Below are 115,343 nucleotides of genomic sequence, written 5' to 3'. Positions count from 1 at the left end.
GCTGCAGAATCTTGCGGATACCGGTACGGCTGATGTCGAAGACATCGGCCAGGGCATCCTCCCTTAGCCGGGCGCCCGGCCTCAGGCGATGCTCGATGATGGCGTCGCTGATCGACTGATAGATCGTCTCGTGGCGCTTGGCCCCATCACCGTCTTTGCCCCGGCGCTTCGCTGCCTTCGGGGCCGATCCTTGCTTGCCCTCGGGCCATCGTTGGCGCTGGTTCATGACCTCACTCCTCGCTGCAGACTGCCCTTGCTAGAGCGGTCATTGTATACGATTTGCCGGGGCAAACCGGCCATCAAGGAGCCGAGTGCTCGATAAAGGCGCCAAGGGTCGCCCGCTCGTCGTCGGTCATGCCGGTGACGTTGCCAAGCGGCATGTAGTGAGTGGTGACCGCGACGCGCTGAATATCCTTGAGATGACGGCGAATCTGCTCGCCGGTGTCCAGTTGCACGCCGGCAGGCGCGGCGGCAAAACCCCCGAAGGTCGGCACGACGGCATGGCAGCCCGCGCAGCGCTCCTCGATGATCGCGGACACCTCGCTGAAGGCGATTTCGGGGGCCGCGCTCTCGGCGGTCCCGGTCGTCGCGAGAGACGATGGGGCCGGCTCGGGCGCCATCGCCGCCATTAGCGTCACCAGCGCCAGACCGGCAGCGGGCAGCACCCACACCTTGCGTCCGAACAGATGGCGGATATTGAAGTAGTGACGCACCAGCACGCTGAACGCCATCAGCCCCGCCAGCACCAGCCAGCCCCACTCGGAGGCGTAGGTCATGGGGTAGTGGTTGCTGATCATCAGAAACAGCACCGGCAGGGTCAGGTAGTTATTGTGCCGCGAGCGCAGCAGGGCATGGCGGCCGTGAGCCGGGTCTCGCTCGGCGCCGGTCTGCATCGCACTCACCAGCGCTTTCTGACCGGGGATGATCACCCGGAAGACGTTGGCCACCATGCAGGTGCCGATCGCCGCACCAACATGGATGTAGGCCGCGCGGCCGCTGAAGACCTGCATCAGGGCCCAGGTCAGCGCTATCAGCAGCGCAAAGCCGGTAAGCGCCAGCCACGCCGGGCGGCGCCCCAGGGGGCTTCGGCACAGGGCGTCATAGACGAACCAGGTACCGAAGATCACCGCCAGCCCCACCAGTACGCCCTGCCAGGGTGCCAGCGCCGAGCCCGGTGGCAGCAGCATGGTACCCGCGTTCAGGTAGTAGACCACCCACAGCAGTGCAAAGCCGGTCAGAAAGGTGGTGTAGGCCTCCCACTTGAACCAGTGCAGAGGCTCGGGCAGGCGCGGCGGTGCCAGCTCGTACTTCTGCAGGTGGTAAAAGCCGCCACCGTGGATCGCCCATAGCTCGCCAGCCACGCCGTCGCCCAGGGAAGCGTTCTGGCGCTCGAGGTGGTTCTCGAGCCAGTTGAAGTAGAAGGAAGCGCCGATCCAGGCCACGCCGACGATCAAATGGCCCCAGCGCAGCAGCAGGTTGGCCCAGTCGTGAAGATAGTCCATAAGTATCTCTCGAGGTGGGCGTTAGCTGCCGCGGTAGGTGGTATAGCCGTAGGGCGAGAGCAGCAGCGGCACGTGGTAGTGCTCATCGGCGTCGGCGACCCGAAAGCGCAGCGGAATCCGTTCGAGGAAGACGCCCGACGCCGGCTCGCCCAGCGCGTGAAGATAATCACCGGCATGAAAGAGCAGTTCGTATTCACCCTCGGTGAAGGCATCGCGCTCCAGTAGCGGCGCATCGCAGCGGCCATCAGCGTTGGTCACGGCCTCGGTGAGGCGGGTGCGGGACTCGCCGTCGAGGCGAAAGAGCTCGAGGCGGATGCCCTGGCCCGGGCATCCGCGGGCGGTGTCGAGCACATGGGTGGTCAGATACCCCATGAGACCTCCTGTGGGTGGTCGGGACGTGTTTCGTCCCTGATTATTGTATACAGTTACTGTATCGCATATCTTCCGCCGCCGCGCAAAGGAGTCGCCATGGCTGATCATTTCTCCGCTCCCCTGCCAACGCACCTTCGCCCCAGCCGCCTCGACCGGGAGGCCTTCCTCGCCCGCTTCGGCGATCTCTACGAGTGTTCGCCCTGGATCGCCGCGGCCGCCTGGGATCAGGGCCTCGGCCCGGGGGCGGATAACCTCGACGGCCTCGCCCGGCGCCTCGCCGCCGTGCTCGATGCAGCGGATGAAGACCGTCAGCTCGCGGTGATTCGCGCCCACCCGGATCTCGCCGGCAAGGCGGCACTGGCCGGCGCCCTCACCGACGACTCGCTCAAGGAGCAGGCCGGCGCCGGGCTGGATCAGTGCACCCCCGCAGAGCTTGCGCGCTTTACTCGCCTCAATGCGGCCTACCAGGCGCGCTTCGCCTTTCCCTTCGTGATCGCGGTCAAGGGCCGGGATCGCCATGCCATCCTCGCGGCCTTCGAGGCCCGGCTCGACAACACCCTGGACGAGGAGCGCCGCACGGCCATCGACCAGATCCATCGCATCGCACGACTGCGGCTCGAATCCCGCGCCGCGGAGCACGAGTAGCAGCCGTAACAACCTGTCGTGACCTCATCTAGTGAAAAGGTGGAAGGCCTTTCCGTTTTCACGACAGCCCACCGTCGAGGCGGTATCCTGTGAACCGACCAGGAAGGCCATGAGGAGCACGGCGTGACAGACGGCAAACGCAAGACGGTGGGACGCCCCGCCGGCACGGGCAAGAGCGGCGGCGGCCACAGCCAGTCGCTGGTGCGCGGACTGAACATTCTGGAGGTGCTGGCCGTTGAGCCCCAAGGGCTCGCGCTTTCAGACATCGCCGCGCGCATGGAGCTCGCTCCCTCCACCACGCATCGGCTGCTGCAGGCCCTGTACGGTCAGGGCTTCATCACCCAGGAGGCGGAACTCGGCCGCTGGCGCATCGACGTCAAGACGTTTCGCATCGGCAACGCCTTCCTCGAGGCCCGCGACCTGGTCGCCACCGCCCGGCCCTTCCTGCGCCGACTGACCGACGCCAGCGGCGAGTCCGCCAACCTCGGCATCGAGGACAACGGCCAGGCGGTCTTCCTGGCGCAGACCGAGTCGCCGCAGATGATGCGCATGATCACGCGACTTGGCTCACGCGCGCCGATGCATGCCTCCGGCGTCGGCAAGGCCCTGCTGGCCTGGCTGCCCGAGGCCGAGGTGGGCCGCATCCGCGATGCCCACGGCCTGCCGCGTGTTACCCCCAATAGCCTGGATACCCCCGCCGCCCTCGAGGCCGCCATGGCCGAGATTCGTCGCGCGGGCTTTGCCTGCGACCGCGAGGAGCATGCAATCGGCCTGCACTGCGTGGCCGCCGCCATTCACGATGAACACGGCCGGCCGCTGGCGGCGATCTCGGTTTCCGGGCCCATGGCCCGCATTCCCGAGGCGCGACTCAACGAGCTTGGCCAGCTAGTGCGTGACGCGGCCGACGAAATCACCGCCCTGCTGGGCGGCCGGCGCCCCAGCGGTCGGCGCCCCGACGACCGGGCCTAAATCAACGAGTCTAGGTAAGCGGGTCTGAGCCGCAGGCGCGATACAGCGAGGCTGAAGCGTGGCGCCACGCGGAGTACACTAGCGCTCACCGTATCCAGTCATCCGAGGCCCGCGATGAGTTCCCACCTGCTCTCCGTCGATTCCCTGTCACGCGACGATGTCGATCACCTGATGCGCGTCTCCGCGCTGATGGAGCCGATCGCCCAACGCCGCAAGGTCACCCGCGTTCTGGAGGGAGCGGTGCTCGGCAACCTGTTCTTCGAGGCCAGTACCCGCACCCGCGTCAGCTTCCACGCCGCCTTCAGCCGGCTCGGCGGCAGCGTGTGCGACACCACCGGCTTCACCTTCTCGTCGATGGCCAAGGGCGAATCGCTTTACGACACCAGCCGCGTGATGAGCGGCTACTGCGACGCCATCGTGCTGCGCCACCCGGAGCAGGGCGCGGTGGCCGAGTTCGCCCGCGCCACCAACGTGCCGGTGATCAACGGCGGCGACGGCCCCGGCGAGCACCCCAGCCAGGCGCTGCTCGACCTCTACACCATCGACAAGGAATTCACCCGACTCGGCAAGTCGCTTGCCGGCGCCCACATCCTGCTCACCGGCGACCTGAAGTACGGGCGCACCGTGCACTCGCTGATCAAGCTGCTGTCGCTGTACGAGCCGATGCGCATCACCCTGGTGGCCCCGCCGGGGCTCGAGATGCCGCATCACCTGACCGACCTGGTCAGCAATCGCGGGCACCGGATCGAGACCCGCGAGAGCCTGGCCAGCGATTTCAGCGATCTGGACGTGGTCTACACCACCCGCATCCAGAAGGAACGCTTCACCGCCGAGATGAGCGAGAGTTTCGGCGGCCTGTCGCGAGACTTCACCGTCGACCGCGCCTTCATGGACCGTTACTGCCACCGCGACACCATCGTCATGCACCCGCTGCCCCGCGACAGCCGCCCCGAGGCCAACGACCTGGACGTGGATCTCAACGGCGACCCGCGCCTGGCGATCTTCCGCCAGACCGACAACGGCATTCCTGTGCGCATGGCGATCTTCGCCACCTTGCTTGAGGTCGATCACCTGATCGAGAAGGATCTACGCGACGTGCGCTGGTTCGTGCCCGACACCGTCGGCGTCGACGACCTGCGCGGCTGATACCCGCCTGACGCAACACCTCAAGACGACAACGGCCCGCTCAGTGAGCGGGCCGTTGTCGTCTTGGCAAGTCATGTCAGAAACAAGCTGCGGTATCAGCCGGTCGTGCGCCCGCCAGGCAGGCCTTCCTCGTGGGCGAACCAGCCTTCGAGGATAAGCGCGGCGGCGAGGCCATCGACGCTCTCCTCGCGGTAGTTGCCGCGGTGGCCGGCCTCCCGGGCGAGGGTCTTGGCCTCGCGGGTGGAGCCGCGCTCGTCGACCATCTCGCAGGGTTTACCGTAGCGCCCGTAAAGCCGGTTGCCGAACTTGCGGGCACGAGTGCTCATCTCGGACTCGCTGTCGTCCATGTTGATCGGCAGGCCGACCACGAACAGGTCCGGGCGCCACTCCTCGATCAGGCGCGTGACCTGCGCCCAGTCGGGGATGCCGTCCCGGGCCGGCAGCGGCTCCAGCGCCGTGGCGCTTTTGAGCATCTCGTTGCCTACCGCCACGCCGATGCGCCGGGTGCCGAAGTCGAAGGCCAGAATCAGCCGTTCGCCTGGGTTGGCCATCAGGAGTGCCCTGCCTCGCGGCTCATCAGGTTCAGGTCGATGCCGAGGATGCCAGCGGCGGCGTGAAGACGCTGCTCCGACGGGGTGTCGAAGAGAATGCGGCTATCACCCTCGACGGTCAGCCAGGCGTTGTCCTTCAGCTCGTCCTCGAGCTGGCCGGCCTCCCAGCCGCTGCAGCCCAGGCAGATCAGGAAGTCGTCGGGGCCGCGGCCTTCCGCCAGCGCCTTGAGCATGTCCATCGAGGTGGTCAGGGCGATGTCGTTATCGACTTGGATGCTGGAATCCCATGGCTTGGCGGAGCCGCGGTGCAGGATGAAACCGCGATCCTGATGGACCGGGCCGCCGTAATAGACCGGGGCGTTGCGATGCAGGCTCTCGCTGGCATCCAGCTCCAGCTGCTCGAACAGGGCGTCGAGGCTCATGTCCAGAGGATGATTGACGATCACGCCCATGGTGCCATTGTCGTCGTGATCACACAGGTAGCTCAGGCTGCCCGCGAAGTTGGGATCTTCGAGGTGGGGCATCGCCAGCAGAAAATGGTGCTTCAAGCTTTGCATGGGCCTCCCGGGCGTCAGCGCACGCCGAAATCATTGCCGGTGCCGAATCGCCAGATGCGGCTGATGGACAGGCGGTCGAGCCCGGCCATACCACGATCGAAGGGCCGGTAAGGTGCTGCACCACGAATGGTATCCAGCGCCGCCTGGTCGAGTTCGGGATGTCCCGACGATTGTACCACCTCTGCCTGCAGGAGCTGCCCCTGATGGTCGATCACCACGCGCACCTTCAACTGACCGTCCAGGTCAGGCGGCGCGGGGTAGAAGCGGTTGCCGTAATCCTGCACCCGCCGCGTCCAGGCATCCACGTAGCGGGCCTCGGCGGCCTCCCTCGCGGCCTGCTGTTCTTGGTCGGCGAGCTCGGCGGGCTGCTCACTCATGGCGAAGTCGCGCTCTCGCAGCGAGGCGGTGGCACTGGCGGCCAGCTCGCGACCGGACAGAGACGGCGCCTTAGTCTCAGATACGGGCTCAGCGACCGGCTCACTCACCGGCTCACTCACCGGTTCGGCGGCCACCAAGGGCTCAGGCTCGGCGTCAGGCGCCGGTTCAGGTTCGGCGACGGGCTCGGGGGAAGGCGCGGCAACCTGCTCGGCTAAGCGTTTCGCGGACGCCGGCTCGGGCGTTGCGGAAGCGTTGGCGGGCTCGGGCGTCGCCTCAGGCAGAAGGTCGGGCGCCGTCTCAGCCGCGGTGTCGAGGCGTGCGGCCTCCTGCGCCGCCTCGGCGATGGCACTGGCCCGCTCGGGCGTCGCTGCCGGGCGGCTGACCAGCACCACATCAAGGCTGTGCGACGATGCTGGCGCGGGCGGTGTAGGCAGCGAAACGCCCGCCACCAGGGCGAGCAAGATCAGGTGCAGGCCGATCGCTACCGCCCAGGCGAACACATGGCGATAGCCCCGGGTGACCGGGGCGTGGCTATCATCAGACGCCACGCCGAAGGGCACACTGACGACATCGCCGAGCCAAGCCATGGCGAGGGCGCTAGCCGGCCCGGTGGGCGTCGAGGCGGCGCTCGATGGCGTCCATCAGGGTACCGGCGATGTCGGTGCCGCGCTGGTCGTCAATCTCGCGCACGCAGGTGGGGCTGGTCACGTTGATCTCGGTGATGTAATCGCCGATCACATCGAGGCCAACGAACAGCAGCCCCTTCTCGCGAATCATCGGCTGCACCTGTTCGATAAGCCAGTGATCGCGGGCGGTCAGCTCACGGCTGACGCCGCGCCCGCCGGCGGCCAGATTGCCACGAGTTTCGCCGGCCATCGGCACCCGGGCCAGACCATAGGGAATCGGCTCGCCGTCGACCAGCAGGATGCGGGTATCGCCGTCCTTGATCTCGGGAAGATAGCGCTGGGCCATGATCTGGCGGTGGCCGCGATCGGAGAGCGTCTCGAGGATAGCGCCGATATTGCGCCCGTCCGGGAGCACGTGAAAAATGCCGCTGCCGCCCATGCCGTCCAGCGGCTTGAAGATGACATCACCATGCTCGGCCTGGAAGGCGCGCAGTACCGGTTCGCTGCAGGACACCAGGGTCGGCGTGCAGCACTGGGGGAACTGCTGGGCGAAGAGCTTCTCGTTGCATTCGAGCAGTGCCCGGGTCGGGTTGACCACCAGCACGCCCTCGCGCTCGGCGAAGCCCAGCAGATGCACGGCATTGAGGAAGTTGCCGTCCACCGGCGGGTCCTTGCGCATCAGGATCACGTCGAGCTCGGCAAGCGGCGTGGCCACCGGCTCACCGAGGCGATACCAATCCTCGGGGTCGTGGAAGACCTCGAGATCGCGAAGCCGGGCGTGGGCGCGGCCGTCGCGCAGGTAGAGATCCTCCTGCTCCATGTAGTGAAGCGAGGCACCGCGCGCAGTGGCCGCCCACAGCATGGCCATGGTGGTGTCCTTCTTATAGGTGATGTCGGCAATAGGATCCATCACCACCCCGATCTTCAGGGCGCGACCGCCCCGTGCTGTGTTCCCGGGGGTGTCAATCGACTCGTTCATGGGCTCATTCTTCGGCGCGTTCATCGGCTCGCTCATCAAGACGGCTCTCGGCTAGGGGGGAATGCCGCTATGGGCATGATGGCCGCAGTATGCCGCAGCAACGCGGCCAGCACCAAGGTCGACGCTTTTGGCAAGCGGCCTCTGTGGATCAGTGTTGGTCGTCTTCGCGCCGGCGGATGCCGTTGGCCTCAAGGGTGATCTGTCGTGCCTTATAGAGGCCGCCAATGGCCTGCTTGAAGGCATTCTTGCTGACGCCCAGGCGTGCCTTGATCGCCGGCGCGGGGCTCTTGTCGGTCAGCGGGAGAAAGCCGCCAGCCTCGTCGAGCGCCGCCAGCACCTTGTCGGTAGCCAGGTCGCGCTTGGCGACGCCCGCCGGCATCAGCGACAGGTCGAGGCGGCCGTCTTCACGCCGCTGCTTCACATAGCCGGTCAGGCGCTCGCCACGACGCACCTGTCGCGGAAGCTCGTCGTGGTACAGAAGCCCCCAGATCCGGTCGTCGACCACCGCCTTGAGCCCCAGGTCGGTGCGATCACCGATCACCAGCGTCACCGCACGCCCCGTCGCCATGGCGCCCGCCGCGTCCTCGCTCAGACTACCCTCGCGCAGGGCGTCGTCGACGCTGTCGTGGAGGAAGTCGTCCAGGCGCATCGAGGCGGTGGGCCGGCCCTGATCGTCCTCGAAGATGATCACCAGCACCCGTTTGCCGACCGCGGGACGGTAGGGCTGCTCGTTGAAGGGCAGCAGCAAGTCCTTGGGGCGCCCCCAGCCGAGAAAGGCGCCGGTGTTGTTGACCGCCACCACTTCCAGATAAGCCACCTGGCCGACCTCGGCCAGCGGCGCATCGGCAGCGGGGGTGGAGACAACGGGATGGGCGGCGCGTGCGCCACGGGTGTCGGGGCGATCCTTGGAAGACCGGGTCATGGGCATATCCTGAAAAATAACGATGAGAGGCGATGATGAACGGGGCTGACGAGACGGAAAGGCGCACCAGGAGGATAGCGCACCGGATAACGCGTCTAGAGCTAGCAGTTCGACACTCGCGTGTCTCAGGGCTAGCTTCTCGGAACTAGAGATCGCCGAAGTGATGCTGCAGCAGCGTGAGCGCCACGACAGGGGCGGTCTCGGTGCGCAGGATGCGCGGGCCCAGGGTCAGCGGAGTGAAGCCGTCAGCCAGGGCATGGTCGACCTCGCGGGGCGAGAGCCCACCCTCGGGGCCGATCAGCAGCGCTGCCGTCTTAGGCGCTGACGACTGGCTACCCGCCTCGAAGACGCCTTCTGTCGCCGGGTGCAACACCAGGCGCAGCGGCTCGCCGCGCTCAGCAAGCCAGTCGGCCAGCGCCATCGGCGCATGCACTGGCGGCAGGGTGGCACGGCCACACTGCTCGCAGGCGCTGGCGGCCACCGCCTGCCAATGTGCCAGCTTCTTGGCCGCGCGGTCGCCCTTGAGGCGCACATCGCCGTGCTCGGTATAAAGCGGGGTGATCGCCGCCACCCCGAGCTCCACCGCCTTCTGGATCGCGTAGTCCATGCGATCGCCCTTGGAGATCGCCTGGCCAAGATGCACCCCGAGCGGCGATTCGCCGCGCCCGGGGGTCACCGACTCGAGGCGCGCCACCACCCGCTTGCGGGTGACCTCCACCAGCACGGCAGCGGCTTCGTGGCCCTCGCCGTCAAACAGCGTCAGCGCCGCGCCTTCCTTGAGGCGTAGCACCAGCGCCACATGACGCGCCGGGCCCTCGGGCAACACCAGCTCGCCGCCGACGCTGAGGCCGGCGGCGACATGGATGCGCGGGCCGCTCACGGCCGCTCTCCGACGATCGAGTACATCTTACTGGGTGGTCTCGCTGGCCTGAGCCTCGCGCTGCTTCTTCTGGGCGTACATCGCCTCGAAGTTGACCGGCGCCAGCATCAGCGGCGGGAAGCCACCGCGATTGACCAGGTTGTCGATGCACTCGCGGGCATAGGGGAACAGCAGGTTGGGGCAGAAGGCCCCCAGGGTGTGCTCGAGCTGCGCGCCTTCGATGTTGGCGATGCGGAACAGACCGGCCTGCTGGATTTCGGCGAGAAACGAGGTATTGCCGGTCTCGCTGTGGGAGACCTGGGCGGTAACCTTGATCACGACCTCGTAGAGGCCTTCGCCGACCTGGCTGCTGGTGGTGTTCAGATCGAGGCCGACCTTGGGCTTGAACGGCTGCTGGAACACCGCCGGCGAGTTCGGCGACTCGAAGGAGATGTCCTTGACGTAGATGCGTTGCAGGGAAAACTGCGGCTGGTTCTGCTGCTCGCCGGAGGCGGCACCTTCGGCACCACCGGTGGTTTGGTTGTTGTCTTCCGCCATGGCTTTAGTTCCTTGAAGCGTGCGTGATGGTATGGGGTGATAAAGACGGCGCGCAGCGGTTTACTTGCGCACCATCGGCAGGCCGTCCGCCTGCCACTGGGCCATGCCGCCCTTGAGCTTGAGCGCCCGGGTGAAGCCGGCATTCTGAAGCTTGGTAAGCACCGTGCCGGAGGCCTGACCCTGCTTGCAGACCACAATCACCGGCTTGTCCTTGACCTTGTCGAGTTCATGGAGGCGATTGTCGAGCTTGCTCTGGGGGATATTGCGGGCGCCGGCCAGATGGCCTTCCTTGAAGTCCTTGGCATCGCGGATATCGAGAACCACTGCATCTTCACGATTGATCAGCTGGGTGGCTTCGCTGGCATCGACGCCGCTACGACCACTCTGCATGGTTTCGTAGGCGATCCAGGCCGCCAGCACGATCACGAAGGCGCCAGCCAGCAGCGCGTGGTTCTGCACGAATTCGAACAACTGATCGATCATGGGTCCGGGACACTCTCGTTGGAAATCACTGGTGTTGATAATCGCGGGTGTTGAGAAACACAGGATGCCCCGCCGCCGGGGCGGCGCCCAGTATACACAAGGCATCCTGACGCGTCTGGCACCCGAGCGGCTGACGTTGTGCACCGCCCTAGGATATGATGCCCCAAGGAGCCGTGAGTCGCGACCCCGGGCCGGCACCGCCGACCGGGGAATCCCCGACGTTTACCAACGAGGCCTTTTCATGTCCGATGCCAACTCCCGCCCGCGCCCGGTGGCCCTGATCATCCTTGATGGCTATGGCCACAGCGATTCGCTGGAATCGAATGCCATCGCCGCCGCCAACACGCCAGTGATGGACCGCCTGGCCAGGGACTATCCGCATAGCCTGATCCATACCGACGGCAAGTATGTCGGCCTGCCCGAGGGCCAGATGGGCAACTCCGAGGTCGGCCACATGAACCTGGGGGCCGGCCGCGTCGTCTATCAGGACTTCACCCGGATCACCAAGGCCATCGAGGACGATACCCTCAAGGAAAACGCCACTCTGATCGCGCCGATCGATGCCGCCGTCAAGGCCGGTCGCGCCGTGCACCTGATGGGGCTGTTGTCGCCCGGCGGCGTCCACAGCCACGAGGATCACATCCTGGCCGCGGCCGAGCTGGCCGCTGCCCGTGGCGCCAAGCAGATCTATCTGCACGCCTTCCTCGACGGCCGCGATACCGCGCCGCAAAGCGCCAAGGCCTCGATCGAGCGCGCCGACGCAAGGCTCGCCGAGCTGGTCGGCGAGGGCAATGGCTTCATCGCCTCGCTGGTCGGCCGCTACTACGCCATGGACCGCGACAACCGCTGGGACCGCGTCGAGAAGGCCTACCGGGTGGCCACCGAAGGCGTGGGCGAGCATGTTGCCGCCAGTGCGGTCGAGGGCCTCGCCGCCGCCTATGATCGTGGCGAGACCGACGAGTTCGTCGACGCCACCAGTATCCGCCCCCAGGGTGAGCCGGTGGTGATGGCCGACGGCGATGCGGCGATCTTCATGAACTTCCGCGCCGACCGCGCCCGGGAACTGACGCGGGCCTTCGCCGAAGATGACTTCTCCGGCTTCACCCGCCAGGCACGCCCCACGCTTGCCGGCGACGGCCTGGTGATGCTGACCCAGTATGCCGCCGACATTCCGACGCCTGCCGCCTTCCCACCCGCAGAGCTTACCAACACCCTGGGAGAGGTCATCGCCAAGCGCGATATGAAGCAGCTGCGCATCGCCGAAACCGAGAAGTATGCCCACGTGACCTTCTTCTTCTCCGGCGGTCGCGAGGAGCCCTACAGCGGCGAGACCCGCGAGCTGATTCCCTCGCCTCAGGACGTCAAGACCTACGACGAGAAGCCCGAGATGAGCGCGGTCGAGGTCACCGACAAGCTGGTCGAAGCCATCGACGGCGGCACCTATGACCTGATCGTGTGCAACTATGCCAACGGCGACATGGTCGGCCATACCGGCAAGTTCGATGCCGCGGTCAAGGCCATCGAGGCCGTGGACGCCTGCGTCGGCCGCGTGGTCGAGGCCCTGGAGCGCGTCGGCGGCGAGTGCCTGATCACCGCCGACCACGGCAATGCCGAGCAGATGGTCAATCCGGAGACCGGTGCGCCGCAGACCGCTCACACCACATGCGAAGTGCCGCTGATCTGGGTCACCAAGCGGAAGGCCAAGCTGCGCGAAGATGGCCGGCTGTGCGACCTGGCACCGAGCCTTCTGACCATGATGGGCGAGGCTATCCCCGAGGAAATGACAGGCCAGGTCCTCACCGAACTGTCGTGACCCCGCCGCATCCCGAAGCCGCTTCGTCAGCCAGCTCCCGCCGCTCCCCGTCCTGGACGGCGGGGCGGCTTGTCCCGGCCCGGCTCACCGACGCCCTGTCGGCGATGCCCCGGGCCGGGTTAACGCTGCTGATGACCTGTGGCCTGACCTATGCCCTGAGCGCTGGCCCGGCCATTGACCTGGTCACGCCCGCCCTGGCCGCCCCCGACGAGGAGGCGGCCAAGGCGCGCGTGGACGCCCTGGCCAAGGATATTCAGGCCCTGGAGCGCGAACTCTCCGGCCGCCGCGAGGCCCGCGACGATGCCGCCGAATCGCTTTCCGAAGTGGAGACGGCGCTGGCCGCCACTCACCGCCGGCTGGATGAGCTGCAGGCCGAGCGACGCTCGCTGGACGATGACATCGCCGATCTAGAGGACCGTCGGGATATTCTTGAAGGCGAGCGCCGTGCCCAGGAGGCGGCCCTCGCCAAACAGCTCGACGCCCTTTATCGCCTCGGCGTCACCCCCGAGCTCAAGCTGCTGCTCAACCAGGACGACCCGACGCGGCTGGATCGCCTGCAGACCTATCTCAATCACCTGTCACGCGCCCGCAAGGCTCGTCTGGACGAGCTCGCGACGCTGGATGCGAAGCTTGCCGACAACCGCCAGGCCCTGACCACTCAGATCGATCAGTTGGCTAGGGTGCGCGAGGAAGTCGAAGCGCGCAGCCAGACGCTGGCCTCGCGTCGCACCGAGCGCGAGGCACTGCTCAGCGAGCTCGATGCCGATATCAGCCGCGGGCGCACGCGGCAGGCGCGCCTCAAGGAAGAGCGGGAAAATGCCGAGCAGGTGTTAGGCGACGTCCGCGACCGGCTCGCCGCGCTCAAGCGTCCGCCACCCACCACCGCTATCGAATCGACCCGCGGCGATCTGCCCTGGCCGACTCAAGGCCAGGTGTTATCGCGCTTCGGCGCCGGCGAAGGGGTGGATCGCGACGGCCTGTTGATCAAGGCCGCGGCAGGCAGCCCGGTCAAGGCGGTGCATGCCGGACGGGTGGTTTTCGCCGACTGGATGCGCGGCTTCGGTAACCTGTTGATCATCGATCATGGCGACGGCGTGATGACCCTGCACGCCCACCTTCAGCACTTCACGGTTTCCCCCGGTGATGCTGTGACCGTCGGTCAGACCATCGCCGCCGTGGGCGTAAGTGGCGGCCGCACCACTCCGGCACTCTACTTTGCGGTGCGCCGCAACGGCGAGCCGATCGACCCCTCGACCTGGATCGCCCGACGCTAGGCACCTCTATCAATGGATTCCTGCCCCGCTGTAACGCTATGCTGGGCACTTGCCCCCAGTTCCGCGACGGAGACCGAATGCGCGTCAAGGCCCCCCTATTGTTTTCGACCCGGTTTTTCTCGACCCGGCTCACGGCCTGGCTGTGCGCAGCCCTGCTGGCGCTGCCCGCTTCCGCTCAGGCGCAGGCCCAGACCTCGGGCGACGACCTGCCGGTCGCCGACGTCCAGACCTTCGCCGAGGTCTTCGAGCGCATCAAGCGCGCCTACGTCGACGAGGTCGATGACAGCACCCTGTTGCATAACGCCATGCGCGGCATGCTCAGCGAGCTGGACCCGCATTCCACCTACCTCGACCCGCAGGAATTCCAGAGCCTCAGGGAAACCACCGAAGGCGAGTTCGGCGGCATCGGCATCGAAGTCGGCATGCGCGACGGTCAGCTGATGGTGATCTCACCCATCGACGACACCCCCGCGGCCAAAGCCGGCTTGCAGTCACAGGACGCCATCTTGCGTATCGATGACACCGCCACCGACGGCCTGTCGCTGCAGGAAGCGGTGGAGCTGATGCGCGGCGAGCCGGGCAGCGATATTCGCATCACCATTCTGCGTCAGGGCGAAAACATACCCCGCGACCTGACCCTGACCCGTCAGGTGATTCGCACCGAGAGCGTCAAGCACGAGCTGCTGACGCCCGGCTATGGCTATCTCCGCATCAGCCAGTTCCAGAGCAGCACCGGCGAGCAGGTCAACGACGCCCTTGCCGACATGCAGCAGGAGGGCGCCCTGAACGGCCTGGTGCTGGATCTGCGCAACAACCCCGGCGGCGTGCTGCAGGCGGCGGTCGAGGTGGTCGACGCCTTCGTCGATCAGGGCCTGATCGTCTACACCGAGGGTCGGCTCGACGACAGCCAGATGAGCTTCTCGGCGCATGCCCAGACCACCGCCCCCGACGTGCCAATGGTGGTGCTGATCAACGGCGGCAGCGCCTCGGCCTCGGAGATTGTCGCCGGCGCCCTGCAGGACCAGCGCCGTGCGGTGATCATGGGCACAGAGAGCTTCGGCAAGGGCTCGGTGCAGCAGATCATGCCGCTGGGTAACGGCGACGGCCTGAAGCTGACCACCGCGCTCTACTACACGCCCAACGGCCGCTCGATCCAGGCGCTGGGCATCAGCCCCGACGTGCAGGTAGTGCGCGGACGCCTGGAAGTCGCCGACGGCTACGCTCAGCGGTTGCGCGAAGCCGACCTGTCCGGGCATCTCAAGGGCAGCGGCGATAGCAACGCCGCGGCAGAGACCTCGCCCAAGGTGCGCGACGACTATCAGCTCAGCGAAGCGCTGAACCTGCTCAAGGCACTCAATGTGCTTGGCCCCAGGGCCGAGCGCTAGGTCGAAAGCGATAACCCAAAGGCACTCGCCCAAGAGCGTCGCCGAAGAGAGTCTCCCTATAAAGAACGGGGCGCATCGACAGCCAGTTGATGCGCCCCGTTTTTTGCCCCTCTAAATTCTGGCCCCTCTAAATTCTGGCCCTCTAAAGTTACTGCCGCCCCCTAGTACACCTATCGACCCTCAGCAGAGCCCCACACTTGGGCCACGCCCAGATAGCGTGCAGATAGGCCGCATGCGGATAGCCTGCGAGCGGTCGGTCCCCGCCCGGTGCATCAGCGGCAGCTGGCGGGCAGGCGGCCGCGCTCACCGATCGCCTGGCGCATCATCACGCGTTTGAGAGGCGTCAGCCGGTCGATGCCGGCAAGCCCCAGATTGCGAGCCAGGGTCAGTGCGGGCTGGCGCGCCCCGAACAGCAGACGGAAGCCATCCATCAACATCAGCATGCTGGCGTTGTCACCGCGCCGGCGCCGGGCATAGCGGGCGAGGATTCGCTCGTCTCCCATCGGCACACCCCGCTCGCGGGCGGCCAGCAGTTCCTCGGCCAACACGGCGACGTCCATCAGCCCCAGATTGACCCCCTGACCGGCCAGCGGGTGGATGCTGTGGGCGGCATCGCCGACCAGCGCCAACCCCGGCTGCACGTAGTCACGCGCGTGGCGCTGGGTCAGCGCCACGCTGACCGCGCGATCGATGGGTGTGACCACGCCAAGCCGATGGTTGATGGCCGCCGCCAGCTCCTCGCCCAGCGCGTCGGGCGATAGACGCGTCAGCCTTGCGGCTTCATCGGGGCTGGTCGACCAGACGATCGAGCAGTGATCATCGCGACCCTCGATGCGCAGCGGCAGAAAGGCCAGGGGCCCGGTGGCGAGAAAGGCCTGGCGAGCCACGCCGCCATGCGAACGCCCGAGCCGCACGGTGGTGATCACGGCGACATGACCGGTCTCCCGGGACACCGTCTCGATGCCCGCCCGTTCGCGAAGCGGTGAGCGGGCGCCGTCTGCGGCCACCACCAGCGGCGCGCTGAGCCGGCGGCCGTCTTCCAGCAGCAGCTCACGCCGTGGCTGACGTCCCTGATGGGTCTCCTCGAGGGCAACCACACGCGCCTCGGCCTCGCATCGCACGTTGGGCAGGGAGGCGAGGCGCGCCTCCAGGGCGGCCTGAGTGACGTCATTCTCGACGATATGGCCAAGTACCGGCACGCCGGCCTGATCGGCGCTGAAGCGAATTTCGCCACTGCCTTCGGCGTCCCACACCTGCATGGCGGTATAGGGCGACAAACGGCGCTCGGCCATCGCCGGCCAGACCCCGAGGCCTTCCAGCAGCCGCTGGGAGACCGGCGTCAGGGCGCTGACTCTGAGGCCAGGCCGGCCACGGCCGGCCGTGTCGTCGGGCAAGCTGGCCGGGCGTGCATCGAGCAGTCGCACCGCGACGCCAGCCTGGCCCAGCAGCACCGCCAGGGTCGCGCCCACCATGCCGGCGCCGACAATGATCGCCTCATCGGGCGTGCCTTGCTGTTGCTGCATCTCGTTCTCCCGTGTTTCCTGTGCCCCGGCCTGACGGCCCTGCATGACAGCCCTGCGTGATGACCTTGCGTGAGCCTCCATCGCAGCGTGTCAGCGTTCGCGCCCCATGGCCCGACGCCCCAGGGCCCGGCGCAATGGCCCCGCCAGATTAAGGCCGATCAGTCCCGCTGCCCGGGCATGCGAGAGCAGCGGGTGGTCAACGCCGAACAGCCGGATCAGGCCATCGCTGAAGCGGGTGACGCTGTGACGGTCGGCGGCGCGCTGGGCCTCGAAAGCCTGCAGGGTGGCCATATCGCCCGGCGCGCGGCCGGCCTCCAGTCCTGCCTCGAGGGCGGCCACCAGATCCATCACGCCGCGCAGCGCCAGGTTGAAGCCCTGACCGGCCACCGGATGCAGGGCATGGGCAGCGTTGCCGAGCACCGCAAGACCGGGCCGCACCTGCTCGGTGGCAGTGACCAGCGACAGCGGATAGGCGTGGCGCTTGCCGACCCGGCGAAAGTGACCGGCCCGATCGCCGAAGGCCTGCTGTAGACGCGCCAGGAAGTCGCCGTCGCTGGCGGCCAGGGTCTCCGCCTCGGCGCCTCCCTGATGGGTCCACACCAGCTCCATACGCTGGCCGGACAGCGGCAGCAGCGCCAGAGGCCCCTCGGGGGTGAAGCGCTCAAACGCTACGCCGTCGTGGGATCGGCTGACCTCCAGGTTGGCGATCACCGCCACCTGATCATAGGCCTCGTGCCGGCTCTCGATGCCAAGCCGCTCCTTGAGCCCTGAACGGCCGCCATCGGCCAGCACCGTCAGGCCCGCCTCGATCCGGCTGCCATCATCCAGCTCAAGCCGATGGCCGCCATCCTGCGGGCTGATCGAGGTCACCCGCGCCGGGCAGTGCCAATCAAGGGACAGCTCACCGAGCCGCTGATGCAGCACTCGGCCCATCCAGGCATTGGGCAGCACATAGCCCAGCGCCTCGACGCCGAACTCCTCGGCATTCAGCCGGGTGGCCCCCAGCCGACCACGCTCGCTGACATGAATGCGGCGGATCGGCTCGGCCTCCTCGGCCATCGCCGTCCATAGCCCCAGCGCCTCGAAGCGATCTCGAGAGCCCTGGGCGATAGCGCTGGCCCGGGCATCGAAGCTCGGCTGATAGGCCGTCTCATCGAGGTCGGGCAGAGGATTGGCCTCGATCACCGCCACGTTAAGCCCCGACCGCTCGATCAGGGGCGCCAGGGCACAGGCCAGGCTCGCCCCCACCAGGCCGCCGCCGACGATGGCGATATCGACCCGCTGACACGGCCTATCCTGCGTTTTGCGGGCGTCTTGGGTCATGCGCTCTTGCATTCGCTTTCGCTCAACGTAAAGAAAATCACGCCTTTACGTAAATTACGTAAGGCAGTCTTGTCGGCCGCTGGCGCTGATCATTCCTTGGCCATCAGGGCTTCGATCTCTGCTACCCGCTTGGGCACTCCGGCGGTCAGCACCTCGTGGCCGTCGGCGGTCACCGCCACATCGTCCTCGATGCGGATGCCGATGCCGCGGAAGGCCTCGGGAATGTCCTCGTCGTCGGGAATGTAGAGGCCGGGTTCCACGGTCAGTACCATGCCGGGCACCAGCGGGCGAGGCTCGCCATCGCGGCGGTAGCTGCCCACGTCGTGCACATCCAGGCCTAGCCAGTGGGAGGTAGAATGCAGGTAAAAGCGCTTGTAGCGCTCTTCGCTGACCACCGCCTCGAGATCACCCTCGAGCAGGCCAAGCTCCACCAGCCCGCGTGACAGGTCACGTACCACGCCCTGGTGGATGGCGGCCAGGGTGGCGCCGGGCGTCACGGCCTCGATGGCACGCTCCTGGGCCGCCAGCACGATGTCGTAGAGCTGGCGCTGGGCGCTTGAGAAGCGGCCGTTGACCGGGAAGGTGCGGGTGATGTCGCCGGCATAGAGATCGAACTCGGCGCCGGCATCGATCAGCACCAGTTCACCGTCCTCAAGCGGATCGTGGTTCTCTATGTAGTGCAGCACGCAAGCGTTGGCACCGCCACCCACGATGCTGTCGTAGGCCGGACCCTGGGCGCCCTGCCAGCGGAACTCATGTTCAAGCTCGGCCTGCAGGTGATACTCATGAAGGCCAGGACGGGCGGTACGCATGGCGCGCACATGGGCCTGCGCCGAGACCTCGCCGGCGTGGCGCAGCAGGGCGAGCTCGGCCTCGCTCTTGGCCAGACGCTGCTCGTGCAGCAGCGGGGCCAGGTCGGCCAGAGCCTGCGGAGCGATGGCGCCGCGCCGGGCGCGGCCCTTGAGCTCACTGCGCACCTCATCGGCAAGCGCCAGGCTCTCGGCGTCGTCGAGCAGCAGGTACAGCGTCTCGCGGCCATCGATCAACTCGGCGAGATGCTCGACCCGCACCGGGTTCTCGAAAGCCTCGTCGATGGCAAAGTGGGCCAGCGCCCCTTCGATGCCAAAGCGGATGCCGGTCCAGGCCTCGATGGCTGGGTTGCGCTCCTGACAGAACAGCACGCTTTCGCCGGCTTCACGCCCGGGCAGCAACAGCAGCAGAGCATCGGGCTCGGGGAAACCGGTCAGATAATGGAAATCACTGCGCTGGCGAAAGGGATAGTCGCTGTCATTGCTGCGCGTTGTAAGGCTTGCCGCAGGCAGCAATACGGCGCTCTGCGAGGGGAGGGCGGCCATCAGGGTCTGGCAGCGCTGGCGATACTCGTCCCGGCCGATGGCGGCCGGGCGGGGAAGCATTTCGGGTGACATCTCGACTCCTGAGACGGGGTTCACTGTTGTGGGGCGTCAGCCTCTTCGACCTGCGGCTGGCCGGGATGTTGCTCGGTGTAGAGCAGCATGGCCGCCATGCGGGCATGTTCGGTAAGCGCGAAGAGGTCGTTCTCGTTCTCGCTGCTGTCATCCAGGTCGACCTCGATACCTGCCAGCGTCTGCAGATCGTCCAGCGCTTCACGCAGGTTCGCCGACCAGGCGTTGCGCGTTTCGGTGTCAACGGCCTGGACCAGCTCGAGAAAGCCCAGTGTCCACTCTTGCAGGCCCTGGGCGCGCTCGGCCAGAGAAAACAGGTCGTCAGGCAACAGCGGCTCGTAGTTGAGTTCGGCGGCGGCCAGGGCATCGAGGGCCTGACGACGCCAGCCGAGCAGCACCTCGGCACTTTCCGGATCCCGCGGCTGCTCGATACCGAAAGTGGCGCACAGCTCATCGAGCCAGGCTTCGGCGCTAAGGTCATTGAGCGCCAGGGCGCCGGCCAGTCGCCCATCCTGAAAGGCCGGAGACTGCATGCTGCCGTGCATCAGGAAGACATCGGCAACCGTGGAAAAGTCGAGGCGATCGTTGATCAGTGACATGAAACACTCTTGAATCGGGCCGGCGCGGCGGCCGGCGAACATGGCTTGCGTTGACCGCTCGCGAGCGGCTCTCTTATAGTGAATCGATATCTTTCATAGTAACGCATCGGGCCCATCGCTGGCCCGGTCTGGAGCCCACCGATGACCGATGACGCCCGTCGCACTGCCGACATCACTCTTTTGGGCCGCAGCTACGTCATCGCCTGCCCACCGGATGAACAGGACCAGCTCGACCGCGCTGCCCGTTATCTGGATCGCGCCATGCATGGCATCCACTCCCAGTCCAAGGTGCTCGGCACCGAGAAGACCGCTATCATGGCGGCGCTGAACATCACCAATGAGCTCCTGCAGATGATCGACGAGCGCAAGGCCGATGAGGAGAGCCTCAACCGCCTCAACGAGCGTCTCGAACGTGCGCTGGATGCTGGCAAGAGCGGCTGAGCAATCTGCGCTTTGGCGCTTAGCCCCGCTCTGGTAGGATGAAGGCGTTCCCTGGAATGTACGCCAGCCGTTACAGTCCCTCGAGCCTATGCGCATTACCCAGGGGGCCAAATGCTAGACAGACCCGTGTGCATGTCCGCGCGACGGAAAGCCTGACGGTCTGTCTGCGGCCACCCACCTTGAACCAATGGGTTCAAGGGCCAGAACGACAGCGGCATTCTGGGGAACCTCGATATCCGCCGCCCGCCGTGAGCTCGTACGCCATGCCTCATGCGCCCTTGCCTGACACGACCTTCCCGCGTGAGTTCCATCACGACGAGAAAGCCCCCGATTCGTCATTCTCGACAGTCGCCGATACGCCGAAGCAACGCCGTGAGCTGCGCCGCACCCTGCGCCGCCGTCGTCGCGCGCTAACACCTCGACAGCAACGCCAGGCCGCCAAGGCTCTGTGTCGCCGCTTGCGTGGACTGCCGGAGTTTCGTCGCGCCAAGCGCGTGGCGCTCTATCTGCCTAACGATAGCGAAATCGATCCCCGGCCGCTGATCGCCTGGCTCGAGCGTCGCGGGGCAGAGGTCTATCTGCCGGTGCTGGCACCACTGACGCACAACCGGCTGTGGTTCGTGCGCTACCACGCAGGCACGCCGATGGTCACCAACCGCTTCGGCATCCGCGAACCCGATACCCGGCACGGCGCCCATCGCGCCCGGCGCCTGCCCGCCTGGGCTCTGCAGCTGGTGCTGATGCCGCTGGTCGGCTTCGATGATCAGGGGCAGCGCCTGGGCATGGGCGGCGGCTTCTACGATAGAAGCTTCGCCTTCACACGCCAGCGCGGCCCGCGCCCTCGGCTGATCGGCCTGGCCCATGAGTGCCAGCGTGTACCGACGCTGCCGGTGGCGAGCTGGGACGTGCCTCTGGACGCCATCGTAAGCGATGCCCGGGTGCTTAGGCCCTGAGGACCGCCGGAGCCACCCCGTCAGGCTGGCACCCTCACGAGCGCCAGCACGCGACGCCCCATCCAGGCCACGATGCCACCCTCGCACTAAACTCGGGCCACAAAAAAAGACCGGCCGCTGCCTGAGGAAGGCAGCGGCCGGTCTTTTGCCTAACCCCGCTTTAATACCGACCGATCACGCGCTCGGGTCATCGATGCGCGTCAGGGGTGGGGATACGGGTAGGGGCGTTCACAGTCGGTCTGGCGTGGCTGTGATTAAAGGGGCTCAAAAGAACGTGGTTAAAAGAACCTAGTTAAAGGAGCGCTGGTCGAATGAGCTCTGACTGAGCGCATAAGGCCTGAGAGATCGGGTAAACCTTGCGATGAAAGCCAAATGGTGACGCCTATCGCGTCACCACAGGCTCAGCGAAGCATCAGCTTCCGACCAGGGCCTGAGCGTAACCGGTGGCGACCACTCCGAGACCGAAGACCAGCACCAGCGCCATGACCAGATCGGGCTTGCGTTTCATTGCCAACTCCGTGATGTCGTAACAAAAGATGAAAGCGTCGTCTGACTAACGACGTTTAAGACTATAAGGCTAAGCCTAAAGAATGACAATCGCCTTAATAGCCAGAACACATGATAAAACGCCTGCCACCTCTAAGGCTAGCCGTTAGTCAACACTTACCTACTGTTACGACTGCGGACCATCAGGCCATGAATAACCTATAGGCCGGATTATGGGTTTCTTTCCAGTACCGGTAACCGATAGCGTCGAAATATTCCTCGACATGAGAGCGATCGTCGCTGGGCATCTGCATGCCGACCAGCACCCGGCCATAGGCAGCACCATGGTTGCGGTAGTGAAACAGCGAAATGTTCCAGTCAGCCGGCAGGTGCGTCAGGAAGTTCATCAGGGCCCCGGGGCGTTCCGGGAACTCGAAGCGATAGACTTCTTCTTCGAACTGCTCCTTGGGTCGGCCGCCGCCCAGGTGGCGAATATGCAGCTTGGCCATCTCGTCATCGGTGAGATCAACCACCGGGTAGCCCTCGTCACGCAGCTTGGCGATCACCGCCTGGCGATCCTCGCCGCCCGGCTTGACCTGCACACCGACGAAGATGTGAGCGGCGTCCGGGTCGGCGTAGCGGTAGTTAAACTCGGTGACCATGCGCTTGCCGATTGCCTTGCAGAAGCGCTTGAAGCTGCCCGGGCGCTCGGGGATGGTCACCGCCAGGATGGCCTCGCGCTGCTCGCCAAGTTCGGTGCGTTCGGCGATGTGCTGCAGGCGATCGAAGTTGGTGTTGGCGCCTGAGTTGATGCACAGAAGCGTCTCGCCTTCGGCGCCGTCACGCTGGATGTACTTCTTGAGGCCAGCCAGCGACAGGGCGCCGGAGGTCTCGGCCACCGCGCGGGTGTCCTCGAAGATATCCTTGACCGCGGCACACATCTCATCGGCGTTGACGGTGATGATCTCATCGATCAGATCCCTGGCGATGGCGAAGGGCACTTCACCGGCCTGGGCCACCGCAACGCCTTCGGCGAAGACGCCGACCTGATCCAGCACCACTCGCTCACCGGCTTCCAGGGCAGCCTTGAAGCTGGCGCTGTCTTCGGATTCGACCCCGATGACCTTGATCTCGGGACGCAGGTACTTGATGTAGGCAGCCACGCCGGCGATCAGGCCACCGCCGCCCACCGGCACGAAGACCGCATCCAGGCGGCCGCTGTGCTGGCGAAGGATTTCCACACCGATGGTGCCCTGACCCGCGACCACGTCGATGTCGTCGAAGGGTGGAATGTAGGTATAGCCGTGCTCGGCGATCAGCTCCTGAGCATGGGCGGCGGCGGCGGCAAAGGCGTCTCCCTTGAGGATCACCTTGGCTCCCCGGGCGCGCACCGCCTGGACCTTGATTTCCGGGGTGATGCGCGGCATCACGATCACCGCCTTGACGCCCATCAGCTTGGCAGCCAGCGCCAGCCCCTGGGCATGGTTACCCGCCGAGGCGGCGATCACGCCCTTGGCCTTCTGCTCGTCGGAAAGCTGCGCCATCTTGTTGTAGGCACCACGGATCTTGAAGGAGTAGACCGGCTGCAGGTCTTCACGCTTGATCAGAATCTGGTTGTGCAGACGCTTGGAAAGGATGGTGGCCGCTGAAATCGGCGTTTCCCGTGCCGCTTCGTAGACCCGGGCGGTGAGTATCTTCTTGACGGTTTCTTCGAGCATCCTGATATCCCAAGGGCGTCGGCATGACCCAAAGCCATGCGACCAACGCGTGCGTGGCAAAACATCTATTGGTAGCAGACCCGCTGCCGTGGCGTCCAGCGCCTTCGACGCCGGGACAGGGGACCATCAACACGGCCACGGAACTGGCCTATAATCGCGGCGCTTCTTCCGCCGATCCCAAACTCCGACAACCCCAAGCGAGCTCTCATGACCCAAGACGAACTGAAGGAGGCGGTGGCCGCCGCCGCCATCGAGGAAATTCGCCCGCTGCTCGGCAGCGAAGTGATCATCGGCGTCGGCACCGGCTCTACCGCCGACCGTTTCATCGACCGCCTGGCCGCTCTGCGCGACGACTTCAAGGCCGCCGTGGCAAGCTCCGAGGCCACCGCCAAGCGCTTGAAATCCCACGGCATCGACGTGGTCGAGATGAACTTCGCCGGCACGGTACCGGTGTACGTGGACGGCGCCGACGAGATCAACCCGCGCCTTGAGATGATCAAGGGCGGCGGGGCGGCCCTGACCCGCGAGAAGATCGTGGCCGCCTGCGCCCAGCGCTTCGTGTGTATCGCCGATGCCTCAAAGCAGGTAGACGTGCTGGGCGATTTCCCGCTGCCGGTGGAGGTGATCCCCATGGCCCGCTCCTACGTGGCCAGAGAGCTTGTGAAGCTCGGCGCCACGCCGGTCTATCGCGAAGGGGTGGTGACCGATAACGGCAACCAGATCCTCGACTGCTATGAGTTCATGATAGAGGACCCGGTGGCCATGGAGGCCCGCATCAACGCCATCGTCGGCGTGGTCACCAACGGCCTGTTCGCCTCGCGCGGTGCCGATGTGCTGCTGCTCGGTGGTCCCCAGGGCGTGGCGCGCACCGAAAAAGACAAGGCGTAAGCGAGCACCTACTTCGCCTTTATCATCCTCTCCAGGCCTTCCAGGGTGCGTGAGAGCGCGCCCCGGTTGGCCGCCACCACCTGCCGACCGGCTTCGCCGAGGCGTTCTCTGTCCGCCGGATCGTCGATCAGCGCGCCCAAGGCCTTCGAAAGCGCCTCGGCATCGGCGACGTCGGTGAGCGCCCCGGCCTCACGCAGGGTCGCGGCGACATCGCTGAAATTCTCAAGCGATGGCCCGGTGACCACCGGCACTCCCCGCACCGCGGGCTCGAGCAGGTTGTGCCCGCCGATTGGCACCAGGCTGCCGCCCACGAAGGCAACATCCGCGGCCCCATAGAAGGTCGAGAGCTCGCCCATGGTATCGCCAAGATAGACGTTCGTGTCGCGACTGGGGCGCTCATTTTTTGATCGACGCGCCACACTCATGCCCTGCGCCTCACACAGTGCGGCGACATCATCGAAGCGCTGAGGGTGACGGGGGACCAGAATCATCAGCGCATCGGGGTGCGTCTCGAGCAGGCGCCGGTGGGCGTCGAGCAGCTGTTCATCTTCGCCTGGATGCGTCGAGCCGGCGACCCAGATCGGCCGCTCTCCGAGCCATAAATGTAAGCGCTCACTATCATCAACATCCTCATCAGAGGCGCTCACATCGAACTTGAGCGAGCCCACTACGGTAGTGCCCGCACCGGCCATGCCCAGGGTTCGGTAGCGCTCAGCATCTTCGTCGGATTTGGCAGCCAGCCAGCCGACGTCGGCCAGCGCCGCCGCCATCAGCGGGCGGATCTTCATGTAACGCGCGAAGGCGCGGAGCGACAGGCGGCCGTTGACTACCGCGACCGGCACGCCGCGGCGTCGGCAGGCGGCAAGCAGGTTGGGCCATAGCTCGGTCTCGAAGAAGATCGCCTGCACCGGTGCGAGCCGGGCGACGAAGCGCCGCGCGGCACCGGGGAAATCCAGCGGAACGAAGTGATGGCTCACTATCGCGCCAACGCCTTTTCCATTGATGGTGTCGGCCAGCGCCTGAACCCGGTCGGCGCCGGTGGCCGTCATGGTGGTGACCACCAACTGGTGCCCGGGGCGAGCGGCGGCCAGCGCCTCGATTAGCGGACGCGCCGCCAGCACCTCGCCCACCGACGCGCAGTGCAGCCAGGTGACGGGGCGCTCGCTGAGACCGTCAGCCGATGTGCCACTAGCGTTGCGGGGAATCATCCCCAGGCGTGCCAGCCTCGGGTGAGCAAGTGCCTGCTCACGCCATACCCGTCGCCAGATCAGCGGCGAAAGCACATAGAGCGCCGCCGAATAGAGGCAGCGCGGCCAGCAGGCAAGCATCAGCGTTCCCGGTCGAGAATGGTCGAGATCATCGCCGTGGTGGAGACGCCGTCTTCGAAGTCGAGCACCCGCACCTCGCCGCCGTTGGCGATCACCGCCTCGCCGCCGGCGATATCGGCAGGCTGATAATCACCGCCCTTGACCAGCACGTCGGGCAGCACGGTCTCGATCAGCGACGCCGGGGTGTCCTCGCCAAAGGGCACCACCCAGTCCACGGCGCCGAGGCCCGCGAGCACCTGCATGCGCCGCTGCAGGGGGTTGATCGGCCGGGTCGGCCCCTTGAGGCGCGCGATCGAGGCATCGTCGTTGACCGCCACGATCAGCCGATCGCCGAGCCGGCGGGCCTGCTCCAGATAGGCGACATGGCCGGCGTGCAGGATGTCGAAGCAGCCATTGGTCATCACCACCTTCTCGCCGCGGGCCTGGGCGGCGCGTACCGCCTCGACCAGCGGCGCGGCCTCGATGAGGCCGAACTCGGCGAGCTTGTCGCCGTGCAGTGCCGTATAGAGCTCGGCGATCGACAGGGTCGCGGTGCCGGGTTTGGCCACCACCAGGCCGGCGGCCAGGTTGGAAAGCGTCATGGCTTCGGGGAAGCCGTGACCGGCGGCCAGCGCCAGCCCCAGCACGCCGATCACGGTGTCGCCAGCGCCGGTGACGTCATAGACCTCGCGGGCCCGGGTGGGCAGATGAAGGGGGGCATGATCAGCGCGGATCAGAGTCATGCCCTTCTCGCTACGGGTGATCAGCAGAGCCTCCAGGTCGAGCTCGACCCTCAGCGCCTCGCCCTTGGCAGCCAGCTCCTCGTCGGTTCGGCAAGGGCCGACCACCGCCTCGAATTCGGTCAGGTTGGGGGTGACCACGCTGGCCCCGCGATAGCGGCGGAAATCGCTGCCCTTGGGGTCGACCAGTACCCGCTTGCCTGCATCGCGCACCATCTGGATCAGCGATTCGACGCGATTCAGGGTGCCCTTGCCATAATCGGAGAGGATCACCAGATCGGCGTCACCGAGCTGCGCCGCGACCTGATCATGCAAGTCCTGGGTATCCACCTCGTCCAGCGCCTGCTCGAAATCCAGGCGGATCAGCTGCTGGTTGCGACTCATGACCCTGAGCTTGGCAATCGTCGGTATTTCAGAGCTACGCTGGAAGTGAGTGGTCACTCCGGAGTCTTCGAGCCGATGGGTCAGCAGGTTGGCATTCTCATCGTCGCCGACCAGGCCCGCCAAGGCGGCGTGGGCGCCCAGTGAGGCAATATTGAGCGCCACGTTGGCGGCCCCGCCGGGACGGTCCTCGCCGTCGTTGACCTTGACCACCGGCACCGGCGCCTCAGGCGAGATCCGCGAGGTGCCACCGTGCCAGTAGCGATCGAGCATCACATCGCCTACCACCAGCAGACGGGCCTGTTCGAGGGCGGTCAGATCAAACTTCATCGCGGGACTCCATGAGTAGAGCGTCGAGGTGGGCGATCACGTCATCGGCATGGATCAACGACATGGCATCGGGGTGACGTACACGCGTGCCCCAGACGATCTCGTCAGGCGACTTGTGCAGGTAGGCGCGCACGGCCTCGGGATAGCGATTGACGACATGCTCGCGCCAGCGATAGGGCGCGGCGCGTTGCGGGTTGGTGGTGGCATAGAGCCCCACGGTCGGCGTATTCAGGGCGTTGGCCATATGCACCGGCCCGGAATCAGGCGCGACGACGGCACGCGCAGCGTCGATCAGAGCCAGCAGCCCCTTCAGCGAGGTGCCACCGATGGCGTCGATCACCGCGCCCTCGGAGCACAGCGCCTGGATGCGGGCACCCATCTCGCGCTCCTGGGTGCTGCCGCCCCCGCTCATCACTGTCGCCAGGCCGTGACGGCTCCACAGGTGTTCGATCACCGCGGCATAGCCCTCGGCGGACCAGTTGCGGAAGTTGCGCAGCCGCGGGTTGGCGCAGGGGCTGATCAGCACGTACTCCCGCTCGCCGCTGACCTGGCGCGCTTCGCGCCGAGCGTCGTCGGGAATCGCCAGATCCCACTCCGGCGTCAGGTCCTCAACGCCGAGCTCGCGGGCAAAATCCATGAAGGATTCGAGCACATGGGCACGCGGATGCGGCGCCAGCTGATGCTGGGTGAACCAGTGTTGCCAGTCCTTGGCCCGGGCCTTGTCGTAACCGATGCGCACTTTGGAGCGCAGCCCCAGCGACAGCACGCTGGCACGCAGCGACTGCTGCATGTGCAGCAGCGCATCAAAGCGGGTGTCCTTGAGCGTGCGCCATATCTCGCGCATGCCGGCAAGACCGGTCGATTTGTCGTAGACCACGAACTCGACCCCGGACAGGCCCGACAGTAAACTGTGCTCCGCCTTACCGACGATCCAGGTAATGCGCACGCCCGGCCACTGCCGCTGCAGGGCACGCACGGTCGGCACCAGGTTACAGACATCGCCCAGGGCCGAGAGCCTAAGCACGCAAAGGTGCGTGGGGTGGACGGGCAGAGGATGCTTCATGCAGTTGGCAACGTTCCAGAAAGACAAGGCTCTCATTCTATATGATGCAGGGCGTTTTTGTGACGGGGGAAAACCGGCACAGGGCCGCGAGACTGCCAACAAGCATGCGACTGCCAGCGATCACCTGGCGTCACCCGTGCCTCTGGAACCACGCTGGTTCTGTCCGGACTACTGGCGTGCGCATGGCACTGTGACTGGCGAGGCGCCTGGTCGCGGGGCGAGTCTCTTCTTGAAGGCCCCCGACCGGCCGGACGAGCAATGGGTGCTGCGCCCCTACCGGCGCGGCGGCCTGATCGCCCGCGTCAACGACTCAAGCTACCTGTGGACCGGTCGCGAGGGCACCCGCGCCTTTCGCGAGCTGCGCCTGACCGCCGCTCTCCATGCCAAGGGGCTGCCTGTGCCTCGCCCTGTGGCTGCCGGCGTCTGGCGGCGCGGCCTTGTCTATCAGGCAGCGTTGATCACCGTTCGCCTGACCGGCGCCCGCGCCTTGGCCGACTGCCTGCCGGACGCCGACGCCGCGCTGCTCGAACGCGTCGGCGCTACCATTCGCCGCTTCCATGACGCCGGACTCGACCATGTGGACCTCAATGCCCGTAACCTGCTGGTCGGCCCGCAGGGCGAGGTCTTCATGATCGATCTGGACCGCTGTCGCCTGCGGGCTGCGGGTCGCTGGCAGGCGGGCAACCTGGCACGACTCGAGCGTTCGCTCGAGAAGTTCGCCTCAGCGGCGGCGCTGCCCGCCATTCTCGCTGGTTACCACGGCAACACCGACGCCTGACCCGAGCGGGCGAAGTACTTGTCCATCACCAGCAGGCCTACCAGGCGCTCGCGCCGCTTGTTTTCAAACTGCGCCACGTATGCGTTGGCGTTGGCGATGATGCGCCTGGCCTCATCGGGGTGATCCCGGTAGTAGGCGATCTTCTCATCGAGATCGCCATAGTCATCGGCGAGCTGCACATAGTGGTGGCCGGGAACCAGCCGCCCCTCCATGAACCAGGTCTCGAAGCGCGGCGCGGCCATGAAACACAGGGAATTCGAGGCCATGATCCACTTCAGATTGGTCGCCACATCCTTGCCTTCGATGCTCAGCACGAACTTGTACTGAAGCTGCTCCTCGATGCTCATGAAGGGCCGGTGATAGGGCTGCCCCCGGGAGCAGCGCCGCACATCGCCAACGTCGCATAGCGGGTGATCGTGGAAGCGTTCGACGAACGCCTGGCGGTGCGTCCGGTGGCAGGCGCCGCGCCAGACCAACCGGTCCTCTTTGGCCTCGAAAGGCATGCGGTCGGGAACGACGTAGTAGTGGCGCACGGTATTGAGCTTGAGCAGCACCGAATGCTGATTGTCACCGCTCACCGGCCGGCTCTTGAGGAAGGAGGGTCGCTCTGGCACCTCGCGGATATCGCCGAAGAGATGGCGAAAGCGCAGGTGCCGAGGGAAGAAACGCAGGTAGCGCAGCAGATCGAGATAGTAGGCCCAGCTGCCGTCGCGCCTGAAGCCGCCAATCGTCGTGGCTTTTTCACCTGGCTCGAAGGCCGAGGCACAGCGGTTGTAGTAGGCGACCCGCGCCTCGACATCCTGTCTCGCCGGCTCATCGAGGGTATCGAGCTCGGCCAATATACCCGCCAGGCGCCGCCGATGGACGGCCGCCGGCACCACTAGCCCCGCCGCATGCCTGGCATAGAAACGAAACTTGTGTGCGTTCTTGTGCAGCTGTGCCAGTAGCGTCTTCATCCGGGCCATCGCATTGCCTTTGCTGCCAGCAAGCGCGCGCAAGGAGCGCGGTATCAGCCACGCGCCCATTGGCAGCGCTTGCGCCAGTGTCTGAAGGCATCCATGCGTCTTGTCGTTTCATCGCCGCCACCGACCCTGTGGCCAAGTCATGCTATATCATGTCCCGATAGAGCCGCCAATAAGCGTCGGCCATGGCCTTAGGCGTATAACGATCAAGCTGTGCGCTCGCACCGACGGCCAGTCGCTGGGCACGCGCGGGGTCATCATGCAGACAAGCGATGGCTGTCGCCAGAGCCTCGGCATCGCCGGGTGGCACCAGCAGCCCGGTGTCGTCATCGTGGACAATGTCGGGGATGCCGCCGACCCGCGAGGCCACAATCGGCACGCCGGCGTCCATCACGTCCAGCAGCACCGAGCCCAGACCTTCGTTGCGCGAGGGAAACGCGAAGAGATCGAGCCCCGGCAGGTAGTCACCGATATTGTCCCTGAAGCCCATGAAGGTGACATTGGCAAGGTCGGCCGCTTCGGTTTCTAGCACCTCGGCGTCCTCGCCCTGGCCGAAGAACAGCACCTGCAGGTCGGGCTGGGTCCGCTGGAGGCGCCGGGCGGCATCGATCAGCACCCGCTGGCCCTTGTGACGGTCGACCAGGGCACCGACATGCCCGACCAGGTACTTGCCCGGGAAGTCGGCACGCAGGGCCTTGGCCTGTGCAGGATCGGCCTTGAGTCCGGACAGGGCGCTGGGAATCAGCGCCACCTCGCCCCAGTCACGCGCCTCGAGCTGACGCTTAATCAGCGACGAGATCGCCACCCGCCGAGCGGCTCCGCGATAGAAGAGGCGATTGCTGAGTTTATCCTTGACCGGCGCATCGACCCGACGTGTCAGCAGGTAAGGGACGCCATGCCGCCAGCGGTGCAGGCCCGCCCAGTGCACCGCCTTGGCATCGTGGGCATGTACGACATCGGCGCGCAGGCGCCCCGCCAGTCCATGGCCCGCGAGCTGGTGATCGGCATCGATGAAAGTAAGCCCGGACACCTCGGCGAGACGGGCACGCAACGGCGAGTCTCGCCGGCAAGCAAGCCATTGCCTTGCGTCCTCGCGTACGGCAAGGGCGCGAATCAGCAGTTCAGTCTGACGCTCGCCGCCACGAAACCCCTTGGCCAAATTGACATGGATGATCTTCAACAATGGCTCCCAATGAAAACAGGCTGACTCGGGACGACGGCTGGACGCCACGGAGTGATTCACACAAGGCAGCGGCGCGGGCACATGGTCTGCCCGGGCCGCAAGGCGGTACTATACGACGTCGCACTTGCGACGTTTCGTCATTGGTACCCTTTGTCATGAGTATCATTTGCCATTAGTACCCTTCGTCATTGGTAATAATGGTGACCGGTACCATTTTGTGGCCGGTACTATTTATTATTTACGGCCAGTACGAGTCTTATGGCCAGTACGCGCCGCGAATAGCACTATACGCCTTTGCAAGGCCAGGCTTAAGGCACTGAACAGACAGGCAATAAGCAGAGCTGTCGCAACGTATCTACCCCGTGCCATGCATTGCTCACGGCCTGATTCGACGCCACCATGCCCACCGCACTCGCACAACAAGAGATCGCACCATGACGCCGATAACCGGAGTGGTCATCACTCTCAACGAAGAACGACAGATCGCCGACTGCATCCGCTCACTGTTTCGGGTCTGTGACGAGGTCATCGTGGTGGATTCGCTCAGTCAGGATGACACCGTCAGGATCGCCGAGGCCGAAGGAGCCCGGGTAATCGAGCAGGCCTACCTGGGTGACGGGCCGCAAAAGGCCTTCGGTGTGCCCTACGCAAGCCATGACTGGATCCTGGCCCTCGATGCCGATGAGCGCCTCGACGACGATGCCGTCGCCAGAATCCAGTCTCTAAGCCTCGCTGATCCATCCACGGCCTATGCGTTTCGGCGCAAGAACTACGTCGGCCACCACTGGATCCGCGCGGCCGGCTTCTACCCTGACTCGGTGGCGCGGCTGTATAACCGCACCCAGGCCGGCTACGAGCCCAAGAAGGGCCATGCCGCCGTCAAGGCGCCCAAGGTCGAGCAAACCGGCACCCACCTGCACCACTTCACCTATCATGATCTCAAGCACTGGATCGAGCGCATCAATCAGCTGTCATCACGAGATGCCTGGGCGATGAAGGATCGCGGCGTGCCCGCCTCGAACTGGGCGCCTGCAGTGCACGCCCTGACCGCCACCCTGCGCAAGCTGATCCTCAAGGGCGGCATCTTCCAGGGTAGCGATGGCATGACGGTGGCGATGACCACCGCCTTTCGGGCCTACATGAAGTACGCCAAGCTCAACGAGCTGTACGAGAACGAACGAGTCAGCCGGCAGGCGTAAGCACCTGGGGCGATGCGGGCAGGATCGCCTCCAGCATGCGCTCGGGCGAGATATCCTTGAGGCAGTTGGTGTGGCCAAGCGGACAGTCCCTCGCAAAACACGGCGAGCAGGACAGCGCCAGATAGTGAATTCGGGCGTTGCTGGTCAGCGGCGGCGTGTACTCGGGCGACGAGGAGCCGTAAATGGCGTGTACTCGGGTGCCGACCGCGGAGGCCACGTGCATCAGCCCCGAGTCGTTGGTCACCACCTGCTCGCAGTCGGCGAGCAGGTCCACGGCATCAGCAAGCCGCGTGCGCCCGCACAGGTTGTGGGCGTGAGACAGGCCCGCGCAGATCACCTCACCGGCCGGAGCATCCTTCGGCCCGCCCAAGACTCGAACCTCGTAGCCCTTGGTCACCAGCTGCACCGCCAGCGCATGAAAGTGCTCGAGAGGCCACTGCTTGGCAGGGCCATATTCGGCCCCCGGCATCATGCCGATGGCCGGGCGCGATGACAGCTGATGGTGAAGCCTGAGCTCGACCAGGTTGTCCGGGTCCACCGCCAGGCGGGGGCGCGGAATGGCGAAGTCACCGCTGGCTGCTTCCTCTTCGGGCAGCCCCAGGGAGACGAAGCGCTTGACGGTCTGGTCGAGCAGCGTCTTGTCCAGGCGGCGCCGCTCATTGAGCAGCCATAGCCGCTGCTCGCCGATAAAGCCCCGGCGCTTGGGGATACGTGCCAGGAAGGGCACCATCGCCGACTTCCACGATCGCGGCAGCACGATGGCGCGATCGAAGCGCCCCTTGAGATGACGTGCCAGCTCTCGACGAGCGGCGAAGCCGAGCTCGCCATGGCCGACCTCCAGTGCCAGCGCCTCGTCAACCTCCGCCATGCGCTCGAGGATCGGCAGCGACCAGCCGGGGGCGACCACGCCCAGCGTGCAGCCGGGATGGCGCGTCTTGAGCGTCATCAGAAGGCTCTGGGCCATCACCATGTCCCCGACCCAGGATGGCCCCACTACCAGAATCCGCTCGCCGGCGTCAGCCATTCAGCCACTCCAGATACTCGCGCACGCCCTCGGCGACGGTCTTGAACTCGGCGGTATAGCCGGCCTCGCGCAGGCGCGTGATATCCGCACGGGTATAGCTCTGGTAGCGCCCCTTGAGCTCATCCGGGAAGTCGATGAAATCGATTTGGCCCTTGCCGTAGTAGTCGATCGCGGTATCGGCGATGGCCTTGAACGGTTCAGCCCGGCCGGTACCCAGGTTGAAGATCCCCGAACGGTCCGGGTTATCGAGGAACCACAGGTTCACATTCACCACGTCACCGACGTAGACGAAGTCGCGGCTCTGCATGCCGGCCTCATAGCCGTCCCAGGCGCCGAACAGCTTGGGGTTCTGCCCGGCCTGAACCTGGGTGTGGTGATGATAGGCCACGCTCGCCATCTTGCCCTTGTGCTGCTCACGGGGCCCGTACACGTTGAAGTAGCGAAAGCCCACCACCTGGCTTTTGAAGGTGTCCCAACGCGCCCGCACATACTGATCGAACAGCAGCTTGGAGTAGCCGTAAACGTTGAGTGGCTTCTCGTGCTCGGGGGCCTCGAAGAACACCTCGCTGCCTCCATAGGTCGCCGCCGACGAGGCATACAGGAAGGGGATGCCCTTGGCCTGGCAGAAGCTGAGCAGCACCTTCGAATATTCGAAGTTGTTTTCCATCATGAAGCGCCCGTCCCACTCGGTGGTGTCGGAGCAGGCGCCCTCGTGGAAGATCGCTTCGATCTCCGGCAGCCCGGCATCATCGCCGCGCAGAGAGGCCTCGATGCGCATCAGGAAGTCATCTTTATCGAGATAGTCCCCCAGCGTGCAGTCGGCCAGGTTGACGAACTTGGTGCCGTCGGAAAGATCATCCACCACCAGCACGTCTTGGCGACCGCGGGCATTCAGTGCTTTGACCAGATTGGCGCCGATGAAGCCGGCGCCGCCTGTGACTACAATCATCGTCAATTCCCCATCATGTTCGGCACACGGCTCAATCCGTCCGCGCGCCTATATCCGATTAACCTCTGATTGTATACTTGGCAGTTCTTGAATTCATGGGCCAACGGTGCTTCACCAATGACACAGTCGACGCCAGACGTGAAAACCTTCCAGGGCCTTATCCTCGCCCTGCAGCAATATTGGGCCGAACAGGGCTGCGCCATCATGCAGCCGCTGGATATGGAAGTCGGTGCCGGTACCTTCCACCCCGCCACCTTCCTGCGCTCCATCGGCCCGGAAACCTGGAACGCTGCCTACGTTCAGCCTTCGCGCCGGCCAACCGACGGCCGCTACGGCGAGAACCCCAACCGCCTGCAGCACTATTACCAGTTCCAGGTCGTCATGAAGCCGTCGCCGGCCGACTTTCAGGCGCTCTATCTGGGTTCCCTTGAGCGTCTCGGCATCGACCCGCTGATCCACGACATCCGCTTCGTCGAAGACAACTGGGAATCCCCGACCCTGGGCGCCTGGGGCCTGGGCTGGGAAATGTGGCTAAACGGCATGGAGGTGACCCAGTTCACCTACTTCCAGCAGGCCGGCGGGATCGAATGCTATCCGGTGACCGGCGAGCTGACCTACGGCCTCGAGCGCATCGCCATGTACCTGCAGAACGTCGACAGCGTCTACGATCTGGTCTGGACCATCGCGCCGGACGGCACGACGGTCACCTACGGCGATGTCTTCCTACAGAACGAGCGCGAGCAGTCGGCCTACAACTTCGAGCACGCCGACGTGCCGGCCCTGTTCGACGCCTTCGACTATCAGGAGCGCGAGTGCAGCAAGCTGCTTGAGGCCGGCCTGCCGATGCCGGCCTATGAAATGGTGCTCAAGGCCTCCCACACCTTCAACCTGCTCGATGCCCGGCATGCCATCTCGGTCACCGAGCGCCAGCGCTTCATCCTGCGGGTTCGCACTATGGCCCGCGACGTGGCCCACGCCTATTACGAATCACGCAAGGCCGCTGGATTCCCGATGGCCCCGGACGCCCTGAAACGCGAACTGCTAGCCGAACAAGGAGACGCCTGAGCCATGGCCACCGATACTTTCCTGATCGAACTCGGCGTCGAAGAACTGCCGCCGAGCGCCATCGACAGCCTCTCCGACGCGCTGGCCAAGAGCCTGCGTCAGGGCCTCACCGAGGCCGAAGTGCCCTTCGCCGAGGTGCGTGCCTATGGCACCCCGCGTCGACTCGCCGTGCAGATCGACGCTCTGGCCGACAAACAGCCGGACCGCGAGGTCGAACGCCGTGGCCCGGCGCTGGCCGCCGCCTTCAAGGATGGCGTAGCGACCAAGGCCGCCGAAGGCTTCGCCCGTTCCTGCGGCGTCAGCGTCGATGACCTGATCCACCTCGAGACGCCAAAGGGCACCTGGCTCGGCTATCGCGAACAGCAGCAGGGTGAAGCCGTTACCACCTTGTTGCCCGCTATTGTCAGCAAGGCCATCGATGGCCTGCCGGTGCCCAAGAACATGCGCTGGGGCAGCTCGCGCATCGAGTTCTCACGCCCGGTGCACTGGCTGGTGATGCTCTACGGACGCGAGGTCGTCGAGGCCAATGTGTTAGGCCTTACCGCCGGCCGCACCACCTATGGCCACCGCTTCCACGCCCCCGAGGCCATTGCGCTGACCCATGCCGATGATTATCTCGGCGCTCTGGAAGACGCCTATGTGCTCGCCGACCGCGACCGTCGTCGCGAACGCATCCGCGAACAGGTACTGGCCGAGGCCGAGTGTCTAGATGCCGAGGCGGTAATCGATGAGGACCTGCTGGTCGAGGTCAGCGGCCTGGTGGAATGGCCGGTAGCCCTCACCGGCAGCTTCGACGAGCGCTTCCTGGAAGTCCCCCCGGAGTGCCTGATTTCTTCGATGAAGGCCAACCAGAAATACTTCCACCTGCTGGATGCCGATGGCCGGCTCAAGCCGCTGTTCATCACCATCGCCAACATCGAAAGCCGGGACCCGCAGCAGGTGATCGAAGGCAACGAGAAGGTGATCCGGCCCCGCCTGGCCGATGCGGCCTTCTTCTATGACATCGATCGCAAGACCCCGTTAGCGGCTCGCCGCGAGGGGCTCGGAAGCGTGGTCTTCCAGCAGCAGTTGGGTACCCTGGCCGACAAGGCCACGCGCAGCGTGCCAGTGGCACGCTTCATCGCCGACCATATCGGCGGCAATGCCGAGCATGCCCAGCGCGCCACCGAGCTCGCCAAGTGCGACCTGGTCACCGAGATGGTGCTGGAGTTCCCCGAACTGCAGGGCATCATGGGCTGCTACTACGCCCGCCAGGACGGTGAAGCCGAGGACGTGGCTCAGGCCCTCTACGAGCAGTACCTGCCGCGATTCGCCAGTGACGTCATCCCGCAGACCCGCACCGGCCAGGCGCTGGCGCTGGCCGATCGCCTTGATACCCTGACCGGCATCTTCGGTATCGGCGCACGGCCCACCGGTGCCAAGGATCCCTTCGCCCTGCGCCGCGCCGCCATCGGCGTGCTGAATATCCTGATCAAGGGCGAGCTGGACCTGGACCTGCGCGAGCTGCTTGAGCTTGCCGCGGCGCAGCACTCAGGCCTCCCCAAGGCCGAAGGGCTGGTCGATGAAGTATTCGACTACATGCTCGACCGCTTCCGGGCCTGGACCCAGGACGAAGGCATCGCCGTCGAGGTCTACCTCGCCGTACGGGCACGCCCGGTCACCAAGCCGCTGGACTTCGCGCGTCGTGTACAGGCGGTGCATGCCTTCAGCCAGCGAGAAGAAGCCGCCGCTCTGGCTGCCGCCAACAAGCGAGTGGCCAACATCCTAGCCAAGCAGGAGCACGACGGCTCGACGCACGTCGACACCCACCTGCTGGCAGAAGCCGCAGAACACGCCCTGGCCGAAGCGCTGGAAGCGCGTCGTGTCGCAGTGACACCGCTGTTCGCGGAGGCTCGCTATGCCGAGGCACTGGATGCGCTGTCCAGCCTGCGTGAGCCGGTCGACCGCTTCTTCGATGAAGTGATGGTGATGGCGGAAGACGATGATGTCCGCCGCAATCGCCTGGCTCTGCTCGCCAACCTGCAGGCCCTGTTCCTGGGCGTGGCCGATATTGCCGAGCTGCAGCAGTAAGAGCTCAGCGTTTCATGTGAAACAAAAACGCCCGACATCAATGGCGGGCGTTTTTTATCTAGCCTGACATCTCCTTTCCCTCAACCCTGCCGTGTTCCACATGAAACATGGTGCCTTAACGCACTTAAGACATGTCCGACGTGCCGTGCCTCAGGAAAAAACTTCGAACTGAGACTCGAGCGTACGTACACGACGTCATACAGCGGGCATGGGCGTCAAAAACAGGGTATGCCTGCCCGCTCACTCAGCACCATTTCGCTGATGCGCTGGGCCTGACGGCCATCCACGTGAATCGCGTTCTGAGACAACTTCGGGACGCAGGAATGGTCACGTTCCGGGACGGCATCGTGACCTTCGACAACTACAGCAAACTGGTGGAATTTGCGGAATTCGACCCGACCTACCTCAACCTCGGTGGGCCGCGACTCAGGTAGTGATCGAAGTCTGGTGGTGTTTTACCTAACGAGCATGTTTCACGTGGAACATTCATTCGAGTCATTCACGAGGTGTTGCATCCGCCAGTTGTTCCATGTGAAACACCCACCTACACTAAACGTTTGAGCCTACCCACTGAGACACTCCGTCATGCCCATTGCACCAAAACTTGTGATTCTCGATCGTGATGGCGTCATCAACCAAGACTCCGACAACTACATAAAATCTCTCGACGAATGGGTGCCCTATCCCAGTGCTATCGATGCCATCGCAAGGCTCAGCCGGACCGGCTGGACAGTAGCCGTCGCCACCAACCAGTCAGGAATCGCCAGGGGATATTTCGATGAAAGCGTCGTGGCCGCGATTCATACCCGGCTGAATGCTCTGGTAGAGGATGCCGGTGGCAAGATCGAACAAATCGTCTACTGTCCCCATGAACCTGCTGATAATTGCCAGTGCCGTAAACCCAAGGCGGGGCTACTGGAAACGATTCGCGACCGGCTTGGTCTCGCAGATCTCGCGCGCAGCTGGATGGTGGGCGATAGCCTGCGCGATCTCCAAGCGGGAGAAGCCATTGGCTGTCGTAGCGCACTGGTGCGAACGGGCAAGGGAGGCGACACCGAAGCCAAGGGAGAGGGACTGCAGCATGCCAGGGTCTTCGATGACCTATCCGCATTCGTGGGATGGCTGATCGACGACACCCAGGCCTCTGACAATCTTGTTGCCAGCAACGCTGCTGACGATCCAGGTCCCGTCAAAGAGGAAGACGCCAGCCTGGGTGCAGACCAGATACCGCCGTTGAGCCAGCCACCCGCCTGATGATGGCTGACCTAGCGCCAGGCAGGCACCTGACACCAAAACCACTCCACCAGAACCAACGACACGAGGCCGGCAAATGCCGGCCTCGTGTCGTTAAGGGAGCGGAGCGTGGTGCCATGTTTCACGTGGAACATTGGCCTGCAAGCTAACGTCATGAAAGAGCTTCCACATGGCCCATGGCGCTGACCAGGCGATCACACGTCCAGGTTGGCCACCAGAGCAAAGCGCTCGATAAAGTCACGACGCGGCTCCACCTCGTCACCCATCAGGGTGTTGAACATCATGTCTGATGCTACCGCATCCTCGATGGTCACCCGCAGCATACGACGGGTATCCGGGTTCATGGTGGTGTCCCACAGCTGATCGGGGTTCATTTCCCCCAGCCCCTTGTAGCGCTGGATAGAGAAGCCGCGCTGGGCCTCCTTCATCAGCCACTCGAGAGCGTCGTAGAAGGTCGTGATCGGCTGCTGACGCTCGCCGCGGGACACGTAGGCGCCCTCTTCGAGCAGGCCTTCCAGCGTATCACCAAGGCCAGTCATGGCCTGATAATCGACGCTGCGGAAGAAGTCCATGCCCCACACATAGTCCGTCGAAACACCGTGAGCGGTCAGGGTCACCGCCGGCAGGAAGAGACCACGTTCCGTATCTTCCTGGAGTTCGAAGGTATAGCGCGGTCCACCCTCATAGGCGATCAGCGCATCCATCTCGACCTGCAGCTGATCGACCCAGCGCTGCATCCGGTCGCGATCCTTGAGGCTATCCTCACCCGCCAGGCTCTCGGCATGCACGATCTTGCGCAACACCTCGCTGGGATAGACCCGTGCCAGGCGATCGATGCGGTTCATGACATCACGATACTGCTGCACTAGCGCCTCTAGCTGCTCACCACCAATCCCCGGCGCATCCGCATTAACGTGCAGACCAGCGCCATCCAGCGCCGTGGTGGTCAGGTAATTTACCAGTGCCTGCTCGTCCTTGAGGTAGCTCTCCTGCTTGCCTCGCTTGATCTTGTAGAGCGGCGGCTGGGCGATAAAGACGTGGCCCCGCTCGATCAGCTGCGACATCTGACGGAAGAAGAACGTCAGCAGCAGGGTTCGGATATGCGACCCGTCTACGTCGGCGTCGGTCATGATGATGATCGAGTGATAGCGCAGCTTGTCGGGATTGAACTCCTCGCGACCGATGCCACAGCCCAGGGCCGTGATCAGTGTGCCGACCTCGACTGAGGACAGCATCTTGTCGAAGCGCGCTTTTTCGACGTTAAGGATCTTGCCCTTGAGCGGCAGGATCGCCTGAGTGCGACGATCACGCCCCTGCTTGGCACTGCCACCGGCCGAGTCACCCTCGACCAGGTAGAGTTCAGAAAGGCTAGGATCCTTCTCCTGGCAATCGGCCAGCTTGCCGGGCAAACCGGCAATATCCAATGCGCCCTTGCGGCGCGTCATATCGCGGGCCTTGCGAGCCGCCTCACGGGCACGGGCGGCGTCGAGCATCTTGTTGACGATCGCCTTCGCCTCGTTGGGCCGCTCGACCAGATACTCGGAGAACTGCCGGCCCATCTCCTGCTCGACGGCCGTCTTGACCTCGGAGGACACCAGTTTTTCCTTGGTCTGGGATGAGAACTTGGGATCCGGCACCTTGACCGAAATGATTGCAGTCAGTCCCTCACGAGCGTCGTCGCCCGAGGTGTTGACCTTCGCTTTCTTGAGCAGCCCCTCCGCCTCAATGTAATTGTTGAGGCTGCGGGTCAACGAGGCTCGGAAACCGGCCAGGTGCGTACCGCCGTCACCCTGAGGGATGTTGTTGGTGTAGCAGAAGATGTTTTCGGCGAAGGTGTCATTCCACTGCATCGCCACCTCGACGCCGACGCCGTCTTCGCGCTCCACGTTAAAGTGGAAGACCGGATTCAGCACCGACTTGTTGGTATTGAGGTGATCAACGAAGGCCTTGAGACCGCCTTCATAGTGGAACAGCTCTTCCTTGCCACTGCGCTCGTCCATCAGACGAATCGCCACCCCGGAGTTCAGAAAGGACAGCTCACGCAGGCGCTTGGCGAGAATATCGTAGTGGAACTCGATGTTGGCAAAGGTCTCTGGCGACGGCCGGAAGTGGACCCGGGAGCCGCTCTTTTCCGATTTGCCGACCACCGCCAGCGGTGAGGCAGGCACACCGTGGTGATAGATCTGCTCATGGACCTGGCCCGCACGCCAGATGGTCAGCTTCAACTCTTCAGAGAGCGCATTGACCACCGACACCCCTACCCCATGCAGGCCACCGGAGACCTTGTAGGAGTTATCGTCGAATTTGCCGCCGGCGTGCAGCACGGTCATGATCACTTCTGCCGCCGACACGCCCTCTTCCTCGTGGAGGTCGGTGGGAATGCCGCGACCGTTGTCGCTGACCGTAATTGATTCGTCCGGATGGATGACAACGCGAATCTCGCTGCAGTGACCGGCCAGTGCTTCATCGATGGAGTTGTCTACCAGCTCGAACACCATATGATGGAGACCGGTGCCGTCATCGGTGTCACCGATATACATGCCAGGACGCTTGCGTACGGCATCCAGCCCCTTGAGTACCTTGATGCTCGATGAGTCGTAAGCCTGTTCGCTCATTGACTACTCCGTCGTGAAGTCTTTCATTCCGTATGCCGCCAGCCGGCCATGTTCCACGTGAAACATGGCCACTGGCGTTGTCGACTGCCATACCCCGGAGAGAACATCGGGGTCGACAGTAGTGATGAACACCTGGCACTCCATGCGCTCCAGCCACCGGCAGAAAACACGGCGGTGGTTGGCATCGAGTTCGGCAGGCAGGTCATCGATGAGATAGATGCAGGTGCGCCCGGTGGACATCTCCAGCAGCCGTCCCTGTGCCAGCTTCAGCGCGCTTACCACCAGCTTTTGCTGGCCTCGCGACAGTACCTCGACTGCCGGCCGGCGCTGCACGCGAAGCTTCAGATCCGCCCGCTGCGGGCCCTGTTGGGTAAACCCCATCTGACTGTCGCTTTCCCGTCCCTGCCGCAGGACCTCAGCCAGGGTCCGCTGCCGATCCCAACCGCGCGAATAGCGAAGGCTCAGACCAGGAAGCGGCAACAACTCGGCGAGCGTGTCCTCGAAGACCGGGAGGAAAGCGTCCATATAGGCATGTCGCAAGGCGTCAAGCCGTTCACTCCACTGCGCCAACTCGTGGTCCCAGACATCCAGTGAACGACCGTCAATTCTATCACGCCTGAGCAGCGCATTCCGATGTTTCAGCGCCCTGCGTACGCGGCGCCAGGCCTCGAGGAAATCGTGTTCCACGTGAAACACGCCCCAGTCGAGAAACTCGCGGCGGGATGAGGGAGAGCCCTCCAGCAAGCGAAAGGCGTCGGGATTGATCAGCTGCAGGGGGAGCGCCTCGACCAACTGAGAGACTCGCGCCACTCGCTCACCCGCCATGCGCATTTCCAGCTCAGACTGATCACGGCGGCGCCGGATGCCTACCGGCAGCGGTGGGTCGCCGACCAGGCGCCCATGCAGGGTCATCGTCTGATCGTCATGATCGATGGCATGCTTAAGCTGCTGGGTGCGAAAGGAGCGCCCCATGCCGAGGATATGAATCCCCTCGAGAAGGCTGGTCTTGCCGCTGCCGTTGGCCCCGACGATGACGTTGATCCCCGGTTGCGGCGCCATCTCCAGACTGACCAGATTGCGAAGCCCCATGAAGGCGAGACGGTCGAGGGTCATGACACGCTTCCCGGGATGCCCGGCGCTCCGGGCAATCATCCGTGGTACAGAGGAGGGAGAGATCAGAGACGCATCGGCATGACGACGTACATGGCATCGCCGCCACCCGGCTCCTCCATGAGAGCACTGCTGTTGGGGTCAGCCAGCGTCATCTGTACGCGATCCTCGTCAAGAACTCCAAGTACATCAATGAGATAGCCAACATTGAAGCCGATTTCCAGGGCTGGCCCGGAGTACTCGATGGCCACGTTCTCCTCGGCTTCTTCTTGCTCGGGGTTATTGGCCATGACCCGCAGGTTGCCCTCTTCGAGGTGCAACCGAACGCCGCGATACTTCTCGTTGGAGAGAATCGAGGTACGTGACAGCACCTGACGCAGTTCGGCACGGTCCGCGATGAACACCTTGTCGCCATTGCGTGGCACCACCCGCTCGTAGTCCGGGAACTTGCCATCGACCAGCTTCGAGGTGAAGGTGAATTCACCGGTGTGGGCACGCACATGAGTGGAGCCGAGCGTCAGGCTGACCGGCTCATCGCTGTCATCGAGCAGGCGTGAAAGCTCAAGCACCCCCTTGCGGGGCACGATCAGCTTCTGGGCCGGTTCGACTTCGATATCGGCCGGACGTGAGCAGACCGCCAGACGGTGACCGTCGGTGGAGACGGTGCGCACCAGGTTGGAGCGCAGCTCGAGGAGCATGCCGTTCAAGTAGTAGCGAACGTCCTGCTGGGCCATGGCGAAGGAGGTCGAATCGATCAGGTGCTTGAGGGTGCCCCGCGGCAGGCTCAGCTCGACGCTGCCCTGGCCGTCCTCGATATTGGGGAATTCCGCCACCGGCAAGGTCGACAGGGTGAAACGCGAGCGACCGCTGCGCAGCACGGCACGCCCGTCTTCCAGCACGAACTGAATTTCCGACTGCTCGGGCAGCGACTTGCAGATATCCATCAGCTTGCGCGCCGGCACCGTGGCCGAGCCGGGCTCATCGACCTGAGTCGGGGCCGTACGGCCGATCAGTTCGACCTCGAGGTCGGTGCCGGTCAGGGCCACCTGGGTGTCCTGGACCTGAATCAGCACATTGGAGAGTACCGGCAGGGTCTGGCGACGCTCGACCACGCCGGCGACCAGCGCCAGGGGGCGCAGCAGGGCTTCGCGGGAGATGGAAAATTTCATGTGTGCTCCACTCTTGTCCTGAATTCGATGACGTGATGCGAAGGTAACCGGTCGGCGGCCATCAGCTGGTCAGCAGGCGCAACAGGTTCTTGTAATCTTCGCGGATGTCCGCGTTCTCTTCCTGCAACGCCTGCACCTTGCGGCAGGCATGCAGCACCGTGGTGTGATCTCGCCCGCCGAAGGCGTCGCCGATCTCCGGCAGGCTGTGGTTGGTGAGTTCCTTGGCCAGGGCCATGGCTACCTGGCGGGGACGCGCCACCGAACGCGAGCGACGCTTGGAGAGCAGATCAGACAGTTTGATCTTGTAGTACTCGGCGACGGTGCGCTGGATGTTGTCGACCCCTACCTGCTTGTCCTGCAGGGCCAGCAGATCCTTCAGGGACTCACGAATGAAATCCTGAGTGATCGTCTTGCCCATGAAATGGGAGTCGGCGATGACCTTCTTGAGGGCCCCTTCCAGCTCACGCACGTTGGAGCGAATCTTCTGAGCAATAAAGAAGGCCGCATCATGGGGCAGGTCGACCTTGGCCTGATCGGCCTTCTTCATCAGGATCGCGACCCGGGTCTCAAGCTCCGGCGGCTCGATGGCAACCGTCAGCCCCCAACCAAACCGTGACTTCAACCGCTCCTCCACCCCACTAATTTCCTTGGGATAACGGTCGGACGTCAGGATCATCTGCTGGCCGCCTTCAAGCAGCGCATTGAAGGTATGGAAGAACTCTTCCTGGGAACGCTCCTTGCCGGCGAAAAACTGGATATCGTCGATCAGCAGGGCATCCACGCTGCGGTAGAAGCGCTTGAAATCATTGATGGCATTGAGCTGCAGTGCCTTGACCATGTCGGCCACGAAACGCTCGGAATGCAGGTAAACCACCTTGGCGTTCTCGCTGCGGCCGGCCAGTTGGTTACCCACCGCGTGCATCAGGTGCGTTTTACCCAGACCCACGCCGCCATACAGAAACAGCGGATTGTAGGCGCCACCGGGATTCTCAGACACCTGGCGAGAAGCGGCACGGGCCAACTGGTTCGACTTACCCTCAACGAAGGTCTCGAAGGTGAAGTTGGGGTTGAGGCCGCTCTGATGCTTGAGACTACCCTCGACCTGTACCTGGCGGGCGTTGCCGGCAGGCCGCCGGGGCCCCTCATCACGCATCTGATCAATCTCACGCTCATCGGCGAAATCGCCCCGCGGCGGCGTATGCACCGCCGGTGCGGCCTGCACCGGACGCGACCCGGCGGAAACCGGATTGCCCAGCTCACGGGGTTGAGGCGCCGGAGCGGCTCGCCGACTGCCCACCGTCAGCGACACCTTGGGAGGCTTCGCCGGAGACAGTTCACGCATCAGTTCGCTGATGCGCTTGGCGTACTTGTCACTGACCCAGTCACGGACGAAGCGATTGGGGGCCAACAGGCAAAGCTCGTTGGACTCCCCTTCCTCCGCCTGCAAGGGACGGATCCAGGTATTGAACTGCTGGGAACTCAGTTCGTCCTGCAGGTAATCCAGACATTGTTGCCAAAGAGCGACAGACACGCGACCTCACCAACCGGTTGACGAAAGACCCGCATTGTAGCGTTCGAGGCTCGGGTTATCCACATGGCGGGGCATGGATTTCTCCCTGTGGACAACCATGCGCCTGTCCACTGAAGAACTCTTGGATGAACCTGAGGGAAACCTTGGGTTGTGGACAGCTCTTGATCTTGTCATCAGCCTGTCCCCCGGATGTCCTCTTTACATTGACCGTTTGCACACAGGCTTGTCGCTAGTATAAAAAACTGTAATAGATGACTTATCCTGACTTATCCACAAATATTGTCCCCACTATTAGTAACAACATCAGTAAGAAGATCTAACAATAGTTGTTGAAGCAGTCATCGTGTTCTAAGCACCTGCGGATGCTTGCCGGGTGACCGGTCACTCGATGCCACTGCAGCGGCGATAGCGGAGAAAAGACCACGAGAGGTCGACGGAAAAATTGCACCGAGACGGCGAATTCACTAGAATTCCCGGTCTTGAGCCGAATCTACCCGGGTTCCCCGTCGGAGCCAGGGCTTCGCCAATTAGACGTCATGTCCAATTAACCACGTGGGAATCAATAGTTATGAAACGCACCTTTCAGCCCAGCGTCCTCAAGCGCAAGCGTAACCATGGCTTCCGTGCACGCATGGCCACCAAGAATGGTCGCGCCGTCCTCGCACGTCGTCGTGCCAAGGGTCGCAAGCGTCTGAGCGCGTGATCTCAGATTGCACTTGCCCCATCAGGACTTTCCCCGGTCGCTGCGCCTGCTGAACGCCGGGGAATACCGTCACGTCTTCGACCATGCGTCACTCAAGGTTCACGGCAAGGGGATGCTGGCTCTCGCCTGTCATAACCCGCTTGGCCACCCTCGAGTCGGCATGGTATTCAGCAAGAAGACCGTGCGACGAGCCGTCGATCGCAACCGTCTTAAGCGCCTCGTGCGTGAATCCATTCGTCACCAGCAGCATCGCCTACCTGCCGTGGACATCATCGTCCTGGCCCGGCGCGGCGTTCATGAGCTGGATAATGACACTCTGCATCGCCAGCTTCATGGCATGTGGCGGCGTCTGGAAAAAGACGTTCGCAAGCAGTCGACCTCGCTGTCCTGATCGGACACACCGGCGATCCTCGGAGCCTGCCCCTGGCAGGCTTTCGTGTGTATTAACGGGGCAACAATCACTGCACTGCAGAATGTTCATTTTCCATCGGGCAGGACCCTCATGGACGTAAAACGACTCCTACTGTTGATTCCTCTCGCCGTACTGGCCTACCTGCTGGTCGTACAGTGGAACCAGGACTACGGCCAGGTCACCGCAGAAACTCAGGCGCCCTCGGTTGCCACCAGTGGCGAACCCACTGGCCAGGACAACCCCGATGAGGCGTCGGGCCTGTCGGTACCGACGACTTCTTCGAACCCGCAAGGGTCATCGGATCTTACCGGCAACATGAGTGATCCAGCGGCTGCCAACGACAACAGCCGTGCACTGGTCGCCGTGACCACCGACGTGCTCGACGTACGCATCGATCCGCAAGGCGGCGATATCGTCTATGCCGCCCTGCTCGATCACAAGCTGACCAATACTTCTGACCAGCCCTTCGTGTTGCTCTCCGACAACGCGAATCGCAGCTTCGTCGCCAAATCGGGCCTACAGCTAGAGGGGCACGAAGGACGGATTGGCTTCACGCCGAGCCAGACCGACTATCGCCTCAGCGAAGGCGACGACAGTGTGGTGGTAGAGCTCAGCGCCACGGTCAACGGCGTCGATGTGACCAAGCGCCTGACGTTCCAGCGCGATACTTACGCCGTCAAGGTCAACTACTTCCTCAACAATGACCGTGAAGAGCCCGTCAGCGCGCGCTTCATCGGTCAGCTGGCCCGGGACAATAGTGCCGATCCGAGCACCGGCTCCGGCATGGGCATGAAGTCCTTCCTGGGGGCGGCGTACTCCTCGCCGGAAAACCACTACCAGAAGGTGGATTTCGAAGAGATTCAGAACGGCAGCTTCAATAACCGTGACGTCGAGGGCGGCTGGGTTGCCATGATCCAGCACTACTTCACCACGGCCTGGGCCCCCCAGCAGAGCCAGCAGAACCTCTACTACGCCGCGACCGACTCCCGTGGGCGCAACGTCGCCGCCTTCGCCGGGCCGCTGCAGACACTGGCACCGGGCGGCGAAGCCGATCTCGGCGCCACCGTCTACATGGGACCGAAGGTGCAGGAGCGCCTCGAGGCCGTGGCGCCTCACCTGGAGCTGACCGTGGACTTCGGCTGGCTGTGGTTCCTGGCCAACCCGCTGTTCTGGCTCCTCGACCACATCCATGACCTGCTCGGCAACTGGGGCTGGTCGATCGTGGTGCTGACCATGCTGGTCAAGCTGGCCCTGTTCCCGCTGTCGGCCAAGGCCTACAAGTCGATGGCCCGCATGCGCAAGCTGGGGCCCGAGATGCAGCGTCTCAAGGAACAGTTCGGCGATGATCGCCAGAAGATGTCCCAGGAGATGATGAAGTTCTACCAGAAGGAGAAGATCAATCCTCTGGGGGGCTGTCTGCCGATCGTGATCCAGATGCCGGTGTTCATCGCGCTGTACTGGATGCTGATGGAATCCGTCGAACTGCGTCACGCGCCCTTCATGTTCTGGGTGCAGGACCTGTCGGTGAAGGATCCCTACTTTATCCTGCCGATCCTGATGGGTGCATCCATGTTCGTGCAGCAGCTGCTGAACCCGACGCCGCCGGATCCGACCCAGGCGAAGATCATGAAGATGCTGCCGGTGATCTTCACCTTCTTCTTCCTGTGGTTCCCGGCTGGCCTGGTGGTCTACTGGGTGGTTAACAACAGTATCTCGATCCTTCAGCAGTGGTTCATCACGCGCAACATCGAGAACGACCCAAGCGTTGGCAAAGGCATGAAAACCAGAGAGTGATCTTGGTCACCGCCACGCTCCCAGACCCCCGCCCCGGCGGGGGTCTGGCGTTTCTGCACCCTTCACGGGACAATCCCGTGACCTTGTCACCGGAGTCACCATGGCCGCCAGTCGTCTCTATACCCAGGACACCATCGTCGCCCTCGCCACCCCACCCGGACGCGGAGGTGTAGGCATTGTGCGCGTCTCAGGGCCGCTGTGCGCAGCGATCGCTCGGCACATGCTGGATGCCCTGCCCCGCCCGCGCCAGGCCCACTACGGGCCTTTCCGAGGCCAAGAGGGTGTGATCGATGAAGGCATCGCCCTCTACTTCGAGGGCCCACATTCTTTCACCGGCGAAGACGTGCTGGAGCTGCAGGGGCATGGCGGTCCGGTGATCATGGATCTGCTGCTCGAATGCTGTGTGCAGCAGGGTGCGCGACTGGCCCGGCCAGGCGAGTTCTCTGAGCGCGCCTTCCTCAACGACAAGCTGGACCTGGCCCAGGCCGAGGCCATCGCCGACCTGATCGATGCCAGCTCTCGCAGTGCCGCCGAAAACGCCCTGCGCTCGCTGCAGGGCGAGTTTTCGACCCGGGTCGATGCTCTCGTTCAGCGATTGATCGAGCTGCGGATGTACGTCGAGGCGGCCATCGACTTCCCCGAAGAGGAAATCGACTTCCTGGCCGACGGCAAGGTCGCGGCAATGCTCACCGCGGTCAAGGAAGAACTTGCCGAGGTGCGCATCAGCGCCGGCCAGGGGGCCCTGATGCGCGAGGGCATGAGCGTGGTGATCGCCGGGCGACCCAATGCCGGCAAGTCGAGCCTGCTCAATGCCCTGACCGAGCAGGACACCGCCATCGTCACCGCTATTGAGGGCACCACCCGAGACGTTTTGCGCGAGCATATCCATATCGACGGCATGCCGCTGCACGTGATCGATACCGCCGGGCTTCGCGACACGCCGGATGCCGTCGAGCAGATTGGCGTTGCCCGCGCCTGGGCGGAGATCGAAAAGGCCGACCGGGTGCTGCTGATGGTCGATGCCAGCATCAGCGAGGCCACCGACCCGATGACCATCTGGCCGGAATTCGTCGCTCGACTTGCCGATCCGTCCCGCCTGACCCTGGTCCGTAACAAGGTCGACACCAGCCAGGAAGCCCCAGGACTCGATTTATCCACACCCACACCGGTGGTGCGCCTTTCGGCGAAGACCGGAGAGGGTGTGGATAACTTGAAGGAGCACTTGAAGACGGTGATGGGCTTCTCCGCCACCACCGAGGGCCGCTTCTCGGCCCGCCGACGCCACCTGGATGCCCTGGATCGTGCGACCGCGGCACTGGAGAACGGTGAGGCCCAGCTGGCGGGCTACGGGGCGGGGGAACTCCTGGCCGAGGATCTTCGCGATGCTCAGCGGTCCTTGGGCGAGATCACCGGCGAGTTCAGCGCCGACGATTTGCTTGGCGAGATATTCGGCAGTTTCTGCATCGGTAAATGACGACACGCCACACTGCCGGACCCCGGTGCGATCGCGCAATACGGCCGCGCCGGGACCGCTCTAATCGAAGAACAGCACGCCGGAACCCCGTTTTGACAAACGACAAATCCGAAGTGACCGCTTACTCACCAACCCACCATCCACTCTCGTGGCGCCCCTGAGGGGCCAGACGCGCACGGTTCAGCGACATCGTTTGATTCAGGATCTCATCGAGGCCCCAGGGGGGATTCATCACCAGCATGCCGCTGCCGTACATGCCATGAGAGGCGGTACCGGGATCCTGGAGGATGAACTCACTGCGCCACAGCTTGCGAAGGCCCGCCCGCTTCACCTCGTCGAGCAAGACGTGGTGTCGCCCTGCCGGCAGCAGCGGATACCAGATCATCACTACCGCATGACGGGCCTTGCGGCCGATCTCGCTGAGGGTGGCGGCCACCTCGGCATACTCGTCCTTGCGCTCGTAGCTGGGATCGATCAGCACGCACAGCCGCGGTGTAGCGACCGGCAGCCGCTTCTTTAGCCCTTCCAGCCCGTCGCCATGGATGCGCCAGGCGTTGCTAGGCAGGGCCTGCCCGCTCAGGTGATCGTGCTCTTTGGGGTGCAGCTCGTAAAGGCTGAGCCGATCCTGCGGGCGCAGGACATGAGTCAGCCACCAGGGCGAGCCGGGATAGACCGCGAGACGCGGCTCACCTTCAGGACGTGCCTCGCGCTGGGCCAGAACAAGTGCATCGAGCCACTCGCCGAGCAACGCATCACTCTTTCTCAGGGCCTCCCGTCCTTCCCAGAGCGGCGCCACCCCTTGGCGGTACTCCTCGAGCTTTCGGGTCTCCTCGGCGTCTAGGGGATAGCTTCCACGACCGGCATGCGTATCGACATACGTAATAGGTGATTTCTTACGTAATAAGTGTCGCGTAACGGCAAAAAGCGTCAGGTGTTTATGAACGTCGGCGAAATTGCCGGCATGGTAGGCATGCTGATAGGCAAGCATAGTCGAATCCATGAAAAAGACCCGCGGGCTTGCTGGCAGGCCCGCGGGTCAGAATGCGGCCTGCCAGGGCAGGCGCAGGATGGTGTATTACTGCTGTTGCATCGGGGTCAGGGTGATTTCGACCCGACGGTTCTGGGCACGACCCTCTTCGGTGTCATTGCTGGCGATAGGCTGGTTTTCCCCATAGCCGGTCATCGACAGGCGCATGCCGGCGACACCGGTTTGAGACAGGTAGTTGCCCACCGCCGAGGCACGCCGCTCGGACAGGCGCTGATTGTAGTCATCAGCCCCCGTGCTGTCGGTGTGGCCGGCAATGTTGACGCGCGTCTCCGGGTACTGCTGCAGCACGTTCGAGACATCATTCAGGGCAGAGCGTGCTGCAGGTGTAAGGTCGCTGGAATCGAAGGCGAAGGTCACGCTGCTCGGCATGTTGAGGATGATGTTGTCACCCTGGCGTTCCACGCCGATACCGGTTCCCTGCATGCTCTCGCGCAGCTGTGTTTCCTGGCGATCCATGTAGGCGCCGATACCACCACCGGCAGCGGCGCCCACCGCAGCACCGATCAACGCACGGTCACGGCTGCTGGAACCACCACTGCCACTGACCATACCTGCCATGGCACCGACGGCAGCACCGATGGCGGCACCGGTACCTGTCTTGCTGCGTTGGGTTTCACCGGTGTTGGGATTGGTAGTCGTGCAGGCGGCAAGCGTCAGGGCAGCAGCCAGCGGCAGGGCAAGGCGGAAGTATTTGGTCATGCGGTTCACACTCCTTGGGGTCACGAGCTCGTCACCTTGGGTTAGTCGTCACTGACCATAGCCAAGAGATCATTGAGAAACAACAAGCCCTGAGAAGAGGCTCGCAGATGCGAGGGATCTTCCACAAGTAATCCTTTATTACGTGCTTCCTTAAGCGACCGTTCCAACCTATCGGGGGAGCGGCCGGTATGTCGTATCCAGGTGTCCATAGGGACGCCATCAACCAGGCGTAGCGCGTTCATCGCGAATTCAAGCACCAGGTCCTCTTCAGGGATACGCTGGTGACCGGCGACAAAACCGCGTGGATCATTCAGGCGGCGCAAATATGCCTCGGGCTGGCGGCTCTTCCAGCGGCGCTCGATCTCCAGACCCTGTACCCCCGGCCGGCTCAACTTGCCATGGGCGCCGGCACCAATGCCCAGATAGTCGCCAAAGGTCCAGTAGTTTAGGTTATGACGGGCTTCACGTCCGGGGCGACTGTAGGCCGAAATCTCATAGCGATGGAAACCGGCCGCTTCGAGTTGTGCATGGCCCTTATCCTGAATGTTCCAGAGCGTTTCTTCCTCGGGCAAAGCCGGCGGATGGGAATGAAATTCGGTATTGGGCTCGAGCGTCAGCTGGTACCAGGACAGGTGGTCAGGACCAAGCGCTAACGCCTGCTGAAGGTCATTCTCCGCCAGTGCAGAATCTTGCCCCGGCAGGCCATGCATCAGGTCAAGATTGATATTATCAAACCCTGCAGCCCTTGCCTGTTCGAAGGCACGCTTGGCATCGTCGCCGCTGTGAATGCGCCCCAGCGCGGCCAGTTGGGTTGACTGAAAACTCTGGATGCCAAGCGAGAGCCGATTGATCCCCGCTTCCCGATACCCTTCGAAACGATCGTGCTCGACGGTACCGGGGTTAGCTTCGAGCGTGATCTCGATGTCCTCGGCCAACGGCAACCTGAGGCGAAGCTCAGTGATGAAACGTCGATAAAAGTCGGCCGACATCAGGCTCGGTGTTCCCCCACCGATAAAGATGCTGACCAGCTCACGTCCTGCGGCCAAGGGTAGATCGGCATCAAGATCCGCCAGCAACGCCTTAAGGTAGGCGTCCTCCGGAAGGTCTGCTCCATAGCCCACACCGTGGGAGTTGAAATCGCAATAGGGACACTTGCGAACGCACCAGGGGACATGGACATAGAGCGCGAGAGGGGGCAAAGCACTCATATTGCCAGTTGCTCCAGCAATGCCTGCATGGCCTGGCCTCGGTGACTGACACGGTTCTTCTCATCGCCATCCAGTTCGGCGGCTGACCGGCCAAGGGATGACAGCCAGAAAAGCGGATCATAGCCGAATCCACCCTCACCCCGTGGCGAGGAAAGGATCTCGCCATCCCAACTGCGTTGCACGATCAGGGGAACCGGATCCTCGGCATGGCGCAGATAGACCAGCACACACCAATAGCTTGCCATGCGATGACCATCGGGAACCCCGGATAAGGCATCGAGCAGCTTGCGGTTGTTGGCGTCATCGCTCTTCGGCTCACCCGCATATCGAGCAGAGTAGATACCGGGGGCGCCATTCAAGGCGTCCACGGCCAAGCCAGAGTCATCGGCGAGCGCCGGCAAGCCACTAACACGACACGCTTCGCGTGCCTTGAGCAGCGCATTCTCGACGAAGGTAAGGCCGGTTTCCTCTACCTCCGGCACCTCAAACTCTGACTGAGGGTGCACAGCATACCCCTGGGGGGCCAGAAGGCGATGAAACTCCTGCAGCTTTCCGATATTTCCGCTGGCCAATACCAGTCGTTGCGTGGTCATCATCATTTCGGCTCCTGCTAGGGAAATGCCACCATTTTACGCCCCTGGCTACGCCAGTGACATCCAGTGCCGGAGAAGGGGGATAGGCAGAGAAGATTATGAAAGCCATCGAAAAGCACTAATCCAAAAAAATCCACAATCAGTTACATTATGGAAATCAACTCAGCGTTACGCTTCAGCCGACTCATCCTGAACCTGATGAAATAGACTAAGTAATTGATATATATAAATTAATAAGACAGTTATGGCGGCTCGCAATCCCCGTTCTGGACGGCAGCTAAAAGCCCTTTTTGTAACTAAACTTTACAAATTGGCAGGAACAAGCAACGCTTAGGTGCAAGATCAGCTATATATTAGATCAGATGAGGCTTCATCCTATCGGATGATGAAAATTTCGCCGGAGTACAGGTCATGAATCATCCAGGCACTTCAATCCTGCTCGTCACAGACTGCAACCCGCAGTCTCAGCTCTTCATCAACTATATCCATGAGCAGTTGGAGGAGACGGTCACTGCCCTGCCGCCGGATGCACAAGTCATTCCAGAGGGCAGTAGCAAGAACATCGTATTGCTGGACATGAATCATGTGGCCGAAGAGGCCATTCAGCAATGGCACAACCTGTCACTGGAGGATGAGACCGTGGTACTCGCGGCCCTGAACCTTCGCGACGAGGATCACGCTGCAGACTTACTGGCTGCCTTCCACCTGCAGGGCGTTTTTTACCGTAACGATAGCTTGCTGTTGACCTGCAAGGGGATCAATCGACTCATCGAAGGCGACCTTTGGATGTCGCGTAGTCTGATGGCACGGCTGATAAACTTCTACCGGCAGCAGCAGCGCAATGCGTATCGCCCGGTTTGCGGGCTGACGCACCGTGAAATGGAAATCATCAGCCTGCTGAGTTCTGGTGCCTCTAATACCGATATCGCCGACAAACTGTTTGTCAGCGAACATACCGTGAAGTCGCATCTTTACAATATTTTCAAGAAAATCAAGGTCCACAATCGTATTCAGGCAATGAACTGGGCACGACAGAACCTGGCGACCAGCCCTGCCCCATTAAAAAAAATTCTCAAAGGCGCTTGAGCAAAGACCCCAAATAGCCGGCTTTACCTTCGTTTTTAAAGATAAAGGTGAATCGAATGGACTCACCTGAGTTCTTCATTTTCCCTCAGGAATGCTCTCCACATATTCAGGAGAAGCTTCGTATTCTCAAGGAAAAGGGCTGGGTAGGCATTTCATCTGCTGAGCTGGCAGTCAAGTCACAGAGCGATGAAAGTGACATACCTATCGGACTGATACCTATCTTCAGCTCTGATGAAGGCGTGCTATCTGCGATTGAAGAGTCCATCAATGCCTATCCCGATGTAGAATGGGTCGGATGGCTGAGATCTGGATCGTCTTCTTTAGAAGATAATGCTGTACTCGAGACGTTTATATTACGCAATCTTTTCGTCTTTCACGAGCAACACGATTCCACTGAAGACATTATCGTTTCATTAGTTCGCTGCAAGACAATGTCAATGTTAAGGAAATCAAATAGTGGAAGAAGCCCTCGCGAGGGAATGAAGCACGGTAGCATGTTACAAATGTTGGGGAACACAGCCTCGATGCAGGGGCTTTTTTGTAACATCAAAAAAGTGGCCGCAGTCGATGCTCCAGTGTTTATTAATGGCGAGTCCGGAACAGGGAAAGAGCTGACAGCCAGAAGCATTCACGAGATTTCATTACGTAGAAATGGCCCTTTCAATGCTGTCAATTGTGGTGCCTTGCCGACCCACCTTATTCAATCCGAGCTTTTTGGCCATGAAAAAGGGGCCTTTACAGGAGCGGTGAAACGCAAGATTGGACGCATCGAGGCAACTCAAGGAGGAACGCTTTTCCTAGATGAAATAGGGGACCTGCCGCTCGAAATGCAGGTTAATCTTTTACGATTTTTAGAAGATCATAAGATACAGCGCATTGGTGATACAGCTGAAATATCAGTAGATGTAAGGGTATTAGCGGCGACTCATGTCGATCTTAACAAGGCAATAGAAGAAGGAAAGTTCCGAGAGGATTTATATCATCGATTAAATGTACTACATATCTCAGTGCCACCCTTGAGAGAACGCAGCCAAGATATTGGACTTATATCCGACCATTTCTTCGATAAATTTTCAGGTGAGGCTAGCACCAGGGCCCGTGGCTTCAGTCAGGATAGCAGAGCCGTGATGCAGCAATATCAGTGGCCAGGCAATGTCAGGGAGCTCATCAACCGTGTGAGGCGCGCTACGGTGATGTGTGAGCATCGTTTAATTGCGCCTGAAGATTTGGGGCTGGAACGACGCAGTCATGACTGGCGAGAGCCGCTCACCCTGGAAAAGGCCCGCGAGATGGCCGAGCATGAAGTCATCAATGCCGCTTTGGTCAGAAACAAGTATAAGGTGCAAAAAGCAGCCAAGGAGCTTGGTGTTTCCCGTGTAACGCTCTATCGCTTGATGGAGAAGCATCATCTTTCTCGTCATGCTTCCGAAGGAAGTCATCCCAAGAAAACCACCTTTGAACCTTCCAGCATAATAAAGCTATCCTCTTTATAGTGGTTAGATAACTCATTATTTCCAATAATTTTTTTATCCTCGGCGTAAATTCCTTGAGGCCGGCTATAGATGAACTAAGCTTGCCTAAGGGTATGTAAGAAAATAAGCATTCATCATTAGCTAGCACATCATACCTAACGCGAGCAAACCAACATGATCGAGTCCAAACGATCAAAACGTTGTTGGGGTCAAAAGGGCTGAAAGGCGAGGGGACGACTATGCACGAGATGACCAAAAGGGTGATCGTTTTACCCAGTCTGTTAACAATGATGGTGGCTGGATCCTCATATGCCCAGACATCTGACGATCAGAGCATGGAGCAGGTAGGGCAGCCGCCTCCTGCACAGGAAACACAGCCAGAAATTCAGTCTATTCCCGATATAGGGGGGGTACTGACACCTCAAGGCCGGTTTGTACTAGAGCCTGAATTCCAGTACTCACACTCCAGCGTCAATCGACTTACCTTCCGCGGTGTCGAAATCCTCAGCACTCTGCTGGTCGGCGCCTTGAATGCCGAAGATGTTGATCGGGATACCTGGACGACGTCGCTCACTGGACGCCTGGGGGTGACCAACCGACTGGAGCTCGAACTCAAGGTACCCTATGTCTACCGTGAGGATACGGTTAATACTACCATCGCAGAGGTTAACCCCACCTTTGACCTGACGAACTCGCGCTCGGGCGATGGCTTGGGTGATATCGAGGTCGCTGCCCACTACCAGCTCAACCGTAATCTCGATGGAGGACCTTTCTACGTCGGCAACCTGCGCTACAAGTCAACGACCGGCAAGAGCCCCTTCGAGATCGATCGTACCGATGATGGTATAGAGCGTGAACTGGCCACAGGCTCAGGGTTTCATTCTATTGAACCCAGCCTTACCATCCTGTTTCCGTCAGACCCGGCCATCTACTTCGCTAACATCGGTTATCTTTTTAATATCAAGGATGACGTCAATGAAAGAATCGGGGACTTCGTCATCGGTGAAGTGGATCCCGGTGATGCCATTCGCCTGAGTTTCGGGATGGCCTACTCTATCAACCAAAAGTCGTCCTTCACGTTAGGCTACAAGAATGATTTTATTGGAAAAACAGACACAGAGTTCACCGATCCTGATACCGGGATTACGACCACTCAGACGGCTGCATCGTTAAACATCGGGTCTATGCTACTCGGATGGTCATACCAGCTTGACCCCGATGTCGCGCTGAGCTTGAACCTTGAATTCGGTATCACTGACGATGCTCCCGATACCACACTGACGCTACGTGCTCCTTTTGGTTTTGATGTATTCTGATAAACTAATTGTTTGATGATAGTTTATGAAAAAGAAAAGGCCTTCAAAGAAGGCCTTTTTCATGTATAAAAAATCGAAAGTTCCCATCAAAGGCTAAATATTAAAAGCGCCCGAATGACCGCATGATCGCTGCCTGAGCCTGTGAGGCTTGAAGTGTTTCGGCATTTCTCAACGTCACACTGACATCAATACTCTGGGATATATTCTGCCCGGAACCATTACTGACAACGGCACTGATGATGGCATTTCGTGTGATATTATGAAGTGCCGCCGTAAAACTGCCTGCATCCGAAAAAGCCACCCCGGAAAAGTCTGCAAGCCCTGCCAGGTTGAATGTCTTTGGGGCAACCTGAGTAACGGACGTGCCATTAGGGCTGATGCTGGTGACATTGGGTGACAGGTTGGAAATTTCCTCTGAGACGACATTGATGCCGGACTGGCTAAAAGCCAATTGAGTCTTCATGCGAACCATGCCATCGATTTTGGTCTGCAAGGTGGCACCGAAGTCCACATCAACACCGCCAATCGAGAAGCCACCACGCAATTCTTCCATATCATCCAAGGGGATGATGTCTGCATGGGAGTTCGTATAGATATCTTCATCAAGCGGTGACGTAGTTGCCTCGCGCAGAATCAAGCTCTCTGCTTCCACTGTGGCAGGCACTAACACAAGGCCTGCCAATACCAACGCTGTCAGGGCGCTTCCATGCAACTTGCGATAGCCCCCCTTTTTGATGCTCCTTGACGCTTCCATGGTTTGCCACTCCTGTAGTGATAAACCGCTGCTCAGTAGTAAGGGGCCTGGTTAATAGCTAGTTACATCGTAGATAACTAGCGCCCCAGCTCATTGCGCCCCGGCAGCGGCAACATGGCCGAACCGATCGCCGAGCGCTGCATACCTCTTTGGAGAGGCGAGTCAGGTCTGACCTGCCAATCACGACTGTTATTGAAATACTGTTTTGCCAGCAGCATGTCTTCGCGAGCGCCTAGCACGGTTCCCGTCCATAGCGTCTCGAAATGTTCCTTGGGAACCACCACAGTGCCAACCGCCGGATCGCCGACCAATACGTTACCGTCGTCCATTCCCTTGATCACCACGAAATGCTTGTATCCGCCCGTATTGATCAGGGTAATGGCAGGTAATCCAATCCCGATAAAATCTTCAAGTTTCACACGGAAACCATCAGAATTAAGACCCTGTGAATCCAAGTACTGCTTCATGTCAAGCATGGAAAAGCCATAGGTGCGGATCTTATCCACATCACCAAGCTTAATCATCGATTCGAAAACTTCGGCTTCGGAAGTAGGGCGCTCATAATGATAGGTCAGCAATGTCGCGACGGCTGCGGAACCACAACTGAAGTCATACTGCTGACGTACCACGTTCTCCCAACGTAATTCATTGAGACTTTCAGCCTTGACCTGGAAAGAACCGAAGGGGTTGGCAATTGTTACGGGGCCAGCCAAAACAGGTTGAGCCGCTAGACTCAAAAAAGCAGCTATCACTGCTGAACGAAAAAACATCGACATCAAACTCTCCCCCTTTTGATATCATCGCTACCAATCAATGGCGTAACCATCACTGGGGGTTTGCGATGTAAACACTTATACCGACCGCACCACTCACGGCATTGGCATTGCCCGTCGTGATGTTGAACACACCGACACCGCTGTAACTATTCAGGGAGTCTGCCTGGATGTTGACACTACCTGTTACGACATCACCGGAGACATTGAAACTGGTCGTGTCCACCGATGTATCAATGTTCTGGATACTCTGTACATTGGTGAGGTTAATGCCTTCCCGTCCTCTTGCTTCCTGCATTTCTTCCATGCCGAGACTATTACTATCATCGAAGCCGGTAGAGGTAGATGAAGCGGAGGCGTCGGCATAACTCAATTGACTCATACCGGTAGCAGCGACTAGCCCAACACCGATGAGGATTGCTTTGTACCGAGGCAAAGAAACACGGACTGCGCACATGGCCTGGCACTCCTTGCTATGAAGACTCTTGATGAGCAATGGGCTGGCGGAGCAAGCCCCGCCAGCCGTTATCAGTTACTGCTCAGGAGGAGTTCGTTCCGACGTCATGCCGGTCGAACCCAACCCTCAGTTGCCGATGTTGACGTTGCTGTGCGCTGCCACGTTGGTCCCGGCCAGCTGGGAGTTGTAGATCCCGGTCGAGACGTTCATGTTGGCGATGCCACCGAAGTTGCCAGCCGCGACATTCACGTTGGCTGCGCCGGTGCTCAGCAGAGCCGCTCCGCCAGCGCCGCCGGCACCACCAGCTCCACCGTTACCGGTAGCAGCCGTTGCGGCTCCGCCAGTGCCAGTGCCGCCGCCGCCGCCGCCGCCGTTGCCTGCACCGCCGCCGCCGGTTGAGGCAGTTGCAGCAGCGCCGTTACCGCCGGCCCCACCGGTGCCTGTGCCAGAACCAGTCCCAGCACCGGTGCCGTCACCAGAAGAGGCATTCCCGGCTGTCGCACCCGAGCTGGACCCATTGTCAGACCGGCTGGTCTGGGTGCTGCGAGACATATCTTCATCGTTGTAGCTTGAGGCAAGACCACCCGCCATAGAGCCAGAGCCGGCTTCAGATTCGGCTTCGCCACTAGCGCCTAGCCCCATGCCTACGCCCATCCCGCCGGCATCGCCGCCAGCAGCACCGTTACCACCATTGGCATCGGCATAGCCACTCTTGCCACCGGTGCCGTTGCCACCTTCACCGCCAGCACCCAGCCCCAGGCTAATCGCACCCGCATCACCGCTGACGGCGCCAGCACCACCAGCTGCGCCACGGCCACCGGTGACATTGATACGAGAACCTGTCACGGAAGAACTCATATCCTGCAGCGAGATAACGCTGGTGGAAGTGTTGTAGGACTCGCTCATGGACCAAGCGTCACCACCGCGACCGGTAGTACCACCTGCACCACCCAAGCCAGTGCCAGACCCTGAACCGCCAGTACCACCAGCGCCGGCATTCAGACCTGAGGTGTTATTCCTATCGTCCAAGTCCAGGCTGCTATCGGAATCACCGCCTGAGGAGCTGCCCCCAAAGCCCATTCCAAAGCCTCCCCCCCCATTGGCGCTGCCGCTGCTGCCGCCAACTGACGTAGCATTTGAATTAACCGTCTGGTCTGCTCTCTCGGCAACACCTGCACTCGGGTTGGCGTGTGCAGCGGAAATCGCCATTACCAGGGCTAGCATTGATGTACCTGCGATTACATAATTCTTCATGACCGTTTCTCCACTCTGGATATGATCCCTTGCTTCTCGCTGCGAACCATGACTCGTCAAAGAACCTGTAGCGGTCAGTGGCTGGCGACATTCATTCGCAGTCGTTATTCACAGGGCATAATGCGTGCCAGAACTTGTGAAACGGTTTGTAAATCACTGTAAGTATCAGGAAATAAAATCGCGCTAGGCCAGGATACCCCGACACAGCCTTACAAAGCGGGCGTCAGCTGGCTTGGAAAGTGTTTCATCCTTGCAACCCAACGTATGGCAGAGCGCTGGAGTAATCTCAGTTTATTATTTAATTCAATAAATTAAGTTGCTACCACCAATGATGCATTGGTGATACAAAAAGTCGGCGCCTGGCAGACCAGGCACCGACTACAGCCAGGTGGAGAGGGGAAAATCTAGTGGAAACAATGCGGTGAAGAACGTCGTATACTTTTGTAAATAGGCAAGCGACGTCTTCGTAGGGCGTGGCGTTTCAGAGGTGGTTCATGTGCTGATGGATCAGTTCAGCCAGCGTCTCGCTGGCATTTCTGGCGGTCGTATCCAGATGGACCAGGTGGCGGCGCTCTTCTTCGCTGAAGGGCTCGAAGTGCTCAAGCTGACGCTCGAGCACCGAGAGGCTCGCCTCGGATGGATCGCCCCCCAGTCGTGCCCGCTTCTCGATGCGTGACCGCAGGGTAGCCTCGTCGGCCTCGAAACTGATGATCATCACCGCCAGTCCTCGGGCCTCGGCCTGATCCGCCAGCAGTTCACGCTGTGATTGCTTCAGGCAGGTGGCATCGATACACACCGATAGCCCCGCCTCGAACAGAGTGCCGCTGAGACGCGCCAGGTGCAGGTAGGTCCGCTCGGTCGCCTCCGGGGTATAGATATCCACACCCTCTTGTTGGCTATCGGCCTGTGGAGCGAATCCATACAGACGCTTGCGTTCGACGTCTGAGCGCAGGCGCACGCCGCCCAGACGCCTGACCATCTCGCCGGTAAAGCGGCTCTTGCCGCTGCCCGATACACCGACGCCAATCAGCAGGTAGGGGAAGCGGAACTCGCTGTAGCCTTCGGCCAGCGACAAGTGGCGCTGGTACTCAGACCATAGCGACGTCCTCTCATCGTCGGCTAGGCCGGGGGCGGCATAGCGCAGCATGGCGACCTTGGCACGCACCAGGGCACGATAGATCTTGTAGTAATCCAGTACCCGCACCAGCGCGTAATCGCCGGAAAGCTCCAGGTAGCGATTCAGCGCATGGCGCGCCAGCATCAGCTCACCGCGAGCCTCCAGATCCATTAACAGGAAGGCCAGATCACAGCCGACATCGTTCCAGCGCAGCGCATCGTTGAACTCGATACCATCAAACAGCAGCGCCCGACCCTGATGGCGCACTGCGTTGCCCAGATGAATATCCCCATGGGTCTCGCGCACGAACCCCTCACGATGGCGCTCGGCAAACACCGGCGCCAGCCGCGCTTCCATCTCGTTGACCCGCTCCTTAAGCGCCTTCAGCCGCTCGCCATCGTCAGGATCCGGCAGCCGCTCGCCGATCAGCGAGAACTCTCGGGCCATGATCTCACGGGTCGAATCGGCGCTGCCATGGTGGCTCGCCGTCTCGATCCTGTCCGCCTGCTCGTGAAAGTCGACCAGCTGATCGACCAGGTCGTCGAGCAGCTCCATCGAGAGCTCACCTTCGGCCTGCAGGTTGCTGAACAGGTGACGATTGCTGAACTGGCGCATCTTTACCGCATACTCGAAAGGCACACCGTCACCGTTGAGGCGAGGGGCCTGCGGCGAACCGCAGATCGGCACCACGTCCAGGTACAGACTCGGCGCCAGGCGCCGATTGAGGCGCACCTCCTGCTCGCAGAGTGCGTGGCGTTTCTCCAGGGTCGAAAAATCCAGGAAGCTGCCGAAATCGACCGGCTTCTTGATCTTGTAGGCATAGTCGCCGGTCAGCAGGATCCATGAGATATGCGTCTCATGGATCTCGATATCGCCCACCGGATGGTCATAGCAGGCCGCCTGGCGGAGGGCCTGGATCAGGACATCGCTCACCGAGATGCCTCCTCAGGATTTGTTCATGGCGGCAAAGGCACGCTCGGCGCCATCCAGGGTAGCCTGAATGTCTTCCGGGGTATGAGCGTTGGACATGAAGCCGGCCTCATAGGCCGAGGGGGCCAAATAGATTCCCTCGTCGAGCATCAACGAGAAGAAGCGGCGGAACGCCTCGGCATCGCATGCAGTGGCCTGCGCGAAGTTATCGACCCGTGACTGGGCGGTGAAGAACAGCCCGAACATGCCGCCGGCCCGCTGGGTGATCATTTCGATGCCAGCAGCATCGGCCCGGGCCTGTAGGCCGTCGCAGAGGGTATCGACGCGCTGGGTCAGGGCGTCATGGAAGCCCGGTTCCTGAATCTTGGTCAGCAGTGCAATGCCCGCCGCCATGGCCAGCGGGTTACCGGCCAGCGTGCCAGCCTGATAGACCGGTCCCAGCGGCGAGAGCTGCTCCATCACCTCGCGCTTGCCGCCGAAGGCCCCCACCGGCATGCCACCGCCGACGATCTTGCCCAGGCAGGTCAAGTCCGGAGTTACCCCGAAGTGCGCCTGGGCACCACCCTTAGCGACCCGAAAACCGGTCATGACCTCATCGAAGATCAGCACGCAGGCATGACGGTCGCAGACCTGGCGAAGCGACTCGAGGAAGCCCTCCTGCGGGGGAATGCAGTTCATGTTGCCGGCCACCGGCTCGACGATGATACAGGCCACTTCGTCGCCGATTTCTTCGAAGCAGTCTTCCACCGCATCGATATCGTTGTAGGGCAGGGTCACGGTGTGCTCGGCAAGCGAAGCCGGCACGCCCGGCGAGCTCGGCACGCCGTGGGTCAGGGCGCCGGAACCAGCCTTGACCAGCAGCGAGTCGGAGTGGCCATGGTAGTTGCCCTCGAACTTCACGATCTTGTCACGCCCGGTATAGCCACGCGCCAGACGGATCGCCGACATGGTGGCCTCGGTACCCGAGTTGGTCATGCGCACCATGTCGATAGACGGCATGATCTCGCAGATCAGCTCGGCCATGCGGGTCTCGATGGCCGTCGGGGTGCCGAAGGACAACCCCATGTCGAGGCGCTCGCGCACCGCGCCCAGCACGTCAGGATCGGCATGCCCGGTGATCATCGGCCCCCATGAGCCGACGTAGTCGACGTAGCGCTTGCCCTCGACGTCATGCAGGTAGGCGCCCTGAGCGCGCTCGATGAACACCGGCGGACGATCCATGCCCTTGAAGGCACGAACCGGCGAATTGACGCCGCCCGGAATGTGGCGACAAGCCTGTGCGAAGAGCTCTGCTGAGGTGGTCATGGAAGCCTCTCGGGTCTGATGCAGCGAATATTGTGGATAAGTCTCTGGACACTGCGGATAACTTTCGGTGAGTGCCCTGTGGATAAGCTATGAATCAAGCGCTGCCGCGGTCAATCGACGGTTAAGCTCACTAACGCGCGCCTCGGGATCCTGACCGCCAAATACCGCGTCCACGGCGGCTGCGAGATCAGCGCCGGCCCGGCGCGCCATCGCGATGTTATCGGCCGCGATGCCACCTATCGCCACCCGCGGCAGGCCGAAACACCCGGCCTCGCCGAGCAGCGATAGCGATGCTGGCTGCGCAGAAGGTTTGGTACGGGAGTCAAAGAAGCGCCCAAAGGCCAGGTAAGAGGCACCCTCGGCCGCGGCCCGCTCGGCAAGATCCAGCCGCGCATGGCAGGTGACGCCGACGATCGCCGTGGGCCCCAGTCGATAGCGAGCCCCGTCCACATGGCCATCCTGCTGGCCGAGATGTACTCCGACTCTCCGGTGGCCGGCCGAGCGCAGGCGAGCGGCAAGCGCCACGTCATCGTTAATGATCAGCGGAACCTCAAACGTCGCACAGCGAGCCGCCAGTTCGCTGGCCTGGCGCCAGCGCTTCTCGCCGTCGCCGGATTTGTCTCGGTATTGCAGCAGTGCCAAGCCACCGCGCAGCGCAGCATCGCAGGCACTGAAGAGGCGCTCGTCCTCCGGCAGCAAGGCCGCATCGGTAATGGCATAGAGGCCATGAGTCCAGTCAGGCTCGATCATCATCACTCCGAAGTGATGGCAGGGCTCGGATGGCGCCACAGGCGACGTGGCAACGTCTGTCCATCGGCCGGGCGCCAGCCATGGCGCAGCGTCTGCCAAGTGTATTCCTGAGCCAGCGCACAGGCTTGAATCAGGCTCTCGCCGGCCGCCAGATGAGCGGCCAAGGACGAGGCCAGGGTACAGCCAGAACCGTGAAAGCTACCGGCCAGGCGTGGCCATTGCCACTGACGGCCATTGTCCGGCGTATGCAGGGTGTGGACAACCTTGTCGGCGGCGCTTACCGCCGCCGGCGTGTCTGTCCCGGTCACCAACACCGCTTGGCATCCTGCGGCCATCAGCGCGATGGCGCGATCGGTATCATTCTGCCAACAGGAGTTGGTAAGCCGCGTCAGCTCGCCCCGGTTTGGCGTCAAGATATCCACCAGCGGCAGCAGCCGTTCATGAAAGGCATCGATCAGCTCGGCGGAGCTCAGCTCGCGTCCGCCGCCGGCGCGCAGCACCGGATCGACCACCACCGGCACGCCGGGGTAGCGACGCACGATATCGACCACCGCATCCAGACTCTCGAGATCCGCCACCAGCCCCACCTTGATCGCGGAGACCGTGAATTCGCTCAGTGCGGCGGCCATGGCACGCATGTCATCGCCGCGACAGGGCATGACGGCGCTGACATCGCGACTGTTCTGCACCGTCAGTGCCGTGGGGATGGTCAGCGGCCAGCCACCGCAGGCGCCGATGGTCTCGGCATCCGCGGTTAGCCCGGCGCCGCCGCTGGGGTCGTGACCGGCCAGCACCAGCACCACCGGCAGCTGGCGAGTGTCATGCAGTCCATATTCGTTGGCATCGGGCATCAAAATGGCTTGACCACCGCCAGGATCACCACCAGGACCAGCACCACAACCGGCGCTTCGTTGAACCAGCGGAAGAAGACATTAGATTTCTGACAGGTGCCGGCGGCCAGTTTCTTCATATAGGCCAGGCACACGTGGTGATAGCCGATCAGCAGCACGACCAGGGTCAGCTTGGCATGCATCCAGCCCTGGCTCATCAGGCCCGGCACCATCGCCAGCATGCTTACACCAAGCACGATCACGGCGATCATCGACGGCATCATGATGCCGCGATACAGCTTGCGCTCCATGGTGGTGAAGTAGCCGATGGCTTGCTCATCGCCGGCATCGCGCGCCATGGCGTGATAGACGAACAGGCGCGGCAGGTAGAACAGCGCGGCAAACCAGGTCACCACGGCAATCAGGTGAAGGGCCTGAATCCATAAATACATAACCACTCCTCATAGGTCATCGGTGGGGTAGCAGCCCGCCGGGCCACGCCCGCTCACGGCGTGTAGCGATAGTAGTTCTCGATACTCTCACGGGTGATGATACCGGAAATGCGCCGCTTGATCGGCCCCATCGAGGTTTCCACGTAAAGCGCATCGACGCGCGCTTCGTTGAGCCGATCCAGCGCCTCGCTGAGGGTTGCCTCGAGATGAATCGGCGCCATGTCCAGACGCTGGCCGGGCACTTCGAGCAGGTCGATCTGCTGCTCCTTGGCCCAGGCCTCATCATCAAGCAGCACCCGGGCCAGGTCCGCGGCCTTGAGCGCCAGCGTCGGCTTGTCATCCCGGGAGCGCACGATGACCACCCAGGCCGGCTTGGCATGTAAAAGCGCCTCTGCCTCCTCGCGGCTCACCATGCGCTGGCTGCGCACCAAGCTGCGCTCCATCACCGCCGGTACCGACACCCGTGACAACGCCTGCGCCAGCGGCTGCTGCAAAGGATGCAGGCCATGGCGGGTCAGGTTGATGAAGAACCCCTCGCAGCGGCACAGGCGACGGGCGGTGAGCCCCGAAATGACCACCGCCAGCATGCCGGGCAGAATGATATTGGGGTTGTGGGTCAGTTCGAGCAGCGCCATCAGTGCCGCCAGTGGCGCCTGCAGCACCGCACCCATCATCGCCGCCATACCAAGCATGGCAAACAGCGACGGGTCCGCCGCCGCCGCGGGCCACAGCCAGTGGCCGAGCAGACCGCATAGCCCTCCGGCGGCAGCGCCAGACACCAGCACCGGCCCGATGATGCCGATGGGAATACCGCTGGCCACGGTGAGCGCGGTCAGCCCCAGCTTGGCGAGCGCCAGGGCTACCAGCACGCTCACCGCCAGCTCGCCGTCCAGGGTGGCCGCCAGGCTGTCGTAGCCGATGCCCTGCACTTCGGGGTACCACCAGGCCACCAGGCCCGTGGCGAGCCCCACCAGGGTCAAACGCACCGCGACCGGCCAGGCAGCAAAGCCTGTCGTGAGTTTGGCCAGACGAATGAAGCCGCCGGACAGCAGGCCGATACCCAGCGCGCTGACCAGAATCCAGGAAAGGTTGAACCAGGAATCCAGCGCCACACTCGAGCCCTGGAAGGCCGGCTCGGTGGCGTAGACCAGCTGGGCGACGACCGCTCCCATGCTGGAGGCCAGGATCACCGGCATGAAGCCGGCGATGGTGTACTCCATCATCACCACTTCCATGGCGAAGATGACCCCGGCGACCGGCGTATTGAAGGAGGCGGAGATGCCCGCCGCGGTGCCACAGGCGACAAGCACCCGCAGACTGTTGTGGGGCAGGCGCAGACGCTCGCCGATGCCGCTGACCGCCGCCGCGCCGAGATGGATCGCCGGCCCCTCGCGACCGGCGGAAAGCCCGCCGAGCACCGAGGCCACCCCGACCCACCACTGGTTGATCCAGTTGCGCATCGGAAAGCGTCCCTGATGATAGGTCAGCCGCTCGATCACATGCCCGACACCAAGCTTGCGTGCCGCCGGGGGCTGTCGCCACAGGCCCACCCCAATCAGCGCGACCGCCGCCAAGGGCAGAAGCGCACGAAACCAGGCAGGCAAGCCCTCGAAGGCCTCCGAATCGGCCCCAGGCATGAAGGCCAGCGCCCCCAGGTCCAGCAGCAGGCGAAAGCCCACCATCAGACTGCCGGTGGCGAGCCCGGCGATTGTCCCCAGCACGCACAGCTGGGGAAGGGCATCGACGTTGGCCAGTTTGCGACGGAAAGTCGCAAGGCTCAGATCGGGAAGATGAGGGCGTGGCACGTCGGCGCGTCCTTGACCAAGGGGCCCATGGTGGGGCCGGGATTCCACCTGTCATTGTCTGACATGTGTATCATATCGGGACCATCTCTTCAGACTCGACCGCATCGAGGTCGACCCAGTACCCAAGCCAGCACCTAAGGAGGGACATCGTGATCAAGGTGGGCATTGTCGGAGGCACCGGCTATACCGGCGTCGAACTGCTGCGGCTGCTGGCCCAGCATCCTCAGGTCGAAGTAGCGGCCATTACCTCGCGCTCTGAAGCGGGGCTCGCCGTGGATGAGCTCTACCCCAATCTGCGCGGCCACTATCCGGGCCTCGTCTTCACCGCCCCGGACGCCGAGCTGCTGGGCCGCTGTGATGCGGTGTTCTTCGCCACCCCGCACGGTGTCGCCCATGCGCTGGCCGGCGAGCTGCTCGAGCGCGGTACCCGGGTGATCGACCTGTCCGCCGACTTCCGCCTGGAAGACGCCGAGGAGTGGGCCGCGTGGTACGGCCAGCCCCACGGCGCCCCCGAGCTGTTGGACGAGGCCGTCTACGGACTTCCCGAAGTCAATCGCGAGGCAATCCGCCAGGCACGCCTGATTGCGGTGCCGGGCTGCTACCCCACCGCCGTGCAGTTGGGGCTCCTGCCGCTGCTCGAAGCCGGCCTGATCGATATCGAGCATGTGATCGCCGACTGCAAGTCAGGCGTCACCGGGGCCGGGCGCGGTGCCAAGGTGGGCTCGCTGCTGGCCGAGGCCAGCGAATCCATGAAGGCCTATGGCGCCAGCGGTCATCGCCACCTGCCCGAGATCCGCCAGGGCCTGGGTCGTGCGGCCAAGAGGCCGGTGGGCCTTACCTTCGTGCCCCACCTGACGCCGATGATTCGCGGCATCCATGCCACCCTGTACGGACGGCTGACACAGGAGCCTGACGATCTGCAGGCACTGTTCGAGACCCGCTTCAAGGACGAACCCGCCGTCGATGTCATGCCCGCCGGCAGCCACCCGGAGACCCGCAGCGTCAAGGGCAGCGACATTTGCAGGCTGGCCGTACATCGTCCCGGCGATGGCGACACCGTGGTGGTACTGTCGGTGATCGACAACCTGGTCAAGGGCGCCTCCGGCCAGGCCATCCAGAACCTCAACCTGATGTTCGGCTTCGACGAAATGACCGGCCTCCAGGCGCCGGCGCTGATGCCCTGATTCCCCTCCCCATGGGCGAGGCACGGGTACAAGTTGCCGTAAGGGTCTTTTTCCAGGGAAGGAAAAAGTAGCGTACAGGGAGGTATTCACAGCGCCCTTGCGGCATCTTGTGTCCGGTATGCTTCGCCCAATCCCTAACAAAGTTGACCCTTTTGCTGGGGATTGGGGATAATCCCCACATCAACCCCATTCCATCAACCGCGGGAGAATCTCCATGAGCGGTGCCGAATCCTTTGACCCCGGGTCCCTCAAGCCGATGCAGCTGTCCCAGAGCGCCCAGCGGCGCCTACGTGGGCTGATCGCCGAAGAGGGCAACTCCGCACTCAAGCTGCGTGTCTACGTCACCGGCGGTGGCTGCTCAGGCTTCCAGTACGGTTTCGATTTCGCCGATGATGCCAGCGATGACGATACCCTGATCGCCTTCGACGACGTCGCCATGATCGTCGACCCGCTGTCCTACCAGTATCTGGTCGGCTCCACGGTCGATTACGAGGAAGGCCTTGCCGGCGCCCGCTTCGTGATTCAGAACCCCAATGCCACCAGCACCTGTGGCTGTGGCGCCTCCTTCATGGTGTAAATCACCGTCAAAATGGCGCATTTTTCTTCAACTTGACGCTTCCCCGGGAACTCGCCATTGTTAAGGGCGTGTTCCGTAAACAAAATTTCCAAACGGGGAACCTCATGTCAACACTGCATAAAAAAGCCTCTCTGCTTTCCTCTCTTGCCCTCGGCCTTGGCATGTCCACCCTTGCCAGCGCCGCCGACCAGCCGACCCTCGATGTGGTCACCGACCCGAGTTTCGTGCCCTTCGAGATGATGGATACCGACTCCGGCAAGATGGTCGGTTTCGATATCGACATCATCACCGAAGTCGCCGATCGCGCCGGCTTTGATGTCAACCTGAACACCATGGACTTCAACGGCATCATCCCGGCGATCCAGACCGGTAACGTGGATATCGCCATCGCCGGCATCACCATTACCGACGAGCGCGGCGAGATCGTCGACTTCTCCGATCCCTACTACGATAGCGGCCTGCGCATCCTGGTCGCCGCCGACAACGATAGCGTCAGCACCATCGACGACCTGGCTGGCATGACCATCGGCACCAAGATCGGCTCAACCAGCTACGACTACCTCACCGAGAACCTCGGCGACGAGGCAACCATCACGCCCTATCCAGGCAGCTCCGACATGTACATGGCCCTGCTCGGCGGCAGCGTCGATGCGGTCTTCTACGATGCCCCCAACGTCGGCTACTTCTCCAAGACCCGCGGTGAAGGCCGGGCCAAGGTCGTGGGACCGCTCTATGAAGGCCAGCAATACGGCATTGCCCTGGTCAAGGGCAGCGAGTGGGTCAAGCCCGTCAACGACGCCCTCGCAGCCATGCGTGAAGACGGCACCTACGACGAGATCCACGAAAAGTGGTTCGGTAGCGCCGAATAACACGGCCAGCTGTCGCCGTGTCTGAGACGTTTGCGAACGGCCAGACATGGCTCAGTCGCAGAGGGGTCGAGTCACTAGGCTCGACCCCTTTGCGTAGCGCCCTTGGCAACGCCTTCTTTACCCTATCTATCCGACGAAGCTTCTGGACGGGAGATCCCTCGTGGACGTCACCTTTCAATTCGACTGGCAGGCCGCCATATCCTCGATTCCCTACTTGCTGACGGGGATTCCCTACACCCTGCTGATCTCATTCGGTGGTCTCGCCATCGGCTTTCTGATCGGCATCCTGTTTGGCCTTTTACGCATCAGCCCGGTCGCTTGGCTGCGCATTCCAGCCATCGCCTATATCGAGATCTTCCGCGGCACGCCAGTGCTGGTACAGGTGCTCTTCATCTTCTATGGCCTGCCGCAGATCATCGGCGGCCCGGTCAATGCGCTGGTGGCCGGCATCGCGGCCATTGCGGTCAACTCCGGTGCCTATATCTCGGAAATCGTACGCGGTGGCGTGCAGTCCATCGAACGCGGCCAGCGAGAAGCCAGCCTGTCACTTGGCTTATCGCGCACCCAATCCTTCCGCTACGTGATCTGGCCTCAGGCCTTTCGCCGCATGATCCCCTCGCTTGGCAACCAGGGCATCATCAGCATCAAGGATACCTCGCTGTTCTCGGTGATTGGCGTCGGGGAGCTGGTCCGCCAGGGTCAGATCTACATCGCCACCACCTTCAGTGCCCTGGAGGTCTACCTGATGGTCGCCATGCTGTATCTCGCGATCACCCTAAGCCTCTCGCTGGCCCTGCGCCTGCTCGAGCGCAAGGGACTGGTAGGTCAATAACGCCGGTACACGCGCATCGGTACAAGGCACATCGGTACAACGAGGGAACCGATCATGACAGATATCAAGACAGAGCCCGGCGCCGAGCTGATCGTGCGCATGGAGAAGGTCAACAAGTTCTTCGGCAGCCTGCATGTACTGCAGGACATCGAGCTTTCGGTCACTCACGGCGAGGTGGTGGTAATCATCGGGGCCAGCGGCTCTGGCAAATCCACCCTGATCCGCTGCATCAACGGCCTCGAGGAATTCCAACACGGCCATATCGAGGTCGACGGCAACGAGCTGCTGCCAAACGGCAAGAGCAGCAAGTCGCTGCAGACCATCCGCACCGAGGTCGGTATGGTCTTCCAGCAGTTCAATCTCTTTCCGCATCTTAGCGTGCGCGACAACGTCACCCTGGCACCGATCAAGGTCCGTGGCACCAGCAAGACAGAGGCCACCCAAAACGCCGACAGGCTGCTTGAACAGGTCAACATAGCCGACCAGGCCGACAAGCTGCCAGGTCAGCTATCAGGCGGCCAACAACAGCGCGTGGCGCTAGCGAGGGCGCTGGCCATGGAACCGCGGCTGATGCTCTTCGACGAGCCCACCTCGGCCCTGGACCCGGAGATGATCGGCGAGGTGCTGGATGCCATGCGCGAGCTGGCCAAGGCCGGCATGACGATGATGATCGTGACCCACGAAATGGGCTTTGCCCGCGAAGTGGCCGACCGCGTGATCTATATCCACCAGGGTCAGATCGTCGAGCAGGGCAAGCCGGAAGACGTGTTCGACAATCCGCAGAATGAACGCACCCAGAGCTTCCTGGGACGCGTTCTCAAGCACTGATCGTCGGATTTAACGCATTGCCAATTTCCTGGCAATCGCTCAGGTACGGCTGCAAAAGACTTGATAGTGGCACCTCATAGGGCCTGTCGACTTCTCGACAGGCCCTTTTTTTTGGCTGTGGACAAGTTTTTTTCACACAGGCCTCAAATCCTTCCACAACCGCCGGCATCAGCGTCTTCGCGGATATCGGTCTCGCATGTTGACCGCTACGGTAACAACCAAGACTAGGCTCGGTGGATAACCTTGGGTCATTTGTGACTGTGGACAAAGCGCTCTTTCGTCCACAGGCTCACGACAAGCTGTACGCACGCCCTCCGCCGTTTTTCACACGATCGGTCAACATTTTAAATAGATGATAAACATAAGGATATTTTGTTTTTCCACAGAAAGTGTCCACACCAGTAGTTACTACTACAACAGAACTTCTTTCTTATTTAATCTGTATTTTATATAGAACCCTTCTCAAAAGCGGCTGGCTCGGAATCCGGGTGTGGAAAACCCCTGACGGTTACCCACAGGAGGTTTATACTGTGCCGCTGATTTCTCACCCCGTCGGTCGACGACGGTTATGGACACGGCGCCATCGGCGCCATTCGAGGTGCAACGTGGATTACCCCGACCGTTTTGACGTCATCGTCATCGGCGGAGGCCATGCGGGAACCGAAGCCGCTCTGGCCTCTGCTCGCATGGGTGCCAAGACCCTGCTGCTGACCCACAACATCGAGACGCTGGGCCAGATGTCCTGCAATCCGGCCATCGGCGGGATCGGCAAGAGTCATCTGGTCAAGGAGATCGATGCGCTCGGCGGCGCCATGGCGTTGGCCACCGACCTTGGCGGCATCCAGTTTCGCCGGCTCAATGCCCGCAAGGGTCCCGCCGTGCGTGCCACTCGCGCCCAGGCCGACCGGGTTCGCTACAAGGCGGCGATTCGCGGCATGCTGGAAAACCAGCCCAATCTGACCATTTTCCAGCAGGCGGCCGGCGATCTGATCGTCGATGGCGACACCGTGCGCGGCGCGGTCACCGAGACCGGTATTCGCTTCCTCGGCGAGAGCGTGGTGCTGTGCACCGGGACCTTCCTCGGCGGCGTGATCCATATCGGCCTCAACCAGAGCCGCGGCGGTCGCGCCGGCGATGCACCGTCCAATGCCCTGGCAGAGCGCCTGCGGGCGCTGCCGTTCAATGTGGCGCGCCTGAAGACCGGCACACCGCCGCGCATCGATGCGCGTACCGTCGACTTCACCGATCTCGAAGAGCAACCCGGCGACAGCCCGGTGCCAGTGATGTCGTATCTTGGCAACCGGGAGATGCATCCCGACCAGGTCAGCTGTCACATCGCGCACACCAATGAGCGCACTCACGAGATCATCTTCGCCAACCTCGATCGGTCGCCGATGTATTCCGGTTCCATCGAAGGGGTCGGCCCGCGTTACTGCCCGTCCATCGAGGACAAGGTGCATCGCTTCGCCGACAAGTCGAGCCACCAGATCTTCATCGAGCCTGAGGGCCTGGAGACTCACGAACTCTATCCCAACGGGATTTCCACCTCGCTGCCCTTCGACGTGCAGCTCGAGGTGGTGCGCTCGATCAAGGGCCTGGAAAACGCGCACATCACGCGCCCGGGTTACGCCATCGAGTACGATTTCTTCGATCCCCGCGATCTGAAGCACACCCTGGAAACCAAGTTCGTCCACAACCTGTACTTCGCCGGCCAGATCAACGGCACCACCGGCTACGAGGAAGCCGGCGCCCAAGGGCTGCTGGCGGGCCTCAATGCCGCACGCCGCGCGCAAGGGCTCGATGGCTGGTCGCCGCGCCGGGATCAGGCCTATCTCGGGGTGCTGGTCGACGATCTGATTACTCTGGGAACGCAGGAGCCCTATCGCATGTTCACCTCGCGGGCCGAGTACCGCCTGCTGCTGCGTGAAGACAACGCGGACCTGCGCCTGACCGAGATCGGTCGCGAACTGGGGCTGGTGGATGACGCCCGTTGGGAAGCCTTCACCACCAAGCGTGAGGCCATCGAGCAAGAGGCCACCCGCCTCAAGACCAGCTTCGTGCAGCCGGGCAGTGATGCCGCTGCCTCGCTCCAGGCAAAAGTCGAGAAGCCGTTGACCCGCGAGTACAGCCTCACCGAGCTGCTGCGCCGGCCCGAACTCGAGTACGCTGATGTCGCCGGGCTTCCCGGAGTAGCCGGCGAGCCGGTCGAGGATCCTGCGGTGGCCGAGCAGGTGCAGATCCAGACCAAGTACCAGGGCTACATCGATCGCCAGCAGGAAGAAATTGACAAGCTCAAGCGCCACGAGGCGACGCCGCTGCCCGCCGACCTGGACTATCAGCGCGTCGAGGGACTCTCCCATGAGATCCGCCAGAAGCTCGAAGCCGCTCGCCCAGAGACCCTGGCTCATGCTGGGCGTATCTCCGGGGTGACGCCGGCGGCGGTGTCGATCCTGCTGATCCACCTGAAGAAGCGCCGCCTGCTGGATGACAGTCAGGCGGTGAGCGCATGAATCAGACCCTGGTCAACGCAGTACCCGAGGCCGTGGCGGACCGACTGGATGCCGGTCTCGCGGCCCTCGACATTTCGCCCGATGCCGGCCAGCGCGAGCGTCTGCTGGGCCTGCTGGCGTTGTTGCACAAGTGGAATCGCGCCTATAACCTCACCGCGGTACGCTCGCTCGATGAGATGGTCACCAAACACCTGATCGACAGCGCCTCGGTGCTTGACCATGTGCATGGCCCGCGACTGCTCGATGTCGGCGCCGGCCCGGGGCTGCCGGGGCTGGTGCTGGCGATTCTCAAGCCGGCGCTTCAGGTCACGCTGCTCGACAGTAACGGCAAGAAGGTCCGCTTCCAGCGCCAGGCGGTATTCGAGCTGGGCCTTGCCAACGTCACGCCCAGCCAGGCGAGGGTCGAGTCCTTCGAGGCCACGCCCTTCGATCAGGTGATCTCCCGGGCTTTCGCCAGTCTCGAGGACTTCATCGGCTTGACTGCCCCGCTGCTGGCCGAGAACGGAGAATGGTTGGCCATGAAGGGCAAGGCCAGCGACGAAGAGTTGGCCGCCCTGCCTGACGGGGTGACCCTCGTCGAGCGACGCGCCCTGGCCGTGCCCGGCGAGGAAGGCGCGCGCCACCTGCTGACGCTGGCTCGCCGTACTGACTGAGACAGCGCTGCAATGCGACCACCAAGGCTGCCCCGGTTTTCAGGGAGCCGGACCCAGGAAGGATGCCGCTCGTGACCAAGATCATCGCCTTGACCAACCAGAAGGGCGGGGTGGGCAAGACCACCACGGCCGTCAATCTCGCCGCCAGCCTGGCGGCGCTCGACCGCCGCGTGCTGCTGGTCGACCTCGACCCTCAGGGCCATGCCACCATGGGCAGCGGCGTCGACAAGCATGAACTCGACGGCAGCGTCCTGGACGTGCTGCTTGGCGACAAGCGGGCCTCCGAGGTGATCCTGGATTGCCCCGTCGCCGGCTATGCGCTGTTGCCCGGCAACGGTGACCTGACCGCCGCCGAGGTGGCGTTGCTCGACCGCGAACAGGGTCGCGAGCGCTGCCTGCATAACGCCATCCAGAGCGTGGCGAGCGCATATGACGTGGTGCTGATCGACAGCCCACCCTCGCTCAACATGCTCACCGTCAACGCCCTGACCGCCGCCCACGGCGTGCTGATTCCGCTGCAGTGCGAGTTCTATGCCCTCGAGGGGCTCTCGGCGCTCCTCGATACCGTCGAGCAGCTGCAGGCGAGCGTCAATCCGAGCCTTGAGGTGCTGGGTATCGTGCGCACCATGTTCGATGCACGTAACAGCCTGACCCGGGATGTCAGCAAGCAGCTGATGGACTACTTCGGCGATGGCCTGCTCAAGACCACCATCCCCCGCAACGTGCGGGTCGCCGAGGCCCCGAGCCACGGTCTGCCGGTGACCAAATATGCCCGCTTCTCCCGCGGCAGCCAGGCCTATCGGGTGCTGGCCAAGGAGCTGATTCGTCGTCAGCTGATCTAGCCGCCTGAACGGACAAGACCGTAATGTCAGCTAAGTGGCAGTAATGCATGGGCGTGACACCGCGCCCGAGTGGCCAATGCTGGCTGCGCGGGGGACTGTAATGTTGGATCGATTTCGAGGATTGCCAGATGACGCGTAAGCGAGCCCTGGGACGAGGCCTGGATGCCCTGATCGGTGCCGGTTCCCGCCATCGTTCTCTTCAGCCCGATGAGAATCTTGACGCTGCCGACGGCGAGGTCATGGTGCCGATCGATGCCGCGGAAGATCTCGTCCCGCAGGATCAGGAACGACTCGAACGCCTGCCGCTCGGACAGCTGACCCGCGGCAAGTACCAGCCGCGCCGCGATATCCAGCCCGAGGCGCTTGAGGAACTGGCCGACTCGATCCGCTCCCAGGGGGTCATGCAGCCCATCGTGGTGCGCCCGATCGATACCAACCGCTACGAGATCATCGCCGGTGAGCGGCGCTGGCGTGCCGCCCAGCTGGCCGAGCTCGACGTCATCCCCGCGGTCATTCGCGAGGTCAGCGACCAGGTCGCCCTGGCGCTGGCGGTCATCGAGAACATCCAGCGCGAGAACCTCAATCCGGTTGAGGAGGCGATGGCCCTCAAGCGCCTGCAGGACGAATTCGAGCTGACCCAGCAGCAGGTCGCCGATGCCGTGGGCAAGTCTAGGGCCCAGGTCGCCAACCTGATGCGCCTGCTGTCGCTGGACCCGGAAGTGCAGACCCTGCTCGAGCGCGGCGATCTGGACATGGGTCATGCCCGTGCCCTGCTGGCGCTGTCTGGGGCCGCGCAGCGCAAGGCAGCTCACGAGGTGGTCGACAAGGACCTGACGGTGCGCGCCACCGAAGCCCTGGTGAAGCAGTTGCTTGAAGGCACACCGGCCAAGCCCGACAGCCAGCCCCGCTCGACCGATGTGGTGCGCCTCGAGAATCAGCTCGGTGAGCTGCTGGGTGCCCCGGTGAAGATCCAGCACGGCCGCAGCGGCAAGGGGCGCTTGACCATTCGCTATACCAGCCTCGACGAGCTGGACGGCATCCTTGGCCATATCAGGTAGGCTGAATTCCCCCTACATTCGTCTTGGCTTCTTTTAGCAAGCTAACGTGATTTGTCGACGTTTAGCGGGCTATTGGTCCTCTACTGAAGCAATATCGTACAAAATCGCGATAGCTTTGGTTGAAGCCGCCAAGGGCCTTCCCTATAATCGCGCCGGAGTTTGTCGTGAGTTTTAGCGGCAGAAACGGACAGACGATAGCGTGAGACGACGCGAGGCAGGGGATTACCGGTGGCAGCCAAGCTCAAGCGACCACCCATTGCGCGCCTGCTCGTGGCACAGAGTCTCATGTTGGCCGTGGCCAGCGCCCTCGGGATGCTGGCCGCCGGGATCGGCGGCGGGGTATCGGCGCTGACCGGAAGCGCAGTGGCACTGTTGCCCAATGCCTATTTCGTCTGGCGCGCCTTTCGTTACCAGGGGGCGAGACATACTCAAGACATCGTCAAGGGCTTCTATCGAGCAGAAGCCGGCAAGTTTGGTTTGACGGTGGCATTGTTCACGCTGGTGTTCTTGGCAGTGCCTCCCTCAAATCCCGCTTTCTTCTTTGGCGCTTACGTGGCGACGCTGTTGGTGCATTGGCTGGGTCCCTGGCTTTTACGTCGACCGTCGCACACCTGAAATCGAGGCAGAGTATGGCAGGCAACAACCAGACTCCTACGGAGTACATCCAGCACCACCTGCAGAACCTGACCTTCGGGAATCACCCGGAAAACGGTTGGTCGATGGCGCATTCCGCTCAGGAAGCGTCCGACATGGGGTTCTGGGCGATTCACCTTGACACGCTCGGCTGGTCGATCGGCCTGGGGGTGCTGTTCCTGTGGCTGTTCCGCAAGGCAGGTAAGGCGGCGACCACCGGGGTACCCTCCGGGCTGCAGAACTTCGTCGAGCTGATGGTCGAATTCGTCGATAACTCGGTGAAGGACACCTTCCACGGCAAGAGCCAGCTGATTGCACCGCTGTCGCTGACCATCTTCTGTTGGGTCTTCTTGATGAACCTGATGGACCTGGTGCCGGTGGACATCCTGCCGATGCTCGCTCAGAAGATCGGGGTAATGTTTGGTGCCGACCCGGCGCACGTTTACTTCAAGGTCGTGCCGACCACCGACATCAACGCCACGCTGGGCATGTCGCTGTCCGTCTTCGGCCTGATCATCTTCTACACCATTCGCGAGAAGGGCTTTAGCGGCTTTATCGGTGAACTGACGCTGCATCCGTTCAATTCGCCCAACAAGCTGGTCCAGGCGCTGTTCGTGCCGGTCAACTTCTTGCTCGAGACCGTGACCCTGCTGGCCAAGCCGGTGTCGCTCGGCCTACGTCTGTTCGGCAACATGTATGCCGGTGAGCTGATCTTCATCCTGGTCGCCATGATCGGGCTGTGGCAGCTGCCGCTGCACTTCACCTGGGCGGTGTTCCATATCCTGGTCATCACCCTGCAGGCCTTCATCTTCATGATGCTGACCATCGTCTATCTGAGCATGGCGGTGGAGAAGCACTAAGCTTCGCAACCGATAACCCTTAACCCCTTAACCCTTAACCACTTGACTGAAAACTGGAGAGAACCATGGAAGCACAAGTTCTGGGTATGACCGCTATCGCTGTGTCCCTGCTGATCGGCCTGGGCGCCCTCGGCACCGCTATCGGCTTCGGTATCCTCGGCGGCAAGTTCCTGGAAGGCGCCGCGCGTCAGCCAGAAATGATTCCGATGCTGCAGGTGAAAATGTTCATCGTCGCTGGCCTGCTGGACGCCGTGACCATGATCGGTGTGGGTATCGCGCTGTTCTTCACCTTCGCCAATCCGTTTGTCGGTTAAATCGCGACGGTCTCAAGACCCGTCGTGATCTTAACCCCAAACCTGTGACGCGAGAGGTGCCGGCGTGAATCTGAACCTTACCCTGATCGGCCAGGCCATTGCCTTTGCGGTCTTCGTCTGGTTCTGCATGAAGTTTGTCTGGCCGCCGGTCATGCAAGCTCTGCAGGAACGCCAGAAGAAGATCGCCGATGGCCTGGACGCTGCCAGCCGCGCGACACGCGACCTCGAGGTGGCCCAAGAAGAGGCCAACGAGACACTGCGTGAGAGCAAGGAACAGGCAGCAGAAATCCTGGACCAGGCCCACAAGCGGTCCAGCCAGATGATCGAGGAAGCACGTGAGCAGGCTCGTCAAGAAGGCGAGCGCATGATCACCTCTGCCAAGTCCGAGATCGAGCAGGAAGTGAACCGCGCGAAGGAAGAGCTGCGTGCGCAGGTATCGCGCCTCGCCATTGCTGGTGCGGAGCGCATCCTGGAATCCTCCATCGACGAGAAGAAGCACAGCGAACTTGTCGACAAACTCGCCAAAGAGCTTTGAGGAGGTGACCCATGGCGGAAATGTCTACCGTCGCACGTCCTTACGCTAAAGCGGCCTTCGAATACGCGCTTGGCAAGAAGGCGCTCGACGACTGGTCCGGCATGCTGGCAACGCTTGCGCAGGTCGCCCAAGACGGCGATGTGCGTGAGCGGGTACTGAGTAATCCTCAGTTGACCAGCACCCAGAAAGCGGACCTGCTCCTCGATCTTTGCGGCGACGCCGTGAACGACGAGGTCGGCAATTTCCTGCGCCAGGTCGGCTCCAAGGGACGCCTGGCCGCGCTGCCGGCAATTGCCGAGAAGTTCGAGCTGCTCAAGGCCCAGCAAGAAAAGCGCATGGACGTGAATATCGTCTCTGCCTTTGCGCTGGACGACGCGCAGCAGGAAACGCTCGCGAGTGCACTGGCCAAGCGTCTGAACCGCGAAATCTCCATTACCACTCAGGTGGATTCCACCCTCCTGGGAGGCGTCATCCTGCGCGCCGGCGACACCGTCATCGACGGGTCGGTGCGCGGTCGACTGAATCGCCTCCACGAGGCCCTTTCCGCCTGAGTCTGAGGGACATGGCATGCAGCAACTGAATCCTTCCGAGATCAGCGACATCATCAAGCAGCGTATCGAAAAGCTGGATGTCGCATCTGAAGCCCGTAACGAGGGCACCATCGTCAGCGTGTCTGACGGTATCGTGAAGATCCACGGTCTGGCCGACGCAATGTTCGGCGAGATGATCGAGTTCCCCGGCGGCATCTACGGTATGACGCTGAACCTCGAGCGGGATAGCGTCGGCGCGGTAGTGCTCGGCGACTATCAGCAGCTCGAAGAGGGCATGACCGCTCAATGTACCGGTCGCGTCCTCGAGGTGCCGGTGGGCCCGGAGCTGATCGGCCGCGTGGTCGATGCACTGGGTAACCCCATCGACGGCAAGGGCGACATCAACGCCAAGCTGACCGATGCGGTAGAAAAGGTCGCGCCGGGCGTCATCACCCGTCAGTCCGTCGACGAGCCGATCCAGACCGGCCTCAAGTCCATCGACGCCATGGTGCCGATCGGCCGCGGTCAGCGTGAGCTGATCATCGGCGACCGTCAGATTGGTAAGTCGGCGATCGCCATCGACGCGATCATCAACCAGAAAGGCAAGGGCATCACCTGCGTCTATGTGGCGATCGGTCAGAAGCAGTCGACCATTGCCAACGTGGTGCGCAAGCTCGAAGAGCACGGTGCCATGGAACACACCATCGTGGTGGCGGCCGGCGCAGCCGACCCGGCCCCGATGCAGTTCCTCGCCGCCTACGCTGGTTGCACCATGGGCGAGTACTTCCGCGACCGTGGCGAAGACGCCATGATCGTCTACGACGACCTGTCCAAGCAGGCCGTGGCCTACCGCCAGACCTCGCTGCTGCTGCGTCGTCCGCCGGGTCGTGAAGCCTTCCCGGGTGACGTCTTCTATCTCCACTCTCGTCTGCTGGAGCGCGCCGCGCGCGTCAATGCCGACTACGTGGAGAAGTTCACCAACGGTGAAGTCAAGGGCAAGACCGGTTCGCTGACCGCGCTGCCGATCATCGAGACCCAGGGCGGCGACGTCTCGGCGTTCGTTCCGACCAACGTGATTTCCATCACCGATGGTCAGATCTTCCTCGAGACCAACCTGTTCAACTCGGGCATCCGTCCGGCGATCAACGCCGGTCTGTCGGTATCCCGTGTCGGCGGCTCGGCCCAGACCAAAATCGTCAAGAAGCTCGGCGGCAGCGTGCGTCTGGCCCTGGCTCAGTATCGTGAGCTGGCGGCGTTCTCGCAGTTCGCTTCCGACCTCGACGACGCGACCCGCAAGCAGCTCGAGCACGGTCAGCGCGTCACCGAGCTGATGAAGCAGAAACAGTACTCGCCGATGTCCGTGGCCGAGATGGCACTGTCCCTGTACGCCGCCAACGAAGGCTTCCTGGACGATGTCGACGTGAGCAAGGTGCTCGACTTCGAGCATGCCCTGCATGCCTACATGAAGGACGAACACAGCGATCTGCTCGACACGATCAATGCCAGCGGCGACTACAACGACGAGATCAAGTCAGGCCTCAAGGCCGGTCTCGAGAGGTTCAAGGCCACTCAGAGCTGGTGATTTCCCGGCCCGGTCAGGGCGTGTCCCGGCCGGGCCACGGATAGTTCTGAGGGCCACGAACGAAAGGTAGATCGCTATGGCAGCTGGAAAAGAGATACGCACCCAGATCGGGAGCATCAAGAATACGCAGAAGATTACCAGCGCCATGGAAATGGTCGCTGCATCGAAAATGCGTAAAGCCCAGGAGCGCATGTCGGCCAGCCAGCCGTATGCGCGCCAGATCCGCAATGTCGTTGGCCACATCGCCAACGCCAACCCCGAGTATCGCCATGACTACATGGTCGAGCGCGAGGTCAAGCGGGTCGGCTACATCGTGGTCTCCACCGACCGCGGCCTGTGCGGTGGCCTGAACGCCAACCTGTTCAAGGCCGTGCTCAAGGATGCCAAGGCGTGGCAGGACAAGGGCGTCGAGCTCGACTTCTGCGCGCTGGGCGCCAAGGCCAGCGGCTTCTTCCGCAAGTACGGTGGACGCCTGGTGTCGGCCACCAGTGGTATGGGCGAAGCCCCCGAGATCGAAGACCTGATCGGCAGCGTCAAGGTGATGCTGGAAGCCTACGATGCGGGCCAGCTCGACCGGCTCTACGTGGTGCACAACCAGTTCGTGAACACCATGACCCAGAAGCCGGCAGTGCGGCAGCTGCTGCCGCTGTCTCCCGACATGGGGGCTGACAACTCGCAAGACGAAGAACACAGCCGTCCCGCAAACTGGGACTACCTGTATGAGCCGGATGCCAAGGTGCTGCTGGACCGGCTGCTGGTGCGCTTCATCGAATCCCAGGTCTATCAGGGCGTGGTCGAGAACGTCGCCTGTGAACAGGCGGCGCGGATGATCGCGATGAAGAGTGCCACCGACAATGCCGGCGACCTGATCGACGAGCTTCAACTGGTGTACAACAAGGCCCGTCAGGCTGCGATTACACAGGAAATCTCCGAGATCGTTGGCGGCGCGGCAGCCGTATAGCGCCACTGGGCCTGGCCGTCGCTCGACGACCGGCCGCCCAGGCACACAGGTTTCATTTGCAGGTATCTAAGAGGAACCAAGATGAGCGGACGTATCGTACAGATCATCGGCGCGGTGATTGACGTAGAGTTTCCGCGGGACGCAGTTCCCAAGGTCTACGACGCGCTGAATGTCTCGCAGAGCGAGACCGTACTCGAGGTCCAGCAGCAGCTGGGCGACGGCGTGGTGCGCACCATCGCCATGGGCTCCACCGAAGGCCTCAAGCGGGGCACCGAGGTCGAGAACACCGGTGCAGCCATCTCCGTGCCGGTCGGCAAGGAGACCCTGGGCCGTATCATGAACGTGCTCGGTCAGCCGATCGACGAAGCAGGACCGATCGGCGAGCAAGAGCGCATGCCGATCCACCGCAAGGCCCCGGGCTATGCGGATCAGGCAGCGACCAGCGAACTGCTCGAGACCGGCATCAAGGTCATCGACCTGGTCTGCCCGTTCGCCAAGGGCGGCAAGGTCGGCCTGTTCGGCGGCGCCGGCGTCGGCAAGACCGTCAACATGATGGAGCTGATTCGCAACATCGCCACCGAGCACAGCGGTTATTCCGTGTTCGCAGGCGTTGGCGAGCGTACCCGTGAGGGTAACGACTTCTATCATGAGATGACCGAATCCAACGTTATCGACAAGGTATCGCTGGTCTACGGTCAGATGAACGAGCCGCCCGGGAACCGCCTGCGCGTGGCCCTGACCGGCCTGACCATCGCCGAGAAGTTCCGCGATGAAGGCCGTGACGTGCTGCTGTTCGTCGACAACATCTACCGCTACACCCTGGCCGGCACCGAGGTGTCTGCTCTGCTGGGTCGTATGCCGTCGGCGGTAGGCTATCAGCCGACCCTGGCCGAGGAGATGGGTGTCCTGCAGGAGCGCATCACCTCCACCAAGGATGGCTCGATCACGTCCGTGCAGGCCGTCTACGTGCCCGCGGATGACTTGACCGACCCGTCACCGGCGACCACCTTCTCGCACCTTGATGCGACCGTGGTACTGGCTCGTTCGATCGCCGAGCTGGGTATCTATCCGGCCATCGATCCACTCGACTCCACGTCTCGCCAGCTCGATCCGCTGGTCGTGGGTGACGAGCACTACGACACGGCCCGCCGCGTGCAGGGCGTGCTGCAGCGCTACAAGGAGCTCAAGGACATCATCGCGATCCTGGGCATGGACGAGCTGTCTGATGAAGACAAGCTGGCCGTGAACCGGGCGCGTAAGATCCAGCGCTTCCTGTCGCAGCCGTTCTTCGTGGCCGAGGTGTTTACCGGTGCGCCGGGTAAATACGTGTCCCTGAAGGAAACCATCCGTGGCTTCCAGGGCATCCTCAATGGCGATTACGACGAGCTGCCGGAGCAGGCCTTCTACATGGTTGGTACCATCGACGAAGCGGTCGAGAAAGCCAACTCCATGAAGTAAGGTCGTCCACCCTACGGGAGCCCCAGAGGGGACATAGCTATGGCGAAAAGCTTCAAGTGCGAGATCGTCAGCGCCGAGGCTTCGATCTTTTCCGGTGCCGTCGAGCAGGTGATTGCGGCAGGCGTGATGGGTGACCTGGGGATTCTCCCGGGTCACACCCCGCTGCTTTCCGAGCTGTCGCCGGGACCGGTGCGGGTCATTCACGACGGCGGTCAGGAGTATCATTACTACGTCACGGGCGGCTTCATCGAAGTCCAGCCCGAGGTAGTAACGATTCTTGCTGATACTGCCGTGCGCGCCGACGATCTGGATGAGGCGGCTGCCGAAGAGGCCCGCCAGCATGCACTGAAGGAACTCAACGACAGCAACGCCGACCTTGATTACACGCGCGCTTCTTCCGAGCTCGCCGAGGCCGTTGCCCAGTTGCGGACCATTCAGCAATTGCGCAAGAAGGCCGGCAAGGGCTAAGCCTTATCCTTAGCCGTCCGCGACGCCCCTTGGACCCTCGGTTCAAGGGGCGTTTTTGTGTCGGCTCCGGCCGTCTTGTCACACCCGGCGAGGTATCGTTGGGCCGCTGTCCAGAGACAGCATCGGAGTCAGGAGGATGCGATGGCAATGACAGATAGCTTGCAGGCTGACAAAGCGCTGCTCGAAACCGCCCTTGCGCAGAAGGATCAGATCGCCCTCGAGGCCTTGCTTGGCAAGCGACGCTCCGCGGATGTGGCCGAGCTGCTCGAGACGTTCATCGACGATGACGATGACGAGGAGACGGCGCTTGCGCTGCTCGAGATGCTGTCGTTCGAGCGGAGCGGCAATGTCTTCAGCTATCTGCAGGATGAGACCCAGCAGCGGCTCGCCGCTGGCATGGCCGACAAGCGATTGGTCAAGCTGCTCGAGGAGATGGGGTCGGACGAGCGCGCCGATTTTTTCAATCTGGTCGGCGAGGATCGCCGCGAGGCCCTGCTGCGGCGAATGGCGCGTCACGAACGCGAGGAAGTCCTGCTGCTGGCGAGCTACGAGAAAGGTACCGCCGGGGCGCTGATGACGGCCGACTATGTGGCCATCCCCGCTGGGTTGAGTGTTTCCCAAGCGATGATGCGGGTCCGCCAGACGGCGCCGGATGCCGAGACCGTTTACCAGATCTATGTTCTCGATGACGACGGCCGGCTCACCGGCACCCTGTCGCTGCGTCAGCTGATGGTGGCGCGCCCCGGCGCAGCGGTGGCCGATCTGATGATTCGCGACGTTATCCACACCCGGGTGGACGCCGAGCAGGAAGACGTGGCCAAGCTGGTGGCCCGCTACGATCTGTTGGCGGTCCCGGTAGTCGATGATACCGACCGGCTGGTGGGCATCGTCACCCACGATGATGCCCTGGACGTCGTCGAGGCCGAGGCCACTGAAGATATCCACAAGGGGATGTCGATCGGTCAGCTCGAGACCGGCGTCAGCCGAGTGCCGCTGCTGAAGCTGTATCGCAAGCGCATCGTCTGGCTGGTGCTGCTGGTGTTCGGCAACCTCTTCTCGGGGGCCGGCATCGCCTTCTTCGAGGACACCATCGCCGCCCAGGTGGCGCTGGTGTTCTTCCTACCGCTGCTGATCGGCAGCGGCGGCAATGCCGGCGCCCAGGCCGCCACCTTGACGGTACGTGGCATGGCCACCGGCGATGTCGGCGTGCGCGACTGGGGCAAGCTGATGGGCCGCGAGCTACTGGTGGCCGGGGCCCTGGGGCTGACCATGGCACTGGCCGTGGCGCCGATTGGCGTGATGCGCGGCGGCGAAGCGGTGGCCCTGGTGGTGGCGATCAGCATGATTACCATCGTGCTGTTCGGCAGCCTGCTCGGCATGTGTCTGCCTTTCCTGCTCGACCGCCTCGGCTGGGACCCGGCGACGGCGTCGGCGCCGCTAGTGACCACGGTAATCGATGCCTGCGGGGTGGTAATCTACTTCGGCATCGCCAGTCATCTGCTGGGGCTTGGCTAGCTATTTCAGATCAACCGCTCGGCTCGACGACTGAGGTTAGGCAACTGAGCTGGGCGGCGTGGTTAGACACTCCGACTCGACGGTTCGGTCAAACGGGCCGGCCAGCTCGAGGTTTAGGGGCAAGACAAGGTTCAGGAAAATGAGCCGAGCCGGGGGCGAGGACAAGACAAAGCCTGACGTGTATCCTCAAGCCCCACTTAGCTCAGGCGCAAGGGGCGTCTGGCGGGCTAACCCAATCAACGAAAGTGAACAGCATGGATTGGCTACAGGTCATCGTTCTGGCCCTGGTGCAGGGCATCTCTGAATTCTTGCCGGTCTCGAGTTCGGCTCATCTGGTACTGGTCCCGGCCCTCACCGACTGGCCCGATCAGGGGCTGGCCTTCGACGTGGCGCTGCACGTCGGCAGCCTATCGGCGGTGGTAGTGTATTTCCGTCGCGATCTGATCAAGATGATAACCAGTTGGTGCGGCTCGCTTGCCGGACGCGGCCAGGATGAGAACTCGCGGCTCGCCTGGTGGGTGATCCTTGCCACCATCCCGGTCGGCCTAGCGGGTCTTGCCTTCAAGGACCTGGTCGAGGCCAGCTTGCGCTCGGCCCTGGTGATCGGGGCGAGTCTGGCCTTCTTCGGACTGGTGCTGGGCTGGGCCGATCTTCGCCATCGCGGGAATCGCAACGAGTTTGACCTGACCTGGAAGGGAGCTCTGCTGATCGGCCTCGCCCAGGCGCTGGCGCTGATTCCGGGCACCTCGCGTTCGGGCATCACCATGACCGCGGCCCTGATGCTGGGGCTGAGTCGCGAGGCCTCGGCGCGCTTCTCCTTCCTGCTGTCGATTCCTGTGATCGTGCTGGCCGGCGGTCTCAAGACCCTCGATCTGCTCGAGTCTCCCGTGCCCGTGGATTGGGCGGCGCTGGCCGGTGGCACCCTGCTGTCGGGCATCAGCGCCTATCTGTGCATCCATTATTTTCTGGCATTCATTCATCGTATCGGCATGCAGCCCTTCGTGATCTATCGCGTGATCTTCGGGCTGTGGCTGGTTTGGTTCCTCTGGTAGGACAGCGATCATGACTCGACGCCTTTCCCTGTTCGCGCTTGCCGCGCTGCTGCTCATTGTGTCGTTGAGCGGTTGTAGCGAGCCCCTCCGCGAGGCCCCAATTACGCTCAAGGGCCAGATATTCGGTACTTACTATCAGGTGATTGTGGCCAAGCCGATGAGACGCGACGAAGTCGCCGACATCGAAGCCGGGATTCTCGATGAGCTCGAGGCCGTCGATGCCTCGATGTCGACTTATCGCGAGGATTCGGAGCTTTCCACCTTCAATCGCTCGCCGGTCGGCGAGTGGCAGAGCCTCTCGCCCGAGCTCATGCAGGTGCTCAAGATCAGTCGGCAGGTCTCCAAGGCAAGCGGTGGCGCCTTCGATATCACCGTGGGGGGCCTGGTGAACCTGTGGAGCTTCGGTCCTGAAGCGCGCCCCGAGAAGATACCACCTGAGGGTCAGCTCCAAGAGCGCCTGGCCCAGATCGGTCCCGACAAGGTCGAACTGGATACCGAGGCTGGTCGGGCTCGGCGCTTGAGCGATGTTTATGTTGATCTCTCGGGGGTGGCCAAGGGCTACGGCGTCGATCAGGTCGGCGACTATCTTGAAGCGCAGGGGATCGAAAACTTCCTGGTCGACATCGGCGGCGAACTGGTACTGCGCGGTCATCGAGACGATGACCGCGATCCCTGGCGGGTCGGGGTTGAGGTGCCGGACGAGCGCCGCCGGGTAGCGCAGTATGTGCTCGCCCTGACCGACATGTCGGTGGCCACTTCGGGTGACTATCGCAACTATTTTGAAGAAGACGGCAAGCGCTACTCTCATACCATCGATCCGCGCACCGGGCGCCCGGTCGAGCATGCGCTGGCGTCGGTGACGGTACTGGGGGAGACCACCGCCAACGCCGATGCCTGGGCGACCGCGCTTAGCGTGCTTGGCCCCCGGGCGTCCCTTGAGGCGGCGCGCCGCGAAGGCCTTGCAGTGCTGACCCTCGAGCGCGATGGCGAGGGCTGGATCAGTCGGGTCAGCCCGGCGTTCGCTGAGCGGGTCGGCGATGCCACGCTCGACAAGCTAGGTATTCCACGGCCGGGTCAGGACCCGGCGCAAGACTCGGACCAAGACAACGAGGGGACATGATGACACTCGACGTGGTGATTCTCGCCGCTGGCCAGGGAACGCGCATGCGCTCTCGTAAGCCCAAGGTCCTGCACACCCTGGCGGGCAAGCCGATGGTGCGTCATGTGATCGATACGGCGGCTGGCCTCGGCGCCGACAAACTGCATGTGGTGATCGGTCACGGCGGTGATGACATGCGCCAGTCACTTGGGGATGCCGGCGTGCATTTCGCCGTGCAGGAAGAGCAGCTAGGCACTGGCCACGCTGTCGCCCAGACCCTCGATCAGCTCGGCCATGACAAGGTCCTGGTGCTCTACGGTGATGTGCCGCTGATTCGCCGTGAAACCCTCAGCGAGCTGCTGGCCCGGGTCGACGAGGATCATATGGGGCTGCTCAGCGTGACCCTAGAGGAGCCCAACGGTTATGGCCGCATTCTGCGCGATGCAGACGGCCAGGTGGTCGCCATCGTCGAGCACAAGGATGCCAGCGAAGCGGAGCGCGCGGTCAAGGAATGCAATACCGGCATCATGGCCATGACCGCGGCCCAACTGAAACGTTGGCTGCCGCAGCTATCCGCCGACAACCAGCAGGGCGAGTATTATCTGACCGACGTGATCGCCATGGCCGCCGCCGAAGGCGTGGGGATCGTCACCGCCCAGCCGGCCACGCCGGTCGAGGTGGAGGGGGTCAACAACCGCCTGCAGCTGGCGCGTCTGGAGCGTGCTTTCCAACAGAGCGTTGCCGAGCGGCTGATGGCCGAAGGCGTCGCCCTGGCCGACCCGTCGCGGCTCGACGTGCGTGGTACGCTGACCTGCGGTCGTGACGTCGAGATCGACGTCGGCTGCGTCTTCGAAGGCGACGTGGAACTTGGCGAGGGGGTGCGCATCGGTCCCTATTGTGTGATCCGCGACAGTCGCCTCGGCGCCGAGACGGTGGTCGAAGCCCACAGCGTGATCGATCAGGCGGTGGCCGCCGGCCACAACCAGATCGGCCCCTTCGCCCGGCTGCGCCCCGGCACCCAGCTCGCCATCAAGGCCAAGGTCGGCAACTTCGTCGAGACCAAGAACGCCCGGGTCGGCGAAGGCAGCAAGATCAATCACCTGAGCTATGTCGGCGATGCGCGGCTGGGTCAGGGCGTGAACGTTGGCGCCGGCACCATCACCTGCAATTACGATGGCGTTAACAAGCATCGCACCGAGGTCGGCGATGGCGCCTTCATCGGCTCCAATTCCGCCCTGGTCGCACCGGTCAGCATCGGCGCGGGTGCTACCGTCGGTGCCGGCTCGACCATCAGCAAGGACGTCGCTGACAACGCCCTGGCGGTGTCCCGGGCGCGTCAGATCAGCAAGGCCGACTGGCCGCGCCCGACCAAGAGCGCCAAGGACTGAAATAGCCTCAAGGACTGACGGCGCATCAGCTAAAGTGAATTTATCCGACCCGGGGCGCGAGACGCTAAAACGGTGCCCGCCCGGGGTCGACTCGACGGCTCGACATGACGGTCCGGCCGTCGGTAAGCATGAGAGGAGAACGGCATGTGTGGAATCGTCGCAGCGGTCGCCGAGCGTAACGTACAGGGCATCCTGCTCGAAGGCCTGAAGCGCCTCGAGTACCGGGGCTATGACTCGGCCGGGATGGCCGTACTGACGGCCGGGGGGCGCCTCGAACGCCAGCGCGCCGCTGGCAAGGTGGCGGCACTCGAAGCCTGCCTCGATGCCTCACCGCTGGTCGGCAGCGTGGGCATCGCCCATACCCGCTGGGCGACTCACGGCAAGCCCAGCGAGCACAATGCCCATCCGCACCAGTCCGGCGACAGCTTGGCGGTCGTTCATAACGGCATTATCGAGAACTTCGAGGTGCTCAAGGCCGAGCTCGAAGCGCAGGGCTACGCTTTTACCTCGCAGACCGACACCGAAGTCATTGCCCACTTGGTCGGCCGGGAGTTCACCCTCGGTCAGGATCTGCTGGCATCGGTGCAGCGCGTGCTGGAGACGTTGGACGGCGCCTATGCGCTGGGGGTGGTTCACCGCGGCGAGCCCGGTACCCTGGTCGGCGCCCGCAAGGGCAGCCCGCTGGTGGTCGGCGTGGGCATCGAGGAGGCCTTCCTGGCCTCTGATCCGCTGGCGTTGCTGCAGGTCACCGACCGCTTCATCTATCTGCAGGAGGGCGATGTGGTCCGCCTGCGCCGCGGCGGTAGCATCGAGATATTTGATGCCGCCGGGCAGCCCGTCGAGCGCCCGATCCAGGTCTTCGAGCACGGCGATGGTGCTGCTAGCAAGGGCGAGTATCGCCACTTCATGCTCAAGGAAATCTACGAGCAGCCTCAGGTGATTGCGGCAACTCTCGAGGGTCGTCTGGGCGAGCGCAGCGCACTGATCGAGAGCTTCGGCAACGGCGCCGAGGCGCTGCTGTCGAAGGTCAAGCAGGTGCACATCGTCGCCTGCGGCACCAGCTATCACGCGGGTCTGGTGGCGCGCTACTGGCTCGAGCAGTACGCCGGCATGCCCACTCAGGTCGAGGTGGCGTCGGAATTTCGCTATCGCCGGGTGGTGGTGCCCGAGGGCAGCCTGTTCGTGACCCTGTCACAGTCCGGCGAGACCGCCGACACCCTGGCCGCGCTGCGTTTCGCCCGTGAGCTCAGCTATTTGGGAAGCCTTGCGATCTGCAACGTGCCCGGCAGCTCCTTGGTGCGGGAATCTGACCTGACGCTGATGACCCAGGCAGGCCCCGAGATCGGCGTGGCCTCGACCAAGGCCTTCACGACCCAGCTTGCCGCCCTGATGCTGCTGACGCTGGGTCTTGGCAAGGTGAATGGCATGGACGAGGCTCGCCAGGCCGAGATCGTAACGGCTCTGCGCGGCCTGCCCACCTTGATGGGCCGCGTGCTTGGGCTCGACGGCGAGATCGAGGCGTTATCCACGGCCTTCGCCGAGAAGCATCACGCGCTCTTCCTGGGCCGTGGCGCCCACTTCCCGATCGCCTTGGAAGGCGCGCTTAAGCTCAAGGAAATCTCCTATATCCACGCCGAAGCCTATCCCGCCGGGGAGCTCAAGCACGGCCCGCTGGCGCTGGTCGACAGCGAGATGCCGGTGATTTCGGTGGCCCCCAACGACGCCCTGCTCGACAAGCTCAAGTCGAACCTGCAGGAAGTGCGTGCTCGGGGCGGTGAGCTCTATGTGTTCGCCGATGAGAGTGTGGGCCTCGAGGAAGCCGAGGGCCTGCATGTGCTTCGCCTGCCGCACATCGACGAGGCTCTGGCGCCGATCCTCTACACACTGCCGCTGCAGCTGCTGTCCTATCACGTGGCGGTGCTCAAGGGCACCGACGTCGATCAGCCGCGCAATCTCGCCAAGTCGGTGACCGTCGAGTGACGGTATCCGACCCGATCTAGGGCCGGCCTCAATGATCAAGTGCAGCTCGGATCTTTGTGCCTAAAGCCAGGACGAGTTCGATGGGGTTGCTGATTCACTAATGACACCCCCGCGCAGACACTGGACGGACACGGCCAAGGCCAAGGCCCTTGCAAGTTTTCGTGACCATCCTATTGTTGCAGCGTTTGTTCCTGTCTTGCCTGTACCCCCCCCCCGCCCCCAAAAAATGAGTCAAGGCCCCATATGATAGAAAAGCAACAGTTCATTGTTATTGGCTTGGGCATTTTTGGCACCACCATTGCGCGCGAGCTGACCCAGCTGGGACACGATGTGCTTGGCATTGATAGTGACGAGCAATGCGTTGATCGGCTGGCGGACGATATCACACACGCTGTCATTGCCGACGTGACGGACGAGAACACGCTCGTAGAGCTCAATGCCGGACATTATGACGTGGCTGTGGTGGCCATCGGGCGAAATGTGGAAGCCACCATGCTGGCAACGCTTCAACTCAAGGAGCTTGGCGTAAAAAAAATATGGGCAAAGGCGCTGACAGTTGCACATCATCGCATCTTGGAGCGTCTCGGCGCTAACCGCATCATTGCCCCGGAACATGAGATGGGCGTTCGAATTTCCCAAGAGCTCAACTACCCTATGGTCCATGACTACCTGGGGCTCAATGATGATTACTTTGTTGTCGAGTTCCAGACCACGCAAGACCTGATCGGAAAAACTGTTGGTGAGATTGTGGCGGGCGTCAACGTCAATGCGCTTGTGGTGAAGCGAGATCAAAGTATTCATGCACCGCCGGATAAGAGCTGGAAAGTGCTTGAAGGCGACCGCCTGGTGCTTGGCGGGTGGCTGGAAGAACTGAGAAAGCTAGTCAAAAACCTATGATCGACATAAGGATTGACAAGATTTCTCGTCCGGAAAGGGGGAGGGGGCGAAATCGGAAGCGCAGCATCAACCCGCCACGCCTGCTGCTTCATGCATTCATCGTACTGATTGGGATGGGCACATGCTTGCTGAAACTGCCCATCGCTACGGTCGCGCCCATTAGCTGGATGGAGGCAGCTTTCACGGCAACCTCCGCGGTAACTGTGACGGGGTTGGTTGTCGTTGACACTGGCAGCCAGTTCACCACCTTTGGACAGCTGGTCATACTCTCCTTGATTCAGCTTGGGGGCCTGGGACTGATGACATTTGCTGTGCTTACGGCACTGGCGCTCGGTTTCAAGTTGAGACTCAAGCACCAACTCGTGGCGCAGGAGGCCTTCAATGAAGTCTCCCTCAAAACCGCCAGGCGAGCGGGAAGATCCATTGCTTCCTTTGCGCTTGTCACTGAGGCCATCGGCATCCTGTTACTTGCCACGTTCATGGTGCCCGAAATGGGTTGGCAGGAAGGCCTTTACCAAGCACTCTTTTACACGATTTCTGCCTTCAACAATGCGGGGTTTGCTCTTTCCTCAGACAGCTTATCCACTTATGTCAGCCACCCAGGCATCAGCCTCTCGGTCACGGCACTGTTTATCACCGGAGGCCTAGGCTATATCGTCATCATGGAGGTGCTGGAGAAAAGACGCTGGACCCAGCTTTCGGTCTACGTAAAGGTCATCCTCATTACTACACTGGTGCTCAACGCTGTTGCTGTCGCGGCCCTCCTGGTTCTGGAGTTCAATAACCCCAATACGCTTGGTGCGCTGGATGGACTTGGCAACAAGTTGTTGGCCGCTTGGTTTCAGGGAGTCACACCCAGAACGGCCGGGTTCAATACACTAGATATTGGTGCTTTGACGGCTGGTACATCTGTATTGATGCTGCTTCTCATGTTCATTGGCGGCGCCCCCAATTCAACCGCTAGCGGAATAAAGATCTCGACATTCTTCATCCTGATCACCGCTACGCGCTCCTTCCTCAAGGGGAGCCTGAGCACTAACTTCTTCGGACGGTCTCTGAGCCGGGAGGCACTGTTAAAAGCGTTGGCGACCACGACCATCGGAATGGCCACGATTTTTATGGCCGTGTGGATGCTGACGATTCTGGTAGATGACGACTTCATGGACATTGCTTTCGAAGTGGTGTCTGCGTTCGGAACCGTCGGCTTATCTCGTGGCACAACCAGTGAGCTCGAGACTGCTGGGCAGCTGGTGATAATGGCCGTCATGCTGATTGGTCGCCTGGGTCCCCTCACGCTTGGCTATACACTGACCGTGCGACGCAAATCGCATGTGCGATATGCGACAACCGGGTTCCCCGTTGGTTGAACGTGACACGCGACTACTCCATGGGGGGCGCACAGCATCACAAAGCCCCTACAAGGCTTTCCTGTGATCGTACAAAGGGCGAAACCACGCCAGGGCTCATGGGCGTGGCTTTATAAAATTTTTAGGTTTTGCACTCAGATCCAAAAGCCAAGCTGTGATTCCATGGCACATTACGAGATGCCTCGTGATGGCGGCATCATAAATGAGTTGAGGTGTTCTTAATGCGCACAAGCGGGATCAAGGAGCAGTGGCTCAAGTGGGCACCGATCCTGAAGGTACTTTCCGTACTTTGGCTGGTGTTGGCTATCTTTATGGCGGTGCCCTGGATGGTCCTGATCATTGAGGAAGAGCCCGATGCGTGGGCCTTCGGCTTGTCCATCGGTATCGTGCTGGCTTTGGTGGCTATCAGCTTTATAGCCACCCTTCGCGTCGAGATTGCCCTTAAGCCCTGGCAAATGTTTCTTGTCACTACGCTCAGTTGGGTGAGTATCGGTATACTTTCCAGCCTACCACTGGTGCTGGGGGCGCCTCAGCTATCCTTCACCAATGCCGTGTTCGAGTCCGTGTCTGCGATCACAACGACCGGCTCGACGATTCTCGAGGGCATCGAGAACCTGTCCGACGGTCTCAAGCTGTGGCGGGGCATCATGCAGTGGTTGGGCGGTGTTGGGATCATCGTCATGGGCATCGCCATTCTGCCCTTCCTGAAGGTCGGGGGCATGCGGCTATTCCATACCGAATCCTCCGACTGGTCGGAGAAGGTCATGCCCCGCACCGGCGGCATCGCCAAGGCCACGCTGTCGATCTACATCGGATTCACCTCACTGGCCATGTTGTCCTACTGGCTGGGAGGCATGGCACCGCTGGATGCGATCGTACATGCCATGACCTCACTGGCAACCGGTGGCTTCGCCAATTCCGATGCCTCATTCGGAGCCTATGCAGAACAACCTCAGCTGCTGTGGCTGGGCTCCCTGTTCATGTTGATGGGCGCCCTGCCCTTTGTGCTCTATATACGCGTGTTGCGTGGGGCACGGATGTCGCTGTGGCAGGACCAGCAGGTGCAGGGGTTGCTGATCCTGCTGGCAACGGTATGCCTGTTGCTGACCCTGTGGCGCATGTGGCTGGGCACCCCTCCCTTCGAGGCACTCACTCATGTGGTCTTCAACGTGATCTCCGTGGTCACCACCTGCGGCTATGCGTCGGATGACTACACGCTGTGGGGCCCGGCGGCGACGGTGGCCTTCTTTTATCTCACTTTTGTCGGGGGCTGCAGTGGCTCAACCTCCGGAGGCATGAAAATCTTCCGCTTCCAAGTCTCGATGCTGCTACTGGTCAGTCAACTGCGCTTTCTCAACCACTCAAGCGGCGTGTTTGTCTCACGCTACAATGGCCAGAAGCTGACCGATGAGGTCACGCGGGGGGTAGTGGCATTCTCGTTTTTCTTCTTCCTGACAATCGCCGGGCTGGCACTCGGGCTATCCCTAATGGGGCTGGACATCCTCACGGCGCTCTCGGGCGCCGCTACGGCGGTGGCCAATGTGGGGCCGGGACTCGGCGACATCATTGGCCCGTCAGGTAACTTCGCCTCTCTCCCGGATGCCGCCAAGTGGCTACTAAGCATCGGCATGCTAATGGGGCGCCTGGAGATCCTCACCGTACTGGTGCTGTTGACGCCGATGTTTTGGCGTCAATGACAGCCAAGGATGTTCTATAGCCCGGCTTTGTCCGGGCTTAATGAGATGGTCAGCCTGACCTCGAAGCCCAGCAGGCTATGCTTGCTGGGCTTCTTCCTTTCGAGAACTACGCCACGACCACTCCCGCCATCATCGGAATCGCCTTGGGCAAGCGAACCTTTCATCTGCATGCCCAGACCCGTCACTGACCATACATTTTTACGAATTTTTTACGGTTATCTGGCAATTTCCACATGGAAGTTTTATGCGACTTCTATCTAGTCTGGAAGTGCACTTAAACGGAGGCACGCCATGAATATCTTCATGTTGTTAATTGCACTAGTGGCGGGAGGATACCTGATGGTTGCCCTACTGTGGCCAGAGCACTTCTAGGAGAATGTCATGTATGACTTGATGATTACGTATGCCTTGGTCATTGGGCTAGCCTTGCCATTGGGGATTCATATCGCACGTTCTCTTGAAGGGAATAGCTCGTTTCTTGACCGGGTTTTTAGCCCCATCGAGGCGGCAATATATCGCCTTTCAGGAGTCAATCCCGAGGTTTCCCTGACATGGCAAGCTTACGCGATAGCCGCGCTGAAACTTCATGCCGGGCTGATTGTGCTGACTTGGCTTGTTTTCATGTTCCAAGGTTACCTGCCACTCAACCCAGATGGGATTGCCGGAATGCGCTGGGATACCGCGCTGCATACGGCAGTTTCATTTGCCACGAATACTAACCAGCAGCACTATTCCGGGCAGGCAGAGCTTTCACATCTTAGCCAAACATTCGCTATCGTGACGTTGCAGTTCCTGACCCCTGCAACCGGCATGGCCGTACTGGCAGCCGTCGTGCGTACCCTCTCTCTTGGCCAAGCAGCGGAAAGAAGGTGAGCCAGGCGTAGGAAACTTCTACCGCGATTTGACGCGAAGCGTGATACGAGTGCTGCTGCCGTTAGCAGCAATTGTCGCTCTATTGCTTACCTGGCAGGGGGTGCCAGCGACTTACCAAGCCGCACATGAAATCACACCGCTTGATGCTCAGGTGGAAGAGACACAGCGTATTCCGCTTGGACCCGTTTCGGCCATGGTGGCGATCAAGCAACTGGGGACTAATGGTGGCGGCTGGTATGGACCCAATTCCAGCGTACCGTTGGAGAATCCCACCCCTCTTTCCAATATTATCGAAACCGTTGCGCTCATGCTGATACCTGTTGCACTGCTGGTGGCTGTCGCGGTGATGACCGGCCGGCGTCGACTGATGGTTGGTATTGGGGGTGTGATGCTCGCGTTCTCATTGATCTCGACTGGTTTGGTGGTGGCATCGGAACGAGTGCCCAACGCGGCTTTCGCCGAGCTCGCCGCACCAGCTGGCAACATGGAAGGCAAGGAGGTTCGCTTCGGCACTGACATGTCAGCCTTATGGGGAAGCTGGACGACACAAACCTCCAATGGCTCTGTCAATGCAATGCACGACAGCTTCAACCCGCTGGGCGGCACGGTGCTGATCATGGACATGCTGGTCAACGTCACCTTTGGCGGCGTCGGCGTCGGACTGATCGGCTTTCTGCTCTATCTGATGCTGGCGGCCTTCATTGGCTCGCTGATGGTAGGGCGAGCGCCGGAGCTATTCGGTCGACCGCTGGAGACTCGGGAAATCCGTTGGGTCAGCCTGGCCATTCTTGCCCAGCCGCTGCTCATCCTTGGCTTGAGCGCACTAGCGGTTGCCATACCTGGCTTGAATGGCACGTCCAATCCCGGCCATCACGGGCTTGGCCAGGTCATCTACGAATATACCTCTGCCTTTGCCAATAACGGCTCGGGTTTCGAGGGGCTCGGTGATGCCTCGTTCTGGTGGAACTTGACTTGTGTTATCGCGCTGCTGATCGGTCGCTTCCTGCCCATGCTGGTTCCTCTTGCTGTAGCAGGCTGGCTGTCTGTCAAGCGTAGCGCCCCGGCTGGTCGTGGAACATTGGCTCTGGACAGCGGTGCTTTCATGGCGCTGACCGCAGGGGTCATCGTCATCATCAACCTGTTGGGCTTCCTGCCTGCAATGGTGCTGGGGCCAATCGCCGAAGCACTGAGCCAGGCTCAGTGAGGAGATACGTCATGGCAATATCAACGCAACACGACTCACAGCAGCCCCCAGAGCATGGGCCGAGTGGAGGTGGGCGGCGTGCTGCTCGTCAGCCGATTCAATGGGCATCGGTTGCCAAAGGTGCATTTGCTCGCCTCGCTCCGAGGAGCTTAGCGCGCAACCCTGTAATGGCTATGGTAGGCATCGGGACGGTCGTGTGCGCCTTCCTCAGCGTGGAGGCGCTGGTAAGTGGCAAGGGGGCCGGGTTCGCCATCGCTATCACGTTAATGCTCCTGGCGACTCTGTTGTTTGCCACGGCCTCGGAAACCCTGGCCGAATCCCGGGGCAAGGCGCACGCTGGCAGCCTGCGTGAAACCCGGGGGCAGTTGAAGGCGCGTAAGCTCGACAAGGATGGCGAAGAGGCGCTGGTGGCTGCCGATACGCTGCGGCGTGGCGACCGGGTGATCGTCGAGGCCGGCGAGCTAATACCCGCCGATGGGGAAATCGTCGAAGGGGCTGCATCGATCAATGAGTCCGCCGTAACCGGCGAATCCGCTCCGGTTCTGAGAGAGGCGGGCACCGATAACAGTGGCGTAAGCGCCGGTACCAAACTGCTGTCGGATAGACTGGTCATTGAAGTGAGTAGCGATCCGGGTGAGTCGCTGCTTGATCGCATGATCGCGCTGGTGGAGAGTGCCAGTCGTCAGAAGACGCCGAGTGAACTGGCGTTGTCGGTGCTGCTGGCGATGCTGACCCTGGTGTTTCTGATCGTGGTGGTCACACTGGTACCCTTGGCGAACTTTGTGGGGGTCGAAACTTCCACCGTAATGCTGGTGGCCCTTCTGGTGTGCCTGATTCCCACCACCATCGGTGGGTTGCTTCCCGCCATCGGCATCGCCGGGATGGAGAGGTCGATGCGCGCCAACCTGGTCGCCAAGTCAGGCAAAGCGGTAGAAATTGCCGGCAGCATCGACACCCTGCTGCTGGACAAGACCGGTACCATTACCCTGGGTGATCGTCGAGCCACCGAGTTTGCTCCATGTCAGGGCATCCAGCGGGATTCTCTCCGCGACGTGGCCTTCCTGACGTCCCTGGATGATCCGACCCCTGAGGGACGTTCTGTGTTGAGCCTGGCTCGCGATCTAGAGGTCGATGAGGGCCTCACCGAAAAGACTGAGGGTGCGACCTTTGAGTCTTTCTCGGCGTCGACACGCCTCTCAGGAGTGGACCTAATTGACGGACGCCGGTTGCGCAAGGGGGCGCCCAACGCCATTGCCCAGTGGGTCGAGGAACAGGGTGGGCAAGTCCCGAAAGATTACACCCAACTGGTAACACGGATCTCACGCAATGGCGCCACGCCGCTGGCTGTGGCCGCTAACGACCAGTTGCTGGGCATGATCGCGCTTTCTGACGTGATCAAGCCAGGCATTGCCGAGCGTTTTGCCCAATTGCGCGAGATGGGCGTCAAGACGGTGATGATCACCGGTGACAACCCCATTACGGCTGGCGCCATTGCCGCGGAAGCGGGCGTTGATGATTACGTGGCCGAGGCTACTCCTGAGCGGAAACTGGAAATTATTCGCCAGGAGCAGGCCAGTGGGCGGCTGGTCGCAATGATGGGGGATGGCACGAACGATGCCCCGGCGCTGGCACAGGCCGACCTCGGGCTCGCCATGAATTCGGGCACCCAGGCAGCCCGTGAGGCCGCCAACATGGTGGACCTTGACTCCGATCCCGGCAAACTGCTCGAGGCGTTGGAGATCGGCAAGCAATTGCTGATAACTCGTGGAGCACTGACCACTTTCTCGCTGGCCAACGACGTGGCCAAGTATTTCGTGATTCTTCCCGCACTGTTCGCGGCAAGTCTACCGGCGCTGGACTCGCTCGACATCCTGAGCTTGAACTCGCCGACCACGGCGGTTCTTGCCGCGGTGCTGTTCAACGCCTTGATCATTCCCGCCTTGATCCCCTTTGCGCTTAGAGGAGTAAGAGTCAAGGCCGGTTCAGCCACGACTCTATTGAGACGCAATCTGCTGATCTATGGGCTGGGTGGCTTGCTTCTGCCGTTTCCAGTTATCAAGTTGTTCGACCTGCTGATGAGCGTGATGATCTAGGAGGATGAGACATGAATAGAAATACCGCCTCGGATGTAACAATGCCCGACAAACGACGCCACATGATGGCATGGTCAACCCCTCTTCGGCTGGCGTTGGTCATGGCTCTGCTGCTGGGGCTGGGCTACCCACTGCTGGTCAGCGCTCTGGGAGGCTGGCTGATGCCCCATCAGGCTACTGGTAGCTTGCTTATGGACAAACAAGGTCGCGTGGTCGGCTCGACGCTAGTCGGACAGCAGTTTATCGATCCCGCCTACTTTATCGGCAGACCCTCCGCGGCTGAGTATGATGCCTTCGGTGTCAGCGGCTCCAACCTCGGACCTGACAACCCGGCTCTAGCCGAGCGTGTACAGGCCGATGCCTCTACCATTGCAACTCGCGATGGCGTGGCGCCCGGCGAGATCCCCGTTGAGCTGCTGGCGGCCTCTGGTTCCGGCATCGATCCACATATCACGCCAGAGGGTGCGGCCAGTCAGGTGCCACGGGTCGCACAAGCAAGGGAGCTTGCGACAGCAACCGTCAACACGCTAATCAATAACGCCACCGAATATGGCGGCATACTCGGACAACCCGCCGTGAATGTTCTACGCCTCAACCTGGCGCTTGACGAACTAACCGGATCACCGGGCAACCTGGAAGAGTGAATGGGAGGTGCCATGAGCTCTGATGCCGAGCGGCGCCCTGATCCGGATGCCCTGCTCAAACAAACCGCGCGGCGCGAGGCGCGCGGTTCTTTGCGTGTTTTTCTGGGAGCCGCGCCTGGCGTCGGAAAGACTTACACCATGTTGTGCGCCGCCAGGGAGCGTGCCTCCGCAGGCGACGATGTGGTCATTGGCATCGCCGAATCCCATGGCCGTGTACAAACCGAAGCCCTGTGCGAAGGGCTGCCGCGCTTGCCATTGGCCCAGCTGACCCATCATGGACGCACCTTCGAAGAGTTCGATCTGGACGCGGCCCTGGCACGACACCCAAGGATCCTGTTAGTGGACGAGCTTGCTCATCGCAACATACCGGGCAGTCGCCATTCGCGTCGCTATCAAGACATCGAGGAATTGCTGGACGCCGGTATCGATGTCTGGACTACCGTCAATGTGCAGCACATAGAAAGCCTCAATGATGCGGTAGCGCGCATCACTAGCGTGAGGATGCGGGAAACCGTACCTGATGCATTGCTGGAGCGGGCCCGTGATATCTCGCTGGTCGATCTCACGCCGGACGAACTGCTGGAGCGTCTCCGCCAGGGCAAGGTCTATGTGCCGGAGCAGGCGCGAGCAGCCATGGATGGCTATTTCAGCGAACCCAATCTGAATGCGCTGCGAGAGTTGGCGCTGCAAACCATGGCAGAGCGTGTGGACTCTGACGTGCGCGATGCCATGGGAGCCAGCGCTAAACCGGGGCCCTGGCCGGTGCGACCGCACCTGCTGGTGGCGCTGAGCGGAGGCAGCGAGGACGCGGCACTGATTCGCGCCGCCCACCGATTGGCCGAACGTCGCCGAGCGACTTGGCGCGCCGTCTATGTCGACCGCGGACATGATGCACCTGAACGTCGTCTCGCGACCGAACAGGCCTTTGCCTTGGTCTCCCGGCTGGGAGGTGAAGCACGCCGCCTGTACGGACAGGATCGCCTGCAGGAGCTTCTAGATTACGCACGCCAACATAATGTGACCACCCTGATGGTTGGACGGTCGCGCCCTTCGGGTTGGCGGTTCTGGCGTCGCCCTCTCGCCCGGCGTCTTCTAACGAGCGGCGGAGTCTTCGACCTGGTGGTGGTGGCCGAGGCGGAGCGGCGCCCGCGCTGGTATCCACGGCATAGGCCCTTTCACGTCAGCTTTCCCGCCAGCGCAATCGCCTTCGGGAGCACACTGGCCTTCCTGGGGCTTGCGCTAAGCGTTGAGAACTGGCTGTCGCTGGCTGACCTGTCGCTGCTGTTTCTTGGTGCCGTCCTAGTCAGCGCAGCGCTGGCGGGGACTGGGGCGGCCATGCTCAGCGCGCTGTTGGGTTTTCTAGCTTTCAATTTCTTCTTTACCGAGCCTAGGCTGACACTGGTGATGGTCGAGCAAGACCAGCTGTTGACCGTGGTCTTCTTCCTGGCGGTAGCGGTAACGGTCGGACAACTTGCGGGGAGAGGTCGTCGCCGACTGTTGGCCTTGCGCGAAAGCCGGGACCAGACGCACCGCCTGCTGGAATATGTGCAGGCATTATCGGTCGCCACCGACTATGAAAGTGTCCGCCAGGTCGGTCTCAAGACGCTAGAGCGATGGTTGAATGTGCCAGTAGCCTTTCTGCAGCGCACACCCGGCGCTAATGGCGTGCAGGTTAGTCAGGCAGAACCGGCCTCGGTTCTCTTGTCGGATACGGCCCTGCATGCTGCCGGCTGGAGCTGGCAGCATGCCAAGCCCAGCGGTAAGGGCACCGATACGCTCAGCGGCCAGGGGTGGCGGCTGGTGCCACTTGTGGAGCGCGGGGCCGTCCTAGGGGTCATCGCCCTGGCCCTGGAGCAGCGTGACACCACTCTATCGCTTGAGGAGGAGGCGTTACTTACCACCTTGTTGAGCCAGCTAGCCATGGCGCTGGTGCGCACACGATTGGTTGAAGACCTCGGTGCCGCGCGTTTGTCGGAGGAAAATGAACGTCTACGTTCGGCACTCCTGGCATCTGTCTCCCACGATTTGCGCACCCCGCTGTCCTCCATCATTGGGTCAGCCAGCACACTGCGTGAGCTGGAGGCACAATTGACGGATACTGATCGCCATGAGCTGCTTGATGGTATTCTTGGAGAGAGTGAACGACTCAACCGTTATATTCAGAATCTACTCGATATGACGCGACTTGGGCACGGAACCCTCAAGATTGAACGTGACTGGGTAGCGCTCGATGACTTGCTAGCGGCTGCGGTAAAACGTCTGGGGGCTCAACTGGAGGGATTGGAGCTCGTGAGACACTGGCCGCATGACCTCCCGCTTCTCTATGTGCATCCGGCCCTGATCGAGCAGGCTCTTGTCAATATCCTCGACAACGCCGTGCGCTTCTCGCCGAAGAAGGGGCGCCTGAACATCACAGCGGGCGTGCAAGATGAATGGCTGTGGATACGGATTATCGACCAAGGCCCAGGCATTCCTGCCGAACGCCGGGAGGAAGTATTTGACATGTTCTTCACTGGAGGGGAAGGCGATCGAGGACGCCATGGCAGCGGCCTGGGGCTGGCCATTTGTCGCGGTATGGTGGGGGCCCATGGTGGCCAAATCCGTGCCCTACCCAGCCCAACTGGAGAGGGCACCTGTATCGAGGTCCGCTTACCCATAGAGCCCAATGACATGGAGGGAAGCGATGGGTAACGGGTCGATAGGTCGGATCTTAGTGATTGATGATGAACGGCAAATCAGACGTTTCCTGCGTATCAGTCTGGCATCCCAGGGATTCGATGTGGTGGAGGCCGAGACGGGCAGCGAAGGGTTGCAGAAGGCCGTGCAGTGCTCCCCCGACCTGGTGCTGCTGGACTTGGGCCTTCCTGACCTCGATGGCCAGGAGGTGCTCGAAGCACTGCGTGCCCAGAGCGGCGTGCCAGTGATCGTGGTCTCAGTGCGCGAGCGGGAAGATGAGAAGGTACGTGCTCTAGATAATGGCGCAAATGACTATGTCACCAAACCTTTCGGGATCCAGGAGCTGCTGGCCAGAGTCAGAAGACTGCTGCGGTTTCGAGCCAGTCAAAGCGGCGAATCATTAGCCATGTTGTTTCGCCAGGGCTCGTTGACCATCGACCTGAACAAGCGCCTAGTACTGCGCGGTGATGAAAAGGTCCACTTAACTCCCAAGGAGTATGCTCTTCTCGAGCGTCTCTGTCGTCATGCCGGCCGTATGGTGACCCAAACTCAGCTACTGCGGGAAATTTGGGGCCCGACCCATGCCGATGACATTCACTACCTGAGGGTTGTCGTGAGTCGTCTTAGGACGAAATTGGGGGATAACATTCAATCCGCCCACCTCCTTCAAACCGAAGCCGGCGTAGGCTATCGCCTGTTGGTCGAACCCGATGAAGCCGGTGAGACGACCGCTAATACGGAACGCTTATCATGAAGATCATCATCCTCGGCGCCGGCCAGGTCGGCGGAACCCTAGCCGAGCATCTGGCCCGAGAAGAGAACGATATCACGGTGGTGGACACCGACGGTAAGCGCCTACAAGAGCTACATACCCGCCTGGACATCCGCACGGTCTCCGGGGCCGGCTCCTACCCAATGGTGTTGCGCCAGGCGGGCTGCGAGGATGCCGACATGCTGATCGCGGTGACCAACTCCGACGAGGTCAACATGATCGCCTGCCAGGTGGCCCACTACCTTTTCAACACCCCCACCAAGATCGCCCGGGTACGCGCCACCGCCTACCTGACCCGCAAGAGGCTGTTCGCCCACGATGCGGTGCCTATCGATGTGCTGATCAGTCCCGAGCAGGTGGTCACCGACTATATCCGCCGGTTGATCGAGCACCCCGGCGCGCTGCAGGTGCTGGAGTTCGCTGGCGGCTTGGTGCAACTGGTGGCGGTGCGGGCGATATACGGTGGCCCGCTGGTGGGCCAGGAACTGGGCTTCCTGCGCCGCCATATGCCTAGCGTCGATACCCGAGTGGCGGCCATCTACCGGAAAGACCGGCCGATCATCCCCCGTGGCGATACCGTCATCGAGGCTGATGACGAGGTCTTCTTTCTCGCTGCTCGTCGCGATATCCGCTCGGTGATGAGTGAACTGCGCCGCCTTGATCGTGACTTCCGCCGAGTGATGATCGCCGGCGGCGGCAGCATCGGCGAGCGCCTCGCCGAGCATCTGGAACACAGCCACCAAATCAAGATCATCGAGCACAACCTCCACCGCTGCACCCAGCTCTCCGAGCACCTCGACCGCACCGTGGTGCTACACGGCAGCGCCACCTCCAAGCGGCTGCTTGAGGAGGAGAACATCGAGGACTGCGACATCTTCTGCGCCCTGACCAACGACGAGGAGGTCAACATCATGTCGTCGATGCTGGCCAAACGCATGGGCGCCAGGAAGGTGCTGACGCTGATCAACAACGCCGCCTACGTGGACCTGGTGCAAGGCGGCGAGATCGACATCGCCATCTCCCCCCAGCAGGCGACCATCGGCAGCCTGCTGACCCACGTGCGGCGGGGCGACATCGTCAACGTCCACTCGCTGCGTCGGGGTGCCGCCGAGGCCATCGAGGCCATCGCCCACGGTGATACCCAGTCATCGAAGGTGGTTGGCCGCGCCATCGGCGAGATCAACCTGCCCCAGGGCACCACCATCGGCGCTGTGGTGCGCGGCAAAGACGTACTGATCGCCCACGATGCCGTGATGGTGGAATCCGGCGACCATGTGATCCTGTTCATGATTGATAAGCGCCGCATACGTGACGTGGAGCGCTTGTTCCAGGTCGGTCTGACTTTTTTTGACAATGGACTGCCTGGCTAAAAGCCCCCATGCTATCGATCATATTGTGGACTTCACCAGTCGCCAGGTAGGTGATGTCGCCGACCCATTTCTGGTTTGGCGCACCGGCGGTAAAGTCCTGCAGCAGCAGGTTGGGGGCCACCGGCAGTCCATGCCGTGAGTTTGTGGTGGCCTGGTACTGGCGAGCCGCTTTCGCCCGCAGATTCTGCCGCAGGAGGCTTGCAGCCACGGTATTGCGGCAGATGGCGATCCCAGCATCGTTCAGGTCGTGGGTCAGTCTAGGGGCGCCTGAGCGCTCCTTGCCGTGCTTAAAGGCCTCAGCCAAACGCTGGTCGGTGATGGCCTGCTGACGGCGCCGCGGGGACGGTTTGCCACCACGCTGTCGCCAGGTGTCGTAGCCGCTGCGTGCCACACCGAGCACGGTGTACATATGCTGGGTGCTGAATGCCTGGCGATGCTGCTGGATGGAAGGCGGACTTCACTCCAGGCTCTTCGAAAAGTATACCGCGGCGTTTTTTGTTATGGCCAGTTCCTCTGACATTTCAGCGAGTTGCCGCTTAAGTCTAGCGTTCTCATCAGCCAGCGATTGCTCGCGCTCGGAGGTGTTCTTCTTCTGCTGGGCCTTGGCGCGCCATTGATAGAGCTGGCTGGGCTGCAAGCCCAGCTCACGGGCGGCAGCGGCAGTGCCCACTCGGTCAGCGAGGGCAAGAGCTTCCTCGCGGTAGGCATCGGAGTAACGGGCACGGGTCTTCTTCATCGGGGTAGCTTGCTTTGCCATGGGTCACCTCGCTGAGTGTAATACCTTAACGGGTGTCCACTGTTGGTGGGCAAGATTACCCTTCTTCAGTCTGCCGTGGCGCGCCCCAGGGTCTTCAGCACTCTTTCCTTGGAAGCGATCTCTCGCTCAGCGTAGAGGGTGAGCTCATCGGTGACGGTGGCGCCCAAGGCGGCTTCGAAAGCTCCCTTGTTGGCGTGGCCGGCACAGGCGTCGTTCTGCGTGCCGCCGAGGTTTGACTGGAAGATGCCCGCCGCACTGACTGGCAGGAAGTCCTCATAGGTGATTGGCCGAGCCGTGACCAGACCCTGGGCGATAAGCGCGTCCAGGTCTGTTTCATGGCCTGCATCGGCGGCGTGCCCGGCGTCGGTGAGGCGGTACTCGAAGAAAGCCAGTTCCTCGCGGCGCAGGGTCGCATCATCATCCGGGAACTCGGCGAATACCTCGGCCAGCGCCTGCTGGTGGGCTTCGTTGGCGAGCCCTTGGGTCTTGTCCCGGGAGGCGCCAAGCAGGCGATCATAGAGCGCTCGACCCTTGCCGGTCAGCGCCACGCCGCGCTGTTCGATCTCGCCGAAGCGGGCGGTGTGGGTCCCCTGACGCTCACCCTTGAAATGAGTCGGTTCCTCGAGGGCCTTGAAACTGGTCTGGCGCAGCAGGATCGGGCAGTGACGGCGGGGCGGCCCCTCGATGACTTCCTTGGCGTTCATGCCGGCGGCCGGCATGCGCTTCTGGACTTCATCGATATCCAGGGTGCGCGGTGTCAGGTGATTGATGTGCGGGCCACGGAAGCAGACCACATCGGCGATCAGCCGGTGCTCGGCGTGCAGCGCCTCGTAGGTGTCTAGGTCCACGGTGGCATCTCGGTGCCAGCGAAAGGTCTCCAGTGCCTCGGCCACGAAGCGGTCGGCCTGCTCGTCGCTGAGCCCGCCCTGAGATTCGCTGAGCGCGATCAACTCCCGGGCGCCGGCGGTGAAAATGTCGCGCTCGGCAAGGATGGACGCGGCCCGTTCGCGAAGCGTGGGGCTCTCGATCAGCTCCAGGCGCAGCAGCGACGTGAAGACCCGGAAGGGGTTACGAGAAAGGGCGGCATCGTCGATAGGACGGAAGGCGGTGGAATGTACCGGGACCCCGGCCTCGGAGAGATCGTAGTAACCGACCGGGTGCATGCCCATCACCGCGAACAGCCGGCGCAGCATGGCAAGCTCTTCTGCGGTGCCGACGCGAATGGCGCCATGGCGTTCGACCCCGAGACGATTCAGCTCGTCATGGGCGGCAAGCCGCTCGGCGAGTGCGCTGTCTCGTTCGAGGGTCTCGCGATTCACCTCTTCGACCAGTTCGAGCAGCGTCTCGTACTGGGGCACCTCGGCCTGGTACATGGCCGACATCGCCTTCGAAAAGCGGTCGCGAATGTCATCGGGAGAAACGAGGGAAGTAGTCGACATCTTCATGTCTCCGTGGATATATGTTGAACATCGTAAGCTAGGTCGATAAAGAGGGCCCGTTTCAGCCCTCCTGTGAACCACAAATCAAGCTGTTGAGATCGAATGGCTTCTCGTCGAGCGGTTATGGGCTCAATGTCTCCAGGGCGCGGGTGACACACGCCAGGCCCTCGTCCAGCACCTCGGGTTCGGTGGTCAGCGGTGCCAGCAGGCGCAGCACGTTGCGCCGCCGCCCGCTAGGCATCAGCAGCACGCCCGCCTCGCGCCCGGCGGCCAGCAGCGCCGCGAGATGCTCGGCGCCCGTGGCGTTCTCGGTGTCTTCGAAGACGATGCCGCGCATGGCGCCAACCCCGGTCAGGGCGCCCACCATCGCAAAGCGCTCGCACCAGCCTTGATGGGCCTCGACGATCGCGGCCTCCTGGGCCTCGCCCCACTGGCGAAGTCGTGATTCGTCCATCAGATTCATGACCGTCTTGGCGGCAGTACAGGCCACGGCGTTGCCCGAATAGGTGCCACCCAGCCCGCCCTTGGGCAGGGCGTTCATCAGCGCCGGCTTGCCTACCACGGCGGCCAGCGGCAGGCCTGCCGCCATGCTCTTGCCCATCAGCAGCAGGTCGGGCTCGATGCCCAGGTGGGAAAAGGCGAAGCGCTTGCCGGTGCGACCGAAGCCGGACTGGATCTCGTCGATGATCAGCACGATGCCGTGTTCATCGCACAGCGCCCGTAGTCGGGCGGCGAAGTCGGCGTCGAGCAGGCGGAAACCGCCTTCTCCCTGCACCGGCTCGACGATGATCGCTGCCACCTCGTCGCTGGGTATCTCCACCTCGAACAGTCGGGTCAGGGCCGCCAGAGCCTCTTCTGCCTTCACGCCGCCGTCGCGGCTGGGAAACGGCAGATGAAACACCGGTCCCGGCAGGGCACCGAGCCGTGCCTTGTAGGGCTTGACCTTGCCGTTGAGGTTGAGCGCCGCCAGGGTTCGCCCATGGAAGCCGTCGTCGAAGGCGATCACCGCCTGCCGGCCGGTGGCGGCACGCGCCACCTTGAGGGCGTTCTCGGTGGCCTCGGCGCCACTATTGGTCAGCATGCAGGACAGTGAATAGTCGACCGGCACGAAGCGGTCCAGGGCCTCGACCACCTGCAGATAGCCGCGATGTGGCAGCGCGTTGAAGGCCGAGTGCATGAGCGTCTCGACCTGCGCCTTGACCGCCTCGACCACGGCCGGATGGCCATGACCCAGATTGAGCACGCCGATACCGCCAATGAAGTCGATATAGCGCCGGCCCTGTTCGTCCCAGACCTCGGCGTTGCGCCCTCGCTCGATACAGAGGGGATGCACGATGCCCAGCGAGCCACTGACGTGAGGAAGATTCATGGACGGTTCCTGTGATTCATCAAGAGTCGATATGCCGAGGATGAAAGCAGGGCGCCGGTGAGGCTTCAAACGAAAAAAAACGCCTAACCCATTCCCAGAATTCATGCATTGAGTGGTGTCGGCAAGAAAAGTGCCGCGATGACGGGTAGGTGAATGCCCGTGGGGAATGTTTTACTTCCTCACTGGCGGAGCATCAGGCGTTGGAATTGGCTAGAATGGCGATTTTCCCGAGAGCCGAGACATGACGGCACGCCACCTGCCCTCGACGACCACCATGCAGTGCTTTGAGACGGCGGCGCGGCACATGAGCTTCACCCGTGCCGCCGAAGAACTGAGCCTGACCCAGAGCGCGGTCAGCAAACAGGTCGCCCAGCTGGAGGACTATCTGCAGCACAAGCTGTTCCGGCGGGTGCGTCGTACGCTGGTGCTCACCCCGGAGGGCTCGCTGTACCTGACCGAGGTGCGCAAGATTCTCGCCCAGATCGAGATGTCGGCGAACGCCATCATGACCTACAGCGGTCATGGCGAGATGCTCAAGGTGGCGACCCTGCCGACTTTCGGCAGCCATTGGCTGAGTGCTCACCTGCCGGCGTTTTTCGGCGCTCATCCGCATATCCGCCTGAACATCACCGACCGGGTCCAGGCCTTTGACCTGGAGGAGCAGGACATCGACGTGGCCTTCTTCCATGGCCACGGCCGCTGGCCCAATCTGGAGTGCCACAAGCTGTTCGACGAGGACGTGGTGGCGGTGGGGGCGCCGGCCTATCTCGCTCGTACGCGGCTAGGGGCGGCCTCGGATCTGGCCGGATGTCACCTGCTGCACCTGTCTACCCGCCCGGATGCCTGGCACCGCTGGTTTGCCGACCAGGGTGTTGCCACCGCCCGCAGCTATCACGGAAGCCGCTTCGAGACCTTCCAGATGCTGATCCGCACGGTGATGGCAGAGGGCGGCCTCGCCCTGGTGCCGCGCTTTCTGGTCGAAGAGGAACTCGCCGCCGGCCGCCTTCGTCTGGCGTGGCCCCACACCCTGCACAGCCACGATGCCTACTATTTAGTCTATCCCGAACCGCTCGGCGAACTCGCCAAGGTCCGACACTTCGTCGCGCATGTGCTGGCCTGTGCCGAGGCCAGCCCGAAGGCGAGCTAGTGTTCGCGGGGCGGCGGCGTCCACCTGCGCCGGCGCTTTGAAATAGCGCATGATGAGCCGGCATGTCGAGCGATACCAGGCGTTTAGATCGGTTGGGGCCGGTGTCTCGGAGGCTGCTATGCTGGGCTCTCACTGACGAGGGAGCGAAGCGATGGATAATGGAGTGAGAAGTCTGCTGGGGCGCAGTTGGTGGATCCTGATGGCCTACGGGGTCATCGCCATTCTGTTCGGGGTAGTCGCCGTCTTTCAGCCGCTTACCGCGATTGCCGCCCTGACCTGGATCATGGGCATCATGGCACTCGCCGAAGGCATCACCAGCTTGTTCACCCTGACGACCGCCCCCGGCGGCTTCGCTCGCGGCTGGCTCATGTTCTACGGGGGGATCTCGGTGCTGTTCGGGTTGATCGCCGTTCTCGACCCGCTCTCGGCGGCGAGCGCGCTGCTGATGCTGCTGGGTTTTTGGCTGGTCGTCGCCGGCATTCACCGCCTGTTGCTGGGGCTGCGGGTGCGCCGCCACGTGCCCGGCGAGGGCTGGACCGTGCTGAGTGGCGTGCTGGCGCTGGTGCTGGGCGTCATCTTCGTGGTCAGCCCACTCAGCGGTCTGGAGGTCACCGCCATCTGGATCGGCGTCATCGCGCTGCTATATGGGGTCGTTCAGATGATGGCGGCGCTGCGCTTGCGACGGTTGCTGTAGCCGCCGGTGGCTAACTTCGTCTGGCTTGGCGCCATCTACATGGCCCCGACGCCAACTATTTTGTTTATCCCTAACCGCTCGGCGAGCTAGCTCGCTGGGCGGGCGCCGTCCACCTGTGCCGGCGCTTCGAGATGTTCGAGAATCCAGTCGATGAAGCCGCGTACCTTAGCCACCTCGCCCTTGTGCTCGGGGTAGGCGAGGTAATAGGCATCGCGGCTGGTCAGCGAGAAGCGCCAGGGAATCACCAGTTGGCCGGTCGCCAGTTCCTCCTCGACGAGAAAGCGTGGCACCAGGGTCACGCCACAACCCGCCCGGGCGGCGCTCAGCGCCATATAGAAGGTATCGAAGCGGGGCCCGTGATAGCTGTGTGTGGTATAGCAGCCCTGAGCCTCGAACCAGTCGTGCCAGGCCTCGGGGCGAGTGGCACTCTGCAAGAGCACTAGGTCAGTCAATGTCAGTGGGTCGTCGATGCCGCCTTCCGGCACCGCTGTCGGGGCGCATACCGGAACCACCTCTTCGTCGAGCAGCTTGATGCATTCCGCCTTTGGCCAGGCGCCGTGACCGAAGAAGAAAGCCACGTCGACCCTCTCCTCCTCGAAATCGAAGGGCTCCACGCGATTGGCGATGTTCAGATAGACCCCTGGATGACGGAAGCGGTAACCGTTGAGTCGTGGAATCAGCCAGCGGGCGCCGAAGGTTGGCAAGGTGGTGACGTTGAGCACCTCGCTCTGGCCTCCGTAGGACTGCATATAGCGGGTGGACATCTCGACCTGCGCTAGGACCTTGCGCACCTCGGTCAGATACAGCGACCCCTCTGGCGTGACCTGAAGACGCTTGCGCACGCGGCGAAACAGCGGATGCTCTAGCACCGACTCGAGCTGTGCCACCTGCTTGCTGACGGCGCTCTGGGTCAGGCTCAGCTCCTCGGCGGCACGGGTGAAGCTAAGGTGCCGGGCCGAGGCCTCGAAACACTGCATGGCGGTGAGCGTGGGCAGGTGACGGCGACTCATGTCGTGCCTCATCAAGAGAAAAAGGAATGAACTTCGTATAAAACGTCGTTTGAGCTAGGTCAAGCGCGCCAGCAATACTGCACTCGTTCTCAACTCACAAGTACACATGAACAGTCGGAGGAAGAATGATCGAGTCCATCATGCAGCGCCTTGGAGTGGCCGATGCTCTTTACCAGGGCGGCGACTATGCCGTGACGTCGCCCACCGACGGCCGCGAGCTCGGTCGAGTGACCATGGAAGGCGGCGAGCAGGTCCTGTCGCGCATCGATCGCGCTCAGGCGGCTTTTGAAGCATGGCGCCAAGTGCCTGCGCCACGCCGTGGCGAGCTGGTGCGGCTGTTCGGCGAGCAACTGCGTCGCCACAAGGAAGACCTTGGCTCTCTGGTGACCCTGGAGTGCGGCAAGATTTACCAGGAAGGCCTGGGTGAGGTGCAGGAGATGATCGACATCTGCGATCTCGCCGTCGGCCAGTCGCGCCAGCTGTGCGGCCTGACCATCGCCTCCGAGCGCCCCGGCCACCACATGCGTGAGAGCTGGCATCCGCTGGGGCCGATCGGCCTGATCACCGCCTTCAACTTCCCGGTCGCACCCTGGGCCTGGAATGCCGCCCTGGCACTGGTGTGCGGCAATAGCCTGTTGTGGAAACCCTCCGAGAAGACGCCGCTCTGCGCCCTGGCCTGCCAGGCGCTGCTCGAACGTGCCATGGCAGAGTTCGGCGACGAGGCACCGGCCGATCTCAGCCAGGTGGTCATCGGCGAGCGCGAGGCCGGTGAGGTGCTCACCGACGATCCCCGTGTGCCGCTGGTCAGCGCCACCGGCAGCACCCGCATGGGCCGCGAGGTCGCGCCCCGCGTTGCCTCCCGCGTCGGCCGCAGTATCCTCGAACTCGGCGGCAACAATGCCATGATCTTGGCGCCCAGCGCCGATCTGGACATGGCCGTCCGCGCCATCCTGTTCTCCGCGGTCGGCACCGCCGGCCAGCGCTGCACCACCCTGCGCCGTCTGATCGTCCACGAATCCGTGCGCGACGAGGTCGTCGAGCGGGTGAAGAAGGCCTATGCCGGCGTGACCATCGGCGACCCGATGGGTGGCAGCCTGGTTGGCCCGCTGATCGACGCCCAGGCCTTCGACCAGATGCAGTCGGTGCTCGGCAAGGCCCGCGAGCAGGGCTACCCGGTCTTCGGCGGTGAGCGTCAACTGGCCGACGAGTACCCGGACGGCTACTACGTCACCCCGGCCATCGTTGAGGTGGACCGCCAGGACGAGCTGGTCAAGCACGAGACCTTCGCTCCCATCCTCTACGTGATGAGCTACCGCGACTTCGACGAGGCGCTGGCCCTGCAGAACGACGTGCCCCAGGGGCTTTCTTCCTGCGTCTTCACTACCGACGTGCGTGAGGCCGAGACCTTCGTCTCCGATCTGGGCAGCGACTGCGGCATCGCCAACGTCAATATCGGGCCCAGCGGTGCCGAGATCGGTGGCGCCTTCGGCGGCGAGAAGGAAACCGGTGGCGGCCGTGAGTCCGGCTCTGATGTCTGGAAGAGCTATATGCGTCGCCAGACCAACACCGTGAACTACTCTCGCGAACTCCCCCTGGCCCAAGGCATCAAGTTCGATTGATCGGCTCTTCCGCCATCCTGCAACACCAGGGTGGCGGTCTTGGTTGCTTGATGATAGCAGGGGCTGAGATCGGTATCCGGGTCAGCCTTTCTCGCAAAGGCGTCCCTTGCCAGTAGAGGAGGTGTCATGAAAGAGCAGTGCCTGTGGCATGCCACGTCGCCCGAGCCGGCGCCTCAGTTTGAAGCGCTCGAGGGCGAACGGATGGCCGATGTGGTGGTGATCGGCGGCGGCATCACCGGGCTCAGTACTGCGCTGCATCTGGCGGAGTCGGGTGTTGATGTCAGCCTGGTCGAGGCGGGCGATATTCCCAGCGGTGGCTCGGGGCGCAATGTCGGCCTGGTCAATGCGGGGCTATGGATTCCCCCGGATGACATCCTCAAAGCCCTGGGGGAAAAGGATGGCGAGCGCGCCAATGCCATCCTCGGTGGAGCACCCAAGGAAGTCTTTGCGCTGATTGGCCGCCATGGCATCGAGTGCCATGCGACCCAGACCGGCACCTTGCATTTGGCCCATAACGGCAAAGGCGAGCAGGACCTGGCGCGCCGTGCCGAGCAGCTAGCACGACGCGGTGCACCGGTGGAACTGCTGGAAGACGAAGGCTGCTGGCAGAAAGTCGGCACGAAGCAGATTCGTTGCGCTCTGCTCGACCGGCGTGCCGGCACCATCAACCCAGCCGGCTACACCCGTGGTCTGGCCCGTGCGGCAAGCGCCGCCGGCGCTCGGCTCCATACCCATAGTCCGGCGCAGGGCGTGACCCGCGAGGGCGATGACTGGCGCGTGGCGACGCCCAGAGGCAGTGTACGGGCACCGCGGGTGGTGGTGGCCACCAATGCCTATACTGAGGATGACTGGAATCAGGTAAAGGAGCATTTCTTTCCTGGCCATTTCTTCCAGGTGGCGTCCAAGCCCCTGTCCGAAGAGGTCGCTGGCGATATCTTGCCTGAGCGGCAGGGGGCATGGGATACCCGCATGGTGCTGAGCAGCATGCGCCGGGACAGCGAGGGACGCCTGATCCTTGGCAGCCTGGGGAAAGGGAGCGGTCGTCCACAGGCCTATGTGCGCTGCTGGGCGGATCGTATCCAACGCCACTACTTTCCCCAGTTAGGGGCGGTCGAGTGGGAGACCACTTGGACGGGAAAGATCGCCTTTACGCCCGACCATACCCTGCGCATCTTCGAGCCGGCCCCCGGTATTCTGGGGGTCTCGGGCTACAACGGGCGTGGCGTTACCACCGGCACGGTGGTGGGCAAGGGTTTTGCGCATTACCTGGTAACCGGCAAGGATGACCTTTTGCCGCTGCCGATCAGTTCGCCTGAGCCGATCAAGGTCAAGCCGTTATGGAGTTCTGGCTATGAAGGCGGCTTCACGCTCTATCACGCCGGGCAATGCCTGCGTGTGTTGATTTAAATACCACCTTAATTCACGCCACTCCGAGGGCCGCTTCAAGGCCCTTAGAGCAACTGTTGTCGCCATACGGCGGCAAAAGTAAACAGCCAAGCTGTTGCCTGCGAGTACAAGACTAATAACGCAGCATCATCCTGAATGAGGGAAAAGTTTATGGAAAGTTCAACAAGAACAAGGAACTACGAAAAACCAGGACTTTTGTTGGCGCTTACTCCAGTAGTGTTGACCCTGGTGGCCCTCGGCGTACAACTTTTCTATTTTGATGATTTTACGCCGCATATTCCTTTGGCCATTGGCCTGGCCATCACCTCCTTGGTAGGCATCAAGCTTGGCTTCAGATGGAAGCGAATCGAAGAAGGGATTTTTCACGTCATTCACGTGTCCCTGCCGTCGGTTTCTGTGCTGATTTGCGTGGGGATGATCATCGGCGTTTGGATCGCCAGCGGTACGGTACCGACGCTGATTTACTATGGCCTGACCTTGCTCTCGCCGGCCGTTTTCCTGGCGGCGGCCATGCTACTCTGCTCGGTGGTCTCGCTGTCGCTTGGTACTTCCTGGGGAACGGTGGGTACCGTGGGTCTGGCGCTGATGGGCATCGGGGCTGGCTTCGACATTCCTGTCTACTGGACGGCGGGTGCGGTTGTCTCCGGGGCCTTCTTCGGTGACAAGGTCTCGCCGCTTTCCGATACCACCAACCTTGCCCCGGCCGTTACCGGCACCGATGTGTTCTCGCATATCAAGAACATGATGCCCACGACGGTACCCTCGATGCTGATCGCTTTGGTGATCTATCTGGTGGCCGGCTACACCATGATCGATGATCAGACCGCCTCCTTCGAGCGCATCAATGCGATTACCGACTCTCTTCAGGCCAACTTCGCCATCTCGCCGTGGCTGCTGCTGCCGGCATTGTTAGTGATCGTGCTGGCCGTCAAGCGCATGCCGCCGATTCCGTCGCTGTTCGCCGGCGTATTGGCGGGGGGAGCGACCGCCATGATCGCTCAGGGCGCCGGCCTCCACGAAGTGGTCACTTATGCCAACTACGGCTACAGCATCGATACTGGCGTCAGCGCTATCGACAGCCTGCTCAATCGTGGCGGCATCCAGTCGATGATGTGGACCATTTCGCTGGTGTTGATCGCGCTGGGTTTCGGCGGCGCCTTGGAGAAGACCGGCTGCCTTGAATCCATCATCCGCTCGCTGATGAAGAAGGTGCACAGTTTCCGCGGCGTCCAGACCTCGGCGGT

105 protein-coding genes, 1 other RNA gene and 2 pseudogenes (2 of these 108 only partly in view) are annotated in these 115,343 nt (G+C 62.3%); 61 read left to right on the top strand and 47 right to left on the bottom strand.

The genetic code is table 11. From position 1 onward, the window contains the following. From BCL93_RS13145 to uraH, 3 genes are all read right to left on the bottom strand, one after another. Positions 1–226, bottom strand: the beginning of a protein-coding gene (locus BCL93_RS13145) for a GntR family transcriptional regulator (protein ID WP_112055711.1). It extends 524 nt beyond the left edge of the window; 226 of the gene's 750 nt are visible here — the first part of the coding sequence; it begins with the start codon at positions 224–226; its stop codon lies off the left edge, out of view. 73 nt (positions 227–299) lie between these two features. Continuing rightward, a complete protein-coding gene (locus tag BCL93_RS13140; protein ID WP_112055710.1) occupies positions 300–1,502 on the bottom strand; it encodes a urate hydroxylase PuuD in 1,203 nt (400 codons plus the stop codon). Between the two features lie 21 nt (positions 1,503–1,523). After that, the gene (uraH, locus tag BCL93_RS13135) at positions 1,524–1,874 is read right to left on the bottom strand and encodes a hydroxyisourate hydrolase (RefSeq protein ID WP_112055709.1); all 351 of its coding nucleotides are present in this window, start codon (positions 1,872–1,874) and stop codon (positions 1,524–1,526) included. 96 nt (positions 1,875–1,970) lie between these two features. Between uraH and uraD the strand changes: the two genes are divergently transcribed. The 3 genes from uraD to BCL93_RS13120 all read left to right on the top strand — a co-directional run bounded on the left by uraD (position 1,971) and on the right by BCL93_RS13120 (position 4,634). Beyond that, positions 1,971–2,519 carry a 2-oxo-4-hydroxy-4-carboxy-5-ureidoimidazoline decarboxylase gene (gene uraD, locus BCL93_RS13130; RefSeq protein WP_112055708.1) on the top strand — a complete coding sequence of 183 codons (549 nt, stop codon included), beginning with the start codon at positions 1,971–1,973 and terminating at the stop codon, positions 2,517–2,519. Positions 2,520–2,642: 123 nt separating this feature from the next. Further along, positions 2,643–3,488 carry an IclR family transcriptional regulator gene (locus BCL93_RS13125; RefSeq protein ID WP_112055707.1) on the top strand — a complete coding sequence of 282 codons (846 nt, stop codon included), beginning with the start codon at positions 2,643–2,645 and terminating at the stop codon, positions 3,486–3,488. Between the two features lie 114 nt (positions 3,489–3,602). After that, complete coding sequence (locus BCL93_RS13120) at positions 3,603–4,634, top strand: aspartate carbamoyltransferase (RefSeq protein WP_112055706.1); 1,032 nt, start codon at positions 3,603–3,605, stop codon at positions 4,632–4,634. 95 nt (positions 4,635–4,729) lie between these two features. On the opposite strand, the gene ruvX is transcribed toward BCL93_RS13120, so the two are convergent. From ruvX to BCL93_RS13080, 8 genes are all read right to left on the bottom strand, one after another. Next, positions 4,730–5,185, bottom strand: coding sequence for a Holliday junction resolvase RuvX (gene ruvX, locus BCL93_RS13115; protein ID WP_112055705.1), 456 nt, complete (start codon positions 5,183–5,185; stop codon positions 4,730–4,732). Beyond that, positions 5,185–5,742, bottom strand: a complete 558-nt coding sequence (locus tag BCL93_RS13110; protein WP_112055704.1) for a YqgE/AlgH family protein — start codon at positions 5,740–5,742, stop codon at positions 5,185–5,187. Before BCL93_RS13110 ends, ruvX begins: the two co-directional genes overlap by 1 nt. A 14-nt stretch (positions 5,743–5,756) precedes the next feature. Beyond that, positions 5,757–6,707, bottom strand: coding sequence for an energy transducer TonB (locus BCL93_RS13105; protein ID WP_112055703.1), 951 nt, complete (start codon positions 6,705–6,707; stop codon positions 5,757–5,759). Between the two features lie 10 nt (positions 6,708–6,717). Continuing rightward, the gene (gene gshB, locus BCL93_RS13100) at positions 6,718–7,725 is read right to left on the bottom strand and encodes a glutathione synthase (protein WP_112055746.1); all 1,008 of its coding nucleotides are present in this window, start codon (positions 7,723–7,725) and stop codon (positions 6,718–6,720) included. Between the two features lie 148 nt (positions 7,726–7,873). Next, a complete protein-coding gene (locus BCL93_RS13095; RefSeq protein WP_112055702.1) occupies positions 7,874–8,647 on the bottom strand; it encodes a CvfB family protein in 774 nt (257 codons plus the stop codon). A 145-nt stretch (positions 8,648–8,792) separates the two neighbouring features. Continuing rightward, complete coding sequence (locus tag BCL93_RS13090; protein WP_112055701.1) at positions 8,793–9,527, bottom strand: 16S rRNA (uracil(1498)-N(3))-methyltransferase; 735 nt, start codon at positions 9,525–9,527, stop codon at positions 8,793–8,795. A gap of 27 nt (positions 9,528–9,554) precedes the next feature. After that, complete coding sequence (gene secB, locus BCL93_RS13085) at positions 9,555–10,064, bottom strand: protein-export chaperone SecB (RefSeq protein WP_112055700.1); 510 nt, start codon at positions 10,062–10,064, stop codon at positions 9,555–9,557. A gap of 60 nt (positions 10,065–10,124) precedes the next feature. Continuing rightward, positions 10,125–10,547, bottom strand: coding sequence for a rhodanese-like domain-containing protein (locus BCL93_RS13080; RefSeq protein WP_112055699.1), 423 nt, complete (start codon positions 10,545–10,547; stop codon positions 10,125–10,127). Between the two features lie 241 nt (positions 10,548–10,788). Here BCL93_RS13080 and gpmI point away from each other — a divergent pair, with 241 nt between their 5' ends. From gpmI to BCL93_RS13065, 3 genes are all read left to right on the top strand, one after another. After that, complete coding sequence (gpmI, locus tag BCL93_RS13075; RefSeq protein WP_112055698.1) at positions 10,789–12,360, top strand: 2,3-bisphosphoglycerate-independent phosphoglycerate mutase; 1,572 nt, start codon at positions 10,789–10,791, stop codon at positions 12,358–12,360. Next, entirely contained in the window at positions 12,357–13,634 is a 1,278-nt protein-coding gene (locus tag BCL93_RS13070; protein ID WP_258396538.1) for a murein hydrolase activator EnvC family protein, read from the top strand. The genes gpmI and BCL93_RS13070 overlap by 4 nt, the downstream gene beginning before the upstream one ends. A gap of 77 nt (positions 13,635–13,711) precedes the next feature. Next, positions 13,712–15,019, top strand: a complete 1,308-nt coding sequence (locus BCL93_RS13065; protein WP_112055696.1) for a S41 family peptidase — start codon at positions 13,712–13,714, stop codon at positions 15,017–15,019. Between the two features lie 272 nt (positions 15,020–15,291). On the opposite strand, the gene BCL93_RS13060 is transcribed toward BCL93_RS13065, so the two are convergent. The 4 genes from BCL93_RS13060 to BCL93_RS13045 all read right to left on the bottom strand — a co-directional run bounded on the left by BCL93_RS13060 (position 15,292) and on the right by BCL93_RS13045 (position 19,888). Further along, a complete protein-coding gene (locus tag BCL93_RS13060; protein WP_112055745.1) occupies positions 15,292–16,542 on the bottom strand; it encodes a UbiH/UbiF/VisC/COQ6 family ubiquinone biosynthesis hydroxylase in 1,251 nt (416 codons plus the stop codon). A gap of 90 nt (positions 16,543–16,632) precedes the next feature. Continuing rightward, positions 16,633–17,865 (bottom strand): 2-octaprenyl-6-methoxyphenyl hydroxylase, encoded by a 1,233-nt coding sequence (gene ubiH, locus BCL93_RS13055; protein WP_112055744.1) that lies wholly within the window; start codon positions 17,863–17,865, stop codon positions 16,633–16,635. Between the two features lie 89 nt (positions 17,866–17,954). Continuing rightward, positions 17,955–19,292, bottom strand: a complete 1,338-nt coding sequence (pepP, locus tag BCL93_RS13050) for a Xaa-Pro aminopeptidase (protein ID WP_112055695.1) — start codon at positions 19,290–19,292, stop codon at positions 17,955–17,957. Between the two features lie 20 nt (positions 19,293–19,312). After that, positions 19,313–19,888 carry a UPF0149 family protein gene (locus tag BCL93_RS13045; RefSeq protein ID WP_112055743.1) on the bottom strand — a complete coding sequence of 192 codons (576 nt, stop codon included), beginning with the start codon at positions 19,886–19,888 and terminating at the stop codon, positions 19,313–19,315. Positions 19,889–20,029: 141 nt separating this feature from the next. Between BCL93_RS13045 and BCL93_RS13040 the strand changes: the two genes are divergently transcribed. The 3 genes from BCL93_RS13040 (at position 20,030) to BCL93_RS13030 (ending at position 21,282) form a co-directional block, all read left to right on the top strand. Next, entirely contained in the window at positions 20,030–20,329 is a 300-nt protein-coding gene (locus BCL93_RS13040) for a cell division protein ZapA (RefSeq protein ID WP_112055694.1), read from the top strand. Between the two features lie 45 nt (positions 20,330–20,374). Beyond that, a non-coding RNA gene (ssrS, locus tag BCL93_RS13035) (6S RNA) lies at positions 20,375–20,559 on the top strand. A 33-nt stretch (positions 20,560–20,592) separates the two neighbouring features. Beyond that, positions 20,593–21,282 carry a 5-formyltetrahydrofolate cyclo-ligase gene (locus BCL93_RS13030; protein ID WP_112055693.1) on the top strand — a complete coding sequence of 230 codons (690 nt, stop codon included), beginning with the start codon at positions 20,593–20,595 and terminating at the stop codon, positions 21,280–21,282. A 689-nt stretch (positions 21,283–21,971) separates the two neighbouring features. Here BCL93_RS13030 and ilvA read toward each other — a convergent pair. After that, a complete protein-coding gene (gene ilvA / locus BCL93_RS13025) occupies positions 21,972–23,486 on the bottom strand; it encodes a threonine ammonia-lyase, biosynthetic (RefSeq protein WP_112055692.1) in 1,515 nt (504 codons plus the stop codon). Positions 23,487–23,693: 207 nt separating this feature from the next. Between ilvA and rpiA the strand changes: the two genes are divergently transcribed. After that, positions 23,694–24,374: a ribose-5-phosphate isomerase RpiA gene (gene rpiA / locus BCL93_RS13020; protein ID WP_112055691.1), complete on the top strand. Its 681-nt coding sequence runs from the start codon at positions 23,694–23,696 to the stop codon at positions 24,372–24,374. Positions 24,375–24,382: 8 nt separating this feature from the next. Here rpiA and waaA read toward each other — a convergent pair whose 3' ends face one another. The 3 genes from waaA to BCL93_RS13005 are packed head-to-tail and all read right to left on the bottom strand — an operon-like array spanning position 24,383 to position 28,195. Then, positions 24,383–25,702 (bottom strand): lipid IV(A) 3-deoxy-D-manno-octulosonic acid transferase, encoded by a 1,320-nt coding sequence (gene waaA / locus BCL93_RS13015; RefSeq protein ID WP_112055690.1) that lies wholly within the window; start codon positions 25,700–25,702, stop codon positions 24,383–24,385. Beyond that, positions 25,702–27,132, bottom strand: coding sequence for a bifunctional D-glycero-beta-D-manno-heptose-7-phosphate kinase/D-glycero-beta-D-manno-heptose 1-phosphate adenylyltransferase HldE (gene hldE, locus BCL93_RS13010; RefSeq protein WP_112055689.1), 1,431 nt, complete (start codon positions 27,130–27,132; stop codon positions 25,702–25,704). Before hldE ends, waaA begins: the two co-directional genes overlap by 1 nt. Beyond that, positions 27,122–28,195: a glycosyltransferase family 9 protein gene (locus tag BCL93_RS13005; RefSeq protein WP_112055688.1), complete on the bottom strand. Its 1,074-nt coding sequence runs from the start codon at positions 28,193–28,195 to the stop codon at positions 27,122–27,124. The genes hldE and BCL93_RS13005 overlap by 11 nt, the downstream gene beginning before the upstream one ends. Here BCL93_RS13005 and BCL93_RS13000 point away from each other — a divergent pair. Then, a complete protein-coding gene (locus tag BCL93_RS13000) occupies positions 28,194–28,973 on the top strand; it encodes a 3-deoxy-D-manno-octulosonic acid kinase (protein ID WP_112055687.1) in 780 nt (259 codons plus the stop codon). The two genes, BCL93_RS13005 and BCL93_RS13000, sit on opposite strands and share 2 nt — an antisense overlap. Here the strand turns inward: BCL93_RS13000 and BCL93_RS12995 are convergent. Both BCL93_RS12995 and BCL93_RS12990 read right to left on the bottom strand, forming a co-directional pair. Beyond that, a complete protein-coding gene (locus tag BCL93_RS12995) occupies positions 28,949–29,938 on the bottom strand; it encodes a glycosyl transferase family 90 (protein ID WP_258396528.1) in 990 nt (329 codons plus the stop codon). The genes BCL93_RS13000 and BCL93_RS12995 overlap by 25 nt on opposite strands. A gap of 142 nt (positions 29,939–30,080) precedes the next feature. Continuing rightward, the gene (locus BCL93_RS12990) at positions 30,081–31,115 is read right to left on the bottom strand and encodes a glycosyltransferase family 4 protein (RefSeq protein ID WP_112055686.1); all 1,035 of its coding nucleotides are present in this window, start codon (positions 31,113–31,115) and stop codon (positions 30,081–30,083) included. Between the two features lie 437 nt (positions 31,116–31,552). Here BCL93_RS12990 and BCL93_RS12985 point away from each other — a divergent pair, with 437 nt between their 5' ends. Then, positions 31,553–32,317 (top strand): glycosyltransferase family 2 protein, encoded by a 765-nt coding sequence (locus tag BCL93_RS12985; RefSeq protein ID WP_112055685.1) that lies wholly within the window; start codon positions 31,553–31,555, stop codon positions 32,315–32,317. Here the strand turns inward: BCL93_RS12985 and waaF are convergent. Together waaF and rfaD are read right to left on the bottom strand one after the other, a co-directional pair. Beyond that, positions 32,301–33,341, bottom strand: a complete 1,041-nt coding sequence (gene waaF, locus BCL93_RS12980) for a lipopolysaccharide heptosyltransferase II (protein WP_112055684.1) — start codon at positions 33,339–33,341, stop codon at positions 32,301–32,303. The genes BCL93_RS12985 and waaF overlap by 17 nt on opposite strands. Beyond that, on the bottom strand, positions 33,334–34,290 hold the full coding sequence (rfaD, locus tag BCL93_RS12975; protein WP_112055683.1) for an ADP-glyceromanno-heptose 6-epimerase: 957 nt from the start codon (positions 34,288–34,290) through the stop codon (positions 33,334–33,336). The genes waaF and rfaD overlap by 8 nt, the downstream gene beginning before the upstream one ends. Before the next feature lie 117 nt (positions 34,291–34,407). On the opposite strand from rfaD, the gene glyQ reads away from it, so the two are divergent. From glyQ to gmhB, 4 genes and pseudogenes are all read left to right on the top strand, one after another. Next, positions 34,408–35,355: a glycine--tRNA ligase subunit alpha gene (gene glyQ / locus BCL93_RS12970; RefSeq protein WP_112055682.1), complete on the top strand. Its 948-nt coding sequence runs from the start codon at positions 34,408–34,410 to the stop codon at positions 35,353–35,355. A gap of 3 nt (positions 35,356–35,358) precedes the next feature. Then, positions 35,359–37,425 (top strand): glycine--tRNA ligase subunit beta, encoded by a 2,067-nt coding sequence (gene glyS, locus BCL93_RS12965; protein ID WP_112055681.1) that lies wholly within the window; start codon positions 35,359–35,361, stop codon positions 37,423–37,425. Positions 37,426–37,556: 131 nt separating this feature from the next. Continuing rightward, positions 37,557–37,859, top strand: a complete 303-nt coding sequence (locus BCL93_RS17700) for a helix-turn-helix domain-containing protein (RefSeq protein WP_220086282.1) — start codon at positions 37,557–37,559, stop codon at positions 37,857–37,859. A gap of 151 nt (positions 37,860–38,010) precedes the next feature. Next, a pseudogene (gmhB, locus tag BCL93_RS12955) lies at positions 38,011–38,553 on the top strand (D-glycero-beta-D-manno-heptose 1,7-bisphosphate 7-phosphatase); the annotation flags it as partial. A 320-nt stretch (positions 38,554–38,873) separates the two neighbouring features. Here gmhB and gyrB read toward each other — a convergent pair. The 4 genes from gyrB to dnaA all read right to left on the bottom strand — a co-directional run bounded on the left by gyrB (position 38,874) and on the right by dnaA (position 45,104). Beyond that, positions 38,874–41,294 carry a DNA topoisomerase (ATP-hydrolyzing) subunit B gene (gene gyrB, locus BCL93_RS12950; protein WP_112055679.1) on the bottom strand — a complete coding sequence of 807 codons (2,421 nt, stop codon included), beginning with the start codon at positions 41,292–41,294 and terminating at the stop codon, positions 38,874–38,876. A gap of 3 nt (positions 41,295–41,297) precedes the next feature. Then, the gene (gene recF / locus BCL93_RS12945) at positions 41,298–42,407 is read right to left on the bottom strand and encodes a DNA replication/repair protein RecF (RefSeq protein ID WP_112055678.1); all 1,110 of its coding nucleotides are present in this window, start codon (positions 42,405–42,407) and stop codon (positions 41,298–41,300) included. Between the two features lie 62 nt (positions 42,408–42,469). Beyond that, positions 42,470–43,573 carry a DNA polymerase III subunit beta gene (gene dnaN, locus BCL93_RS12940; protein WP_112055677.1) on the bottom strand — a complete coding sequence of 368 codons (1,104 nt, stop codon included), beginning with the start codon at positions 43,571–43,573 and terminating at the stop codon, positions 42,470–42,472. 61 nt (positions 43,574–43,634) lie between these two features. Beyond that, the gene (gene dnaA, locus BCL93_RS12935; RefSeq protein WP_112055676.1) at positions 43,635–45,104 is read right to left on the bottom strand and encodes a chromosomal replication initiator protein DnaA; all 1,470 of its coding nucleotides are present in this window, start codon (positions 45,102–45,104) and stop codon (positions 43,635–43,637) included. Positions 45,105–45,672: 568 nt separating this feature from the next. Between dnaA and rpmH the strand changes: the two genes are divergently transcribed. From rpmH to mnmE, 4 genes are all read left to right on the top strand, one after another. After that, positions 45,673–45,807: a 50S ribosomal protein L34 gene (gene rpmH, locus BCL93_RS12930; protein ID WP_092388829.1), complete on the top strand. Its 135-nt coding sequence runs from the start codon at positions 45,673–45,675 to the stop codon at positions 45,805–45,807. Positions 45,808–45,820: 13 nt separating this feature from the next. Then, a complete protein-coding gene (gene rnpA / locus BCL93_RS12925) occupies positions 45,821–46,198 on the top strand; it encodes a ribonuclease P protein component (protein ID WP_092525433.1) in 378 nt (125 codons plus the stop codon). Positions 46,199–46,309: 111 nt separating this feature from the next. After that, entirely contained in the window at positions 46,310–48,013 is a 1,704-nt protein-coding gene (yidC, locus tag BCL93_RS12920; protein ID WP_112055675.1) for a membrane protein insertase YidC, read from the top strand. A 100-nt stretch (positions 48,014–48,113) separates the two neighbouring features. Next, a complete protein-coding gene (gene mnmE / locus BCL93_RS12915) occupies positions 48,114–49,487 on the top strand; it encodes a tRNA uridine-5-carboxymethylaminomethyl(34) synthesis GTPase MnmE (RefSeq protein ID WP_112055674.1) in 1,374 nt (457 codons plus the stop codon). A 121-nt stretch (positions 49,488–49,608) separates the two neighbouring features. Here the strand turns inward: mnmE and BCL93_RS12910 are convergent, their stop codons facing one another. From BCL93_RS12910 to rdgB, 4 genes are all read right to left on the bottom strand, one after another. Beyond that, entirely contained in the window at positions 49,609–50,475 is an 867-nt protein-coding gene (locus BCL93_RS12910; RefSeq protein ID WP_112055673.1) for a 23S rRNA (adenine(2030)-N(6))-methyltransferase RlmJ, read from the bottom strand. An 87-nt stretch (positions 50,476–50,562) separates the two neighbouring features. After that, positions 50,563–51,234, bottom strand: a complete 672-nt coding sequence (locus BCL93_RS12905; RefSeq protein ID WP_112055672.1) for an OmpA family protein — start codon at positions 51,232–51,234, stop codon at positions 50,563–50,565. A 41-nt stretch (positions 51,235–51,275) separates the two neighbouring features. Continuing rightward, complete coding sequence (gene hemW / locus BCL93_RS12900; protein WP_112055671.1) at positions 51,276–52,442, bottom strand: radical SAM family heme chaperone HemW; 1,167 nt, start codon at positions 52,440–52,442, stop codon at positions 51,276–51,278. Further along, positions 52,439–53,038, bottom strand: coding sequence for an RdgB/HAM1 family non-canonical purine NTP pyrophosphatase (gene rdgB, locus BCL93_RS12895; protein ID WP_112055741.1), 600 nt, complete (start codon positions 53,036–53,038; stop codon positions 52,439–52,441). Before rdgB ends, hemW begins: the two co-directional genes overlap by 4 nt. Positions 53,039–53,446: 408 nt before the next feature. On the opposite strand from rdgB, the gene BCL93_RS12890 reads away from it, so the two are divergent. The 3 genes from BCL93_RS12890 (at position 53,447) to BCL93_RS12880 (ending at position 56,909) form a co-directional block, all read left to right on the top strand. After that, positions 53,447–54,121 carry a LuxR C-terminal-related transcriptional regulator gene (locus tag BCL93_RS12890; protein ID WP_112055670.1) on the top strand — a complete coding sequence of 225 codons (675 nt, stop codon included), beginning with the start codon at positions 53,447–53,449 and terminating at the stop codon, positions 54,119–54,121. 56 nt (positions 54,122–54,177) lie between these two features. Then, the gene (locus BCL93_RS12885; RefSeq protein ID WP_112055669.1) at positions 54,178–55,614 is read left to right on the top strand and encodes a sigma-54 interaction domain-containing protein; all 1,437 of its coding nucleotides are present in this window, start codon (positions 54,178–54,180) and stop codon (positions 55,612–55,614) included. A 218-nt stretch (positions 55,615–55,832) separates the two neighbouring features. Next, positions 55,833–56,909 carry a transporter gene (locus tag BCL93_RS12880; RefSeq protein ID WP_112055668.1) on the top strand — a complete coding sequence of 359 codons (1,077 nt, stop codon included), beginning with the start codon at positions 55,833–55,835 and terminating at the stop codon, positions 56,907–56,909. A 100-nt stretch (positions 56,910–57,009) separates the two neighbouring features. Here the strand turns inward: BCL93_RS12880 and BCL93_RS12875 are convergent, their stop codons facing one another. From BCL93_RS12875 to BCL93_RS12825, 12 genes are all read right to left on the bottom strand, one after another. Further along, positions 57,010–57,663 (bottom strand): hypothetical protein, encoded by a 654-nt coding sequence (locus BCL93_RS12875; RefSeq protein WP_112055667.1) that lies wholly within the window; start codon positions 57,661–57,663, stop codon positions 57,010–57,012. 77 nt (positions 57,664–57,740) lie between these two features. Continuing rightward, the gene (locus BCL93_RS12870) at positions 57,741–58,439 is read right to left on the bottom strand and encodes a C39 family peptidase (protein ID WP_112055666.1); all 699 of its coding nucleotides are present in this window, start codon (positions 58,437–58,439) and stop codon (positions 57,741–57,743) included. Between the two features lie 49 nt (positions 58,440–58,488). Further along, positions 58,489–58,893 (bottom strand): hypothetical protein, encoded by a 405-nt coding sequence (locus BCL93_RS12865; protein ID WP_112055665.1) that lies wholly within the window; start codon positions 58,891–58,893, stop codon positions 58,489–58,491. 126 nt (positions 58,894–59,019) lie between these two features. Next, on the bottom strand, positions 59,020–59,142 hold the full coding sequence (locus tag BCL93_RS17520) for a hypothetical protein (RefSeq protein WP_258396522.1): 123 nt from the start codon (positions 59,140–59,142) through the stop codon (positions 59,020–59,022). 17 nt (positions 59,143–59,159) lie between these two features. Then, on the bottom strand, positions 59,160–59,381 hold the full coding sequence (locus BCL93_RS12860; protein WP_112055664.1) for a hypothetical protein: 222 nt from the start codon (positions 59,379–59,381) through the stop codon (positions 59,160–59,162). A gap of 156 nt (positions 59,382–59,537) precedes the next feature. Then, complete coding sequence (locus BCL93_RS17275; RefSeq protein WP_181463096.1) at positions 59,538–59,720, bottom strand: hypothetical protein; 183 nt, start codon at positions 59,718–59,720, stop codon at positions 59,538–59,540. Between the two features lie 908 nt (positions 59,721–60,628). Further along, a complete protein-coding gene (locus tag BCL93_RS12850) occupies positions 60,629–62,197 on the bottom strand; it encodes an AAA family ATPase (protein ID WP_112055663.1) in 1,569 nt (522 codons plus the stop codon). Positions 62,198–62,209: 12 nt separating this feature from the next. Beyond that, on the bottom strand, positions 62,210–63,499 hold the full coding sequence (gene hemL, locus BCL93_RS12845) for a glutamate-1-semialdehyde 2,1-aminomutase (RefSeq protein ID WP_112055662.1): 1,290 nt from the start codon (positions 63,497–63,499) through the stop codon (positions 62,210–62,212). Positions 63,500–63,586: 87 nt separating this feature from the next. Next, positions 63,587–64,249, bottom strand: coding sequence for a thiamine phosphate synthase (gene thiE, locus BCL93_RS12840; RefSeq protein WP_309251233.1), 663 nt, complete (start codon positions 64,247–64,249; stop codon positions 63,587–63,589). A gap of 2 nt (positions 64,250–64,251) precedes the next feature. Beyond that, on the bottom strand, positions 64,252–65,100 hold the full coding sequence (thiD, locus tag BCL93_RS12835; RefSeq protein WP_112055660.1) for a bifunctional hydroxymethylpyrimidine kinase/phosphomethylpyrimidine kinase: 849 nt from the start codon (positions 65,098–65,100) through the stop codon (positions 64,252–64,254). Beyond that, positions 65,100–65,531, bottom strand: a complete 432-nt coding sequence (hemJ, locus tag BCL93_RS12830) for a protoporphyrinogen oxidase HemJ (protein WP_112055659.1) — start codon at positions 65,529–65,531, stop codon at positions 65,100–65,102. The genes thiD and hemJ overlap by 1 nt, the downstream gene beginning before the upstream one ends. A 53-nt stretch (positions 65,532–65,584) precedes the next feature. Continuing rightward, the gene (locus tag BCL93_RS12825) at positions 65,585–67,336 is read right to left on the bottom strand and encodes a chloride channel protein (RefSeq protein WP_112055658.1); all 1,752 of its coding nucleotides are present in this window, start codon (positions 67,334–67,336) and stop codon (positions 65,585–65,587) included. A gap of 149 nt (positions 67,337–67,485) precedes the next feature. Between BCL93_RS12825 and argC the strand changes: the two genes are divergently transcribed. The 33 genes from argC (at position 67,486) to trkA (ending at position 104,657) form a co-directional block, all read left to right on the top strand. Beyond that, complete coding sequence (gene argC, locus BCL93_RS12820; protein ID WP_112055657.1) at positions 67,486–68,520, top strand: N-acetyl-gamma-glutamyl-phosphate reductase; 1,035 nt, start codon at positions 67,486–67,488, stop codon at positions 68,518–68,520. Positions 68,521–68,734: 214 nt separating this feature from the next. Further along, positions 68,735–69,097 (top strand): iron-sulfur cluster insertion protein ErpA, encoded by a 363-nt coding sequence (gene erpA / locus BCL93_RS12815; protein ID WP_112055656.1) that lies wholly within the window; start codon positions 68,735–68,737, stop codon positions 69,095–69,097. A gap of 104 nt (positions 69,098–69,201) precedes the next feature. Then, positions 69,202–69,966 (top strand): transporter substrate-binding domain-containing protein, encoded by a 765-nt coding sequence (locus BCL93_RS12810; RefSeq protein WP_112055655.1) that lies wholly within the window; start codon positions 69,202–69,204, stop codon positions 69,964–69,966. A gap of 160 nt (positions 69,967–70,126) precedes the next feature. After that, entirely contained in the window at positions 70,127–70,798 is a 672-nt protein-coding gene (locus BCL93_RS12805) for an amino acid ABC transporter permease (RefSeq protein ID WP_112055654.1), read from the top strand. A gap of 54 nt (positions 70,799–70,852) precedes the next feature. Next, entirely contained in the window at positions 70,853–71,626 is a 774-nt protein-coding gene (locus BCL93_RS12800) for an amino acid ABC transporter ATP-binding protein (RefSeq protein WP_112055653.1), read from the top strand. A gap of 605 nt (positions 71,627–72,231) precedes the next feature. Further along, positions 72,232–74,136: a tRNA uridine-5-carboxymethylaminomethyl(34) synthesis enzyme MnmG gene (gene mnmG / locus BCL93_RS12795; protein ID WP_112055652.1), complete on the top strand. Its 1,905-nt coding sequence runs from the start codon at positions 72,232–72,234 to the stop codon at positions 74,134–74,136. Further along, a complete protein-coding gene (gene rsmG / locus BCL93_RS12790; protein ID WP_112055651.1) occupies positions 74,133–74,789 on the top strand; it encodes a 16S rRNA (guanine(527)-N(7))-methyltransferase RsmG in 657 nt (218 codons plus the stop codon). Before mnmG ends, rsmG begins: the two co-directional genes overlap by 4 nt. A 71-nt stretch (positions 74,790–74,860) precedes the next feature. Next, positions 74,861–75,631 (top strand): ParA family protein, encoded by a 771-nt coding sequence (locus BCL93_RS12785; RefSeq protein WP_112055740.1) that lies wholly within the window; start codon positions 74,861–74,863, stop codon positions 75,629–75,631. A 128-nt stretch (positions 75,632–75,759) separates the two neighbouring features. Continuing rightward, the gene (locus BCL93_RS12780) at positions 75,760–76,689 is read left to right on the top strand and encodes a ParB/RepB/Spo0J family partition protein (protein ID WP_112055650.1); all 930 of its coding nucleotides are present in this window, start codon (positions 75,760–75,762) and stop codon (positions 76,687–76,689) included. A 228-nt stretch (positions 76,690–76,917) separates the two neighbouring features. Continuing rightward, positions 76,918–77,304 carry an ATP synthase subunit I gene (locus BCL93_RS12775; RefSeq protein ID WP_112055649.1) on the top strand — a complete coding sequence of 129 codons (387 nt, stop codon included), beginning with the start codon at positions 76,918–76,920 and terminating at the stop codon, positions 77,302–77,304. A 14-nt stretch (positions 77,305–77,318) separates the two neighbouring features. Continuing rightward, positions 77,319–78,182, top strand: coding sequence for a F0F1 ATP synthase subunit A (atpB, locus tag BCL93_RS12770; RefSeq protein WP_112055648.1), 864 nt, complete (start codon positions 77,319–77,321; stop codon positions 78,180–78,182). 65 nt (positions 78,183–78,247) lie between these two features. Further along, the gene (atpE, locus tag BCL93_RS12765; protein ID WP_013334203.1) at positions 78,248–78,496 is read left to right on the top strand and encodes a F0F1 ATP synthase subunit C; all 249 of its coding nucleotides are present in this window, start codon (positions 78,248–78,250) and stop codon (positions 78,494–78,496) included. Positions 78,497–78,560: 64 nt separating this feature from the next. Continuing rightward, positions 78,561–79,031, top strand: a complete 471-nt coding sequence (locus BCL93_RS12760; protein ID WP_112055647.1) for a F0F1 ATP synthase subunit B — start codon at positions 78,561–78,563, stop codon at positions 79,029–79,031. A gap of 11 nt (positions 79,032–79,042) precedes the next feature. After that, the gene (locus BCL93_RS12755) at positions 79,043–79,582 is read left to right on the top strand and encodes a F0F1 ATP synthase subunit delta (protein WP_112055646.1); all 540 of its coding nucleotides are present in this window, start codon (positions 79,043–79,045) and stop codon (positions 79,580–79,582) included. A 16-nt stretch (positions 79,583–79,598) separates the two neighbouring features. Continuing rightward, positions 79,599–81,143, top strand: a complete 1,545-nt coding sequence (gene atpA, locus BCL93_RS12750; RefSeq protein WP_112055645.1) for a F0F1 ATP synthase subunit alpha — start codon at positions 79,599–79,601, stop codon at positions 81,141–81,143. Between the two features lie 76 nt (positions 81,144–81,219). Further along, a complete protein-coding gene (gene atpG / locus BCL93_RS12745; protein ID WP_112055644.1) occupies positions 81,220–82,104 on the top strand; it encodes a F0F1 ATP synthase subunit gamma in 885 nt (294 codons plus the stop codon). Positions 82,105–82,185: 81 nt separating this feature from the next. After that, a complete protein-coding gene (gene atpD, locus BCL93_RS12740; RefSeq protein WP_112055643.1) occupies positions 82,186–83,562 on the top strand; it encodes a F0F1 ATP synthase subunit beta in 1,377 nt (458 codons plus the stop codon). 39 nt (positions 83,563–83,601) lie between these two features. Further along, entirely contained in the window at positions 83,602–84,030 is a 429-nt protein-coding gene (locus BCL93_RS12735) for a F0F1 ATP synthase subunit epsilon (RefSeq protein ID WP_112055642.1), read from the top strand. A gap of 141 nt (positions 84,031–84,171) precedes the next feature. Beyond that, positions 84,172–85,545 carry a magnesium transporter gene (mgtE, locus tag BCL93_RS12730; RefSeq protein ID WP_112055641.1) on the top strand — a complete coding sequence of 458 codons (1,374 nt, stop codon included), beginning with the start codon at positions 84,172–84,174 and terminating at the stop codon, positions 85,543–85,545. Between the two features lie 254 nt (positions 85,546–85,799). Then, entirely contained in the window at positions 85,800–86,597 is a 798-nt protein-coding gene (locus BCL93_RS12725; protein ID WP_112055640.1) for an undecaprenyl-diphosphate phosphatase, read from the top strand. A 10-nt stretch (positions 86,598–86,607) separates the two neighbouring features. After that, on the top strand, positions 86,608–87,717 hold the full coding sequence (locus BCL93_RS12720) for an FAD:protein FMN transferase (protein ID WP_112055639.1): 1,110 nt from the start codon (positions 86,608–86,610) through the stop codon (positions 87,715–87,717). Continuing rightward, positions 87,714–89,084 (top strand): bifunctional UDP-N-acetylglucosamine diphosphorylase/glucosamine-1-phosphate N-acetyltransferase GlmU, encoded by a 1,371-nt coding sequence (glmU, locus tag BCL93_RS12715; protein ID WP_181463095.1) that lies wholly within the window; start codon positions 87,714–87,716, stop codon positions 89,082–89,084. The genes BCL93_RS12720 and glmU overlap by 4 nt, the downstream gene beginning before the upstream one ends. Positions 89,085–89,228: 144 nt before the next feature. After that, positions 89,229–91,064, top strand: a complete 1,836-nt coding sequence (gene glmS / locus BCL93_RS12710) for a glutamine--fructose-6-phosphate transaminase (isomerizing) (RefSeq protein ID WP_112055638.1) — start codon at positions 89,229–89,231, stop codon at positions 91,062–91,064. Between the two features lie 243 nt (positions 91,065–91,307). Then, a complete protein-coding gene (locus BCL93_RS12705) occupies positions 91,308–91,961 on the top strand; it encodes a potassium channel family protein (RefSeq protein ID WP_112055637.1) in 654 nt (217 codons plus the stop codon). A gap of 125 nt (positions 91,962–92,086) precedes the next feature. Then, positions 92,087–93,328 carry a TrkH family potassium uptake protein gene (locus tag BCL93_RS12700; RefSeq protein ID WP_258396518.1) on the top strand — a complete coding sequence of 414 codons (1,242 nt, stop codon included), beginning with the start codon at positions 92,087–92,089 and terminating at the stop codon, positions 93,326–93,328. Positions 93,329–93,549: 221 nt separating this feature from the next. After that, positions 93,550–95,025 (top strand): Trk system potassium transporter TrkI, encoded by a 1,476-nt coding sequence (trkI, locus tag BCL93_RS12695; RefSeq protein WP_112055635.1) that lies wholly within the window; start codon positions 93,550–93,552, stop codon positions 95,023–95,025. 381 nt (positions 95,026–95,406) lie between these two features. Continuing rightward, on the top strand, positions 95,407–95,898 hold the full coding sequence (locus BCL93_RS17515) for a potassium-transporting ATPase subunit KdpA (RefSeq protein WP_258396517.1): 492 nt from the start codon (positions 95,407–95,409) through the stop codon (positions 95,896–95,898). Continuing rightward, positions 95,873–97,102 (top strand): potassium-transporting ATPase subunit KdpA, encoded by a 1,230-nt coding sequence (kdpA, locus tag BCL93_RS12690; RefSeq protein WP_258396516.1) that lies wholly within the window; start codon positions 95,873–95,875, stop codon positions 97,100–97,102. Before BCL93_RS17515 ends, kdpA begins: the two co-directional genes overlap by 26 nt. 11 nt (positions 97,103–97,113) lie before the next feature. Next, complete coding sequence (gene kdpB, locus BCL93_RS12685; protein ID WP_112055634.1) at positions 97,114–99,195, top strand: potassium-transporting ATPase subunit KdpB; 2,082 nt, start codon at positions 97,114–97,116, stop codon at positions 99,193–99,195. Positions 99,196–99,206: 11 nt separating this feature from the next. Next, positions 99,207–99,839: a potassium-transporting ATPase subunit KdpC gene (gene kdpC / locus BCL93_RS12680; protein ID WP_220086281.1), complete on the top strand. Its 633-nt coding sequence runs from the start codon at positions 99,207–99,209 to the stop codon at positions 99,837–99,839. A gap of 12 nt (positions 99,840–99,851) precedes the next feature. Then, the gene (locus BCL93_RS12675) at positions 99,852–102,530 is read left to right on the top strand and encodes a sensor histidine kinase (RefSeq protein ID WP_112055737.1); all 2,679 of its coding nucleotides are present in this window, start codon (positions 99,852–99,854) and stop codon (positions 102,528–102,530) included. Positions 102,531–102,552: 22 nt separating this feature from the next. Then, on the top strand, positions 102,553–103,269 hold the full coding sequence (locus BCL93_RS12670; RefSeq protein WP_425339122.1) for a response regulator: 717 nt from the start codon (positions 102,553–102,555) through the stop codon (positions 103,267–103,269). Further along, positions 103,266–104,657: a Trk system potassium transporter TrkA gene (trkA, locus tag BCL93_RS12665; protein ID WP_112055632.1), complete on the top strand. Its 1,392-nt coding sequence runs from the start codon at positions 103,266–103,268 to the stop codon at positions 104,655–104,657. The genes BCL93_RS12670 and trkA overlap by 4 nt, the downstream gene beginning before the upstream one ends. 31 nt (positions 104,658–104,688) lie before the next feature. On the opposite strand, the pseudogene BCL93_RS17510 reads toward trkA, so the two are convergent. From BCL93_RS17510 to BCL93_RS12650, 3 genes and pseudogenes are all read right to left on the bottom strand, one after another. After that, positions 104,689–105,414: pseudogene (locus tag BCL93_RS17510) on the bottom strand (IS3 family transposase); the annotation flags it as partial. A 65-nt stretch (positions 105,415–105,479) separates the two neighbouring features. After that, positions 105,480–106,853: a 2-oxoadipate dioxygenase/decarboxylase HglS gene (hglS, locus tag BCL93_RS12655; protein ID WP_112055736.1), complete on the bottom strand. Its 1,374-nt coding sequence runs from the start codon at positions 106,851–106,853 to the stop codon at positions 105,480–105,482. Positions 106,854–106,974: 121 nt separating this feature from the next. Beyond that, positions 106,975–108,222 (bottom strand): 2-aminoadipate transaminase, encoded by a 1,248-nt coding sequence (locus BCL93_RS12650; RefSeq protein ID WP_112055630.1) that lies wholly within the window; start codon positions 108,220–108,222, stop codon positions 106,975–106,977. A 241-nt stretch (positions 108,223–108,463) separates the two neighbouring features. Here BCL93_RS12650 and BCL93_RS12645 point away from each other — a divergent pair, with 241 nt between their 5' ends. Next, positions 108,464–109,369, top strand: coding sequence for a LysR family transcriptional regulator (locus BCL93_RS12645; protein ID WP_092525198.1), 906 nt, complete (start codon positions 108,464–108,466; stop codon positions 109,367–109,369). Between the two features lie 151 nt (positions 109,370–109,520). Further along, positions 109,521–110,063, top strand: coding sequence for an HdeD family acid-resistance protein (locus BCL93_RS12640; protein WP_092525196.1), 543 nt, complete (start codon positions 109,521–109,523; stop codon positions 110,061–110,063). 86 nt (positions 110,064–110,149) lie between these two features. Here BCL93_RS12640 and BCL93_RS12635 read toward each other — a convergent pair whose 3' ends face one another. Next, entirely contained in the window at positions 110,150–111,073 is a 924-nt protein-coding gene (locus tag BCL93_RS12635) for a LysR family transcriptional regulator (RefSeq protein ID WP_112055629.1), read from the bottom strand. A 125-nt stretch (positions 111,074–111,198) separates the two neighbouring features. Here BCL93_RS12635 and amaB point away from each other — a divergent pair, with 125 nt between their 5' ends. From amaB to nhaC, 3 genes are all read left to right on the top strand, one after another. Then, positions 111,199–112,692 (top strand): L-piperidine-6-carboxylate dehydrogenase, encoded by a 1,494-nt coding sequence (gene amaB / locus BCL93_RS12630; RefSeq protein WP_112055628.1) that lies wholly within the window; start codon positions 111,199–111,201, stop codon positions 112,690–112,692. A gap of 126 nt (positions 112,693–112,818) precedes the next feature. After that, positions 112,819–114,099: an L-pipecolate oxidase gene (gene amaA, locus BCL93_RS12625; RefSeq protein ID WP_112055627.1), complete on the top strand. Its 1,281-nt coding sequence runs from the start codon at positions 112,819–112,821 to the stop codon at positions 114,097–114,099. A gap of 150 nt (positions 114,100–114,249) precedes the next feature. Next, positions 114,250–115,343: the 5' portion of a Na+/H+ antiporter NhaC gene (gene nhaC / locus BCL93_RS12620; RefSeq protein ID WP_112055626.1), read on the top strand. It continues 436 nt past the right edge of the window; 1,094 of the gene's 1,530 nt are visible here — the first part of the coding sequence; it begins with the start codon at positions 114,250–114,252; its stop codon lies beyond the right edge, outside the window.

The sequence above is a fragment of the Onishia taeanensis genome (genome assembly GCF_003268885.1).
Lineage (GTDB): Bacteria > Pseudomonadota > Gammaproteobacteria > Pseudomonadales > Halomonadaceae > Onishia > Onishia taeanensis_A.
Note: the sequence above shows the minus strand (reverse complement) of the source record. Positions and strands in the feature narration are given on the sequence as shown.

Excerpts from the sequence above, each read along its gene's own strand:
- uraD (WP_112055708.1), top strand. The coding sequence starts at position 1,971 with ATGGCTGATCATTTCTCCGCTCCCCTGCCAACGCACCTTCGCCCCAGC.
- BCL93_RS12705 (WP_112055637.1), top strand. The coding sequence starts at position 91,308 with ATGATAGAAAAGCAACAGTTCATTGTTATTGGCTTGGGCATTTTTGGC.
- waaF (WP_112055684.1), bottom strand. The coding sequence starts at position 33,341 with ATGGCTGACGCCGGCGAGCGGATTCTGGTAGTGGGGCCATCCTGGGTC.
- ubiH (WP_112055744.1), bottom strand. The coding sequence starts at position 17,865 with ATGACCCAAGACGCCCGCAAAACGCAGGATAGGCCGTGTCAGCGGGTC.
- BCL93_RS12870 (WP_112055666.1), bottom strand. The coding sequence starts at position 58,439 with ATGTCGATGTTTTTTCGTTCAGCAGTGATAGCTGCTTTTTTGAGTCTA.
- mnmE (WP_112055674.1), top strand. The coding sequence starts at position 48,114 with ATGGCCGCCAGTCGTCTCTATACCCAGGACACCATCGTCGCCCTCGCC.
- BCL93_RS13065 (WP_112055696.1), top strand. The coding sequence starts at position 13,712 with ATGCGCGTCAAGGCCCCCCTATTGTTTTCGACCCGGTTTTTCTCGACC.
- BCL93_RS12865 (WP_112055665.1), bottom strand. The coding sequence starts at position 58,893 with ATGTGCGCAGTCCGTGTTTCTTTGCCTCGGTACAAAGCAATCCTCATC.
- hglS (WP_112055736.1), bottom strand. The coding sequence starts at position 106,853 with ATGTCGACTACTTCCCTCGTTTCTCCCGATGACATTCGCGACCGCTTT.
- rpiA (WP_112055691.1), top strand. The coding sequence starts at position 23,694 with ATGACCCAAGACGAACTGAAGGAGGCGGTGGCCGCCGCCGCCATCGAG.
- hemW (WP_112055671.1), bottom strand. The coding sequence starts at position 52,442 with ATGAGTGCTTTGCCCCCTCTCGCGCTCTATGTCCATGTCCCCTGGTGC.
- BCL93_RS13005 (WP_112055688.1), bottom strand. The coding sequence starts at position 28,195 with ATGAAGCATCCTCTGCCCGTCCACCCCACGCACCTTTGCGTGCTTAGG.
- recF (WP_112055678.1), bottom strand. The coding sequence starts at position 42,407 with ATGACCCTCGACCGTCTCGCCTTCATGGGGCTTCGCAATCTGGTCAGT.
- BCL93_RS12890 (WP_112055670.1), top strand. The coding sequence starts at position 53,447 with ATGAATCATCCAGGCACTTCAATCCTGCTCGTCACAGACTGCAACCCG.
- atpE (WP_013334203.1), top strand. The coding sequence starts at position 78,248 with ATGGAAGCACAAGTTCTGGGTATGACCGCTATCGCTGTGTCCCTGCTG.
- mgtE (WP_112055641.1), top strand. The coding sequence starts at position 84,172 with ATGGCAATGACAGATAGCTTGCAGGCTGACAAAGCGCTGCTCGAAACC.
- BCL93_RS12905 (WP_112055672.1), bottom strand. The coding sequence starts at position 51,234 with ATGACCAAATACTTCCGCCTTGCCCTGCCGCTGGCTGCTGCCCTGACG.
- BCL93_RS12885 (WP_112055669.1), top strand. The coding sequence starts at position 54,178 with ATGGACTCACCTGAGTTCTTCATTTTCCCTCAGGAATGCTCTCCACAT.
- BCL93_RS13095 (WP_112055702.1), bottom strand. The coding sequence starts at position 8,647 with ATGACCCGGTCTTCCAAGGATCGCCCCGACACCCGTGGCGCACGCGCC.
- atpB (WP_112055648.1), top strand. The coding sequence starts at position 77,319 with ATGGCAGGCAACAACCAGACTCCTACGGAGTACATCCAGCACCACCTG.
- atpD (WP_112055643.1), top strand. The coding sequence starts at position 82,186 with ATGAGCGGACGTATCGTACAGATCATCGGCGCGGTGATTGACGTAGAG.
- hemL (WP_112055662.1), bottom strand. The coding sequence starts at position 63,499 with ATGACCACCTCAGCAGAGCTCTTCGCACAGGCTTGTCGCCACATTCCG.
- yidC (WP_112055675.1), top strand. The coding sequence starts at position 46,310 with ATGGACGTAAAACGACTCCTACTGTTGATTCCTCTCGCCGTACTGGCC.
- BCL93_RS12985 (WP_112055685.1), top strand. The coding sequence starts at position 31,553 with ATGACGCCGATAACCGGAGTGGTCATCACTCTCAACGAAGAACGACAG.
- ruvX (WP_112055705.1), bottom strand. The coding sequence starts at position 5,185 with ATGGCCAACCCAGGCGAACGGCTGATTCTGGCCTTCGACTTCGGCACC.
- glyQ (WP_112055682.1), top strand. The coding sequence starts at position 34,408 with ATGACACAGTCGACGCCAGACGTGAAAACCTTCCAGGGCCTTATCCTC.
- BCL93_RS13060 (WP_112055745.1), bottom strand. The coding sequence starts at position 16,542 with ATGCAGCAACAGCAAGGCACGCCCGATGAGGCGATCATTGTCGGCGCC.
- glmS (WP_112055638.1), top strand. The coding sequence starts at position 89,229 with ATGTGTGGAATCGTCGCAGCGGTCGCCGAGCGTAACGTACAGGGCATC.
- erpA (WP_112055656.1), top strand. The coding sequence starts at position 68,735 with ATGAGCGGTGCCGAATCCTTTGACCCCGGGTCCCTCAAGCCGATGCAG.
- BCL93_RS12645 (WP_092525198.1), top strand. The coding sequence starts at position 108,464 with ATGACGGCACGCCACCTGCCCTCGACGACCACCATGCAGTGCTTTGAG.
- BCL93_RS12995 (WP_258396528.1), bottom strand. The coding sequence starts at position 29,938 with ATGGCCCGGATGAAGACGCTACTGGCACAGCTGCACAAGAACGCACAC.
- BCL93_RS12780 (WP_112055650.1), top strand. The coding sequence starts at position 75,760 with ATGACGCGTAAGCGAGCCCTGGGACGAGGCCTGGATGCCCTGATCGGT.
- trkA (WP_112055632.1), top strand. The coding sequence starts at position 103,266 with ATGAAGATCATCATCCTCGGCGCCGGCCAGGTCGGCGGAACCCTAGCC.
- BCL93_RS17275 (WP_181463096.1), bottom strand. The coding sequence starts at position 59,720 with ATGTCACCGGTGGCCGTGGCGCAGCTGGTGGTGCTGGCGCCGTCAGCG.
- BCL93_RS13030 (WP_112055693.1), top strand. The coding sequence starts at position 20,593 with ATGCCTCATGCGCCCTTGCCTGACACGACCTTCCCGCGTGAGTTCCAT.
- kdpC (WP_220086281.1), top strand. The coding sequence starts at position 99,207 with ATGAATAGAAATACCGCCTCGGATGTAACAATGCCCGACAAACGACGC.
- kdpB (WP_112055634.1), top strand. The coding sequence starts at position 97,114 with ATGGCAATATCAACGCAACACGACTCACAGCAGCCCCCAGAGCATGGG.
- BCL93_RS12860 (WP_112055664.1), bottom strand. The coding sequence starts at position 59,381 with ATGCCTCTTCTGGTGACGGCACCGGTGCTGGGACTGGTTCTGGCACAG.
- thiD (WP_112055660.1), bottom strand. The coding sequence starts at position 65,100 with ATGCCCGATGCCAACGAATATGGACTGCATGACACTCGCCAGCTGCCG.
- rsmG (WP_112055651.1), top strand. The coding sequence starts at position 74,133 with ATGAATCAGACCCTGGTCAACGCAGTACCCGAGGCCGTGGCGGACCGA.
- BCL93_RS12910 (WP_112055673.1), bottom strand. The coding sequence starts at position 50,475 with ATGCTTGCCTATCAGCATGCCTACCATGCCGGCAATTTCGCCGACGTT.
- BCL93_RS12735 (WP_112055642.1), top strand. The coding sequence starts at position 83,602 with ATGGCGAAAAGCTTCAAGTGCGAGATCGTCAGCGCCGAGGCTTCGATC.
- BCL93_RS13105 (WP_112055703.1), bottom strand. The coding sequence starts at position 6,707 with ATGGCTTGGCTCGGCGATGTCGTCAGTGTGCCCTTCGGCGTGGCGTCT.
- gpmI (WP_112055698.1), top strand. The coding sequence starts at position 10,789 with ATGTCCGATGCCAACTCCCGCCCGCGCCCGGTGGCCCTGATCATCCTT.
- BCL93_RS13045 (WP_112055743.1), bottom strand. The coding sequence starts at position 19,888 with ATGTCACTGATCAACGATCGCCTCGACTTTTCCACGGTTGCCGATGTC.
- BCL93_RS12720 (WP_112055639.1), top strand. The coding sequence starts at position 86,608 with ATGACTCGACGCCTTTCCCTGTTCGCGCTTGCCGCGCTGCTGCTCATT.
- dnaN (WP_112055677.1), bottom strand. The coding sequence starts at position 43,573 with ATGAAATTTTCCATCTCCCGCGAAGCCCTGCTGCGCCCCCTGGCGCTG.
- secB (WP_112055700.1), bottom strand. The coding sequence starts at position 10,064 with ATGGCGGAAGACAACAACCAAACCACCGGTGGTGCCGAAGGTGCCGCC.
- BCL93_RS12640 (WP_092525196.1), top strand. The coding sequence starts at position 109,521 with ATGGATAATGGAGTGAGAAGTCTGCTGGGGCGCAGTTGGTGGATCCTG.
- BCL93_RS12755 (WP_112055646.1), top strand. The coding sequence starts at position 79,043 with ATGGCGGAAATGTCTACCGTCGCACGTCCTTACGCTAAAGCGGCCTTC.
- atpA (WP_112055645.1), top strand. The coding sequence starts at position 79,599 with ATGCAGCAACTGAATCCTTCCGAGATCAGCGACATCATCAAGCAGCGT.
- BCL93_RS13080 (WP_112055699.1), bottom strand. The coding sequence starts at position 10,547 with ATGATCGATCAGTTGTTCGAATTCGTGCAGAACCACGCGCTGCTGGCT.
- BCL93_RS12880 (WP_112055668.1), top strand. The coding sequence starts at position 55,833 with ATGCACGAGATGACCAAAAGGGTGATCGTTTTACCCAGTCTGTTAACA.
- glmU (WP_181463095.1), top strand. The coding sequence starts at position 87,714 with ATGATGACACTCGACGTGGTGATTCTCGCCGCTGGCCAGGGAACGCGC.
- BCL93_RS13140 (WP_112055710.1), bottom strand. The coding sequence starts at position 1,502 with ATGGACTATCTTCACGACTGGGCCAACCTGCTGCTGCGCTGGGGCCAT.
- waaA (WP_112055690.1), bottom strand. The coding sequence starts at position 25,702 with ATGCTTGCCTGCTGGCCGCGCTGCCTCTATTCGGCGGCGCTCTATGTG.
- ilvA (WP_112055692.1), bottom strand. The coding sequence starts at position 23,486 with ATGCTCGAAGAAACCGTCAAGAAGATACTCACCGCCCGGGTCTACGAA.
- BCL93_RS13120 (WP_112055706.1), top strand. The coding sequence starts at position 3,603 with ATGAGTTCCCACCTGCTCTCCGTCGATTCCCTGTCACGCGACGATGTC.
- pepP (WP_112055695.1), bottom strand. The coding sequence starts at position 19,292 with ATGTCACCCGAAATGCTTCCCCGCCCGGCCGCCATCGGCCGGGACGAG.
- BCL93_RS13110 (WP_112055704.1), bottom strand. The coding sequence starts at position 5,742 with ATGCAAAGCTTGAAGCACCATTTTCTGCTGGCGATGCCCCACCTCGAA.
- hldE (WP_112055689.1), bottom strand. The coding sequence starts at position 27,132 with ATGAAGTTTGATCTGACCGCCCTCGAACAGGCCCGTCTGCTGGTGGTA.
- BCL93_RS12875 (WP_112055667.1), bottom strand. The coding sequence starts at position 57,663 with ATGGAAGCGTCAAGGAGCATCAAAAAGGGGGGCTATCGCAAGTTGCAT.
- BCL93_RS13000 (WP_112055687.1), top strand. The coding sequence starts at position 28,194 with ATGCAGTTGGCAACGTTCCAGAAAGACAAGGCTCTCATTCTATATGAT.
- uraH (WP_112055709.1), bottom strand. The coding sequence starts at position 1,874 with ATGGGGTATCTGACCACCCATGTGCTCGACACCGCCCGCGGATGCCCG.
- BCL93_RS12675 (WP_112055737.1), top strand. The coding sequence starts at position 99,852 with ATGAGCTCTGATGCCGAGCGGCGCCCTGATCCGGATGCCCTGCTCAAA.
- atpG (WP_112055644.1), top strand. The coding sequence starts at position 81,220 with ATGGCAGCTGGAAAAGAGATACGCACCCAGATCGGGAGCATCAAGAAT.
- rfaD (WP_112055683.1), bottom strand. The coding sequence starts at position 34,290 with ATGATTGTAGTCACAGGCGGCGCCGGCTTCATCGGCGCCAATCTGGTC.
- BCL93_RS13040 (WP_112055694.1), top strand. The coding sequence starts at position 20,030 with ATGACCGATGACGCCCGTCGCACTGCCGACATCACTCTTTTGGGCCGC.
- thiE (WP_309251233.1), bottom strand. The coding sequence starts at position 64,249 with ATGATCGAGCCTGACTGGACTCATGGCCTCTATGCCATTACCGATGCG.
- rdgB (WP_112055741.1), bottom strand. The coding sequence starts at position 53,038 with ATGATGACCACGCAACGACTGGTATTGGCCAGCGGAAATATCGGAAAG.
- BCL93_RS12725 (WP_112055640.1), top strand. The coding sequence starts at position 85,800 with ATGGATTGGCTACAGGTCATCGTTCTGGCCCTGGTGCAGGGCATCTCT.
- hemJ (WP_112055659.1), bottom strand. The coding sequence starts at position 65,531 with ATGTATTTATGGATTCAGGCCCTTCACCTGATTGCCGTGGTGACCTGG.
- gshB (WP_112055746.1), bottom strand. The coding sequence starts at position 7,725 with ATGAACGAGTCGATTGACACCCCCGGGAACACAGCACGGGGCGGTCGC.
- trkI (WP_112055635.1), top strand. The coding sequence starts at position 93,550 with ATGCGCACAAGCGGGATCAAGGAGCAGTGGCTCAAGTGGGCACCGATC.
- BCL93_RS17700 (WP_220086282.1), top strand. The coding sequence starts at position 37,557 with ATGTCCGACGTGCCGTGCCTCAGGAAAAAACTTCGAACTGAGACTCGA.
- gyrB (WP_112055679.1), bottom strand. The coding sequence starts at position 41,294 with ATGAGCGAACAGGCTTACGACTCATCGAGCATCAAGGTACTCAAGGGG.
- BCL93_RS17515 (WP_258396517.1), top strand. The coding sequence starts at position 95,407 with ATGTATGACTTGATGATTACGTATGCCTTGGTCATTGGGCTAGCCTTG.
- amaB (WP_112055628.1), top strand. The coding sequence starts at position 111,199 with ATGATCGAGTCCATCATGCAGCGCCTTGGAGTGGCCGATGCTCTTTAC.
- rpmH (WP_092388829.1), top strand. The coding sequence starts at position 45,673 with ATGAAACGCACCTTTCAGCCCAGCGTCCTCAAGCGCAAGCGTAACCAT.
- BCL93_RS12635 (WP_112055629.1), bottom strand. The coding sequence starts at position 111,073 with ATGAGTCGCCGTCACCTGCCCACGCTCACCGCCATGCAGTGTTTCGAG.
- glyS (WP_112055681.1), top strand. The coding sequence starts at position 35,359 with ATGGCCACCGATACTTTCCTGATCGAACTCGGCGTCGAAGAACTGCCG.
- amaA (WP_112055627.1), top strand. The coding sequence starts at position 112,819 with ATGAAAGAGCAGTGCCTGTGGCATGCCACGTCGCCCGAGCCGGCGCCT.
- BCL93_RS12650 (WP_112055630.1), bottom strand. The coding sequence starts at position 108,222 with ATGAATCTTCCTCACGTCAGTGGCTCGCTGGGCATCGTGCATCCCCTC.
- BCL93_RS12810 (WP_112055655.1), top strand. The coding sequence starts at position 69,202 with ATGTCAACACTGCATAAAAAAGCCTCTCTGCTTTCCTCTCTTGCCCTC.
- BCL93_RS12800 (WP_112055653.1), top strand. The coding sequence starts at position 70,853 with ATGACAGATATCAAGACAGAGCCCGGCGCCGAGCTGATCGTGCGCATG.